A 110,229-nucleotide genomic window follows, 5' to 3' on the forward strand; every position below is an offset into this window, starting at 1 on the left:
GTCAGTACCGCGCGCGGGGTGGCCGGCACGGCGCCGAGCTTCTCCAGGATGGGGTGGGCGGCGTCCGGGTGGGCCACCTTCAGACCGAGCCGGGCCAGGTCGGCGGGGGTGTGGTCCTGCGGCAGCAGGACCTGGCGCGGGCCGATGGTGGTACGGACGCGGGGCCCCGCCGGGCCCTCCTCCTCGCCCTCGTACGGCTCCGCGTCGGACTCCGTGCCCAGCAGGGGGACGGGCAGCCCGGTCAGCCGGTCCGGGTCGACGCCCGCCAGCGAGTCGTACAGGCGCCACCACCACCCCGGCGTCCGGTGCACGCCCGCGAGCCGGTCGATCGCCTCCGTCAGCGGCAGCCGGCCCACGCCGAGCGTGCGCAGCTCCACCCGGCGCTCCAGGCCCGCCGGCAGCAGCGTCGGGAACACCTCCGCGAGCACCGCGACCGTCTCCGCGCCGGCGCCCTCCACGACCTCCGCCTCGATCGGCCGCAGCGCCGGCAGCTCCTCCGAGGCGGCCGCCGGCGCCAGGAACGCCACGCGCGGCAGCCGCTCCAGGATCGCCGCCCGCAGCGCCCCGTCGAGCGCGCCCTTGCCCAGCGGGCCCGGCACGAGGTCGAGCGTGCCGGTCGACACCGGCTGCCAGTCGGCGAGCAGCTCGGCGTACGCCTCCGCCGCCCGCTCCACCAGGAAGTCCGTCAGCGGCCCCGGCGCCGGGTGGCGGCGCGCGGTGTCCAGCGGGAAGGACGCGATGAGCAGGGCCGGGATGCCGAGGGGCTCGTCGGTGGGGGTCGGGGCGTGGACCACGGCGTCGGTACGCGGGTACTGCGGCGCGCCGTCGACGTCCACGGGCACGGCCCAGGTCACCGCCCAGTGCGGGCGCAGCCGCTCCTCGGTCGGGCGGCCCTTGAGCAGGTCCGCGGCGAGCGGGCCGGTGTGGCTGACGGTGCGCCAGCGGTGGGTGCCGGTCGCCGAGTCGGTGACGTGGACGTAGCCGTCGTGCTCCGCGCGGGTCAGGGTGCGGGCCGTGCCGCCGGCCGTCTCGACGACGACCTCCGTCAGGCCCGGGAGGGTCAGCAGCAGGGCGTCGTCGACGGAGTCGAGCAGCCGCTCGGCCAGGTCGACGGCGGCGGCGTCGCGCAGCGGCAGGACCACGACCGTGTCGTAGCCGTCGGGCGCGGTGCCCTCGGCGGGCAGCGGGAGGCGCAGGAGCGGTACGTGGCCGTCGCGGCGGCGCAGCTCGTCCCCCAGGCCCGGGCTGTGCCGGGCCACGTCCGCGGCCAGCTCGCGGGCCTCCGCGAGGGACCAGCGGACGCCGCCGTGACGGCCGAGGACGGCCGGCTCGTCGGAGACGGCGAGCACGGCGGCGAAACCGACGCCGAAGCGGCCGACGGCGCCGGTGTCGCGCTCCGTGCGCTTGGCGGAGGCGCGGAGGGTGGACAGCGACTCGACGCCGGCGGCGTCGAGCGGGGCACCGGTGTTCGCGGCGGCGAGCACCGCCGGGCCGTCGGCGTCCGCCGGGTGCAGCGTCAGGCGCAGCCGGCCGGTGACGCCGGCGCGGCGGGCGGCGTCGGCGGCGTTCTGCGCGAGCTCCACGACGAGCCGGTCCCGGTAGCCGCCGAGGACCAGGTCCTCCTCGGCGTTCGCGTCCTCCCGGAACCTGGCCGGCCCCGCCGCCCACGCGTCGAGCACGCCCCTCCGGAGCCGTGCGGTACCGAAGGGGTCGGTTCCGTCGGTCGACGTCCTGACGCTGACGCTCACGTCTGACTCCACTCTGAGGTGCGGTACGGGTATCGGGCTGGTGCCCGAAGGTACCGCGCCCGCCCCTGCCCCGGCGGCGGGGGCACGTCCCCCCGCAGGGGGCGCGCGGAGTCGTGGGTGCGCCTGTCAGCGTCTCGGGCGCGCGATGGGCCGGGGTACCGGTGATCACCCGATGCCGAAACTGATGACTGGAAGTCACACAAGTATGCGCATTTCGACCAGTATGCGAATGGTTTCGCCATTCTGGCTCGGTGGCCGGGGTGGCCAGATAGCGTCGTGGTTGCGGGTGAGCCGGGTATGCACGGGCCGTCACCTCGTCGGCGTGGGGCGGGAGGGGTGTTGAAGCTTCAGCGTGGTCACAAGGCTCGGCTCTGCCTCACCCCGGCTCAGGCGTCGGCTGCTGAGGACCAGGGGCATGCTCGGTGTCCTGCCCGCTCAGGCGGCGCAGGCTGTGCTGAAGGCGTACTTTCAGGCCTGGAAGAACTGCTGGGAGGGTCGCGCCCAGGCCCCGGCCTTCAAGGGTCGTTTCCGCTCACGTATGGCCGTCGACATCCCGCAGGGCCGTGACCTTCAGATCGTGCGCTTGAACCGACGCTGGGGTCGCATGTGGGTGCCGAAGATCGGGCACGTGTTGTTCCGCTGGACCAGGGACCTTCCCGTCGGCAGGCGCGCCGACAAGGGCAATCGGGTTTCCGGGGCCCGGCTGGTGAGGGAGGCGGACGGCTGGTACGTCGTCTTCCGCGTCCAGCGCGAGGTACCCGAACCAGGCATGCATGCCGGGCCGACGGTGGGCATCGACCGGGGCATCGTCAAGCCCCTCGCCCTGTCCGACGGCACCTTCCGCGAACACGGTCCCTGGCTCACGGAGGGCGAGACGAAGCGACTGCGCCGACTGGAGAAGACCAGGGAGCGAAAGCGCCGGGCCCGCAAGTCCGGCGAGAGGAACTCGCGTCGCCTGACGCGCACGTGCGACCAGATTGTCCGGCTCCGCGCGACAGCCAAGCGCCGAGCGATCGACTGGCAGCACAAGACCACCACCGGCGTCGCCGAGACCTTCTCGCGTATCGGCGTGGAGGACCTGGCCATCGCCCGCATGGTCAAGTCCGCCCGGGGAACCGTGGAAGCCCCCGGCAGATGCGTCCGCCAGAAGGCCGGGCTCAACCGGGCCATCAGCGGAGAGGCGTGGGGCCGGACGGTGACCATGCTGGAATACAAGGCCGCCGAGCGCGGTGGCAGCGTGGTCAGGGTCCCCGCCCCGAACACCTCCCGCCGCTGCTCCGCCTGCGGCTGCGTCACCCCCGGCAGCCGGGAGACCCAGGCCCGCTTCGTATGCAAGAACCCCGGGTGCGGGTTCGAGGCCAACGCGGACACCAACGCGGGACGCAACATCGATCACGCCGCCGGGCAGGCGGTGTCAGGACGTGGAGACCTCCGGAGCACCCGGTCTGCGAAGCGTCAACCACCCACCAGGCCGCGCGCGGCCTGAGTAGGGAGTCCGCCCTGTGCACGGGGCGGAGGATGTCAAGAGTGGCCCAGGTCCTCCGACGCGCCGTCCGGTTCCGTCACGGAGCCCGAGTCCGGCGCCGGGCGGAGCGGGAACTCGTCCGCCGAGATCGAGTCGAGGACGTGGGCCGCCGGGCGCGGGGGCTTCGGCATGACGGCCGCTTCGGAGTGCCCGCCGCAGCCGTACGACAGCGACACCACGCGGCCGTCGGCCGGCGAGAACTGGTTGGCGCAGACGCCGAAGCCCTGCTTCAGGGAACCGGCGAGCGGCACCAGGAAGGCGCAGGAGACGCAGGTCGCGGGCGCGGCCTGGGCCATCGGCGTGTTGGCGCCGAACGCCTCGTCCCAGCGGTCGGCGGCCTGGTGGAGCCCGTAGCGGGAGAGGACCCGCGCGCGCCGCATGCCGAGTTCCTCGGCGACGGCCGCGATCGCACCGCGCGAGGGGGCGCGCTGGGTGATCTCGGCGTCCTCGGCGTCGAGGTGGTCGGCCATCTCCTCCGAGACCACGGAGTTCGGCGGCGGCGCGTCCTCGCCCGTGTAGCCCGGCTCCAGGCGCAGGTCGTCCTGCTCGGTGGGGAGCAGGTCGCCGGGGCCCAGGTCGCCGGGGCGCAGCCGCTCGCTCCACGGCACCCACTCGGGGGCGAGGAGGGCGTCGGGGCCCGGCAGCAGGACGGTTTCGTCGAGTGTGACGTTCTTCGCGCGGGAGGCGCGGGTGAGGGTCACGGCCCAGCGCCAGCCGCGGTACCCGGGCTCCTTGCACTCGAAGAAGTGGGTGACCACCCGGTCGCCCTCGGCGACGAGCTCCACGTGCTCGCCGACGACGCCGGGCGCGGCCGCCTCCTCGGCGGCCTCCCTCGCCAGGTCTACCGCCTCGGCGCAGAGACGGTCTGGGGTACGCGTGGCTCGCGGGGTACGCGTGGCTCGCGGGGTACGGCTTCGCGTCGTCGCAGCACTCACAGGTCTCGCTCTTCTCCTACGCCGTCTCACGGGTGCGCCGGCCGAGGAGCGGGAGGTTCCGGGCCGTGAGCGGAGCGGACCAGAGGGCCGCATCGACGTCCACGCCCGACGATGTCTCGCATGTCTCGGGCACACCTATCGTCATCCATTCTGCGGGATGCCGAAGAGGCGCGCGGCCGAGAACATCCGCCGGTGGCGCGCTACGCACGCTACCCCGTTCGCCGCGCTCAGCCCACCTGCGCGCACCAAGTGGCCCGTATCGCGGACGAAGAAAAGGGACGCGGTACGGGTTTCGTCACTCCTCCGAGCGGGCCCGCCGGGCCCCGTCAGCCGTTCCTGCGGCCCCGTGTGGGGCACTATGACGGAGTGGCAGCCGCACGGTCTCCCGTACGATCCCACGATCATCGTCATCGTGGGGACCGGGCCGGGCCGCTCCGCCGAGCGGGCCGGAAGGTCGGCCGCGCCCTGCACCTTCCCTTCACCGGGACCGCGAAGGGCATCCGCAAGGCCACCCACGCGCACGGCGCCGGCGAGTCCGGGCTCGGCAGGCTGATCGAGCTGCACGCCGTGAACGGCGCCGGCGACGTCATGATCACCGTCGCCCTCGCCTCCACCATCTTCTTCTCCGTCCCCACCGACCAGGCGCGCGGCCGGGTCGCGCTCTACCTGGCCGTCACGATGGCCCCGTTCACCCTTCTGGCGCCGGTCATCGGCCCGCTCCTCGACCGCCTCCCGCACGGCCGCCGCGCGGCCATGGCGGGCGCGATGCTCACCCGCGCCGTGCTCGCCGTCCTGATGTCCGGCGCGGTCGCCACCGGCGGCCTCCAGCTCTACCCGGCGGCGCTCGGCGTGCTGGTCGCCTCCAAGGCGTACGGGGTGGTGCGCAGCGCCGTCGTGCCGCGCCTGCTCCCGCCGAACTTCTCGCTCGTCAAGGCGAACTCGCGCGTCACCCTCGCGGGGCTGCTCGCCACGGGCATCGCCGCGCCCGTCGGCGCCGGGCTGCAACGGCTCGACTCGGCCGGGTCGCTGTACGGGGCGTGCGCGCTCTTCCTCCTCGGTACGTACTGGGCGCTGCGGCTGCCGCACAAGGTGGACTCCGCGAAGGGCGAGCGGCGGGCCCATCTGCTCACCCACGGCGAGAAGAAACCGAGCCTGCGGACGGTCGGCCCGGCCGTCCTGCACGGCCTGGAGGCGAACGCGTCGCAGCGCATGCTGTCCGGTTTCCTGATCTTCTTCCTGGCCTTCCTGCTGCGCGTGCACCCGCTGCCCGGGCAGAGCGCGGCCGTCTCGCTCGGCATGGTGGCGGTGGCGGCGGGCGTCGGCAACGCGTGCGGCACGGCCGTCGGCTCGCTCCTGAAGGACCGGGGCCACGGCCCCGAGGTGATCATCGCCACGATGCTGTCCGTCGTCCTCGCGGCCGCGGTGTGCACCGCGGTCTTCTTCGGCGGCCTGATGGTGGCCGTCCTCACCGCCGTCGCGGGCCTGACCCAGGCCCTGTCCAAACTGTCCCTCGACGCCCTGATCCAGCGCGACGTGCCGGAGCTGGTGCGCACCTCGGCCTTCGCCCGGTCCGAGACGGCCCTGCAGATGGCGTGGGTCGTCGGCGGCGCGATCGGCATCGTCCTGCCCCTGAACGGCACGGTCGGCATGTCGGTCGCGGCGGGCATCCTGAGCGTGGGCTGGCTGGTCTCGGTACGAGGCCTGATCGCCGCCGCGAGAAAACGCGGCCAACGCAAGGGCCCGTCCACGAAGGCGCCGGCGGTGTAGCCGCGGGGGTGGTGGCGCGGGCCGGGCGGGCGGGGCCGGACAGGCCGGGTCCGGCGCGGCCTGGCAGGCCGGGTCCGGCGCGGCCGGGCGGCAGGGCCGCGCCAGGCGGGCCCGGGGCCGTCCGGCAGGCCCGTCCGGCAGGCCCGTCGGGCCCGGGCCGGCGGGCCGGGGCCGGGGCTCGAACCGGGCGAATGGCCGCAACGCGGCGGCACGCCGTACCCCCGCGTGGCATGAGCGCGGCGGACCGATAGCCTTCGGGCCATGACCGTTGCGTTCCTCACCTCCAAGCGCCGCCGGGCCGCCGTGGCCCTCGGGGCTGTCTCCGCGGGGCTCCTCGTCCTCTCCGCCTGCGAAAAGCCGACCCCGCTCGCGACCGTGACGGTCGGGTCCTCGTCGGTGAACTCCCAGGCCGCCTGCTACAACGACGGCAAGGCCATCGAGGAGAAGCAGATCCCCGCCTGCCTCAACAAGAAGGCCGAGAAGTCGATCTCCGTCGACCCGTCGGACAAGATCCGCTTCGGCGTCGACCCGAAGATCGCCGACAAGGGCTGGACGATCTTCCTGAACGGCCAGAACGCCGAGCCGGAGCCGTTCAAGAAGACCTACCGGACCATCCCGGCCAGCGCGTTCTTCTCCAGCCAGATGGGCGCCGCGCCGGACCAGACCCAGGTCACCATCGTCGAGAGCGGCGGCAAGTCCGTGACCGGCATCTGGCACTTCAACCTCAAGAAGAAGTCCTGACCCAGGTCCCGTCCCGTTGACCCCTCACATCCTGGTCGTGACGGCCGTGGCGGCGGAGGCCGACTCCGTCGCCGCGGGCCTCGACCGCCCTGAGGCCGGGCAGACCGGGCAGACCAGGGAGACCGGGAAGACCGAGGTCCCGCTGCCCGGCGGCTTCGTGCTGCGCCGGCACGGGAACGTGGACGTCCTCGCCGCCGGGGTGGGACCGGCCGCGGCCGCCGTCGCGGCCGCCACGGCCCTGACGGCCTCCGCCTCCGCCCCCACGTACGACCTGGTCGTCTCCGCCGGGATCGCCGGCGGGTTCCAGCCCCTCGCGCCGCTCGGGAGCGTCGTGGTCTCCGACGCCGTCGTCGCGGCGGACCTCGGGGCACAGACGCCCGACGGCTACCTGGCCGTCGAGGAGCTCGGCTTCGGGCGGTCCGTGCACCGCGTGGCCAAGCCCCTCACCGACCGCATCGCCGCCGCACTGCCGGACGCCGTCGTCGGACCGATCCTCACCGTCTCCACCGTCACCGGCACCGCCGGACGCGCCGCCGAGCTGGCGGAGCGTCATCCGGGCGCGGTCGCCGAGGCGATGGAGGGCTTCGGGGTGGCGGAGGCCGCCGCCGCGCACGGCGTGCCCGTCGTCGAGATCCGGGCCGTGTCCAACGCCGTCGGCCCGCGCGACCGCGCCGCCTGGCGGATCGGCGAGGCCCTGGCCGCCCTGCAGAGCGCCTTCCGGCAGCTCAGCCGCACCGCATTCGTGGAGCTCCCGTCATGCCCAAGCTGAAGATCGCCTACTCGCCCTGCCCGAACGACACCTTCGTCTTCGACGCCTGGGCCCATGGCCGCGTCCCCGGCGCCCCGCGCCTCGACGTGACCTTCGCCGACATCGACCTGACCAACGGCTGGGCGGCGGACGGCGGCGCCCCGTACGACGTCCTGAAGGTCTCGTACGCCGTGCTGCCGTGGATCCTCGACGAGTACGCCCTGCTGCCCTGCGGCGGCGCCCTGGGGCGCGGCTGCGGGCCGCTCGTGCTGACCCGGGAGGCCGGGCTCGACCTCACCGGCAAGACGGTCGCCGTGCCGAGCGAGCGTTCGACGGCGTACCTGCTGTTCCGGCTGTGGGCGGCGGACACCGTCCCCGGCGGCGTCGGCGAGATCGTCGTACTGCCGTTCCACGAGATCATGCCGGCCGTGCGGGACGGCAAGGTGGACGCCGGGCTCGTCATCCACGAGGCCCGCTTCACGTACATGAACCACGGCCTGCACGCGCTCGCCGACATGGGCGAGCACTGGGAGCACACCACCGGGCTGCCGATCCCGCTCGGCGCGATCGTCGCGAAGCGCTCGCTCGGCGAGGACATGCTGCGTCTGCTCGCCGAGTCGGCGCGGGCATCGGTCCGGATGGGCTGGGACGACCCGTCCGTCTCGCGCCCGTACGTACTCGAGCACGCGCAGGAGATGGACCCGAAGGTCGTCGACCAGCACATCGGTCTCTACGTCAACGAGTTCACCGCCGACCTCGGCGAGACCGGTTACGCGGCCGTACGCGGGCTCCTCACGCGCGCGGCGGCCGAGGGGCTCGTCCCGCCCCTCGGCCCGGATGCGCTGCGGTTCCCCTAGCGGGAACCCGTACGGCTCATACGTCGAGCTGGTCGGCGACCGCGCGCAGCAGGCCCGCGATCTTCTTGCCGTGGACCTTCTCGGGGTAGCGGCCGCGCTCCAGCATCGGCGTGATGTTCTCCAGGAGCGTGGTCAGGTCCTGGACGATGGACGCCAGTTCGTCGGGCTTGCGGCGCTGCGCCGCGGCGACGGACGGGGTCGGGTCGAGGACGACCACGGAGAGCGCCTGGTCGCCGCGCTGACCGGCGACGACGCCGAATTCCACGCGCTGCCCCGGCTTGAGGGCGTCGACTCCGGCGGGGAGCACCGACGAGTGCACGAAGACGTCGCCGCCGTCGTCACGGGAGAGAAAGCCGAAGCCCTTCTCGCTGTTGAACCATTTGACCTTGCCGGTAGGCACGTCCGTCCTCGTCCTCGTACTCGATGGGTGCGCCGGGGCTGCACCGAAAACAACCCGTGGCTCTGAAAGAGATACAGCGGGTCACCTGCCCGCGGTGCACCAAGGCTAATGGGCCACGGCCCGGTGACAAGCCGTCTCCTGTCCGTTCCTCCCGGCCAGGGAACTACCCTGGCCGAATGCGTAGCGAAACCCTTTCGGCTCCGACTTCGGCCCCGACGGACGAACCCGCTCCGGGTGACGGTCTGGTCCGGGCCGGTGCGGTCCTCTTCATCATCGGCGCGGTCGCGACCCTGGTCACGGTGGCTCCGCTGTTCCTCGGGAGCACGCCGTTCCCGACGGTCGCGTACCTCGTCTCGATGCTGATGGGCGTCGGATTCCTGGTCGCCGCGGCCGGCGTGCTGCGGTCGATCGCCGCGCAGCGCCGCCGGGCGCGGGTCGTCCAGGCGGCGGCCGGTCAGCCGCGGTAGCCGGCCAGGTACCCCTGCCACCAGGCCCGGAAGTCCGTCAGGTCGGTGAGGACGACGTCCGCGCCGGCCGCGCGCAGCTCTTCGGGGGCGCACGGGCCGGTGGCGACGGCGACCGAGAACGCGCCGGCGGTACGGGCCCCGCGCACGTCGCCGACGTGGTCTCCCACGTACACCTTCGCGCCGTGGGCGCGCAGCGCCTCCGCCTTGCCCTCGGCCCACAGGTCGCCGGCGAGGGCGTCCGGCTCCATGCCGAGGTGGGTGAGGTGCAGCTTGGCGTGCGGCGCGTTCTTCGCGGTGACGACGATGGTCCGGCCGCCCGCCTCGGAGACGGCCTGAATCGCATCCCGCGCGCCGGGCATCGGGACGGTCGGCTCGATGGCGTACCGCCCGTAGAACTCGCGGTAGCGCACCACCATCTCCGGGACCCGCTCCTGCGGGAACCAGTGCGCGAGCTCCTGCGCCAGCGGCGGGCCGAGCCGGGTGACGACCAGGTCGGCGTCGATCGGGACGCCGACGTCGACGGAGAAGGCCTCGAAGGCGGCCTTGATGCCGGGGCGGGTGTCGAGGAGGGTCAGGTCGAGGTCGAAGCCGACCGTGGGGGCGCCGCTACGAGAATCCATGCGGCCATTCTGCCCAGGTGTTCGAATCGCGCCTTCGCCGCCCGGAGGACGCTCGGGCGGCACGCCAGGCGGAAGGTCAGGCGCCCGGTCACGCGACCTTGAGCAGGAGCTTTCCGGTGCTCGTACGGGAGCCCATCAGGCGGTGTGCCTCGGCCGCGTCCGCGAGCGCGAACTCGGCTGTGACCGGGAGGGTGACCGTGCCCTCGGCGACCTTGGCGAAGGCCCGGTCGGCGAGGGCGCGCAGGGCGTCGGGGCCGGTCTTCGCGAGCGTGAGGATGGAGAAGCCCGAGACGCTGAGCCCGGTGGGGTAGAGCTCGGGCTGGCCGACCCGCCACGGCTCGGCGGAGCCGGCGTTGCCGAAGGAGACGAGCCGGCCGAAGACGGCGAGGGAGGCGAGCGTGGCCTTGAAGGTCTCGCCGCCGACCGGGTCGAGGGCGAGGTCGACCCCGCGCTCGCCGGTGGCCGCGCGGACCGCCTTCTCCAGGGCGCGCGGGTCGCGCTCGAAGTCGCCGACGAACAGCTCGTCGTAGCCGAAGCCGCGGGCGACCTCCGCCTTGGCGGCCGACGACACCGTGCCGTACACCGCGCCCGCGCCGGCCGCCTTCGCGAGCTGGCCGACGGCGGTGCCGATGCCGCCGGCGGCGCCGTGCACGAGGACGGTCTCGCCCGGCTGGAGCCGGCCGACCGCGTGGACCAGGGCCTGGGCGGTGGGCAGGACGGTGGGGAGGGTGGCGGCGGTCCGCAGGTCGACGCCGGCCGGGACCGGGAAGACGGTCGCCGCGTCGGCCACCGCCACCTCGGCGTAGCCGCCGCTCTCGGTCAGGGCGGCCACCTCCTGGCCGACGGCGAGGCCGGTGACGCCCGCGCCGAGCGCCCGGACCCGGCCGGAGACCTCCAGGCCGGGGCGGAACGGCAGGGCCTCGACGCGGTAGCCCTCGGAGCGCGCCTTGAGGTCGGCGAAGTTCACCCCCGCGTACGCCACGTCGATGCTGACCTGTCCGGGACCGGACGCGGGGACGTCGGCGTCCACCGTCTTCAGGACCTCGGGACCGCCGTACTCACCAAACTCGATCGCGCGCATGCCGCACCTCCGGCTCGACTGTTCTCGACTGTTCAATGAAAAGCGAACACTGGCGACTGTATGATCCGGATCGAACACTCCGCAAGGGCAGAGCCCACGATCCCGGGAGGACGACACGTGACCACGCCCCGCCACCGGGCCGCGCCCGAGCACACCCACCCCGACGACGTCCCCGTCCTCACCGCCCTCGCCGCCCTCGCCGACCCCGTGCGCCTCGCCCTCGTGCGCGAGCTCGCCGGGTCGGAGGAGTGGAGCCGTGCCTGCGGCGGCTTCGACGTGCCCGTCGGCAAGGCGGCCCTCAGCCACCACTTCGCGGTGCTGCGCGCGGCCGGCCTCGTCGAGCAGCGCGACCAGGGCCCCAAACGGGTCAACCGGCTGCGCCGCCCCGAGTTCGACGTCCGTTTCCCGGGCCTGCTCGACCTCGTCCTGCGCGACGAACAGCAGGCCTGACGAACAGCCGGGCTGACGGCCGGCTGGGCTGACGGCCGGCTGGGCTGACGGCCGGCAGGGCTAGGGAGTCCGGCGCCGCGCGCGCCAGAGCAGGAACAGCGCCGAGGCGACGGCCGCGGCCCGCAGGGTCCAGGGCCAGGTGTCGCCGATCGCCGCGCCCATCCCCGTACTGCCCACCGGGACCGGCGGGCCCCAGCGGCCCTCCACCCGGCCCCACAGCCAGCCGACCCCGCATGCCACGGCGAGGCCAGGGGCGACGAAGACCGCTCCGCGGCGCTCCCGGGAGAAGTACGCGATGAGCCAGCCGACCGCGAGCGGGACCAGGGAGCCGAGGGCGGCGCCCGCGAGCAGCAGCGCCGCGGCGATCAGGAGCAGCGGACTGCCGAAGCGCGGGAACGCGCGGAGCCGGGCGAGACGACGCGGTTCCGCTTCCGGGGCTTCGGCCCCGGCCTCCTCGTCCTGCGGCTCCTCGTCCAGGTCCTCCTCGGCGGGCGGCGGCTTCAGTATCTCGGGGATCTCCACGCCGCCGACGAAGCCCGGGACCTGCCCGGTGGCCGTCGCGGCGTCGTCGAAGACGGTGACCACGGCGTCACCCCGCCACCAGTCCCCCGGACGCGGTTCCGGCACGGCCGGCGGCGTCACCCGCCCCGCCGCCTCGTCCGACGTCACTCGCCCTGCCGCCCCGTCCGACGACGCCCGGCCCGCCGCCTCGTCCGGCGCCGCCCCGTCCGACGTCACCCTGCCCGCCGCCTCGTCCCGCGTCACTCGCCCCGCCGCCTCGTCCGGCGTACCCGGCTCGCCCGGGATGCCCTGCGGCATCGCCGGCGCCGCCTCGCCCCTGGCGTCCGGGCGGCGCCCGCTCTCCCGGTCGTTCTCGATCCCCTCGGTCCCCACGGCACGACGTTAGCGCCTGGACAGGGGCTAACGTGGTCCGGATGGGGATCGGTGAGCTCGACCGGGAGGCGCACGTGCCCGAAGGATCTGGCGGCGGGACGGGTGGCGGGACCGGCGTCGGCGCGGCCGCGCCACGCACCCTCGCGGAGGCGCTGCGCGCCGGCGGCGACGACACACTCACCGCCCTGCTGCGGGCCCGCCCTGACCTGCTCTCGCCGGTCCCGAACGACCTGACGCAGCTGGCCACCCGGGCCGGCACGCGCGCCTCGGTCGTCCGGGCGCTCGAACGGCTCGACCGCTTCGCGCTGCAGACCGCCGAGGCCCTCGCCGTGGCACCGGACGCCGCCCCGTACCCCGTGCTCCTCGGCCTGATGGCCGGCGACGCCGGTGACGCGGAGATCGAGGCGGCGCTGCCGCGCGCCGTCGCGCTGCTGCGCGAGCAGGCGCTCGTCTGGGGCGACGACGAGCGGCTGCGGCTCGTGCGGACCGCGCGCGAGCTGCTCGCGCCGTCGGCGCAGCACCCCTCGCCGACCGGGCTCGGGCCGACGGTCGCGGAGGCGACGGCCGGGATGTCGCCGGGCCGGCTCCAGGAGATCATCGCGGCGGCCGGGCTGCCGACGACGCACGACCCGGTGTCGGCGGTGGCGGCACTCACGGAGCTCTTCACCGACCGGACGAGGATGGCGGCGCTGCTCGACACGGCGCCGCCCGAGGCGCTGACGGTCCTCGACCGGCTGGTGTGGGGCCCGCCGTACGGCGAGGTCACGCCCGACCCGACGGCGCCGGTGCGCTGGCTGCGCGACCGGGGTCTGCTGCTGCCCGTCTCGGCCCGCACCGTCGTCCTGCCGCGCGAGGCGGCGCTGCATCTGCGCGGCGGGCGCGCGCACGCGGCGCCGGAGCCGGTGGCGCCGGAGATCGCGGTCACCCGCGAGTACCGTCCACAGGTGGTGGACAACGCGGCCGCCGGGCAGGCGTACGCGGCGCTGGCCACGGTCGAGGAGCTGCTGAAGTCCTGGAACCAGGGCGGCCCGCCGGTGCTGCGCGCCGGCGGCCTCGCCGTACGCGACCTCAAGCGCACCGCCGCCACGCTCGACGTGCCGGAGCAGACCGCCGCCTTCTGGCTGGAGCTGGCCTACGGGGCCGGCCTGCTCGCCTCCGACGGCGAGGCGGACGAGAAGTACGCCCCCACCCCCGCGTACGACGACTGGCTCGACCTCCCGCCCGCCGAGCGCTGGTCCCGGCTCGCCGCCACCTGGCTCGCCGCCACCCGCACCCCCGGCCTCGTCGGCGCCCAGGACGCCAAGGGCCGCACCCTGGCCGCCTTCGGCCCGGGCCTGGACCGCGGCGCGGCGCCGGAGGTGCGCCACCGGGTGCTGGCCCTGCTCGCGACGCTGCCGCCGGGAGCGGCGGCGGACCGGGAGTCGGTGCTCGCGCGGCTGCGCTGGGACCGGCCGCTGCGCGGCGCGGCGGGCGCGGGCGCGGGCGACCTGCGCGAGCGCATCGCCGCCTGGACCCTGGAGGAGGCCGAGCAGCTCGGCGTCACGGGGCGCGGCGCGCTCGCCACGCCCGCCCGCGCGCTGCTCAACCTGCCGCTCGCGGAGGCCGCGCCCGCGAGCGGTCATCCCGGCGACTGCGAGCCGGCCGTCGCCGCCTCCCGCGCGGCGACGCTCCTCGCGCCGCTGCTCCCGGAGGCCGTGGACCACGTGCTGCTCCAGGCGGACCTGACGGCCGTCGCGCCCGGACCGCTGCGGCGGCCGCTCGCCGAGACGCTGTCCGTCCTCGCCGACGTGGAGTCCAAGGGCGGCGCGACCGTGTACCGCTTCACCCCCGCCTCCGTACGCCGGGCGCTCGACGCCGGGCGCAGCGCGTCCGACCTGCACGACTTCCTGACGGCGCACTCGCGCACGCCCGTACCGCAGCCGCTCGCGTACCTCATCGACGACGTGGCCCGCAGGCACGGACATCTGCGGGTCGGGGCGGCGTCCTCGTACGTGCGCTGTGACGACGACGCGATGCTCGGCGAGATCCTCGCGGACAAGCGGTCGGCCGGGCTCGGCCTGCGCCGCCTCGCGCCGACGGTGCTCGCCGCGCAGTCGGATCCGACGGCGCTCCTGGAGGGGCTGCGGGCGATGGGGTACGCGCCGGCGGCCGAGTCGGCGCAGGGCGATGTGCTGATCACCCGCGCCGACGCGTACCGGACCCCGGACCGGATCCCGCCCGCGCCCGTGCCGGACGGGCCGCCGGTGCCGGACGCGACGATGCTGACGGCCGCGGTGAAGGCGATCCGGGCGGGCGACCGGGCGGCGACGGTGGTGCGCAAGGAGCCGGCCGCCACCCCCGTCGCGGCCGGTTCCCTGCCCCGCACCTCCGCCGCCGAGACCCTCGCCACCGTCCAGGCCGCGGCGCTCACCGGCTCGGCGGTGTGGATCGGCTACGTCAACGCCGACGGCGCGGCGAGCCAGCGGGTCATCGCGCCCGTGCGGGTCGAGGGCGGCTTCGTGACCGGCTACGACCACACGGCCGACGAGGTCCGCACGTATCCGCTGCACCGGATCACGGGCGTGGCGGAGCTCGCCGACGAGGAGATCTAGAGCGCGAAGGTCGTGATCACCGCCGCGTGGTCGGACGGCCATTCATTGGCGGCGTGGTCCGGCCAGGGGCGGGGCTCGCCCGTGACGAGGGTGCGCGAGCCGAGGACGCGCAGGCCGCGGCCGTTGTGCAGGACGTAGTCGATGCGGTCCTGCGGCTCGGGGCGGCCGGCGTGCGGTCAGGCGCGGGGGTTCACGAGCCGTCCCGGGTCGACCTTCAGCGGGAACGGCGCGTCGATCGACGTCTCCTGGCCCGCCTCTGCCACGGTCCGCTCCACGTAACGCCCGTCGACCAGTTCCGAGACGACCAACGCCGGCACCGGCTCCAGCTCAAGACGCCACAGGTGCTCGATGTTCGCCTCCGCGTAGTACGGCGGCTTGAGCAGCCGGTCGGTGCGGCGGCCCGACGACGAGGGCGAGACGATCTCGACGACGAGCAGGACCGCCTCGGCGTCGACCGTGACCGGGTCCTCGGCCGCGGCGGCGGCCTCGACCACGACGATGTCGGGGATGAAGAGCCCGTCGGGAAGGACGACGTTCACCGCTTCGAGTACTTCGGCCGACACACCCGCGGCCTGGACCGCAGCGTCCAGCAGGGCCCACAGGCGCGACGACGCCCGCTGGTGCTTGAATCCCGGAGCCGGAGACATCAAGAGAGCTTCCCCCATCAATTCACGCCGTTCACCGCGGTCCTCCCCCAGAGCCATGACCTGCTCTATCGTCCAGGGCCCGTAGTGCGGATCGTGCGCGACGCTCATCTCGCCACCTCCCTCTCAGCGGTCTGCCGTCTCCAGTCTGGCAGAGCCCTCCGACAGCGGGGCTGCGATGAACCGCAGCCACTCCGGCGTGACGCCCACCAGGCTGTCCCGCACCGTCCGCCCCGGCCCCGCCTCGATCGCCACGAGCGACGGCACCGCGAGCACCGCGCAGCCCGCCGCCTCCGCCGAGGCGACGCCGGTCGGGGTGTCCTCGACGGCCACGCAGCGCGCGGGCTCGACGCCGAGGGCACGGGCGGCGGCGAGGTACGGCTCGGGCTCGGGCTTGGTCGTCTCGGTGTCGTCCGCGGTGACCGAGACCGCGAAGCCGGGCGCGCCGAGGGCCGTCAGCGCGGCGATCACGGTGTCGGCGACGGCGCGCGGCGAGGCGGTGACGAGGGCGGTGGGGACGCCCGCGTCGGCCAGCGCGGTCAGCAGGTCGAGCGCGCCGGGCCGGGGCACGACGCCGGCGTGGACCCGGTCGGCGAACTCCCGGTGCAGCGCGGCCGCCAGTTCGCCGGAGTCGGCGCCCGTGGCCGCGGCGAGCCAGTCGGCCGTGTGCTCGACGGCACGGCCGAGGACGTCGGGCCGGTCGGCGTCCGTCAGCGGCCGGCCGGCGACCTGTTCCACGGCCTCCCACCACAGGCCCTCGGTGTCGACGAGCGTGCCGTCCATGTCGAACAGGACGGCGTGGAGGGGGAGTTCGGGATTCACGTGCGTCAGCGTCACTTTCTCTTCTTCTACGGGCGGCGCGGCTATCGGCGCGCGGCGACGAGGACCGGGCGCTCGCGCAGGGTCACCGTCACAGCATCCCCCGCCGCGAAGGCGGCCGCCTCGTGCGTGGGCAGGTCGGCCTTGATCTCGGTGGCGTCGGCGAGCCGCACGGTGAGCCGGGTGGTCGCGCCGAGGAAGGCCGTCCCGACGACCCGGGCCGAGCAGGCGCCGTCCGCCGCGACCCGTACGTCCTCCGGCCGTACGAGCACGTCCACGTCCTTCGTCCCCGCCGGGGCCTCGCCGTCGACGGGCAGACGACGGCCGAGTACCTCGACGGTGCTGCCGTCGAGGTGTCCGGGGATCCGGCTCATGGTGCCGACGAACTCGGCGACGAAGGCGGTCGCGGGCCGCCCGTACAGCTCCGCGGGCGGGGCGCACTGCTCCAGACGGCCGGCGCGCATGACGGCGACCCGGTCGGCCATCGACAGCGCCTCCTCCTGATCGTGCGTCACGAAGAGGGTGGTGATGCCGAGTTCCTGCTGGATGCGGCGGATCTCGTCGCGGAGCGTGAGCCGCACCTTGGCATCGAGCGCGGAGAGCGGCTCGTCGAGGAGCAGCACCCGGGGGCGCAGGGCGAGGGCGCGGGCCAGGGCGATGCGCTGCTGCTGGCCGCCGGACAGCTGGTGGGGGAAGCGGTCGCCCTTGTCGCCGAGGCCGACGAGCTCCAGCAACTCGGCGGCGGTGGCGCGTCGTTCGGCCTTGCCGACCTTGCGCATCCGCAGCCCGAAGGCGATGTTGTCGAGGACGCTGAGGTGCGGGAAGAGGCTGTACGACTGGAAGACCATGCCGGCGTCGCGACGGTGGGCGGGCACCTCGGTGATGTCCTTGCCGTCGACGAGCACGGCGCCGGAGTCGGGGTGCTCGAAGCCGGCCAGCATGCGCATGGCGGTGGTCTTGCCGCAGCCGGACGGGCCCAGCAGCGCGAGGAGTTCGCCGGGCGCGACGGTCAGGTCGAGCCCGTCGAGGGCCGTGGTGGCGCCGAACTGACGGCGCAGCCCGCGGAATTCGACGGTGGCGGCGTCCGTGTCCGTACGCGGCGCGAGGGGAGCGGTCACGGTCATGGTCATCCCTTGGAGGTGCGAGTACGGCGTCCGCCGGCCCCGGAGAGGGCCAGGAGCAGCAGCCAGGTGACGAGGAGGCTGAGGACGGAGACGGCCACGGACATCTGGGCCTGGGAGCCGCTGATGTCCACGATCCACACGGCGAACGGCCGGAAGCCGAGCAGCTGGGCGACCGTGTACTCGCCGAGGACCAGGGCCAGGGTGAGGAAGCAGGCGTTCATCAGCGCGCCGCGCAGGTTGGGCAGGACGGCCTTGACGAGTGCCTGGGGCCAGTTCGCGCCGCAGCTGCGGGCGGCCTCGACGAGGGTGCGGACGTCGACGGCCTGGAGTCCGGCGTCGAGGGCGCGGTAGGTGAAGGGCAGCGCCATCACCACGTACGCGAGCACGAGCACGACGGGGAAGTCGGGGTTCTGCAACGCCACGAACGTCTGGAAGAGAGGCGTACGGGAGAGGTGCTCCGGGCCCCACTTCAGGACCGTGCCGATGGCGGCGACGAACGCGATGGGCGGCACCACCAGCGGCAGCGAGCAGACCGCCTCGACGACGGGCTTCAGCCGGGGCGCGCCGAGCCGCAGGGCCACCATGGCGGGGATCATGAGGAGCAGCACCACGGCGATGGTGACCGCCGCGAGCCCGAGCGACAGCAGCAGGCTGGTGGTGAAGCCCTCGGTGCCGATGATCTTCGTGTACGCGTCGAAGGTGACACCCTGGCCGGGCACGTCGACGGTGAAGATCACGGAGGCGGCGAGCGGCACCAGGAAGTAGAGCCCGGCGAGCCCCAGGACCGGCAGGCGCCACGCGTTGTTCGTGCGGTTCAGGCGAGCCATCGGGTGCTCCGGCGTTGCAGGGGCAGATAGACCGCCATGACGAGCCCGGCGATGACGACCATGTCGACGCTGAGGGCGAGCGCCACGTTCTCCTGGCCGACGAGGACGTTGCCGGAGATGGCGTCGGAGATCTGCAGGGTGACGAGCGGGACGGCGCTGCCGACCATCGCGGCGGCGGTGGCGTACGCGGCGAAGGCGCTGCCGAAGAGCAGCACGAGACCGCCGAGCAGGCTCGGCAGCAGCACCGGCAGGGCCACGTGCCGCCAGTACTGGAAGGCGGTGGCGCCGTTGTTGCGGGCGGCCTCGCGCCACTGGACGCGCAGGCCGTCGAGGGCGGGCGTGATGGTGAGCACCATCAGCGGGATCAGGAAGTACAGGTAGACCAGGACCAGGCCCCAGAAGCTGTAGAGGCTCCAGCCCTTGTCGGCGAGGCCGAGGTGCTGGGTGAGCACACCGGAGTTGCCGAGGGTGGCGACGAACGCGAAGGCGAGCGGCACGCCGCCGAAGTTCGCGAGCACGCCGGAGGCGGTCAGCACGGCCTCGCGCAGCGCGCGGGAGCCGGAGGACACGACGGCCTGGGCCAGCGGCAGCCCGAGCAGCGCGGCGAGGCCGGCGGCGGTCGCGGAGAGCTTGACGCTGCCGAGCAGGGCGGTGAGGTACGCGCCCTGGAGGGAGGCGGTCAGGTTCCCCGTACCGAACGAGCTCGCGCCGGTGGCCGGGTCGTCGACGGTGAGGGCGCCGGCGAGCATGGCGACGGCGGGGATGCCGAAGGCGATCGCGACGAAGGCGAGCAGCGGGACGGCGGCGAGCCAGGCGGGGGCGCGGCGGCCCCGCCGCCGCCGGGCCCGGGAGGGCTCGGCGGCGGCGGTCACCGTGAGGGTGTCACTGGTCATCCGGAGACGGCCTTGCCCCAGCCCTGCGCGAGGGCCGTCTTGGCCTTGGCCTGCTGGGCCTCGGTCGGGAAGGACGGGACGCCGGAGACGGCGGGCAGCTTCAGGGAGGCGTCCTTGTCGAGGGTGCCGGCCTTGTCCATGGCGGGCATCAGGGCCGGGCGGGCGAAGCCCTTGAGCCACAGGTTCTGGCCCTCGGCGCTGTAGACGTACTCCTGCCACAGGCGGGCGGCCGCCGGGTGCGGGGCGTCCTTGTTGACGGCCTGCGAGTAGTACATGGCGTAGCGGCCGTCGGTGGGGACGGCGACCTTCCAGTCGAGGCCCTTGGTCTTGAACTCCTGGGCGTAACCGGCGTTGAGGTAGTCCCAGTCGATGGAGATGGGCGTCTCGCCCTTCTCGACGGTGGCCGGGGTGGACTCGACGGGCGTGTAGTTGCCGTTCTTCTTCAGCTGGGCGAAGAAGTCGAGGCCGGGCTGGATGTCGTCGAAGGAGCCGCCCTGGGCGAGCGAGGCCGCGTAGACGCCGGCGAAGGCGGAGCCGGACTTGGTGGGGTTGCCGTTGAGGGCGACCTGGCCCTTGTACTCCGGCTTGAGGAGGTCCTTGAAGGTGGTCGGGCAGTTCTTGACGCGCCCGGCGTCGCAGCCGATGGAGACGTAGCCGCCGTAGTCGTTGTACCAGCGGGCCTTCGGGTCCTTCTGGCCCTCGGGGATGTCGGCGTAGTTCGCGACCTTGTACGGGGCGAACAGGCCCTGCTGGGCGCCACTCAGCGCGAAGGAGCTGCCGAGGTCGAGGACGTCGGGGGCGCGGTCCTGGCCCTTGCGGGAGGTGACGGCGTTGATCTCGTCCTGGCTGGAGGCGTCGGGGTTCTCGACCTCCACCTTGATGCCGTACTTCTTCTGGAACCCGTCGATGATCGCGCCGTAGTTGGCCCAGTCGCGGGGCAGCGCGATGGCGTGGAGCGTGCCCTCCTTCTTGGCCGCCGTGACGAGCGCGTCCATGCCGCCGAAGTCGGCGGCGGAGGTGGCGGTGGCGGCGTTCTTGCCGTCGGGCGTGGTGGTGCCGTTCTCGGGGGCGGCGCCGCAGGCGGTGAGGGCGAGCGCGGCGACAAGGGCGAGAGAGCCGCCGAGGGCGGCCTTTCTCGGGAGGGTCGCGGGGACGGACACGAGCTTCTCCAGGGAGGTCGGGGGATCGACTTGTCTGAACAAGTCGGCTTCAGTACGCCCGGAGTCGGTGTCCTGAAAGTGAACGCGAAAGGAACGCCCGCCCGCGATTCCCTGCACATTAGCGGCGCTTTTCAGCCAGCACCGGCGTGGTGGAGACCTGCCGAAACCCTCGATTACGCTGCTGTACGTGCGCACAAGCAGAGCACCAGCTGCGCACATGCCTGCACCCGGCAGAAGGAGGGGACATGACGGCGCGTCACGAACAGATCGCCGCCGAGCTGCGGCGGGCGATCCAGCGCGAGGAGTACGCGGTCGGATCCCGGCTGCCCACCGAGACGGAACTCGCCACCCAGTACGGCGTCTCCCGCGGCACCGTCCGCCAGGCCGTCGCCGCCCTCACCGCCGAGGGCCTCATCGGCTCCCGCCAGGGCGCCCGCCGCGTCGTCCTGGCCCGCGGCCGCAGCCAGAGCTTCGCCGAACTGCGCAGCTTCGCCCAGTGGGCGCAGGCGATGGGCCGCACCGCGACCGGCCACGTCATCAGCCAGCAGTACCACCCGGCCACCGCCGAGGACGCGACCCGCCTCCAACTCCCGCCCGGCACTCCCGTATTGGGCGTCCTCCGGCTGCGCGGCCTGGACGGCGAACCGGTCCTCGTCGAACGCAGCGTCTACGCCGACTGGATCTCCCCCGCCGTCGCCGCCATCGACCCCGACTGCGCCTCGGTCACCCAGCGCCTCTACGACGACACCGGCCTCGTCTTCGCCCACGGCGAGCACGTCATCGACGCGATCGCCGCCGGCGCCCGGGACGCCGCCCTCCTCGCCGTCCGCCGCACCAGCCCCCTCCTGCGCGTCCGCCGCGTGACCACGACCCACGACGGCCGCCCCGTGGAATGGTCGGACGACCGCTACCGCCCGGACGCGGTGAGCTTCACGGTGCACAACGCGATCGGCCACAACGCGCTGGTCCGGACGACGGCGGGGTGACTGCCCGCCCGGGCGGCTGACCACGACTGTCAGTCCAGCTCGTGCACCACCCGCACCCGCGCCTCGACCGCGGCGAGTTCGGAAGGCGCGAGCAGGCCCAGCACGCGGCGCAGGCGCGGTGTGCCGACCGTGTGCAGCTCGGTGCAGGCGACGTACGACTCCGCGTACTTCTTCAGCCCGCTCTCCGGGCCGACCGCGACATGGGTCTCCACGGGCCCGGACGTGCCCGTGATCAGCGCGACGGTGATCCCGGACAGACGGCGGGAGATCCTGTTGGCCGTCAGTACGACGACGGGACGGGGTCCGATCGGCTGCGGAAAGGCGCACACCCACACCTGCCCCCGCAGCGGGGGCGTCGGCACGGTGACCACGCCTAGAACTCCGCGGCGTCGGCCGCCGCGAGGTCCGCCTCGGTGACCAGCTCGTCGAGGAGTGGACGCGGGGCTCCGCCCTCGCCGTAGAAGCGCGCGATGTTCCGCGCCGCCTCGATCTGACGCGCCTCGCGATGCAGGAGGCGGATGGCCTCCCGCAGGGCGTCCGACGTGGATTCCAGGCGCAGTATGGCCATGGTCTCCCTCAGGTCCGCCCAGTCCTGCCGCGACAGCCTGACCTGGGCAGGGGTGCCTGCCGACTCGGCCGAACGTCCAGCCATGGCTCACCTCGCACTCGCGCCACGCGTACGGGCCGGCCGTACGCGTATGACAACTGTCTTACGAGCATCCCACACCCCGCCCTTACCGGCGCCGATGCGGCAGACTGGATGTTTGGCCGCACGGAAGGGGAACCACGCAACGTGAACGGTCCACTCATCGTCCAGAGCGACAAGACGCTCCTCCTGGAGGTCGACCACGAGCAGGCCGACGCCTGCCGGCGGGCGATCGCGGCGTTCGCCGAGCTGGAGCGGGCGCCCGAGCACATCCACACGTACCGGGTGACGCCGCTCGGGCTGTGGAACGCGCGGGCGGCCGGGCACGACGCCGAGCAGGTCGTGGACGCGCTGGTGGAGTACTCCCGCTACCCCGTCCCGCACGCCCTGCTCGTCGACGTCGCCGAGACCATGGCGCGCTACGGCCGCCTCACGCTCAGCAAGCACCCCACCCACGGGCTCGTCCTCACCACCACCGACCGCCCCGTCCTCGAGGAGATCCTGCGGTCGAAGAAGGTCCAGCCGCTGGTCGGCGAGCGGATCGACCCCGACACCGTCGCCGTGCACCCCTCCGAGCGCGGCCAGATCAAGCAGACGCTGCTCAAGCTGGGCTGGCCGGCCGAGGACCTCGCCGGTTACGTGGACGGCGAGGCGCACCGGATCGACCTCGCCGAGGACGGCTGGGCCCTGCGCCCGTACCAGCAGCAGGCCGTCGAGGGCTTCTGGCACGGCGGCTCCGGCGTCGTCGTGCTGCCCTGTGGCGCGGGCAAGACGCTGGTCGGCGCCGGTGCGATGGCCCAGGCCAAGGCGACCACGCTGATCCTCGTCACGAACACCGTCTCCGCCCGCCAGTGGAAGCACGAGCTGGTGAAGCGGACCTCGCTCACCGAGGACGAGATCGGCGAGTACAGCGGCGCGAAGAAGGAGATCCGCCCGGTCACCATCGCCACGTACCAGGTCCTCACCACCAAGCGGAAGGGCATCTACCCCCACCTGGAGCTCTTCGACTCCCGCGACTGGGGCCTGATCGTCTACGACGAGGTGCACCTGCTGCCGGCGCCCGTCTTCAAGTTCACCGCCGACCTCCAGGCCCGCCGCCGCCTCGGCCTCACGGCCACGCTCGTCCGCGAGGACGGCCGCGAGTCCGACGTCTTCTCCCTCATCGGCCCGAAGCGCTTCGACGCGCCGTGGAAGGAGATCGAGGCGCAGGGCTACATCGCGCCCGCCGACTGCGTCGAGGTACGGGTCGACCTGACCGACTCCGAGCGGCTGGCGTACGCGACGGCCGAGGCGGAGGAGAAGTACCGCTTCTGCGCCACGACGGCGACCAAGCGCAAGGTCACCGAGGCGCTGGTGAAGAAGTTCGCCGGGCAGCAGATCCTGGTCATCGGCCAGTACATCGACCAGCTCGACGAGCTCGGCGCCCACCTCGACGCCCCGGTGATCAAGGGCGAGACCTCGAACGCGCAGCGCGAGAAGCTCTTCGACGCCTTCCGCAACGGCGAGCTCAACGTCCTCGTCGTGTCCAAGGTCGCCAACTTCTCCATCGACCTGCCCGAGGCCACCGTCGCCATCCAGGTCTCCGGCACCTTCGGCTCCCGCCAGGAGGAGGCCCAGCGCCTCGGCCGCGTCCTGCGCCCGAAGGCCGACGGCCACCAGGCGCACTTCTACTCGGTCGTCGCGCGCGACACCATCGACCAGGACTTCGCGGCACACCGCCAGCGGTTCCTGGCGGAGCAGGGGTACGCGTACCGGATCGTGGACGCGAGCGAGCTGCTCACGAGCGAGTGACGTGGGCGGGGCGGGGGCGAGGCCCTCGCCCCGGCCGCGCCCGGGACCCGCGCGGGACCACGGGGCCGGGGCCGGGCCCTCGCCGCGGCCGCGCCCTGGACCCGCGCGGGACCAGGCCGTCGCTCCGGCGCCGGGACCAGGCCCTCGCCGCGGCCGCGCCCGGTCCCGCCCGGGTCCCGCGCGGGTGAAAACCATTCGCTCCCGGCCCCCGCCCGGCGTTACACTCGCCAGCTTCCCCGCCTCCCTCTGCGGAGTGCCGCCGTCCGGTCGGAAACCGGCGGCCACCTTGACGTGTCCGCGTACCCGCCCCGGAGGCTTCACCATGTCCGCAGACGTCCCCGACGACCTTCTCGCGCGCGAGCGCGCGCACCTCAGCGCCTCCCGCGCCGCCCTGCGCGCGATGCGCGAGGACGTGGAGTCGCTCGACATCAAGGACGTCACCGCGAACTGGGTGAACGCGGTCATCCTCACCCGGCAGATCGAGGACCGCATCAAGGCGCTCGCCGACCTCGCCGACACGCCGCTCTTCTTCGGCCGGCTCGACTACCTGCACACCACCCAGGAGGGCCAGCGCTTCTACATCGGACGCCGGCACGTGCACGACGCCGACGGCGACCCGATGGTGATCGACTGGCGCGCGCCGGTCTCGCAGCCGTTCTACCGGGCGTCGAAGAAGGACCCGCAGGACGTCGGCCTGCGCCGGCGGTTCGGTTACACGGGCGGCGAGCTCACCGCGTACGAGGACGAGCACCTCTCCGACCCCGCCGAGCTGGAACAGACCAGCCGCCTGCTCCAGGCGGAGATCGAGCGGCCGCGCGTCGGCCCCATGCGCGACATCGTCGCGACGATCCAGCCCGAGCAGGACGAGATCGTCCGCTCCGACCTGTCCGGCACGGTGTGCGTGCAGGGCGGTCCCGGCACCGGAAAGACCGCCGTCGGCCTGCACCGCGTCGCGTACCTCCTCTACGCGCACCGCGAGCGGCTCGCCCGCACCGGCACGCTCGTCATCGGGCCGAACCGTTCCTTCCTCCACTACATCGAGCAGGTGCTGCCCGCGCTCGGCGAGCTGGAGGTGCAGCAGGCGACGGTCGACGACCTCGTCGCCCACGTCGAGGTGCGCGGTACGGACGAGGCGGCGACCGCCGTCGTCAAGGGCGACGCCCGGATGGCGGAGGTGCTGCGGCGCGCGGTGTGGGCGCACGTGAAGCTGCCGACGGAGCCGCTGATGGTGGTGCGCGGCTCGCGGCGCTGGCGCGTCCCGGCGTACGAGATCGAGGAGATCGTCCGGGAGCTCACGGACCGCGACATCCGCTACGGCGCGGCCCGCGAGGCCCTGCCGCAGCGCATCGCGCACGCCGTGCTCGTACGGATGGAGCAGGCCGGCGAGGCCCCGGACGACCGGGTGCAGAACGCGGTCGCGCGCAACGCGGCCGTGAAGGCCGTCGTGAAGGAGTGCTGGCCGGCCGTCGACCCGGCCAAGCTGGTGCTGCGGCTGCTCGGCGACGCGGAGTTCCTGGCCGAGCACGCCGCCGGGATCCTCGACGAGGACGAGCAGAAGGCGCTGCTGTGGGCCAAGCCGTACCGCAGCGTGAAGTCGGCGAAGTGGTCGGCGGCGGACGCGGTCCTCATCGACGAGGCCCGCGACCTGATCGAGCGCACGCACTCGCTCGGCCACGTCGTCGTCGACGAGGCCCAGGACCTGTCCCCGATGCAGTACCGCGCGGTGGGCCGGCGCTGCTCGACCGGCTCGGCCACGGTCCTCGGCGACCTCGCGCAGGGCACCACCCCGTGGGCGACGGAGAGCTGGGCGCAGGCCCTCACGCACCTGGGCAAGCCGGAGGCGCACGTCGAGGAGCTGACGGCCGGCTTCCGCGTGCCGCGCGAGGTGATCGCGTACGCGTCGCGGCTGCTGCCGCACATGTCGCCGGGGCTCGCGGAGGTCAAGTCCGTGCGTGAGAACCCGGGTTCGCTGGTCATCCGGCGGAGTGACGACCTCGACGGCGACGTGGTGGCGGCCTGCGTGGACTCCCTCCGCCACGAGGGCTCCATCGGCCTCATCGCCGCCGACGCCCGCATCGCCCCGCTGGCGGCGGCCCTGGACGCGGCGGGCCTCGCGTACCTCTCCCCGGGTGAGGAGACCACGGCCGAGTCGCGCCTCACGCTCGTACCGGCGTCGCTCGCGAAGGGCCTGGAGTACGACTACGTGGTCCTGGACGAGCCGGCGGCGGTGGTGGACGGCGAGCCGGACGAACGGACGGGGCTGCGACGGCTGTACGTGGCGCTGACGCGTGCGGTGTCCGGCCTGACGGTCGTTCACGCGGCCGACCTGCCGGGGCAGTTGGGCTAGCGGTCGGGCCGGTTCGGCTCAGGCGTACTCAGGCGTACTCGGGAAGCGCCTGCGACCAGGCCCGCCGGGCCACGGCGGCGAGCACCGGGTTCTTCTCCCGGTATTCGTGCTCGGTCACGATGCCCCAGCACAGCGCCCAGCCCCGGCCGCGCGCCCAGGTCGCGTCGTCGACCTGGGCCGCCTCGCGGAAGAGGGGGCGGGTCTCGGGGGTGAAGAGGGTCCAGCCGGCCATCATGTCGCAGGCGGGGTCGCCGGCGCCGAGGCCGCCGAAGTCGATGACGGCGCTGAGCCGGCCGTCGCGGGTGAGCAGGTTGCCGGGCAGCAGGTCGCCGTGGACCCACACCGGCGCGCCCTCCCACTGCGGCAGGGCGAGCACCTCCGCCCAGGCGGCGGTCGCCTGCGCGGAGCCGAGGTCCCGCAGCGCCGCGGCCATCGCCCCGTCCTCCCACGCGGTCACCGGCCCGCCCCGGAACGACACCGGCGCCCCCGCCGCGTCCGCCGCCCGCAACGCCACCCCGAACCGCCCGAGCGCGACGGCCGCGTGCGCGAGATCCCGTACCGGCGCCTCGTACGCGTCGGCCCCCTCCAGCCACTCGTACACACCCCACGCCTGCCCGAACCCCTCCCCCGCCACCCCAACCCCCACGGGCACCGGCACCTCCAACGGCAACCCGGCGGCCAGCCCCGGCAGCCACCGCCCCTCCTTCTCCACCTGCCCGGCGGCCCACTCCGCCTTCGGCAGCCGCACGACGAGCCCGTCCCCGAGCCGGAACATGGCGTTGTCGGTCCCGGCGGAGACGACCTCCCGGAGCGGGAGGTGCGCCCACTGCGGGAACTGGGCGGCGACGAGACGGCGGACGAGCGCGGCGTCGATGAGGGTGTTCTCCATGCGCGGGAGGCTAACGAGGGCGCCGGAAGGGCCGCCACGGAGTTTGCGACGCCGTCCCTTCTCCGGGACGCGCTCCGCCACGTCCCGGTTTTGCTCGACGCCCAAGTAAGTACGGCGGGAGAGAACCTTCCCAACCCGCCCCCTCCGTCCCCCGTCGCCGGGGCTCCTCGGCGGCCAACTGGGGTGAATACACGATCGGGTGACGGATAGTCCGGAACCCGGACGGATGCGGTACGGTCGGCCGCAACAACGGCATATGCAATTCGGCCCCCGGCAGGACGGCAATCCTGACGAGGGCCTACCGATCAGGAAGAGCGAAGCTTCCAGATGGCTGATCCGCAGTCTAACGCGGCCGTGTCCGCGCATCCCGTTCCGTTCGACATCCCCGCCGACGCGCCACGCGCAGGAGTGATCCGCGTACGACACCGGCACCGCGACCGGTTCACCGTCGTCGGCAATCACCTCGCCCAGCACCCGAAGCTGTCCGCCGCGGCGATCGGCATCGGCGTGTACATCCAGTCGCTGCCCGATGGCGCCGACGTGACGGTGAAGCGGCTCACGCTGCGCTTTCGGGAGGGCGAGATCACGGTTCGGCGGGCGCTCAACGAGCTCGTGGCCGCCGGGTACTTGGAGCGGAGGCGGGTGGCGCTCGGGGGTGGGCGGTTCGCCACGCGGGTGATCTCGTATGACCGGCCCGGGGCGGCCGGTACCGACGCCGCCGCGCCCGCGCCCGCGCCCGTACGAGAGAAGCCCGCGCCGCCGCCCGTGAAGCCTCCGTCGCCGCCACCGTCGCCCGCGTCCGAGGTCGCCGCAGCCGTTCTGGCACGGTTGCGCACCGTGGACCCGCGGCTGCTGCTGTCCTGGCGGGACGTGCGGGAGCTGGCGCCCAGCGTCGACACGTGGCTCGGACAGGGGGTCGGGCCCGAGCAGGTCACGCGGACGCTGACGGCCGCGCTGCCGCCCGAGCACGTGCCCATTCACCAGCCGGCCCGCTTCCTCGCGTACCGGCTCGACTCCAGGCTGCCGCCGCCGCTGCCCGCCGAAGCGCCGGAGGCGCCCCGGCCGACGCCGCCCGCGCGGCCGCCGCTGGTGAGTTGCGACGGGTGCGAGCGGGCGATCCGGACGTACGACGAGAAGCCGATGTGCGCCGACTGCAGAGAAGCGGCGGCCTGAGGCCGCCCCAACCGCCCCCGTCTACGCGTCGATCGCCTCGCGCCACGTCCGTACCGCGTCCGCCGAGACTGGCGCCGTCCAGCCCTGGGGGCGGGCCGCGCCGCCGATGTGGAAGGCGGTGAGGCCGGCTGAGCGCAGGGCCGGGAGGTGGTCGAGGCGGAGGCCGCCGCCGACGAGGATCCGGGGTTCGTAGCCGGGCTCGTCCGCGCGGGCGGCCTCCGCGGCCAGGACGGGGAGGCCGTCGTCGACGCCGGTGGCGGCGCCCGCGGTGAGGTAGGTGTCGAGGCCCGGGAGGTCGGCGAGCTGCTTGCGGAGGGCGTCGCGGTCGGCGGCGCGGTCGATGGCGCGGTGGAAGGTCCAGCGGCAGCCGTCCAGTACGGCCATCAGGCGCTCGACCGCCACCAGGTCCGCGTCGCCGTCGGGCGTCAGGAAGCCCAGGACGAACTCGTCCGCGCCCGCCGCCCGCAGCTCCGACGCCCGCGCCACCAGTGCCTCGATGTCGCCGGCCGCGAAACCGTCCGTCAGCCTGAGCATCACGCGCAGCGGGATGTCCACCGCGGCGCGGATCGCGGAGAAGCCGGCCGTGGACGGGGTGAGCCCGTCCGCCGCCATGTCGGTGACCAGCTCCAGGCGGTCCGCCCCACCGGCCTGGGCGGCGACCGCGTCCGCCTCGTCGAGGGCGATCACCTCCAGCACTGCACGGTTGCTCATCGAGCCCATCCTCCACGGATCGCGCGGCCACCCGGAGGCGCCTACAGGTCTAGTCCAATGACCAGACTAGCCGTGTGCGTGGCCGCCCGCATCGTGTCCTGCCCCAGTCGTCGCACCCGTCTCACCCGTCACGCCCGTCGCACCCGCCCGCACGGTGAACGCCGCCGTCCGGACCTTCCCCTCGTGCTGGAAGTCGAGGAAGAGCCGGTACGTGCCGGTGCTCGGCGCCGTCGCCGTGAAGGAGACGTCCGGGCCGGGGCCGCCCTCGTTCGGGTGCACGTGCAGGTACGCCAGGTCGCCCTCGCGCAGCGCGACGAGGTGTCCGTACGCGCCCAGGTACGGCTGGAGGTCCGTCACCGGCCTGCCCGCCCTGGTGACCGTGAGCCGCAGCTCGCCCGCCTTGCCCGGGTCGAGCGTGCCGCCGAGGCGGACCTGGTAGCCGTCGACGTCGGCGACCGGCACGACCGGCGGCAGCGGCTTCGGCGCGTACGCCCCCGGCACCGACAGGTCCGCGCCGAGCGTGACGCCCTTCGCGCCCGGCGCGGCCGGCTTGAAGTCGGCGAACGCCTTGTACGCGCCCGCGGCCGGCAGGTCCGCGTCGACCGACCAGGTGCCGTCGGCGGCGCGCACCGGGTGCAGGTGGCGGAAGACGGTGAGGTCGCGCGAGGCGACGATGAAGTGCAGCTCCTTGCCGTGCTCGGTGGTGAACGCGGTGACCTTCCGGCCGTTCGCGTCCTTGATGGAGAACTTCAGCGTGCTCCTGCCGGCCTGGGGGGCCGGGGTGTCGAGCGCGAGGGTGTAGCCGTTCTCGGAGACCTGGAGGCCGCCGGCCGCGGGCGCGTTCGCCGCCTCCGCGTGGCCCTCGTGGCCGCCGTGGCCACCCCCCTCGGGCGCGGCCGCCGCGTGGCCGCCGTGCTCCGACTTCGCCGGCTCCCCGACCGGGCCGACGCCCTTGCCGACCCCGTACGCGGTCCCGAAGGTCGCGGCGAGCGCGGCGGCAAAGGCAGTGATCTTCACTCCGGTGTTCATGGCTGCTCTCCCGTACATGGGTCGTCCTCGGACTCACTCAACTGCACTTCACCATACCCCCGGGGGGTATCAAGTCAAGTCAGGTCGACACTTGCGTGAGATACCACCGGGGGGTATACATATCTCGTAACCGATACCCCCCGAGGGTATCCGAAGACCGCCGCACGATGGAGGACGACATGGGTTCCTGCTGCACCCCCGACAACAGCTGCTCCACCAACACCGTCGAGATCTCGACGACCACCGCCGTCGCCGACGCCACCACCACGGTGTACGCCGTCTCCGGCATGACCTGCGGCCACTGCAAGACCGCGATCACCACCTCCGTCAGCGCCCTCGACGGCGTCATCTCCGTCGACGTCGACGTCGCCGCCGGCAAGGTCACCGTCGTCACCGGCGGCGAGCCCGACGAGGCCGCCATCGCCGCGGCGGTCGACGACGCGGGCTACGAGCTGACCGGCCGCGCCTGACCGACCCGGCCGCTTCAGGCAGCCGCGTCAACGGCCGCCGGGGCTCGCCCACCACGCCCGGGCCCCGGCCCCCGAACTCAGCGAAACCGAGGAGCAGGAAATGACCACGACCACTCCGGGCACCGCCCAGGTCGAGCTCGCCATCGGCGGCATGACCTGCGCCTCGTGCGCGGCCCGCATCGAGAAGAAGCTCAACCGCATGGACGGGGTCGAGGCCACCGTCAACTACGCGACCGAGAAGGCGAAGGTCACCTTCGACGCCGACATCGACGTCGCCGACCTCATCGCCACCGTCGAGGCCACCGGCTACACCGCCAAGGAGCCCGAGCCCGAGCGCCCGGCCGCCGCCGGAGCCCCCGAGGGCCCCTCCGACGAGGAGAAGGCCGACGAGGAGCTGCGCCCGCTGCGCCAGCGCCTGATCACCGCCGTCTCGCTCGCCGTGCCGGTCATCGCGATGGCGATGGTCCCGGCCCTGCAGATCGAGTACTGGCAGTGGCTGAGCCTCACGCTCACCGCACCGGTCGTCACCTACGCCGCCTGGCCCTTCCACAAGGCGGCCTGGACCAACGCCAAGCACGGCGCCGCCACGATGGACACGCTGATCTCGGTCGGCACCATCGCCGCGTTCCTGTGGTCGCTGTGGGCGCTGTTCTTCGGCACCGCCGGCACGCCCGGCATGACGCACGCCTTCGAGTTCACCATCGCCCGCACCGACGGCGCCGGGAACATCTACCTGGAGGCCGCCGCCGGCGTCACCGCCTTCATCCTGGCCGGCCGCTACTTCGAGGCCCGCTCCAAGCGCAAGGCGGGCGCCGCGCTCAAGGCGCTGATGCAGCTCGGCGCCAAGGAGGTCACGGTCCTGCGCGACGGGCGCGAGGTCACCGTACCGACCGCCGAACTCCAGGTCGGCGACCGCTTCCTGGTCCGCCCGGGCGAGAAGATCGCGACCGACGGCATCGTCGTCGAGGGCTCCTCGGCCGTCGACGCCTCCATGCTCACCGGCGAGTCCGTGCCCGTCGAGGTCTCCGTCGGCGACGCCGTCACCGGCGCCACCCTGAACGCCGGCGGCCGCCTGGTCGTCGAGGCCACCCGCGTCGGCGCCGACACCCAGCTGGCCCGCATGGCCAAGCTCGTCGAGGACGCCCAGAACGGCAAGGCGGCCGCACAGCGCCTCGCCGACAAGATCTCCGCGGTCTTCGTGCCGATCGTCATCGCGCTCTCGCTCGGCACCCTCGGCTTCTGGCTGGGCACGGGACAGGAGCTGACCTCCGCCTTCACCGCGGCCGTCGCCGTCCTGATCATCGCCTGCCCGTGCGCCCTCGGCCTCGCCACCCCGACCGCCCTCATGGTCGGCACCGGCCGCGGCGCCCAGCTCGGCATCCTGATCAAGGGTCCCGAGGTCCTGGAGACCACCCGCAAGGTCGACACCATCGTCCTGGACAAGACCGGCACCGTCACCACCGGCCGGATGACCCTGATCAAGGTCCACACCGCCGCCGGTACGGACGAGACCGACGTGCTGCGCCTCGCCGGCGCCCTGGAGCACTCCTCCGAGCACCCGATCGCCCAGGCCGTCGCCACCGGCGCCGCCGCCAGGGTCGGCACCCTGCCCACCCCCGAGGACTTCGCCAACATCCCCGGACTCGGCGTCCAGGGCGTCGTCGACGGCCACGCCGTCCTCGTCGGCCGCGAGAAGCTGCTCCAGGAGTGGGCGATGGAGCTCACCCCGTCCCTCAAGGCCGCCAAGGAAGCGGCCGAGAAGGCCGGCAAGACCGCCATCGCGGTCGCCTGGGACGGCCAGGCCCGCGCGGTCCTGGAGGTCGCCGACGCGATCAAGGAGACCAGCGCCGAGGCCATCAAGCGGCTCCGCGCCCTCGGCCTCACCCCGATCCTGCTCACCGGTGACAACAAGGCGGTCGCCGAGGCCGTCGCCGCCGAGGTCGGCATCGACGAGGTCATCGCCGAGGTCATGCCGCAGGACAAGGTGGACGTGGTCAAGCGGCTGCAGGGCGAGGGGCGTTCGGTCGCCATGGTCGGCGACGGCGTCAACGACGCCGCCGCGCTCGCCCAGGCCGACCTGGGCCTGGCGATGGGCACCGGTACGGACGCGGCCATCGAGGCCGGCGACCTGACCCTGGTACGGGGCGACCTGCGGGCCGCGGCCGACGCCATCCGGCTCTCCCGCAAGACCCTCGGCACCATCCGCTCGAACCTCTTCTGGGCCTTCGCCTACAACGTGGCCGCCCTGCCGCTCGCCGCGGCCGGACTGCTCAACCCGATGATCGCCGGCGCCGCGATGGCCTTCTCCTCGGTCTTCGTGGTCGGCAACAGCCTGCGCCTGCGCGGCTTCCAGGCCGCCGACAGCCGAGCCGAGTAACCCGCCCGTCACCACCGCCTGCTGTAACTGTCCGAACAAGGAGGCCGCCGTGGCCGGTTACGTACAGCACAAGGAAGACATCATCAGACGCCTGCGCCGGATCGAGGGCCAGGTCCGGGGGGTGCAGCGGATGGTCGACGAGGACGTCTACTGCATCGACGTCCTGACCCAGGTCTCCGCCATCAACGCGGCGCTCCAGTCCTGCGCGGTGGCCCTCCTGGACGAGCACCTCAGCTGCTGCGTCACGGAGGCCATCGAGGCCGGCGGAGACCAGGCCAAGGTCAAGGTCGGCGAGGCGTCCAAGGCGATCGCCCGCCTGATCCGCACCTGACCGGGAGAACACTTCGGGGCCGGGCCATGGAGGCCCGGCCCCGAAGCCGATCCGGTTCGGATCCGAACCGGATCCGAACCGGATCTGACGGACTCGCGTCGAAGAAAACCGAACAGGGATTCAGCCGCCCTTGCGCGAAGGGCAGTCCGCGGTCAGCCGGACACTCAGCCGAAGACACAGGCCGAGCACCTGACGGAGGAGCACCAGTTCCACCGAACCGGGCAGACCGGGGACGCAGACCTTCGCGCAGGGGCGGTTCGCCATGGAGGTCATCATCCCGCCATTGTACCCCTGGGGGGTATACCTGAGCAGGATCGGCGGCCCGTACGATGAGCCGCCCGTGAGCGGGGAGGGGATGCACGTGCGCCGGCTGGGAGAGCTGGAGGCCGAGATCATGGACCGGCTGTGGGCCTGGCAGCGGCCCGCGACGGTCCGCGAGATCGTCGACGACATCAACCGGGGACGCCCGGTCGCGTACACGACGGTGATGACCGTCGCCGACATACTCCACCGCAAGGGCTGGCTGCGCCGCGAGAAATCGGGGCGCGCCTGGCTGTACGAACCGGTCCGCAGCCGCGAGGAGTACACCGCCGGGCTCATGCAGGACGCACTCGGCGACAGCCAGGACCGGCCCGCCGCGCTGCTGCGCTTCGTGGAGACCATCTCCGACGAGGACATGGCGGCCCTCGACGCGGCCCTGCGCACCGCCCGGCGCGCACCCGGCGCCGAGGACGGCGAAACCGGCGAAGTCGGCGGGGCCCGATGAACCACCACACCCTGCCCCCGCTCGGGATCATCCTCTGTACCGGCTTCCTGGTGCCCTGGCTGCTCATCCGGGCCCGCTGGGCCCAGCAGGTGCCACGGCTCGCGCTCACGGTGTGGGCGGCGAGCGGGGCCCTGTTCGCCGGTTCGGCGGCCCTCCTCTCCGCGCAGCTGGTCCTGCCGAGCCGGACCGGTCACCGGCTGAGCGACGCCCTCTTCGCGCTCGAAATGCCGCCCTACGAGGAGTGGTCGCACCTGTCGGAGCGCGAGTGTGCGGCCTTCGCCGTCGCCGTCGCCGTGCTCGCCGCACCCGTCGCCGGCTTCGCCCGCGCCCTGCTCAGGGCCCGGCGGAGCCGGCTTCTTCATGCCGAGACCCTGCGGCTCGTGGGGCGGTACGACGCCTCGCTCCGCGCCACCGTCCTGGACCACGAACGGCCGGTCGTCTACTGCCTGCCGGGCCGCTCGCGCCGGGTCGTGGTCTCCTCCGGCGCGCTCACCACCCTCACCTCCCCGCAACTGGACGCGGCGCTCGCGCACGAGCGGGCGCACATCTCCGGGCGGCACCATCTGCTCGTCGCGGCGGCGGAGTCGTTCGCCGGTGTCTTCCCGCACCTCCCGCTCGCCCGGCTCGGCGGCGCCGCGGTACCGCTGCTGCTCGAAATGGCCGCGGACGACCGGGCGTTGCGCCGCTGTTCGCGCGACGCGCTCGCCACCGCGCTCTACGCACTCGCCTCCGGAAAGGCACCACGCCAGGCGTTCGCGGCGGGCGGCCCTTCGGCGGCGCTGCGCATGCGGCGCATCCTCACTCCGCAGGCCGCCGGACATCCGGTGCTGCGCGGGCTGCTCACGATCGCGGCGGCCGGCCTCGCGGCGGCGCCACTGATCATCACCTGCTGCTCGTTCCCGAATTAATACTAAGAGAATTCGTAGATTTCATGTCGGTCACACTCGTCTGAATTCCCGGCTATTGTGGGTACGTTGGCGTTCAGCTCGACACGTCGAAGGGTACTGACCAATGCAGCTGGCTGACGTGCGGGCGGCGGAAGCCGCGGACGCGACGACGATATCCAGGCTGTTGGCCGAAGCCATTCGGGACAGCTATTCGGAAATACTCGGCGAAATCCCCACCCGACGTCTCGTCTCCACGCAATGCGCACTTCCCCGTATCCGCGCGGAAATTGAAATTCCCGGCGGCGCCCCCGGCTGGCTCGGATGGCTGGTCGCCACCGGACCGGACGGCGCCCTGATCGGCGTGGCCGCGGGCGGCGTGCCCGTACCGGGCGAGGGCGAGCTGTACGCGCTCGCCGTGTGCCCGGACTCGCGGCGCGGCGGCGTCGGATCGGCGCTGCTCGAAGCGGCGAGCAAGCGGATGCGGGCGTTCGGCGCGACCGAGCAGCGGGTGACGCTGCCGGCGGACCGGGATCCGTCCCTGTCCTTCTACGAGCACGTGGGCTTCGCCCCGCTCGCCCCTCTCGCCCCGTCGGCCACGAGGGCCGCGACGGCCCCGCCGACCGGAACCCGGCTGAACCGCCCCCTCTGAGTCGCCCCCCTCTCCACCGCCTCCCTTTCAGAGCGGCGCCTCCTCGCACATCCCTCCCCCGAACACCCGAGCGTGGCAGACACACGCCATCGCGTGTTCACGCCCCCGGATCCGCTGGAACCGGCCATCCGCCGCAGGTCAGGATGGAGCACAGCGGCGCGGACCCGGCGGCACGGGCTCCTCGCCCTCGGACGGCACGGACCGGCGAGCCCCTGGAGGAGCGATGCACACACCGAGCGGCACTTCCCTGCCCGTCGTGCCCGCAGCGCTCGCGCCGGTCCTGCCGTCCCGATACGAGCGGGCCCACCCACGAGGGCCGCACCAGCCCCACCACCCCCACCGGCCGGAGTTCCCCGGCCCGCTCGAACCGCCCGCCCCCGGCGCCGGCATCCGGCTCACGTCCGACTCCCTTCCCGGACTCGAGACGGTCTCGCCCGGCGACGAGGACTCGGTCTGGCTGCACGACGCGCTCCTCGGCCCGCACAGCGCCGACATCGTCCGGTACCTCTCCCTCGCCCGGTCCACCGGCGGCCCCGTTCTCGATCTCGGCTCCGGCGCCGGACGGCTCGCCGTCCCCTTCGCCCGGCACGGCTTCGCCGTGGAGGCCGTGGACCGGGACGGCCCCGCCCTGGAACGCCTCGAGAACTGGGCCCGGCGAATCGGTCCGCAGGTCGCCGGGCTGATCGTGACCACCCGGGCCGACCTCACCGAGCTGCGGCTCGACGGCGACTACCGGCTCGCGCTGCTCGCGGGCGCGATGGTCTCCGCCGTACCGCCGCAGGCGCGGCCCCGGCTGCTGCGCGAGATCGCCTCGCACCTGGGGGCGGGCGGAGCGCTGGCGCTCGACTACACCTCGCACCTGGTGCCGGGGCTGGTCGCCGAACCGCAGCGGACCTGGGCGTTCCAGGTGCCGCGGTTCGACGGTCTCGACGAGTGGGTGGTCGCCCGGCAGGACTTCGACCTGCGCTCGATGCGCGAGCGGATCACGTACTACACGGCCCGCACCGGCAAGCTCTCCACCGAGCGGGTGGTGCTCACCACCGACAAGTGGATCGTGGACGGCGAGCTGCTCGCGGCCGAGCTGCACTCCGCCGGCCTGCACATCGAGGGCCGCCGCCGGCACCGGATCGACGAGCGGACCGAGAGCGTGCTGCTCGTATGCCGGACGGACGACTGAGACGGCCGGCACGGGCCACTGACGGCCGGGACGGCCAAGAGGTACGATGCCCACAAAAGTTTGGGCCGACCAGGTGGCGGGTGGCGGGCGGAGAAGATGGCAGTCGTGGAAGAGCTGACGGGCCGCGAGGCGGTGATCCAGCGCCTGCGTGACGTCGGCCTGCGGGTCACCGGTCCGCGCCTCGAGGTGCTCACGGTGCTCGCCGCCGGCGGCCATCTCGACGTCGAGGCGATCACCGCCACCGCCCGCGAGCGGCTCGGCACGCTCACCAGCCAGGCCGTCTACGAGATGCTGCGGCACTTCCAGGAGACCGGCCTGGTCAGCAAGTTCGACCGGCCCGGCCTGCCGGCCGTCTTCGAGATCGCCGGCCCGCCCCACCAGCACGCCCTGTGCCTGCACTGCGGCCGCGTGGAGAACGTGTCCGCGACCGCCCCCGCCCCGCCCGCCGGCAGTCTGCCGAAGTGGCGCGTGAGCGACGCCGAGGTGGTCTTCAAGGGCCTGTGCCCCGACTGCGACGAAGAGCCCCCCGCGCGCTGAAAGAACGTGAACACCGTGCGACGCGTTCGAATTTGTGGCAGGGTCTAGCGGGGCGTTTCAACAGGATCCGCGCGATCCGAGGGGAGTCTGCTGCGCCGTGTCCAAAAACGCCGTCGGAGCACGTACGGGAAGCGAGCAGGCTCTCGCCCTCTACCAGGAACTCCGCAGTACCCCGGGCGAGCCCTTCGACAAGGTCGCCGAGCGGATCGAGCTGACCGGCGCCGAACGGGACCGCTGCCGCCAGGAGTTGCTCTCCCTCGGTCTGGTCGAGCCGGCCCCGGCCGCCACGGACGACGCCGCGGATTCCGTCGTCGCCCCCGATGTCGCCCTCCTCCGTCTCCTCCAGCACGAACGCGACCGCCTGGAGAGCCGGCTGGCCGAGACCAGCCGGGCCCACACCGCGCTCGAAACGCTCGCCGGACCGTTCCTGCGGGCCGGCATGGAGCCCGGCTCCGAGGTCGAGGTCGAGATCGTCGACGACCCGGCCCGCATCCGGCGCGAGCTGTCGGACCTGACGCACTCCGTGCGCGGCTCCTTCCAGTCGATGCTGACCGGCTCCGTACGGCGCGAGGAGATGGCCCTCGAACTGGACCGGGACCGGGACCACATCGAACGCGGTGTCTCCGTCCAGGCCATGTACAGCCACCGGGTCGGCCAGGTGCCCGAGATGGTGCAGCACCTGGCCGAGCGGAGCGCGCTCGGCGTGGAGATCCGGCTCTCCCCCGTCGTCCCGATGAACATGGTCCTCGCCGACGAGAACTTCGCGCTGCTGCCGACCGACCCGCGCGACCCGGACTCCGCCACGATCCTGGCCCGTGGCCCGGGCCTGGTGCGCTCCTACCGGGCCCTGTACGAGTACTGCTGGTCCGGGGCCACCCCGTACGGCCACGAGGAGTCCGCCGAGAACGGCGGCGACGGCCTCACCGAGCAGCAGCGGGCCGCGCTGCGCATGCTGGCCTCCGGGGTGAAGGACGAGCAGGTGGCCCGCAACCTCGGCGTCTCCCTGCGCACGGTCAGCCGGCTGATCTCCGAGGTCATGCACGAACTGGACGCCGCCAGCCGCTTCGAGGCGGGCGTGAAGGCGGCCCGGCTCGGGCTGCTCGACGGCGAGTCGTACGAGCAGGCGACCTAGGACGCGAACCGACTCCTCGCGCCGGGAACTTGTGCGGGGAGCCCGTACGTGGAACACGTGGATCACGCACGGCGAGCAGGCGCGGGGAGCGGGTCGAGCACGAGGAGAAGGGGGAGCCTGACCGTGAGTACGGCGGGTGGCGTGACGGGGGACGGCCGGATCCATGGTCAGCTGGTGGCCCTCTACCAGGAGCTGCGCAGAAGAGGCGTCTCGAACTTCCCCGAGGTGGCGGCCGAGTTAGGTCTCCGGCCGGAAGAGCACGAGCGATGTCGGGCCGAACTGATCACCCTCGGTCTGATCGTGCCCACCACCAGCACCCACGCCTCCAGCGCCGATCTGAGCAGGGCCGGCTGGCGGCCGGAGGCGGACGCGGTCGCCTCCGTCGACCCCGAGATCGCGCTGCTGCGGATCCTGGACCGCGAGCGGGCCCTGCTGCGCGAGTACCTGGCCGAGGCCGACCAGGCGTACAGCACCCTGGAGACGCTGGCCGGCACCTTCCTGCGGCCCGGTTCGCTCACGAGTTCCCAGATCGCGGTGGAGGCGATCACCGACTACCGGCGCATCCAGCAGGCCCTGGAGGACATCGTCGACGTCACCCAGGAGACGTCCTGCTCGATGTACCCGACGGGACCGGCCAAGCAGGTGCCGGAGCGGATCTTCGAGCGCGACCGCCGGAAGCTGGACCAGGGCGTGCGGATCCGCGCCATCTACCGCAACCAGGACGCCGCCCGGCCGGAGGCCGCCGAGGTCCTGAACCGCCGCGCCGAACTGGGCGTGGAGGTCCGCATCGCGCCCGAACTCCCCATGACCATGGTCATCGTGGACGAGCAGTACGCCCTGGTCCCGCTGCGCCCGGAGGCGCCGGCCGAGGGCGCCGTCCTGGCCAGCGGCCCGCTCCTGGTCCGCTCGTTCCTGAGCCTGTACGAGCACTGCTGGCACACGGCCACACCGTTCGGGGACGACATCGCGCCCGAACGCGGCGGCGACGGCCTCTCGGACCAGCAGCGGGCCGCGCTGCAGATGCTCGCGGGCGGCATGAAGGACGAGAAGATCGCCCGGAACCTGGGGGTCTCGCTGCGCACGGTGAGCCGGATGCTCTCGGAGCTGATGCAGGAATTGGGCGCGACGAGCCGGTTCGAGGCGGGAGTGCGCGCGGTGCGCCTGGGATGGATCGACTGAGCTGCGCCCGGCGCAGGCTCCGGACAATGACGAAAAGAAAGTCCCCGCAATCGTGGCAGCGATGACGGGGACTTTCTTCTGGAATCAAATGCGAGGAACTTAAGGTCAGTTGGTGGTCGGCGAGGCCGTCGGCGCCGGGCCCGGCCAGTCGACGGCCGTACCCGCGTGCTGCTCCAGCTGCGCCGGCTCCTTGTCCGGAGCGGCGGCCACGGCCGCGCCACCTGCGACGGCCAGACAGGCCACGAGCGCGAGGGCGAGCTGGCGCACCGCCCGGCGAATTCCGGAGTTCTGCTCAGCGGACATGATTCCTCCAGGAGTTGGAATATCGATTCCGTCTTCTTTCGGGGGCCCGTGCCGCCGGGCTGTTCCCTGAAGACATCTCTATTCTGTCCGGGCCCCTGGAGTGAATCCATAGATTGTCGATGCGTGGACCTGCCATGGCGTGTGTGCGTCAATCCGCCGCCACGGGAACGGAATTGTCCGATCCAGGCCGTCTCTAACCTTTGGTCGAACCAAAAGAGGTGCTAGACTCGTGCTACGGCCTTCTCGTTCCTCCAGGAGAGAGAGGCCGCCGGGGCAGGGGCGTGCCGCCGCCCTTGCCCCACCCGTGCGCCCGCAGCCGACGTCGCCCGCACCCGGCTCGCCAGCGCGTCCTCGTACACGTCGATCGTCCGCGTCGCGGAAGCCCGCCAGCTCATCCCCCGCGCGTGCCGGACCGCCGCCTCCCCCATCGAGACCCGTACCTCCGGGTGCCGGGCCAGCCACAGCAACCTGCGGGCGTACTCCACCGGATCGTGGCCCTGCACGAGGAGCCCCGTCACCCCGTCCCGCACCGCCGTCGGCAGCCCGCCGACCGCCGCCGCGAGCACCGGCGTGCCGCACGCCTGCGCCTCCACCGCCACCAGGCCGAACGACTCCGAGCGCGAGGGCACCACCAGCACGTCCGCCGCCCGGTACCAGTCGGCGAGCCGCTCCTGCGGCACCGGCGGGCACGGCCTCAGCACGTCCGTCACCGCGAGCTCCGCGGCCAGCTGCCAGGCGGAGCCCTCCCGGGTCGCGCCCGAGTGCCCGCCGATCACCGGGACGAGCAGCCGCCGGCGCAGCTCCGGCGCCATCCGCAGCAGCTCGGCGACCGCCCGGACGAGCACGTCCGGGCCCTTCAGGGGCTGGATCCGCCCCGCGTACAACGGGATGAAGGCGTCCGCCGGCAGCCCGAGCCGGGCCCGCGCCGCCGCCCTGCCCTCGCCCGGCGAGAAGGTGCGCAGCGACACCCCGGGCCGTACGACCTCGGTGCGCGGCGGCTCCGCCCCGTACAGCGTGCGCAGCGCCTCCGCCTCGTCGGCCGTGTTGGCGATGAGCCGGTCGGCGTCGGCGGCGATCCGGTGCTCGCCGCGGATCCGCAGCTCGGGCTCGGGCGTGTCGCCGGCGGCGAGGTGGGCGTTCTTCACCAGGGCGAGGGTGTGCGCGGTGTGCACGAGCGGGGTGCCCCAGCCGAAGGCGGCGATCCGGCCGGCCTGCCCGGACAGCCAGTAGTGCGAGTGGACGACGTCGTAGCGCCGGTCCTCCTTCAGCAGGGCCAGCGAGAACGGCAGGACCAGGTCGGGCATGGCCTCCTTGGGCAGCGCCCGGCGCGGGCCCGCGTGCAGGTGCCGGACCCGGATGCCCGGCTCCAGGTCGACGAGGCCGGGCAGGCCCTCGCCGCGGCAGCGGGTGAACAGGTCGACTTCGACGCCCTGTTCGGCGAGGGCGCGGGAGAGCTCGACCATGTAGACGTTCATCCCGCCGGCGTCCCCGGTTCCGGGCTGGTGGAGCGGCGAGGTGTGGACGCTGAGCATGGCGACGCGCAGGGACACGGGGGACTCCTGTGGGGTGGGCCACGTGTCCCTGCGCGTGGCGCGCGGTCACGCGGCAGGGGTGGGTGCCGGGCTGCGTGGAGCGGGTATCGCGGTGGGGATCCTCGAAGGACGCGTAGGAAGTACACGAAGTACGCGACTTCTTAGGGGCTTAGAAGTAAGGGGCTGGGTGAGCGGCGGTTCAGAAGCCGAAGACCGGACCGGACGGCGGCGCGAGCCGGGTGCCCGGCAGCGGAGCGATCAGTGCCGACCAGTCGACGGCACGGCCCGGCTCCACCTGGAGCGCCGCCGCGAGCCGGTCCGCGCCCTCCGGCATCACCGGCCGCGCCCACGCCGACAGGGCGGAGGCGACCGCCAACTGCGCGGCCAGGGCGGGGAGATGACGGCAGGAGGTGGTGGGCCGGCAGCGTTCGTGGGCGTTGACATAGCCGAAGTCGGCGACCGAGCGGACCATCTCGTCGAGCACGGCGACCGCCCGGCGCGGGTCGAAGGCGTCGGGGCCGTACGCCTCGCGCAGGTCGTCCACGCCCCGGTGCAGCCGGCGCTCCAGGACCGCCCAGCCGGTGCCGCCGGGCATCGCCTGCGGCGCCAGCCCGTCGCACTCCTCGCGGACGGCCGAGAAGAGCCGGCCGAGCCAGGCGTTCCAGTTCTCGTCGAGCTCCAGGCGCGCGGCGGCGAGCCGGTCGCGCTGGTGGACGGTCCTGCGGCCGGTCGGCCGGGTCTGCAGCACGTGCCGGCGCAGGGTGTCGGAGCCGTACTCGGTCAGCAGGTCGAGCGCCCACACGTTGCCCTCGCGGACGCCCTCCTCCACCACGTACGACTCGTTGACGTTGAACTCCTGCGGCAGCTTGATGTCCTGCGCGAGCAGCAGCACCGGCAGCAGCACGGCATGGCAGAAGGCGTGCCCGAAACCGCAGAAGTGGATCGTGCGGCGGGGCAGCGGGCCCTTGGTGTCGTAGCCGAACAGGTGCATCGCCGCCGCCTCGAAGCAGGCGTCGATCCGGTGGTCGGGGAAGCCCTCGACCGGCACCTCCAGGCCCCACTCCGCCGGGTGGCCGACCGCGATGTCCGGCAGCCCGTCCTCCACCAGCGACTCGCACAACGCGGCGAGCCGCGGCGGCAGTTCGGCCATCGCCCAGTAGTCGGACAGCTGGTCGCGGAACGGCTCCAGGGGTACGTAGAGCCGGCGGCAGCGCTTGGCGACGGCCGGCGTGTCGCAGAGCGAGCAGCGCGGCGAGATCAGGTCGCCGCCGTCGTTCGGGCGGGCGCACTCGTGGCACATGCCGCCGTCGCTCAGCGCGCCGCAGTGCGGGCAGGAGCCGGTGACGTGCGCCCCGTACAGCCAGCGCTCGCACGGTTCGCAGTACGGCAGCAGGCGGGTGCGCGGGGCGACGACCCCCTGCGCGTACAGGCGGCTGAACAGCTCCTGCACCCAGCGCCCGTACCCGCGGTCCTTGCGCGGCCTGACGATGTGGTCGAACTCGACGCCCGAACGCAGCCAGTCCGCGGTGATCGCCGCGCGGTAGCCCTCGGCGACCTCCTCCGGCTTGCGGCCCAGACGCCGCGCTCTGACCTCGACGGAGCTGGCGTGGTCGGCGGTACCGGTCGTGAAGCGGACGGGCTCGCCCTCGGCGCGCAGGAAGCGGGTGAGGACGTCGGCCGCGACGTACGGGCCCGCCAGGTGGCCGATGTGGAGTTCGCCGTGGGTGGCCGGAGGGGTCGCGGTGATCCAGACGGGCGTGTTCATGGGACCTCCTTGACGCTGTCGTGCGGTGCGCTCAGCGGAATGGGTCAGCCGGGTCGGCGTGATCAGCGGGGTTCGAAGTGGAAGGAGCGGATGAAGCAGTCGCGCGGCTGCTCGACGGCGTAGACGATGCACTCGAAGAGCGCCTGCGTCGTCAGCTTCTCGTCGGGGGCCACGCCGTCCGGGTTCGCGCCGTCCCACTCGGCGAACCGCGGGTCGGAGGTGGAGAAGTCCGGCGGGTAGAGCGAGAACACCCGAACGCCGGACGGCCGGAGGCGGCGCGACAGGATGTCGGCGAAGCCGGCCTGGGCGGACTTCGCCGCCCAGAACGCCTCGTGCGCGGCGCCGGCGGCGGCCGCCGAGGCGCCCTCCGCGTCGCGGACCGCGACCATGTTGACGATGTCGGGCCGGAGGGAGTGGCGCAGCAGCGGCAGGAAGTGCTTCACCATCAGGACGGTGCCGCCGGCCGTCGACTCGATCGTCTCCACGATCTGGTCGTCGCTCGCCGCCTCCAGGTCCATCCCGTCCAGCCACCGGGCCCCGTTGTTCACCAGCAGGTCCACCCGGTCCGTCCGCTCGCCCACCCGGGCCGCGAACTCCCGGATCTCGGCGGGCCGGCTCAGGTCGCAGCCGAACGCGTGAATGCGGTCCCGGGCCGCCCCCATGACCTCCGAGCGGGTCCGCTCCGCGGCCTCGACGGTACGTGCCGAGACATAGACCTCCGCCCCGAGATGCGCGAATCCGACGGCGAGCGCGCGGCCGAAATAGCGGGATGCCCCGGTCACGACGACACGCAGATTCTCGAATTTCATGTGCGTCTGCTCTCCCCACGGATGCGGATGGGATGCCGGCTGGCGGTCGTATTTCAGCGTGGCAGAGGAGACGGGGCGATCGCCCGGCCGGAGGGGTGCGCGTTCACGCCGTTGCGTGGATACGCCACGGGAGCCGGATCCGGTCGAGGACGCGGGCCCGCTTGTCGTGGACGCGGACGCGGTCCGGGGCGGTGGAGGTGGTGACCGTCCCGCCCGGTGTCTCGATGGTGGTGACCGGCCCCGGGACGACGGTCCCCTCGATCGCCCCGGCCGCGGCGAGCGCGGCGGCCCCGGTGAGCGCGAGCCGCGGATGCCATCCGCCGACCGTGAGGGCACGAACGGCGATGCCGCCGTGGGGTGTTGGGGTGAAGGCGGCGATCTTCGGGAGCGGCGAGTGCGGCGCGTGTCCGAGGGTGGGTGCAACGCGGGCGCGGAGTGCGAGGAGGCGTCGTTCGAGGTCCGCGCCCCGGTCGTCCGGAGGGAGATGCCGTAGGTCCACGAAGACGTACGGGTTGCCGTAGCGCACGACGGACACGGGCACGCCGTCGACGAGGTCGACCGGGCGACCGGTCGGGAGCGTCCCCGGGGCGGTGGGCGCGCGCAGGAAGTCCAGACTGTACGAGTCCCCGTACGGGGTGCACCGGATGACGTCGCCGGTGGTCACCGCGCGCACGGTGACGGGCCGGTGGTGACGGCCGTCGGCGACGACACAGGCGAGCAGCGAATGCCCGCACCCGGTCCGGAAGTCGAAGCGGTTCTCGGGCAGCGCCTGCACGAACCGGTAGTCGAGGTCGACGCCCGGCCGCGTCGAAGCCCCGTACACCGCGATCTTGTTGAGTTCGGCGTACGGGGTACGGGCCGCGAGCGCGTGGCGCACCCGCGCCAACTCGCCGGAGAGGGCGAGGGCGCCGGGCGGCAGCTCGTCGAGCCGGAGGACGAGCGTGGGCCCGGGGGCGTCGTCGGCCCGGACGACGTGGGCGGTGACGTGCGGGCCCGCCGGGGCGGGGCCGCCGCCCACCCCCGTGGGGGCAATCGTCCCGCTGGGGCGATGGGGGTCCCCCCGGACGGAGTCTGGGGGAGGGTGGGCACACGGGACGGCGCGCTCGGCGGCGCCTCCGCCCCCTGGGCCTGCGTCGCCCACGACGGCGCCGCCCTCGTGCTGGGCGTCACGGCGCGAGGAGCCTGGGCCCGGCAAGGCCCACACGGGGTGGGCCGGTTCAGGCCGCACAGCCCACCGGTATCCGCATGCCCTGCACCACGTCCGTCCACAGCTCGTGCACTGCCAGCGCCCACAGCGTCAGCGCCGCGTGCTGGTTCGGCCGCTCCAGGTGCCGTTTCAGCAGCTTCTGGACCCGGTCCGCGCGCACCTTGCCGCCCAGTACGAGCCGTGCCGGCGACAGCAGTTCCCGCACCGTGTCCAGGAGCGGCCCGCCGGGCGAGATCATCGCCGCGACCGGCAGCGTGAAGGGCTGCTTCGGCCGGTTGAGCACACTCCCCGGCAGCAGCTCCGCGCCCGCCTCGTACAGCGCCCGCTTCCCGTGCCGCGCCGCCACCGGCAGCTCGCGGGCGTGGGTGACCACGGACGGCTGGCAGAAGGGGAGCCGCGCCTCGACGGCCCAGGCCATGGAGAGGTGGTCGACGCGCCGCAGGTGGTACGCGGGCAGCCGCCAGCGCGTCTCGAAGGCGGTCATGACGGTCGTGCGGTCCGTCCCGGCCACCTCCGCCGACCTGAGCTCCTGCTCGATGCGGTCCGCGGCCGACCCCTCGTCGGCGATGAACGCCGCGTACGAGGAGGTGTACAGGTGCTCGCGCAGCAGCCGCGGCGCCGCCGACAGCGCGTCCGCGTAGGCGGAGGCCCAGTCGATCCCGGCCGGCGCCGTGAGCGCGGCCCGCATCCTGTCGTAGCCGCCGAAGAGCTCGTCCGCCCCGTCGCCCGCGAGCGCGACGGTGAAGCCGTTCTCCCGGACGGCCCGGAAGAGCGCGTACGTGGAGAGCGCGATCGGGTCGGCGTTCGGCTGCCCCAGGTGTCGTACCGTCCGGGTCAGCAGCGACGGGATCTCGTCGGGGTCGACGACCACCTCGTGGTGCACCGTCCGCGCCCGGCGTGCGACCGCACGGGCGTACGCGGACTCCGAGCCGGGCCACTTGCCGCGGTACGTGAGGTGGAAGGTGTGCAGCGGCGGCGCGTCCGTCTCCCGCGCGTGCTCGGCCGCGAGCGCCGTGACGAGCCCGGAGTCGAGCCCGCCGCTGGTGATCGCGCACACCGGCGCGTCCGCGGTGGCGAGCCGCCGCACCTCGTGCCGCAGCACGTCCTGGGTGTCGCCGACCGGCCGCGCGGCGGCGGACGCGTGCGGCGCGCGGCGCCGTACGACGGGCGCGCAGCCGGGCCGTACGAGCGCCGTCGCACCGGGTGGCAGGACGCTGATGCCGTCGAGCGCGGTGTGCGTCGAGTAGCTCGTACGGGTCGCGAGGACGGTGTCCAGCGCGTCCTCGCGCGGCGCGATCCGCACCCCCTCGAACGCGAGCAGCGCCGGGATCTCGGACGCGAAGCGGGTCGATCCGTCGTACGGGTCGTGGTGGACGTGGAGCGGCTTCATGCCCATGTCGTCGACGGCGAGGACGAGTTGGGAGCCGCCGCCGGTCCCGCCGGGGCGCAGGTCGAGGACGGCGACGGCGAACATGCCGTCGAGGTGTTCGGCGAAGGCCGGCCCGTACTCCGCGTACAGCGCCGGCAGCAGCGTCCCGTCGCACCGGTCGGGGAAGCGGTGGCCGCGCGCGGCGAGGCGGCGGCGCAGCTCGTCGTGGTTGTAGATCTCGCCGTTGAGCACGGCGAGGATGCCGGGGAGGTGGGGCAGCCGGTACGGCTGCGTGCCGCCGCACGGGTCGGTGACGGCGAGCCGGTCGCAGCCGAGCGACCAGCCGGGGCCGCTGAGCACCTGGTGCTCGTCGGGGCCGCCGTGCCGCTGGCGGGCCGAGACCGCGGCGAGTTCGGCCGGGTCGGGTCGGTCCGCTCCTGCGGCGAACGAGCCGAGGATCCTGCACATGAAGGTCGCCTCCGGATCTCATCCGGCAGTCGCCACTGGTCGCCGCCACTGCCCGCTGTCCACATGTCGCACCCAATGATTTGAATCTACCAACTTTTTGACTGGCGCGTAAGTGCCATGTCCGGTTCACGCCACGACTTGGCCTTGCGACGCTCCCGCCACGCCAAGAGGCTGGCTCCATGGAGGACTTGGACATCGACCCGACCATCCGCAGTGCGCCGGAATCACTGCTGGTGGTGGCGGCGCACCCGGACGACATCGAGTTCTGCGTCAGCGGCACCGTCATGCAGTGGATCGAGCGCGGCACCCAGGTCACGTACTGCATCGTCACGGACGGCGACGCCGGCGGTTACGACCCGATGCTCCCCCGCCAGGCCATGGCGGACCTGCGCCGCGCCGAGCAGATGCACTCGGCGAAGCTCAGCGGCGTCGTCGACGTCGTCTTCCTCGGCTACCCCGACAGCTTCGTCGAGGCGAGCGTCGACCTGCGCCGCGACCTGTGCCGGATCATCCGCCAGGTCCGCCCGCAGCGCGTGATCATCCCCTCCCCCGAGATCAACTGGGCGCGCGTCGCCGACCTCCACCCCGACCACCGCGCCGTCGGCGACGCCTGCCTGCGCGCGATCTACCCCGAGGCCCGCAACCCCTTCGCTCACCCGGAGCTGTTGAAGCAGGAGGGCCTGGAGCCCTGGATCGTCCACGAGCTGTGGCTGATGACGGGCCCGACCCCGAACCAGTACGTCGACGTCACCCCAGTCTTCGACCGCAAGGTCGAGGCGCTGCGCATCCACACCTCCCAGACCGCCCACTTCGACGACCTGGCCGGCCTGCTGCGGGACTGGCTGAGCGAACACGCGAGGGCGGGCGGCCTGCCGCCGGGCCGGATGGCGGAGGCGTTCCAGATCGTGCACATCGACTGAGCGGCTGGGCTGTTGGGGTGGGCGTCGGTCCCCATACGCCTGTGATCGGTTTGGGCCGTCCGGAGCGCCGGAATCCTCCCCTCCGGGGGATCTTGTTCTCCGTCCGGAAGGGAATCGATGCCATGAAGGGCATCACTCAGAGGGTCCTGGTGCTCACCTCCGCCGCGCTGACGGCGGCCGCCGTCAGCGTTGCCCCGGCGCCCCTCGCCCAGGCTCGCGCCGAAGCCCTCGACATGCAGCTCGGCATCCAGTTCAACCCCGACGGCAACCCCGGCCAGTGCGGAGGAAGAACGGGCGAGCAGTGGAAGTACAGCGCGACCCCGACCGACGTGATCCGCTTCGACACCGACTCCCGAGCCGGCGGCTGTCAGCTCGCGTTCGGCATCTACGACCCGGAGAACGAACTGCCCGGCCTGATCGCCACCTACACCTTCAGGTCCACCCCCGGCGGCGACCCCGCCCAGTGCGGAAACCAGGGCACCCACCGGATCCCGGTCAGTACGACGTCCCGCACCTTCGGCCCCGTCATCCGGATCGACACCGACAACCGGCAGGGCGGCTGCGATCTCACGTTCGCCCTTTCGACTCCTCGCGGCGAGAGCATCGGCGTCAACTACACCTCGGACGGCGACCGCGCCCAGTGCGGAAACGCCCTCCCGCCCTCGGACGGCAGCTTCAGCCCCGTGGACAACGACCGCGAATACACCCTCCGCATCGACACCGACGACCGGCCCGGCGGTTGCCGACTCCGCCTCCGACTGGACGTCCTCTAGACCAACGGCTCGTTCGTGGGGCCGTCGAAGGAGCCGGGCCTCCCCAGCTCACACCACACGCGGCGGTCAAGGCGGCGGGCTGACCGCGCGCTTTTCTCCAAGACCCCGCGCAGCAACCCTGGTTACGGTCCTCGGTCGTGCCGCCCGCAGTCGGCCCGCGGCACGATCGAGTGATGAAACGACAGGGGGATTCGTGCGAGCGAATCGAGTGAAGCTCATCGGCGGCATCGCGGCGACGGCCGGCGTGCTGCTCAGCCTGGTGTCGACGACACCCGCCTCGGCGGAGGTCTACGGCAGCAGGATCAAGAACGCGAACAGCGGTTGGTGCCTGGAGGTCGCGGACTGGAGCCTGGACAACGGCGCAGCCGTACGGCAGTGGGGCTGCACGGGCGGCGCCAACCAGGTCTGGAAGATCTCGAAGGTCGACGCGTACTACTCGCAGATCATCAACGCGAACAGCGGCAAGTGCCTGGAGGCGGCCGACTGGGGGACCGGCAACGGCACGCAGGTGCGCCAGTGGGCCTGCACCGGCGGCGCCAACCAGCTGTGGCGCGTGCCCACGTCGTACAGCATCAACGACCCGGCGCAGGAGATCACCAACGGCAACGCGTGGAACAAGTGCCTGGAGATCGGCGGCTGGTCGACGGAGTGGGGCGCGAACGCCAACCTGTGGGACTGCGGCGGCGGCCAGGCCAACCAGAAGTGGAACTACTTCACGGGCTGATCCTGGCTGATCCCACGGCCTGAAACCCGTGCCTCGTCCCTCTGCGCCTGACGGCGCGGAGGGACTTTTCACGGCCGGGCTACACCCGAGGCGCTCGCCGACTACCGCCGGACGACGCTCCGACGGGCGCGGGGCGCCAGGCCGGCCACCCTGGGCCCAGCACCAGCCGACATCAACAGGTTCCTGCAGAGGCTCCGCCAGGCGCCACGCCCCCCGCTCCCGCGCCCTGCAGCTCGCACCACACCGTCTTGCCGTACAGGCTCTGCTCCACACCCCACCGCACGGCCACCGCCTCCACGATCCCGAGCCCGCGCCCCGACTCGGCCCCGTCCGCGACCTCGCGCAACACGGGCCAGACGCGGGGGTCCGGGTCGGTCACCCCGACCCGTAAGCGACCGCCGTGCGCGGCGGTGATCCGTACGGTGACCGGCGTCGCCTCCCCCACGTGCCGGATGACGTTCGTCAGCAGCTCGCTCACGCAGAGGCGGAGATCGTCCCCGTCGACCATCGCCCGGACTTCCGGCACCACCTTCGGCAGCGCGAGCAGTTCGAGCGTCAGGGGAAGCATCACCCGCAGGCCGCCTTGCGGAGTACGTCGGTGAGCTGGCGCGCAATCGCCACCGTGCAGTTGCCGAGCGCGACGAGCGGCGGGCGGATGTGCGTACCGGCAAGGGTGACCGGGTCCACGCCGAGGGACGGCAGTGTGATCCCGTGAGCTGCGAGCGCCTCGCGCAGAGCATGGACGTCCGGCCGGATGTCGTCGTTCGTGTCGGTCATGGGGAAGGTCACCTTTCGTTGCTGGGTGTGACGAACCCCTCACACGCTGCCGCCCGGCGCCCTACCGTGGAAGGGTTTCCCGCTCCACGAAGCAAGGTGCGAAAGGCGGTCAACGGTGGCTGCGCGCAAGGACATCGACGGCTCGGCGAGCGTGCCGCAGTTCTACGGAAAGGAACTGCGGTTCAAGAGGGAGGAGGCGGGCCTGACGCTGGAGGGGCTGGTCGAGGGCAGCTTCTACGGGGCGACGTACCTGAGCGAGATCGAGCACGGGAAGCGGACCATTCCGCTGGACCTGGCGAGGCACGTGGACCGACTGCTGACGACGGACGGCTTCTTCGAGCGGTGCTGCGAGGACGTCCGCAAGGCGAAGCAGGGCGCGCATGCGGCATACTTCGCGCCGATCGCCGAGGCGGAGAAGCGCGCGCTGGTGATCGAGGAATGGTGCAACGTCCTCATCCCGGGCCTGCTCCAGACCGCCAAATACGCGCGGGCGGTGATCCGCTCCACGCACCCACGGGACACTCCGGAGGAGGCCCAGACGAAGATCGACGCCCGACTGAAGCGGGCCAAACTCTTCGAGGGCCCGAAGCGGCCCGAGTACTGGGTGATCCTCCACGAGTCGCTCGTGCGCAATTCCACGCTGCCGACTGTGGAGATGGCCGACCAGCTCGACCACATCGCCGACCTCGTGAGGCGCGGCTGCGTCACTGTGCAGACCCTCCCGTGGAACGGGCCAACGCGCCCCTTCATGGCCCTGCCGTTCAAGTTCCTGGAGTTCCCGGATGAACCGCCGCTGATGTACACGGAGGGCCCGTACCACGGTCAGACCATCGACGATCCGACCCTCGTGAAGCAGTACTGCAAGGCATACGATCGGCTGAGGGCCGCCGCCTTGCCGCCGGAGGCGTCCCTGGCCCTGATCGAACAAGCGGCTGAGGACTACCGACATGGCAAGCAACGCCCTTGATCTGACCGCTGCCGTCTGGCGGAAGAGCAGCTACAGCAACGGCGACGGCGGCGACTGTGTCGAAGTGGCCGACCACGTCCCCGGCCTCGTCCCCGTCCGGGACTCGACGCGCCCCACCGGCCCCGTCCTCCTCCTCGCCGCCACCGCCTGGGCGCCCTTCATCGCCACCCTCAAGGCGAACTGAAACCGGTCTCCGCAGCGCGGTTCAGCCGCTCAGCCGTTCAGGGCGTTGTTCACCAAGCCGGCGCAGACGAAGAAGACGACGGCCGCCGCGACCGTGACGCCCAGCATGGCCACGGCCTTGACGGCGTTCGGCAGCGCGGACTTGGCGATCTTCACGTTGGCGACCATGCCTGCGGCGCCCACCGCGCCGCCGATAGCTCCGCCTATGAAGAGCAGTGCCAGCGGGAGAACGGCGAGGGCTTTCTGCCAGGAGGTGATCCCGTCGAGGAGCTTCTTCTTGGCGGGCGGTTCGAGGGGGCCGAGCTGCGGTACCTGAGACATGCCTGTTCCTTCCGGCGAGCCATGTGCGCGCGGTCGAAACCGAGGTGAGGACCGCGGGGATGACGCGCCCGAGTAGAGCGTGCCCGCGGACCGATCTCGTTGGGCTGGCGGGATCCTAACCGGACCGACGGCATCCGGTGAATGCCCGGCACCGACCCCGATCCGGCCACCCATCACTGGCGCTGGCGCTCACCAGTCCACCAGGTCCGCGAAGCCGCGCCCCGCCCAGTCCGCGAAGGTCGCGGGGCTGCCGCCGAGTCTCATCGGGAGGAGGAGGTCGCAGGTGGCGCGGGCGTCGAACCACATCTCGCCGCGGTGCGGGCCGGTGACGACCAGTAGGGAGCGGAAGCCGCAGCCTCGGCGAGTACTCGTCATGATGCAGTTTGCCGAGCGTGACGAGCAGCTGCCAGACGTTCGTCCCAGCGAGCGTGACGGCGTCCATTCTGAAGACGCAGTGTGATCCTGTGAGCGGCGAGCACCTAGCGCAGAGCATGGAAGTCCTGCCGGATGTCGTCGTTCGTTTGGGCCGCGAGAAAAGTTGCCTCATTGCCGGGCATGACTAACTCCTCACACACTGCAGGCCCGGCGCCATCGACGGCTCGGCGGGCGTCCCGCAGTTCTACGGAAGGACCTGCGGTTTCAGGAGGGATGAGGCAGGCCTGACGCTGGAGGGCCTGGCTCAAGGGCAGTTTCTACGGGGCGACGTACCTGAGCCAAATCAACCACGGGAAGCGGACCCTCCCGCTGGACCTGGCCGGGCACGTCGGTCGAGTGCTGAGAACGGACGGCTCCTTCGAGCGCTACGAAGAGGTCCAGCAAGGGGGATGGAGAAGCGCGTCCGCGACATCGAGGAGTGGCGACCGAAGCCGGCCCCGGGCCCCTTCAGCTGGAGCCGTACATCACAGCCCTCGTGAAGGCTTCCAGCCCCTACGACATCTCACCACCAAGCCTGGCCCAGATAAGCCGCACCATCTACCAATGCTAGACCCGCCACATTCGACGCTCGACGCGACCAACCTGCTGTTGCGAGTCCTAGATTACTGCCCCAAATGAACCCTCAACTGATATGCCGCCAATTTATGCCGCTCAAGCGCCACCGGGGGCTCCACAGCATCAGCTGTTGGAACCCCCAGCGTTGATCACAACCCGACCTTGAACTCTACAGCGGCCCCAGAACCTCGTATGGGGTTTCCATTTCAGACTCCCCCAAGAGGTCCAGAAAGAGCTGATACTGCACGAAGTTACGCCGATCGATCAAGCCGCTTTCAGGCCAGATGGCGTCACATTCCGGGCACTTCGAAAACGTGATCGAGAACCGAGTCCCCTTCACTCTCTCAAGAAGCGCTTGCCCACATCGGGGACACTCCACTGAATTCCATCCCGATCTAGTATGGATATGCACTAATTACCTCTGTAGTGCCTGGCTTCACAATAATGCGGATCGACGTCTGACCACCATCGCCAATCACTCGCCCCATAGGCACTACGTATGCTGCTGGATCATTGGGCTCTGCGTCACCTCGCTTCAGCCAAGCCTCATCGACCAACTCCAGCGGGCTCTGCTGACCAGTAAAAATGCTGTGATTGTTTTTGTTGGGCTTCAGGCTCTCCGCAGTGTGGGCCCCAACGTGGAAGATTCGGTGCCCCTCACCACCCCTCATAGGTCCGTAGATAAGACCAGCAGGAGTCCGGAGCCGACCACCCCCAAGATCGGTCACGTTAACGCAGCTGGTGTTGTGAACGAGTACCGACGTAGAGCCCGCCAGCACATAGTACGTATGGAGATCTGCGACCGTGAGGTTATAGGTGTCCTGCTTGGCCTCATAGATGCGGACAGCGCTGACCGTAACAGTGGTCCCGACGTCCGTCCGAAGGGTCATGCCTGGCTTGAGCTGACCCGCGTCGATCCACGCCCGCTCGGACTCGACCCAGAACGGGTGGTGATCCGTCGCGGTAAGGGTGTCCAGGCCGTCCGCGTCAGCGATAGCAAGGTTGACATAGGTCTTGTCATCTCGAGTGAAGATGGACGCCGTTACTCGCTTTGAACCGGTCTCCCCTGTCTCAGGGTCGGTTGCCAGGACGTTGTCACCAGCCTCAACTTCTTCGATCGGCTTGTTAGTTCCATCGGCCATAAGGACCGGCGTTCCAGATACGAAGCTGTTGGGCGAACACGGCCCTCCCGAACTGCCCTTCAGGCCACCTATCTTCTCAAGCTTGGCCCGCAGCTCCGCAGCTGTACGACCCATCGGAGCAATGCCGCCACGATCTTCGTAGCCGTTGTACTGCGCCGCTCGGGCTGTGTCCATATCCCAGAAAGCCTTCTTCAAACCCTCAGGGCAGTCGTAGGCTTCTGGGCCGGTGCAGCTACCGTCGGCTTCAGCCAGGAGGTCATCCTGCGAAACTTCGGAGTAGTCGTGGCGAATCCGATCGAGGCGTTCCTGATAGACGCGATTCCAAGCGGCGTATCGCTTAGGGGAAAGATACTTCTTCGCAACGTCAGTAATGACGTCGGCCGTCACGCCAATCAGGATGTTTTCCTGGCAGACCGAGCAACCATTCGGGCTGTAGTCCCGGTTGTACTTGCCCCACTCGCTGTTCTTCTCCGTGTTCCAACCGCCGTTGCCGGTTGGGGAACAGCTCACGCCCCCTCGGCCGCAGTCGTCCGGGGCGAGCCCCGACGGGTCCGACAGGGTTGTCGGGCTTCCGTTGGCGTACGTGTACCCGTTCATCTGAAGCGCGTCTGTGATGTCGATGACCGGGTCCGCCGACAGGAAGCGGCCGGCCGTCGGGTCGTACTCGCGGGCGCCGATGTGGGTCAGGCCCGTCGTGGAGTCGTCGACGCCGGTGCCCAGGAAGGTGTGGCGGTCGGGCCAGTTCGAGGGCTCGGCGCCGCGGGGGTTGCCGTAGGGGTCGTAGTAGCGGCGGGTGATCGCCTGGCCGTTGGTCTGGTCGACGGCGGTCGACGACGTGCCGTGCTGGTCGGAGAGCAGGACCGTGAGCTTGTGGCCGGTGGTCTTGCCGTTGGTGGTGCGGACCGTCGTCGGGGCGCCTGGGTGGGCGTAGTAACGCTGGGCGTTCAGCGCCTGGCCCGAGGTGTTGACGGTGATCTCGGATTCACCGAGGAAGAGGGTGCGGGTAGTTCCGGTGAGCTCGATCAGGCGGTTGCCCGAGGCGTCGTACAGGTAGCTCGTGGTGTCGCTGGGGGTCCACTTCTGGGCGTTCGACTTGTTGCAGGAGTAGAGCTGGAGGTTCTTGCCGTTCGTGTCATCGGCGCTCGGTACGTCGACGCACAGATTGGCCGCGGCGTTGTAGAGGGACTGGTCGTCCGGCCGGCTGACGAACTGCTGGGCCGTGCTCTTGTCGACGCAGGCGGAGAGAACCAGCGCGGTGCCGCTGACCGTGGCGCACTTGCCGAGGGCCTTGAGAGTGCCGCCGGAGAGCTTCCACTGCTGGGCCTTGCTTCCGTTGCAGGCGTAGATCTGGATGGCCGTGCCGTCGGTCGACTTGCCGCCCTCGACGTCCAGGCACTTGCCGGAAATCGCGTTCGTGAAAGCGCCCTTGCCGCTGCCGAAGCCGCTGACCGAGGTCAGCTTGTTGCGGCGGTCCCAGGTCAGGCTCTGCGTGTCACCGTTGATGACACGATCGGTCGTGTTTCCGGTGGCGTCGTAGCCGTATGTCGATCGCGATTCGACTGTGGTAGTCGAAGTGACAACCTTCGAGTCAGCCTGGACCAGGGTGTGCGGCTGGACCAGCTCGGGCGCCTGGGTGCCGTTGTTGGTGACCGTCTTGCCGTACGTGTAGCTGTAGTTGTCGTCCAGCTTCTCGTCGGTCGGGTCGTGGACGGTCAGACCGGCGCGGTTGCCGATCGTGTCGAACGTGTACGAGTGCCAGTAGCCGCTGCCGTCCACTCCGGACGAGAGCTGAGCACGGGTCGGGCCCGCGCCCTGCGTTGTCCCGCTCGTGGGGCACTTGTCGATGCCGGTCCAGGCCTCGACAAGGCGGCCCATCGGGTCATAGGCGAAGCACTGCCAGTCGATCTTCGTCGATGGCACAGTCGTATCCGGCTGCGTCTCTGTGATCGACGTGGTGTTGCCGACGGTGTCGTAGCCGTAGTTCAGCGTGGAGATCAGGCTCGGCTGGGTTTCCCGATGGTCGTACGCCTTGCTCAGTCGGCCCGTCGACTCGTCGTACTCGTTCGTCGTCCAGACCCGACGTCCCGCGTCACCCGACGTGGTGCGCAGGACGTCGCCGAACGGGCTGTAGATCGTGTCCGTCGTGTACCAGTCCAGGCCCGACGTGGTGATGGGCATGCCCTCGGCGTTGTAGCGCGTGATCACCTTCTCGGCCGCGAGGCCGCCCGGGGTCGCGGGGAGCGTCACCGACTGCGGCTTGCCGGTCAGCGTGTACGTGCTGCTGTAGGCGTAGGTGCCGGCGAGGCCCGTCGTGGTGTTGACCACGTCCGGGATGGTGATCTTCGTGCCCGTCGGGCGGTATTCGGTGTCGTAGCCGGTGATCTCGCTGGTGTACGCCGCTCCGCCGTAGTAACGGGTGGACGCCACGGGGTAGCCCTTGGCGCCGGTCAGCGTGTCGTACGTCCACTTCGAGACGAGCGGACCGGTGGCCGAGTCGTCGCGGAGTTCCGTCTTGCGGCCGAGCGCGTCGTACGTGGTGTACTGCGCGCGGTTGAGGCTGTCCTTCGCCCAGACCTGGCGGTCGAGGTCGTCGTAGCCGAAGCTCGCGGCGCCCATGTCGGGGTCCTTCGACGCCGTGAGCCGGCCGCGGACGTCGTAGGCGTAGGTCCAGGTGTTCTGCTTGGGGGCGGTGACGGTGGCGAGCTTGCCCCGGGGGTCGTACGCGTACAGCGTGTCCAGGGACGCGGAGAGATCAGTGGTCGTGTAGTGCTGGACCTTGACCGTGCGGTCTGCCGCATCGGTCCACGTCTTCACCGCTCGACTACCGCTGAGCGGGGTGGTGCCGTCGACGGACATGCCCGTACGGGTCAGAGTCCAGTCTCCTCCGTACTGGACCGTGCTGGAGTACTGGTCGGTGCCCTTATAAACGGTCGTGGTGCGGATAGCGCGGCCCAGGCCGTCGTACGAGATCTTCGTCGAGTTGGGGACCAGATAGGACGAGGCCGGAACGAAGGTCTCGGGCTCGGGCTCGTCCTTGTCGTAGTAGCCGTTCTTCGTCTCGCTCACGGCGCCGTTGACGTTGTAAAGCGTGTCCGTGATGATGCGGCCGCCACCAGCCGCCTCAGTCTGAGTCTGGCGGGGGCGCAGGTTGCCGTCGTAGATGGCGACGGACATCGTGTACGTGCCGTTGTCGCGCAGGGTCTCGGTCGTGACCGCGGGAACGAGGTCGCCCTTGATCTGGTACGTGAACCGCGCCGAGGGGCTGTCGGTGTCCGGGTTGCGGGACGGCGACCAGACGGCGACGACGCGCCCGAGACCGTCGTACTTGCTGGTGGTCTTGCGCCCGTTGGGGTCGGTGACCGAGAGGACACTGCCTCGGCCCGGGTCGACGGTGGAAACGGACGACTGGCTGAGCGCGTTGGTGACCGTGGTCTGGAAGGCCGGGCCCGTGGCCGGGCTGTAGATGGTGGTGGTCGCCTTGTCGTTCGCGTCCATCACCTCGGTCACACGTCCGAGCTCGTCGTACTTGGTGCGGACCGTGGGAATCCAGCCGCTGCCGGTCTCGTCGATCGTGTCGACCTGACGAGGCAGTCCCTTGGTCGGCGCTGTGCCGAAGGCGTTCAGCGCGTCATACGACGTGCGGACATCGGAGATGATCTTGTTGCCGGTTGCGGCCGTGGCTGCGCCACAGTCACCGACGGTCGCGCGCACCCGCTGGGGCAGACCGATGAGGTACGTGTCGGCCGTGTTCTTGTGAACATACGTCGTCGTCGTACAGGTCTCGTCGGCCTTGGTCTTCCCGTCGGCCGCCAGCGTGTACGTGTACGAGGTCGCGGGAAGGCCATACGTCGTCTCGAACGTGGGATCGGTGACCTTGGTCCGGGTCGTGCCGTCGCTGAGCGTCTCGATGGACTGGGTCCACTCGGTGTTGACGCGGTAGGCGTTGAGATCAGGGAGGCCGCCTCCGCGTACGCGGGTCGCGGTCGTCACGGCTGACGGAAGACTGACCTCACGGCTGAGGACGGTTCCCCCGTTACGCGTATACGTGGTGACCTCGGCGGCTCGGCCCTGGTAGGCGAGCTGGTCCTCGACTGTTTCGTCGGTACCGTCGGCCTTCTTGAGGGAGAGGTTCACCACCGTGCCGCCAGCGTCCTTGGACATGCCACGGAAGTAGCGCGTAACGGTCCTGGACTCCTCCGTGGAAGGCGTCGCGCCCACGGCCGAAGTGACGCCCTTGTAGACGCCGACCTTGTTGTAACCCCGCCACTGGTCGTAGGTGCGCAGCTCGGGCTTCACGAACTCGTCGGTGTTCTTCGCCCAGGCCGCGCCGGCCGTCTCGTCGTACTTGTACGTCGTCTTGACGTCGGGCTGCCGAGTGGCCCGGTCCTTCTCCGTGACGCTCCTGACGATGTACTTGTTGAACCACTCGATCTTCGGGTTCTCCACCTCCGGGTCGGGCGACCACTTGGAGGGGAAACAGCGGCTCTTGTTGCCCTCAGGCGATGCGGGAATGTCCGTGGGAAGGCACGGAGCGGAGTACTCGACCTGAATCTCCCCGCCGGTCTCGGTGCGGATGGTCTCCACCCGCAGTCGGTCGAATCCCGGCGTCGGGTCGTTCGAGCCGCTCTTGACACGGTTGGGCATGTCTACGACGTTGGGAAGGAAGGAGACGGAAGGCAGCGGAGTGCTGTTGTCGCCGTCCGCGTCCTTCTCGGTCCCGTATCCCGTACGGTCGATGGCCTCCAGCCAGAGCGGCGGGTGGGTGTCCGTGCGCTGATACGGGAACGAGTGCTTGAGTGTCCAGGTGTCTACCGGGGAGAGCGCCGTCGAGCCTGGCGTGCGCTGGGCCTCAGTGCTGACCGACGTCAGCATCATCCGGCTCCAGAACGTCGGAGAGCCGACGTAGCAGTTCGTCGTCGTGGAGGAACAGTTCAGCGTGGCGGGCGTGTCCCACCAGGGCTGCTTGTCCTCGTAGTTCTTGGACTCGAACTCCGTGTCGTTGCAGCTGACCGTTCCGACGCGGATGCATCGCTGGTCGACGCCGAACTTGACCCTGCCTGCCGGCGCACCGCCGAGGTTGCCGGCCCGGAGGCCGTAGAGGATCTGCGTCGGGTAGCTGGCCCGGTCGTAGCTGACCGCGGGCTTGAACTTGCCGTTGCGCGCGTAGAGGTTCTTCTCCTGCTTCCAGTCGATGACCATGGCGTTGCCGTGGACGTCCTCGACGTAGTCGAGGTTCCAGCGCCATGCCTGCTCGCAGGAGGAGTCGGCGTACGCGGCCTGGTGGCAGGGCTCGCCGCTCTGGTTACCGAAGACGGGGACCTTGGAGACCGAGTCGGTCAGGGCCCGGGTACCGGTGGTGCCGTCGACGTCGTTGCGGCCGAAGTAGTACCGGGTGCCGTCGCGGGTGGAGACCCGCCAGTGCTCACCGTTGTACTTGGAGTCCTGCGCCGTCGTCTTGGGGATGCCCGCGCTGTCCAGGTACTCGACCTTCGAACCGTCGTCGTTTGCGGGAACCCAACGGGTTCCGTCGTGGACGAGCTCAGTCGTCGAGCCGCCGAGGGACATGACGACGTTGTCGCTGGCCCAGCACAGGTCGGACTTCTTCTTGTCCGTCGCGTTGTTGTTGTTGCCGTTGACCAGGTCGTCGGAACAGGTCCGGTAGCGGCGTTCGATGAAGCCGGGGTGGTAGTCCCAGCCGTCACCGACCCAGGACGCCTGCCCGTTGGTGACCGAGGTCTTGCCGTCGACCGACTGAGAGGAGTAGTTGAACGCGATCTTGGGTGCGGGCCCGGCCGGGGGGGCGGGCACGGTCAGCGGGTAGCTCCAGGAGAATCCGCCACTGCTGCCACCCGCCGACCAGGAGCCGGAAGCGCCGAGCGAGGTCGCCCGGTACGTACCGCCGGCACCCGCGCCGGAGTCGGTGGCAGCGAGGACGGTGGGGCCGCCACCTGACTGGGTGGACAGCCCCTGGGCCTGGGAAGCGGCGGGGTCGACCGTAGCGCGGATGGTCTTCGCCACCGGGTCGTTCGTGCTGGGCACCTCGACAGGGGTGTTGCACGAGTCCAGATCAGGCGTCGAGAGGAAGCACTCCGGCAGCTGGACGAGCTTCAGGCGGGTGGCCCATTCGTTGCCGTAAAGATCCTCGAACCTGCTGTAGTCGAGTTCCAGGTCGACGGGAGTGGAACCGGTCGTCGGCGGGGTGACCTTGAGGATCGCGCCGTTGAGCACATCGGCCTCGGTCGCCTCCTTCGGCTTGACCTCGACCCACCACTGACCCGACGGGTCGGGAGGAGTGGTCGTGGTGCCCATGGTCGCCTTGCCCATACGGACAGGCAGATTCTGGACTTGGCGCAGCTGATCGCCAACGTTGCTCAGGTCGACGGGCTCGGCGGCGGTGTCCAGGGGGGCGACAGCCGTGGGGTTGTACTCGTCCGGAGGTGAGGCCGGAGTGCCGGACCACGACGTGAAGCTCTCGATCTTCGCGGTGTCCGGCATAGCGGCCGTGGTGCCCTGCAGCTCGGGAAGCGCCACGCCGTCCCGGGGAGTATCCGGCGGTACGGCCCATGCCGGCGCCGGCAACAGGGAGGTGACAAGCAGCGCGGACACCGCCACGCCGAGTCCACGGGCGCGCGGACGGGCGCGCGCGGAATGAGGCCGCCACAGAGCACCAGGAGAGAGGCGCTTTCTGATGGCGGGCAGGCGAGACGGGCGTCCCGAACCGGACGAGGACATGCAAACCCCCCACATCCGCTGCCGGCCGAGGGTGCACGACCCGCAGGGAATCAACGAATAGCCAGCAGATTGTGCAGACGCGCGGCACAGAAAATCCACGAACGACGACCATGTGTGCCTTTACTCACAACTGATTTCAACCCATCAGAGAAATAAGTGAGTTGACAGCCAGACAGTCGGAAATCAAGTCGGAATGCATGTTTGCCTGCACATAAGGCATGCCGTGCGGAACTTGATCAAGGCTTCCCATTTCGCCCGTCAAGATACGCTGGATTAAGCCTCTATGCCTGCTTCGCTGACGAAGCCAGGAAGGCGCAAGCATTGCGGCCGCCGCCTCCACCCGACATGACATAGATGGAGATGGCCCCCTGCAGGTTCCCTTCGCTTCACGTACGGCTCGTGACGGGACCGTGAAGATGGGACATGCTCTGCTGGCACACATCCGCGCATCGCGCGATTCCAAGGGCAGCTCGGCATCCAGGCGCCCGCGGGGGGAAAGGAAGTCATGGACGCCTCAAAGTCCGCAGAGAACGCGGGGCATGCGAGCTCGGAAACCGCCGAAGCCGTGGCATCACATACACCAGACCAGCAACCTACGCGGCGGCGGCGACACGTGGCCGGTCTCGCCGCACTGTTGGCAGCTGCCCTGGCCGTGCCCCTGGCAGTTCACCTCCACACCAGCGACCCCAAGGCCACCGACCCGGCGACCCGCGCGAACGTCGAGAACAAGCCGCATCGACCTGTCACCTCCGCAGAGGCCTTGGCACAGGCCAAGCGCACGGGCAAAGAGGTCATGGTCACGGCGGCGCACACCGCCGACTCGACGACCTGGGCCCAGCCCGATGGGCTGCTCCGCACTCGCATCTACAGCGACACGATCCGCGCCAAGAGCGGTGGCGAGTGGAAGCCCATCGACACCACCCTCCACCGCGTCAAGGGCGGCTACGCGCCCCACGCGACCAACGACTCCCTGCTCTTCAGCGCGGGTACTCCACGGGCGACCGGCGACAGCACGAAGCGTGCCTCGCGGGCTCTGACCCGCCTCGCACCGCGCCAGGTCGCCGCAGCCTCCGCCGAAGAGCCGGCCTGGACCGAACTCGTCCGCCTCAATGTCGAAGGCCACGACCTCGTCGTCAGCTGGCCGGGGCCTCTCCCGGAGCCGACCGTCAACGGGTCCCGTGCCCTGTACGAAAACGTCCGGCCCGGCATCGATCTGCTGCTCACCGCCCGTGACCGGGGTTACTCCCATGTCCTGGTGGTGCACACACCGGAAGCGGCGAACGATCCCCTCCTGGCCGAGCTCGACTATCGCCTCTCCTCCCCGACACTGACCTTCTCCCTCGACACCACGACACGTGTCGTCAGCGCGCAGGACAAGGACGGTGAGGAGATCGCCACTGCGCCGACTCCCTACCTGTGGGACTCGGCGGGCGCTACAAGGGCAACGGAGGGTGAGCCGGCACCCGCTGTCGATCCTGCCATCGATGGCACCGCGCTCGCTCTGCCCGGCATCGCGGGCCCGCAGCCCGGCAGCCACGACGCCGCCCTCGACGCGACCCTCGACGCCGACAACACGCTCGGCATCACGGTGAAGGGGAAGACACTGGCCGATCCGGACCTGGTCTATCCCGTCTTCATCGACCCCTCGTTCAAGGGGCAAAAGAAGAGCTGGACCCTGCTGTATCAGAAGTACCCGTCGTCCAGCTTCTACAACGGCCAGAACTTCAACGACGGCTCCAATGAGGCCCGCGTCGGATACGAAGCGACCAGTGGCGGCCTGTCCCGGTCCGTCTTCAACTTCGACTTCGGCAGTCAGCTTTACGGAGTCACCGTGAAGTCGGCTGCCTTCCATGCCTGGCAGACGTACTCCTGGGGCTGCTCGGCGCGAAAGTACGACCTCTGGCTCACCAGCGCCATCAACAGCACCCACACCTGGAACAACCAGCCGAGCTGGCAGCGCATTCTCGGCAGCCAGACCAACGGTTACGGTTACAACGCAACTAGCTGTCCGGACAAGTGGGTTGCCGTCGACATCAAGTCGACCGCGCAATCTGCGGCCACCGGCAAGTGGCCGCAGATCACCCTCGGACTTCGCGCATCCAGCGAGAGCGACACCAATTCCTGGAAGAAGTTCATGGCCAACGGTGAGACGTCGCCGTACATCGACGTCGTCTACAACCGACCGCCGAACGAGCCCGTCCAGTCCGCCATGTCGACCACTCCGGGCGGAACCTGCGACTACACCGCCCCGTACCCGTCGATCGGTCTGAGCGACATCATGTTCCGCGCCAAGGGCACGGACACCGACGGCAACCTGCGCTACGTGCACATCAAGGTCTGGCCGACCGGCGACACCGCGCACCCCGTCATCGACAAGGACTACAGTCCGACCAGCGACGGAACCGCGACGACGACTGTCCCGTCGTCGAGCTTCACCGACGCGAAGACGTACTCGTGGACCGCCTGGACGGTCGACACGGAGGGTGCGACATCGGCATGGGGACCGGCGGGTACGTCCGCGTACTGCCAGTTCCTCGTCGACAAGACCGCGCCCACGAGTCCCGAGGTCAAGTCGACCGAGTACCCGGAGTCGGGGGACGACCAGAGCGTCTGGAGCACTGTCACGCAGGGCACGGCGTCGGTGTTCACCTTCACGCCCAAGGGCGGTGACGTCGGCTGCTACGAATACAGCTTCAACGGGCCTCGGTACGACCAGCCCTGCCTCGCTACGCAGGACGCCACCAAGCCCACGAACACTCCTCCGCTGACTCCCCCACTCGCCGGCCCCAACACCCTCTACGTCCGCGCCCGCGACAAGGCGGGAAATGTTTCGGCGCCCACGACCTACACGTTCTTCGTCCGGCCCCGCCCCGGCAAGGACAAGCCCGGTGACGCGAGCGGCGACAGCATCCCCGACCTGTACACCATCAGCGACAAGGGCACCCTCCAGCTGTGGGCGGCGAGCGACGGTGGAGACCTCGATTCGTCCCTGTCGGCTGCCTACGTCACGGAGAAGGGGGAGACGAAGCCCGCTCCCGACGGGTACTGGACAGACGCGCTGATCACCCACAACTCGGACTGGTTCCCCGGCGACGGCATCACCGACCTCCTTGCACGCACCAAGGGCAGCGACGGCGTGTACCGGCTGGAGCTGTACCCGGGTGACGGCTACGGGAGCTTCGACATCAGCAAGCGCATCGACGTGCTGCTGCCGGCTGGAGCTCCCGCACCGGCCGCCCTCACCCAGATCGTCGCCATCGGCGATGCCACGGGCGATGGCTACCCGGACGCCATGGCCACCACAGCCGACGGCAGCCTCTGGGCATTCACCGGATACACAGGAGGGTCCTTCGAGCAGGCGACGCGCCTGATCAGCGGTTCCTGGAGCGACCGGGACATCCTCATCGCCGGTGACGTCAGCGGCGACGGCGTTCTCGATCTCGTGTTCCGCAACAACACCGCGGGAGAACTGCGACGACGCGAGGGCAAGCCCAACGCGTCGGGAACGGGTACCGATCTCCTGTCGCTGGCCTCCGCCGCAGCCTCGGCCTCGCTGACGGACCCCGTCTACAGCCTGGCGGCCGGATGGCAGCCGACCGAGATCACCCAGTTCATGGGCACCCCGGACCTCAACCACGACGGCATCCCGGACTTCTGGGCGATGTACAAGACAGGCATCGTGCGCTTCTACCGCGGCGGACGCACCGCACACGAGGCGGCGTACGACAACGTCATCGTGTCCACGGACGACCTGTGGACCGACAAGGTCGCCTTCGGATAGGCGGACCGAACCTGCGTACGGCCCCGCCCACCTGACAGCTGGGCGGAGCGGGGCCTTCGGCGTCTGGGGGCTGCGGGCCTGCTGACTCTCGCCTCGTCCGTCAAGGCGCACAGACCCCCACCGAAACGCGTCCGGCCGCCTGCCGTCCGTAGGGACGACAGGCGGCCGGACGTATGCCGGTGGCGGCGCCTACGGGCAGTTGCCGATGGCGCCGGCCAGGACGCTGTAGGTCGGGCCCTGGTCGAGCGCCACGGCGGTGCCCGCCAGGCCGGCCACGGCCAGCGCGGCCACGAGGGCGAAGGCGATACGGGTCTTGATGCTCATGTTGGTTCCCCCGATCACGGGCAGTTGCTGACGTTGCCGGCCAGGACGGCGTACTGCGGACCCTGCGTCAGGGCCGACGCGGCGCCGACCGCGAGCGTGGTCGCGGCGAACGCCAGGGCGATCGCGACGCTGATGCGCTTCTTGATGTTCATGGTGGTTCTCCCCCAAGTGTCGGCCCGATGCCGATAGTTGGCCTGATCATGCCATGGCGAGAAATCGTCCGCTCACCACTGCACCAGGTCCGCGAAGCCGCGCCCCGCCCAGTCCGCGAAGGTCGCGGGGCTGCCGCCGAGCCTCATCGGGAGGAGGAGGTCGCAGGTGGCGCGGGCGTCGAACCACATCTCGCCGCGGTGCGGGCCGGTGACGACCAGGAGGGAGCGGAAGCCGCAGCCGCCCTCGCGGAGGAAGACGGCGCCGGCCGTCTTCCGCTCCTGGAGCACGCCGCACTCGGCGTCCCACATGTCCCAGGCCGCCTGGTCCTCACGGGGCGGTTCCCGGTCCCCGAGCTCGTCGTCGTAGGCGGCGTACGAGTCGGGGTGCGGGAACGGGTGGGTGAGCAGGTCGTGGTTGGTCTCGGTGTTGCCGTACCAGCCCCAGCCCTGCGCGCCCCGGGTGAGGGCGTGGAGCCCCCTGCCGCCGGCGCCGACCCGCAGCAGGTGGTGACGGTAGTCGGCCGGGAAGACGATGCCCAGCTGGGCCTCGGCCTCCTCGACCTCCTCCTCGTGCAGCGGCGGCGGCGTGGTGTCCCCGAGCCGCGGCCACGCCTGGGGGATGGAGGGGCCACGACGGTGGCCCCGCTCCAGTCGGTGCAGCTCGGCGATCCAGTCCGTGCCGGTCATCGGCTACGGGCAGCTGGTGACGTTGCCGGCCAGGACGTCGTACGTCGGGCCCTGGCCCAGCGCGGCCGCGGTGCCGAACGCCAGCGTGGTCGCCGCGAAGGCGAGGGCGATCGCGATGCCGATGCGCTTCTTGATGTTCATGGTGGCGGTCCCCCTTCAAGTGACGGCGTTCCGCCGTCAGTTAGTCGTGATCATGCCATGACTCAAAGCCGTCAGCAGGCCACTGCCGCCGCGCTTGAGCAGGAACGTGAAGTCGCCGGAGAGCCTGCCGCTCAGCCGGACCGCCGACACCAGGTTCCCCTCCGCGATCAGTCGCTCGACCTCGGCCCGCGACAGGCCGCAGCCTTCGGCGATGAGCCGCACCGGCCGGACGGGGATCCGTGCCGCGAAGCGGACCGAGACCTCGATCGCGTCGCGGTCCGGCCGATCCGGCCCGGCCGAGCCGCCCGTGTCGAGGCGCCAGGCGTCCTGCCAGTCGAGGGCGATGCGGTTGCGGCGCCGCACGGCCGAGTCCTGAAGCAGTTCGGCCGTGAGGCCGATGTCGTTGGCGTGCAGACGGTCGAGGAGGTCGGGGCGTACGGAGCGCACGTTCGTCCGCTCGAAGAGCGTGAGCTTCGCGGTGTCGCCGCACTCCGCGCACAGCACGAGGAGCCAGGCGTCGATGAGCTTGTGGTGGGCGTTGACCCGGAACTTTCCGCCGGCCCGGAAGCGCTCGCAGGCGCAGGCGTGGCAACGGCGGCGGACGAGGGGCAGGCGGGTGGGCACGACCGCCCAGTTTTCGAGCAGCACAGAAGTACACCGGTTTCAGTGTGAGAAGTCCGCAGCAAGAAGGGGCGCGGCGCAGAGGCGCGACGCGCGACAGATCAGCGCTCGGGAGGTCTCACACGGTGTACAACGGCACGTCCTTGCCTGGATTTGCTTCGTCAGGAACGACGTTAAGGGGACGCAGCGGCGCCGCTCCACTGGTTTTCGGGCGCCTCACCGCCGGAGGGGATCCGGCGGTGAGGTGTGGTCGGGCGGCCTCAGTCCGCCTGCGGCCAGGGCCAGCCGAGCTGGATGAAGAGGCCGAGGCGGTCGCTGACGCCACGGATCTCGGTGATCTTGCCCTCGTGGAGGGTGAAGATCCAGATCGCCTCGTTCTCGAAGCTGCGGCCGGTCGGCTCCGGCATGCGCACATGGGCGCTGCTGTGGGTGCCGCGCTGGGTGACGCGCGCGACGACGCGGTCGCCCTCGGCGATCAGCTCCTCGACGGTGCCCGTGAGCGGGTCGAACGCCTCGGCCTGCATGCGCAGGCCCTCGAAGGCCGCGCCGGGCTCGTCGGCCTCACCGTGGATGATCTTGTTGTGGTCGATGACGTCGGGCGCCATGTAGTCGGGCAGATCGGCGAGCCGGCGCTCGCTGATCGCCTCGAAGAAGCCCAGGACCACCTTCTTGTTCGCGTCCACCATGGTGGCCGCCCCCGTTTCCGTTGGTCGTTCCGTTGGTCGTGCTTACGGGCAGTTGCTGACGTTGCCGGCCAGGACCTCGTACGTCGGGCCCTGGGCCAGGGCGGCCGCGGCGCCGACGGCGAGCGTGGTCGCGGTGAAGGCGAGGGCGATCGCGACGGCGATGCGCTTCTTGATGTTCATGGTGGTGGTCCCCCTTTGGCTTACCTTCAAGTGACGGCATTCAGCCGACAGTTAGCCGTGATCATGCCATGGCTCAAAGCCGTAGGTGCGCCCCCTTTACCAGCCCCGGCCCCGGCTCAGCGCGCGCCGCGCGGACCGGGTCCCCCGTTGGGCGGCCGGTACCGCGACCGAAACCGGGCAGGCGGGCGATCCCGGGGCGCCGGGGGCGCAGGGCCGGAACGGAAGCGATCCCGCGCGCCGTGCGCCGTACGAAGGGCCGGCCCCGCGCGCCACGGGAGGGGACGGGGGGTGGCGGTCATGCTGCGAGGAGACCCCGAGCACCCAGCGAAGGAGGCGGCTCATCGTGGCCGACCAAGCACCAGTCACCCAGGCGGCGGCGCCCGTGCGCACCACCATCTACATCAACCGCCGATCCGTCCTGCGCATCGAGGTTCCCATGGCGAACACCATGACGGCGCACAACGACGGCTGGAAGATCACCTTCGACGCGCCGGGCAAGATCCGGCTCCTCATGAACGAAGGACACAACGACCAGATCGACGTCAAGATCGGCGACAACATGGTGTCCAGCGGGGAGGACATCTTCCTCTCGGTGCAGCAGGCCGCTGTCGCGGGTGGGGTGGGCTGATGCCCGACCCGCAGAAGGTCCTCGAATCCCTCGCGAACACGCTTCAGGCAGTGGTCAGACCGGGACCGGGCAGCGCGCTCTTCAATGCGACGGTCGAGCCGCTGCCCGGCCAGATCGACATCGCGGAGATCCTGACCGGCATCCTGGACGCGACGTTCATCACGAAGGACATCCGGTTCGCGGGCTTCAAGCCCGAGGACGCCCTGACCCCGACCGCGCTGGGGAATTCGATCATCGGCGGGCAGCCGCTGGCCGGCACGCCCGTCGCCACCGGGGTCAACGGGCTGCTCGGGCAGCTGACCGGCAAGATCCCCATGCTCAGCCAGACCAAGGTGCCGGTCCAGCTGGAGGTGGTGTGGGCCGTCCAGGACGAGCACGGCCAACCGCTCGCCCAGGACAAGTGGAACATCAGCAAAGGTGTCCCGGTCACGGAAGGCGATGTACCCAAGGTCAAGGGGACCGAGATCGCCATCGCCTTCAAACCGGTCGTGGACGAACTCACCACGACCAATCCGGTACCCGCTCCGGTCCGGTGCCAGCTGGTCGCCACCGTGAAGCTCAAGGCGCTCACCTTCGAGCACTCGGTGTCGCTGCCGGCCGTCCCCGTGCTGATCCCCGCGCTCCTGCTTCCGAAGCTGCTCGCGGCGTTCAGGCACGAGGACTTCGCACCCAAGGCGGGCGACGACGACGGCTTCGTCTTCCTCATGGTGCCCGGGAACTCGCCGCTGCGCAGCCTCGACCAGCTCAAGTCGACGCTGGCGACCCTGCAGGAGACGGTGACCACGCTGAAGTCGTTCGCCGAGTTCGCCACGTTCCTGCTGAAACTCGACGTCCTGGGCAGAGGGATCACCGCCAGCCCGTACTTCTCGTTCACCGCCGCGGACGCGGTGCCGGACCTCAACGAGATCACGGTGATCCAGAACGACATCTTCACCAACGACATCGAGCTGGAGGACGAGATCAGCTCGATGATCTTCATCGGTCCGCCGGGGAAGCTCGTCCACTGGTTCTGCGAGCAGGACTTCGACCACGATGACGGTGACCTGACCGTGACGGTCGGAGAGCAGTTCTTCACCCTCGTCCGTACCTTCGACAGTGCAAACCCGGTCTCCGACCCGCCGGACAAGGTGCACGTCATCACCCCCGCGGACACCAGCAACCACAGCTTCAACGACTTCATGTCCTCCGTGAAGTTCGAGTGAAGCCCACACTCCGCGTCGAGGTCCCCGGCCCGGCATCCTGCTGGACGCTCACCGTCGACGGGATCGTCCATCCCGTCAACGAGAGCGTGCCGGTGGCGCCGGGCCGACGGCAGGTCGACCTCCACTGCGACCTGCTCTGGCCCGCCGGGCAGGCACAAGGGCACCTCACCTGCACTGTCCGTGTCCCGGACGGCGGGCGGGTGCGCCTCACGGCTCCTGGTGCGGAGCTCGCCCCGCTGCTCTTCCCTCAGGGAGACGGGCAGGGTGACCAGAGCGACCAGGGCCCGTCCGGCGGACCAAGCCGGACAGGCCCGTGGTCCCGAGGAGCGCTCAGCGCTTGAGCAGGAACGTGAAGTCGCCGAGAGCCGGAGCCGGAGCTCCGGTCCGGTGGCGTGGTCAGGCGAGGCCGTCCCAGCCCCAGCGCGGGGTGGGGCCGGGGTTGCCGAGGTCCGTACCCGGGGCCGAGGCCGAGACGTCCTTGGCGATCCGGGTGCCCCAGTCGAAGTACTCCATCACCCGGCGGCGCAGCAGGGCGTCGTCGGGCAACTCCTTCTCCACGGCCGCCGTCATCAACTCCATCCAGCGCAGCCGCTGTTCCTCCGTGATGCCGAGCCCGAGATGGGCGCGGAGCAGAGCCTGGTGGCCGCCGTGCTCCGCCGTGAACTCGGCCGGCCCCGAGAAGACCTCGCCCAGCCACACGGCCACGTGCTCCACATGGGTGGCGGTGAAGTCGGCGAAGACGGGCGCGAGGAGCGGGTCGGCCAGGACTCCCTCGTAGAACGTCTCGGAGAGCCGGCGCAGCGCGGCGGCGCCGCCCACGGCCTCGTACAGGGTGTTCGTGTGCTCGGCGTCGCTCATGGAAGCCTCCGGATCCGGGATCTGTCCGTCCAGCTTTCACCCAACACGGCTGGCGTCAAAGGATGTTCGCTCTCGGCGGGGCGGGTCGCCGCGGGCTCCTGCTCCGGCCGGACCGCCGCGGACACACATCCGCCGCCTCCTCACCAGGTGAGGAGGCGGCCGGGAGGTGCGTTGCGGCGCCTTGCGGTGCGTTGCGGTGCCTTGCGGGCGAACTCAGGCGCAGCCCGTGCCGTCCGCGCGACAGACCACGCCGTCGAGCGGGGCCGGGTCGGCGGCGAGCTTCGCCTGGGTGTCGAGGACGGCCTTGCGGAGCTGGGCCGCGCTGGGGACGCCCTCCAGGCGGATGTCGCCGACCAGGATGGTCGGGACGGCCTGGACGCGGTTGGCCTCGGCCTCGCGCAGGGCGTCCTGGTGGCGCTCGTAGTACGTGCCGTCCTCCAGGGCCTTGCGGTACGCCGGCCCGTCGAGGCCGATCTCCTCGGCGAGGGCGACGAGGACGTCGAGCTGCCCGAGGTCCAGGTTCTCCTGGAAGAAGGCCCGGAACATGCGCTGGTTGTACGCGTCGCCGAGGCCCTGCTCGACCGCGAACTGCCAGCCCTCGAAGGCGAGTCGGGTGTACGGCTGCGGGGAGACCGTGGGCAGGGTGATGTCCACGCCCAGGCGGCGGGCCATCGGGTAGACGGCGCGCTTCCAGATCTCCGGCAGGTACGGGTCCTCCGGGCGGAGGGTCGGCTTCGGCTCGGCGCGCAGCTCGAACGGCTTCCACTCGATCTCGACGTCGAGGCCCTCTACGGCCTCCTCGAGCGGCCCTTCCGCCAGCATGCAGAAGGGGCACACGTAGTCGGACCAGACCTGGATCCGGACCTTGGCCGCGGGGTTGGTTTCGGTGCTCACCGGCGGGCGCTCCCTTGCCTGGTCAGGTACTCCTGGAACGGCACCTCGTGGCCCTCGACCGGCAGGTGGGTGGTCCTGACGCCCCACTCCGTCGGGTCGGTGCGGTAGATGCTGTACGAGGAGGAGTAGTCGAAGCCGTACTGGGCCGCGGTCCTGCGGTCGGCGGCGTAGACGATGTGCTCGACGCCGAAGTAGAGGGCGACCTGGTAACACATGGCACACGGCTCGCCGGAGGCGATGAGCGTGGCGCCGTGGGCGGCGAACGAGCCGTGCTTCGCGGCGGCGTTGCGCAGGGCGACCACCTCCGCGTGGGCGGAGGCGTCGCGGTCCTCGCGGACCCGGTTGAAGCCGGTCCCCAGGATCCGGCCGTCGTGGCGGACCACGATGCCGGAGAACGGGATGCCGCCGGCCGCCACGTGCTCGCGGCTGATGCGGACCGCTTCGAGGACCTGCCTGGTCAGCTGCTGGTGCTGCTGGTGCTGTGCTTCGGTGGTCATGCCGGCAGCTCCTAGACCGCGGTCAGCCGCAGGATGATCGCGCCGCCGATGATGGACGCGAAGGACAGCAGGCGGGCGAGGGTGATCTTCTCCTTGAAGATGATCGCGCCGAAGACGACCGTGCCGACGCCGCCGATGCCGGTCCAGATGGTGTAGCCGACCGAGACGTCCAGGTCGAGCAGGGCACGCGAGAGCGTGTAGATGCCGCCGGCCGCGGCGAGCAGCGTGAGGACGCTGGGCCACAGGCGGGTGAAGCCCTTGGTGGCGTTGGTGCCGAGCGCGAAGAGGATCTCGAAGACGATGGCGATTCCGAGGTACACCCAGGTCATGGGAACGGCTCTCTCTGCTGGAGGGTGAGGTTCAGGGGGTGATGGCTGAGCGGGGCGGTGCGGTGCGGGTGCGTGCAGGCGGTGCGCTGCGTGCGCGGGGGCGTACGTGCGCGGACCGTGCTGGCGCGGGCCGTACGTGCGCGGGGGCGTACGTGCGCGGGGGCGTACGTGCGCGGGGGCGTACGTGCGCGGGGGCGTACGTGCGCGGGGGCGTACGTGCGCGGGGGCGTACGTGCGCCGGCCCGTGGGCGGTCGGGACCGACCGGTCAGACCGTGACCTTCGGGTCCGTCGCCGACGTGCGCGCCGCGGTGGCCGCGACCGCGGCCTCCGCGGCCGCCTTCTTGTCGGCGGCGATCTTGTCCGTGATGCGCAGGGTGGTGCCGCCACCGATGATCAGGACGAAGGCGAGGACCTTCCAGATCGTCATCGGCTCGTCGTAGATCAGGGTTCCGAAGATCACCGTGCCGACGCCGCCGATGCCGGCCCAGACCGTGTAACCGACGCCCACGTCGATGTACTTGAGGGCCTGGGACAGCGTGAAGATGCCACAGGAGGCGGCCGCCGCGGTGAGCAGCGAGGGACCGAGGCGGGTGAAGGCGTGGGTCGCCTCGGTGGAGAGCGCGAAGGTGATCTCGAAGAGAGAGGAGAACAGCAGCCAGGCCCAGCCGACGTTGTTCTGGTTCTTCTGTGTCGAGTCCGCGGACACTTGAGCTCCTTGGTTGTTTGTCCGTGCAAGTTGTAGGCCCCCATGAGAGGCCTAAGGACGTTTCGGAGATAGCCAAGATCTTGCATGGTCATATAACCTGTTGTCAAACCCCTGTCAGAGGAGAGGTACATGAACAACACCGCAACGACACCTCCCGCAGCGACCTCCGACCAGGCCGTCTGGGACCGCGTCCTCACTCTGCACACGCACGTGGAACGGGAGCTCGCGACCGCTCTCCAGCGCCGGCACGGCATCGGCCTCTCCGAGTACCGGGCCCTGGAGAACCTCGCCGCCTCCCCCTCCAGCGAACTGCGGATGCAGGAGCTGGCCGACAAGATCGGGCTCGGACAGTCCTCGGTCACCCGGCTCGTCGAGCGCCTCAAGGGCGCCGGCTACGCGTTCAAGGACCTCTGTCCGTCCGACAAGCGCGGGGTGTACGCGGTGATCACGGACGAGGGCCGCAGCCGCTACGTGGCCGCCCGCGCGACGTACGCCGAGGTCCTCTCGGGCGCCCTGAACTCGCACGGCGCGGACCCCGCGCTCGCCGCCACCGTCGCGGCCCTGCGCAGCGCCCGCCCGGCGTAACCCGCCCCCTCGGGCACCCACCACCCCGTCAGGCCGCGCAGCCCGCACCTGCGCCCCCGCCCACGCCCGGCCCCAGCGCGCCCCGCCCCGCTTCCCACCCCTCCCGCTCCCCGTCCCCGCAGCCGTCGCCTCTTGGCGCCTCTCCCCCGAGAGGCGCCAAGAGGCGACGGCTTCTTTCGTGTTCACACGACTGCAGTGCGTGCTTCACGCCGCCGCATGACACAGGGTGTACTTGTACGTACAAGCGGTGAGCTAGCTCACAACGGAACCGACTAGTACATGCTTGCGGATGCATGGATCGCCGCCCTAATGTCTGCTGCGGCGCCGATCGAGAGCGATCGGGGACCTCGCCGAATCGCACAGCGCTTGGCCCATCTTTTCCACATCATCCGGGGGAAACGTGCCATCGCCCAGCCTTGTCCGAAACCTTGCCGCGCACGCCCGGCGGCACCCCTCCTTACCGGCCCTGCTGCTCAACCAGGAGCAGGTGACCTACGGCCAACTCGCCGAACGTACAGCGCAGTTGGCACAGCGGCTCCGCGCCGCGAACCTGCCGGCCGACCGGCCGGTGTGCATCCCCGCCCGCAAGGACCCGGCGACCGTCGCCCTGATGCTCGCCGCGTTCACCGAATCCCTCGTCGTCCTCGCCCCCTCGGCGGAACTCGGCGAGGACGCGCTGGACCGGATCTGCCGACAGGCCCGGGTCTCCGCGCGACTGTCCGTCGCCGCCACACGTGACCACGACGGTGACCACGACGGCGACCACGACGGTCACGACCTGATCGTCGAGCCGGTACCCGCGGACGAGACCGCCGCGGAGGGCTTCGCCCGGCCCCTGCCGGACCGGACCCGACTGCTGCTCACCACCTCCGGGTCCACCGGAACCCCCAAGCTGGTGCCGATCGGCACCGACGCCTTCGACGCCTTCGCGGCCTGGGCGACGGCGGAGTTCCGGATCACCTCCCAGGACACCTCGCTGTCCTACGCCCCGCTCAACTTCGACCTGGCCCTGCTCGACGTCTGGACCTTCCTCGGCGCCGGCGCCCGGGTGGTCCTGGTCGACCGGGCGAAGGCCACCGACGGCCCCCACCTGCGCGGTCTCGTCGCCGACGCCTCGGTCACCTTCGTCCAGGGCGTGCCGCTGCTCCACCGTCTTCTCACGGAGGGGAAGGCGGAGGAACCCGGCGCCACCGCGTTCGAGCAGGTCCGCGAAGTGGTGTTCACCGGGGACGCGATGCCCCAGAGCTTGCTCAAGCAGTGCGCAGAATCGTTTCCTCATGCACGTTTCCACAACGTGTACGGGTGCACCGAGACCAACGACAGCTTCATCCACCCCGTCGACCCGCACACCGCCGAGGGCAAGCTCCCGATCGGCCGGCCGCTGCTCGGGGTCGAGGCCGACGTCCTCGACGACGACGGCCGGCCGCTGACCGGCCCGGGCACCGGCGAACTCGTCGTCCGCACCCCCTTCCAGACGGAGGGCTATCTCCAACAGTCCCTCAACCAGGCCGTGTTCGTGGAGCGAGAGGCTCCGGACAGCGAGGACGGACAGCGCCAGGTCTTCTACCGCACCGGCGACATCGTCACCCGCGACGCCGAGGGCACGTACACCCTCGAAGGCCGTTCCGACTGGCAGGTCAAGGTGCGCGGAGTGCGCACCAACCTCCAGGAGGTCGAGTCCGTCCTCGCCCAGCACCCCGACGTCGAGGAGGCGGCCGTCGTCGCCCTCCCCGACACCGAGGCCGGCGTCCGGCTGCACGCCCGCGTCACCCGGCGGGCCGGCGCCGCCCTCAGCTCCCTCAAGCTCCGCTCGTACGCCGGGGCGAACCTGCCCCGGCACGCGATCCCGTCCACCGTCCGCATCAGCGAGCTCCCGTTGCCGCGCACCTCGACCGGCAAACCCGACCGCAACAAGATCAAGGAGGAGATCAGCGCATGAGCGCCGCCCCGACCCCCACGCGTGACACCCAGGACATCGCCGGAGAGATCCGCACCCACCTGCTCGCCACCTACCTCAAGGGCGAGGACGTCACCGCCGAGGACCTCACCGGCGACTACGACCTCATCGAGTCCGGTGTCATCGACTCCCTCGGCCTCGTGAAGCTCATCCAGTACATCGCCAACACCTACGGGCTGCCGGTCGACGACATCGAGATCAGCCCGGACAGCTTCCGCTCGATCGACGCCATCAGCGAGACGGTCCGCAAGCACACCGCCGGCTGAGCCAGGCACCGACCACTCCAGCGCTGAACACGCGCTGGACATCTCGCCGCACATCCCGCTGAACATCCCTTCTCTCAAAAGGAGTTACGCCATGTTCACCCGTACCCTCGAGGACGTCACCCCGGTCGAGTGGGGCAACGGCACCAGCCACCGGCTGCTGACCGAGGCCGACAAGATGGGCTTCACGGTCTGCAAGACCCTGGTCCGCGCGGGCACCAACTCCGCGCTGCAGTACCGCAACCACCTGGAGGCCTGCTACTGCATCGGTGGCTCGGGCGCGGTCGTGCACAAGGACGGCACCGTCTACAAGATCACCGAGGGCACGATCTACGTCCTCGACGAGCACGACCCGCACTACCTCATCGCCTCCGAGCACGAGGACCTGCACCTCATCTCGGTCTTCAACCCGCCGCTGACGGGCAACGAGAAGCACAGACTCTCCGAGGACGGCTTCTCCCAGTACGAGGCCGCGGTGCCCAGCGCCCAGCACTGAGTCCGCCCACGAGCCCGGCCGGGCCGCCCTTCCCCTCCCCGCACCGCGGCCCGGCCGAGCCCGCCCGTACCAGAAAGGAAAACCGTGAACGTCGATCTCGTCGCCCCGTACGCCGACATCCTCAACGCCGACCTCGCGGAGCTGGACGCCGACGCCGTCTTCTCCCGTACCAAGTGGCAGGCGATCAAGGACAGCGGCATCCTGCGCACCCCGTTCAAGGAGGAGTACGGCGGCGCCGGGCGCAGCTTCACCGAGACCATGCGGGCCCTGGAGGGCCTCGGCTACCTCTGCCGCGACGCCGGCATCGCCTTCTCCACCTCCACGCAGATCGTGTCCCTGGCCACGCCCCTGGAGAAGTTCGGCTCGGCGGAGCTGAAGGCCCGCTACATGCCGCGCATCCTGTCCGGCGAGGCCGTGACCGCGCACGCCATCACCGAGGAGTCCGGCGGCTCCGACGCCATGAACATCACCACCACCGCCGTCCGCGAGGGCGACCACTACGTCGTCGACGGCGGCAAGATGTTCATCACCAACGCGCCCGTCGCGGACCTCTTCCTCCTCTACGTGCGCACCGGCAGGCCCGGCCCCTTCGGCCTCACCTGCCTGCTCGTCGAGCGCGACACCCCCGGCCTGGAGATCGGCGCGCCCATGGACAAGCTGGGCCTGCGCACCTCCCCGATCGGCCGGCTCACCTTCGACAAGCTGCGCGTGCCGGTGGACCGGCGGGTCGGCGCAGAGGGCGGCGGCTTCCTCGTCCTCGACTACGTGATGAAGCGCGAGATCCTCTACGCCTTCTCCCTCACCCTCGGCGAGATGCGCCACCGCCTGGAGACCGTCCTCGCGTTCGCGGCCAAGCGGACCCAGTTCGGGCAGCCGATCGGCAGCTACCAGGCCGTCAGCCACAAGATCGTGGACATGCGCATCGCCGTCGAGACGGCGGCGAAGTGGCTCGCCGACACCGGCGCCAAGGCCGAGCGCGGCGAGGACATCTCCCTCGACCTGGCCGCCACCAAGATCGTCGTCTCCGAGGCCAACGTGCAGACCGCCCTGGCCGCCGTCCAGATCCACGGCGGGCGCGGGGTCCTCACCGAGTACGGCGTCGAGCGCGACCTGCGCAACTCCGTCGCCGGAACCATCTACTCGGGCAGCAGCGAGATCCAGCGCAACCGCATGGCCGCCCTCCTCGGACTCTGACTCGGGCTCCGACTCCGACTCTCCGAATCGGACGCTGACTCCGACTCTCCGACTCGGGCTCCGACGCCGACTCTCCGACTCCGACTTCGACCGCGACCCAGGAGCTACCCCTCCCATGAGCATCGCCCTCGACGAAGTACACGCCCTCACCCGGCACACCGCCTTCCTCGACCACGAGTCCGACGAGGTCCAGAACTTCGTGGACTCCGTCGTCAAGGACCGGTCCGCCGACCGGCGCGAGAACGCCGTCGCGCTCTACTACGCCGTCCGCGACGGCCTCGACTACGAGGTGTACGGCACCGACCTCAGCCCCGAGGGGATGCGCGCGTCCAGCGTCCTCAAGGCCGGCCAGGGCTTCTGCCTGCACAAGTCGATCGTGTACGCCGCCGCCGTCCGCGCCCTCGGCATCCCGTCGAAGCTGGTCTACGGCGACGTCCGCAACCACCTCGCCAGCCCGCGGCTCATCGCCCACATCGGCGGCGACGTCTTCTTCCACGGCCTCACCCAGGTCTACCTGGACGGCAAGTGGGTCAAGGCCACGCCCGTCTTCAACAAGCTGCTCTGCCGGCTGTACGGGATGGACGCCCTCGAGTTCGACGGCACCGCCGACTCGCTCTACCACCCGCACTCCAGCGAGAGCGGCAAGGGCGCCATGGAGTTCCTGAAGGACCACGGCGCCTTCGACGACGTCCCGTACGACTTCGTCATGTCCCGCATGCGGGCCCAGCACCCCGGCTTCCTCAGCGGGGACGGCGACGGCACCGGGACCGTGCAGGGCGGCTCGCTCGCCGCCGAGGCCGACACCGTCAACGCCGCACGCTGAGGAGCGACGAACATGACCACCGCAGCCCCCTCCGACGGCTGGGACGCCACCACCCGCATCGGCATCGTCGTCCCGTCCGCCGACATCGGCCCCGAGGCCGAGCTCCAGGCGGTCTCCCCCGCCGCCGTCTCCGTGCACGCCTCCCGCATCGACTTCGGCGGCATGCTGCCCGGCGGGCACATGGTCGCGGAGAAGATCCCGCAGGACCCCATCGCGGCGTTCGTCGAGCCCCCGGCCGTCGACAACGCCGTCAAGCTCCTGGCCGACTCGCCGCTGCACGCGCTCGTGCTCGGCTTCACCAGCTCCTCGTACGTCCTCGGCGCCGACGGTGAGCGGGCGCTGTACGAGCGGCTCGCGCCCGTCACCCGGGACATCCCGATCACCGGCACCGCCCGGGCCGCCGTCGCCGGCTTCCGCGCGCTCGGCGCCGAGCGGATCGCGATCGTCAACCCGCCGTGGTTCGACGACAAGCTCTCCACTCAGGGCAAGGAGTACTTCGAGTCGCAGGGCTTCAGCGTCGTGCACCACGGCCCCGTCGGGCTGCCGTCCGAGCAGACCGCGATCACCCCGCAGAACCTGTCGGAGTGGATCCGTACGACCGTCGCCGACGCCCGCCCCGAGGCGATCCTCGTCGCCGGCAACGGCATCCGCGCCGTCGGCACGATCAAGGGCCTGGAGGCCGAGCTCGGCTTCCACGTGCTGACCGCCAACCAGGTCGTCCTGTGGCACGCCCTGCACCTCGCGGGCGCCGCCGCGACCGCCCGTACGATCACCGACTACGGGCACCTCTTCCAGGTCGCTCCCGCCGCGCCGGCCGCGCCCGCCGCGCCCAGGGAGGCGTGACGCATGCTGCCTGCCGACGGCTACGTCGCCGAGTTCACCACCCCGGAGGGCGACGTCTACCGCACGCCTCTCGTGTGCTGGCGCGAGGACGGCCCGTACGTCTATGGAGTGACCCTCCACAAGGGCGGGCTGCGCCGGGCCGAGGAGCTCCCCGGCTTCACGCGCTACGCCGTCAGGCCGGAGTGCGCCTGCGAGGCGGCCGCGGCCACGGCATCCGTGGCCCCGGGCCTCGCCAGGCAGCTCGCGAACCGGTAGGCACGGGGTCCCCGCGGCCGGGGACGCAAAGGCCCGTGCCTGCCCCGCCGGCCCGCCCGCTCCCCCGGTTTCCGTCACCGGGCGAGCGGGCGGGCCACCGCGCGTGGGGCGACGGAATACGATCGGGGGCGTTGGCAGCTGCCGATGACAACGAGTCCAGTCGCACTCCACCCGAAGGAGAATCCACATGGCGCAGGTCGCGCTCAAGGGCAACCCCGTAACGGTCGACGGCGTCCTGCCCGCGCAGGGCACCGACGCCCCCGCCTTCACCCTGGTCGGCGAGGGTCTCGCGGACAAGTCGCTGAAGGACTTCGCGGGCAAGCGCAAGGTCCTCAACATCTTCCCGAGCGTGGACACCCCGACGTGCGCCGCGTCGGTCCGCGCCTTCAACGCGAAGGCCGCCGAGCTCGACAACACCGTCGTGCTCTGCATCTCCGCCGACCTGCCCTTCGCGCAGGCCCGCTTCTGCGGCGCCGAGGGCCTGGAGAACGTGCAGAACCTCTCCACCTTCCGCGGCCGCGAGTTCCACACCGACTACGGTGTCGCGATCGCCGACGGCGCGCTGGCCGGCCTGACCGCCCGCGCGGTCGTCGTCCTCGACGAGAACGACAAGGTCCTGCACACGGAGCTCGTCAACGAGATCTCGCAGGAGCCGAACTACGAGGCCGCGCTCGCCGTCCTCTGAGGGCTCCGCTCCTGCCGCGTCGGCCCGCTCCTGGAACACCGTTCCGGCAGCGGGCCGTCGCCGTTCCCGCCTACGATCCGATCATGGGTACCAACGGTCACCGAAATCCGCGCTCGTTCCTCTCCCTCTGGTCGAAGGACTCCGTCCTGTCGATCGGCTCCGTCGGGTCGTTCATGTCGATCGGGTCGGTCGGGTCCGCGTTCTCGATCGGCTCGGTCGGATCCTTCCTCAGCGTCGGATCGCTGCTTTCGGCCCGCTCGCGCTGGTCCGTCATGGCCTGGCGGTCGGTGCGCGGGGTCATGACCGAGCACAACCGTCGACCGGGTTCACCGACACCACGTCCGTGAGCGGGATGTCGACCGTGCGGCCGTGGACGGCCAGGGCAAGGGCGCCGCTGCCCGACGCGGCGAGCCGGCCGCACACGGTGCCCGCCGAGGTCGTGACCTCGACCTCGGCCTCGCCCGCGCCCGTGTCCGGGGCGGGCCACCAGGAGCTGGTGGCGGCGAGGGCCGTCAGGAGGACCGTGGCGAAGGTGAGGATCAGGCCGGTGCGCAGGTTGCGGGCGGCGCGCTCCGTGTCACCCGGGGCCACCGCGTGCGGCCAGGCGACGCGGCCGACGAGGTAGACCGCCAGGCAGGCCACGAGGAGTGCGAGCAGGACCAGGAGGCCCGCCACCACCTCCACGCCCTGGGGAGCCGCGGACCCGGCCCCCGATCCGCCGGCCTTCAGCGCGCCGCACAGCCCCACGAAGCCCAGCGCCGCCAGCTGGAGCGTCAGCCAGCCACGGGCCGAGGCCCGGATGCCTTCCATGCCCTCACCGTCGATCACCCGGCCAGGATGCCGAGGCCGGGGCCCGGGAGGCGGCGTGCCACGCCGGGAGGGAGACTGAAGGGGTAGCACGGCCGTCTGACAGGGGTGCCCGGCCGGGTGCCCTGGAGGAGTCGTCATGGGCGGTACGGCTGTGGAGAGCCTGCGCGAGCTGTTGCGCGGCGAGGTGACCGGACCTCAGGACGCCGGGTACGACGAGGCCCGGGCGATCTACAACGCGATGATCGACCGGCGGCCGGCGGTGATCGCGCGGTGCGCGGACACGACGGACGTACGGGCCGTGGTGCGCTACGCCCGCGACACCGGCATGGACCTGACGGTGCGCGGCGGCGGCCACAGCGGCGGCGGGCTCTGCCTGGCCGACGGGGCGCTGATGCTGGACCTGTCGGGGCTGCGCTGGGTGCGGGTCGATCCGGAGAGCCGGACGGCGGTGGTCGGCGGCGGCAGCCGGCTCGGCGACCTGGACCACGAGGCGCACGGCTACGGGCTCGCCACGCCCGCCGGGATCATGTCGACGACCGGCGTCGGCGGGCTGACCGTGGGCGGCGGGCACGGATATCTGACCCGGGCGTACGGGCTGACGGCCGACAACCTCCTCGCGGCGGACGTGGTCCTCGCCGACGGCTCGTTCGTGCGGGCCTCGGCGGACGAACACACCGATCTCTTCTGGGCGTTGCGCGGCGGCGGCGGCAACTTCGGGGTGGTGACGGCCTTCACGTACGCGCTGCATCCGGTGGACGACGTGGGCCTCGGCGTCACGCTGTGGGATCCGCAGCACATCGGCGCGGTGCTGCGCTGGTACCGGGAGTACCTGCCGGCCGCGGACGAGGAGCTGTACGGCTTCTTCGCGACGCTGACCGTGCCGCCGGGGCCGCCGTTCCCGGAGGAGATCCACCACAGGAAGATGTGCGGCGTGGTGTGGTGCCACACGGGCGCGACGGACGAGGAGAGCCTGTCGAAGGCGTTCGCGGACGTCGCCGAACCGGCCCCGCCCGCCTTCCACTTCGCGACGCCGATGCCGTACCCGGCGGTCCAGTCGATGTTCGACGAGCTGATCCCGAAGGGGCTCCAGTGGTACTGGCGCGGTGACTTCTTCGACCGGATCACGGACGGCGCGATCGACGTGCACCGGACCTTCCTGGAGAACATCCCGACCGAGCTGTCGACGATGCACCTCTACCCCGTCGACGGCGCCGCCCACCGCCCCGGCCCCATGGACACGGCCTGGGCCTACCGGGACGCGGTCTGGTCCGGCGTGATCGGCGGCATCAGCCCGGAACCCGCGGACGCGGAGCGCATCCGCGACTGGGCGGTGAACTACTGGGAGGCGCTGCACCCGCACTCGATGGGCGGCGCGTACGTCAACTTCCTCGGCGCGGACGAGGGCCAGGACCGGGTCCGGGCCACGTACCGCGGGCACTACGACCGGCTGGCCGAGGTGAAGCGGACGTACGACCCGGACAACGTGTTCCACCACAACCAGAACATCAGGCCGGCGGAGGGCTAGGAGCGTTACGGGTTACCGCACCACGTCCCAGACCTGCTTCTGCAGCCCGTTCGCGTACACCTCGTGCTCGGCCAGCGTCAGCTTCTGCGCGTCCTTGTCCGCCGTGCTGAACAGCCGCTTGCCGGCGCCGAGGAGCAGCGGGAAGACCAGCAGGTGGTAGCGGTCGATGAGCCCCGCGTCCGACAGCGCCTGGTTGAGCGACGCGCTGCCGTGCACGATGATCGGCCCGCCCTCGGTCTCCTTCAGCGCGGCGACCTCGTCGACGGACCGCAGGATCGTGGTCTCGCCCCAGTTCGCCACCAGGTCGTCGTCGGTGAGGGTGGTGGAGACGACGTACTTCGGCATCACCTTGTAGTCGGCGAACTCCGCCATGTCCGGCCACACGCCGCTGAACGCCTCGTAACTCACCCGCCCGAGCAGCATCGCCGCGGCCTCCTTCTGCTCCCGTCCCTTGATCTCGAACGCCTCGGGCAGGAACTCGGTGTGCTTGAAGGTCCACCCGGAGTTCCGGTAGCCGGGCTCGCCACCGGGGGCCTCGACGACGCCGTCGAGGGAGATGAAGGCGGAGGTGATGAGGGTACGCATGGGAGGTTCCTCGTTCTCTTCGGTGTTTCGGTCGTGCGCGCTGTTCTCGAAGGTATAGACGTCAGCCGCACACAGAACTCATCGCCCGCGCGGATATATGGGCGTGGCGGGGACGGGGGTCAGGAGGGTCCTCGGTGGGGCCCCTACCCCGCCACCAGCTTGACGGCCAGGGTCACGATCAGCGTGCTCGACGTCAGCGCCGTGACCAGCCTGCCGCGCGGGCCGGTCAGGGTGCGGGCGAGGAGGGTGCCGCCGGTGGCGAGGAGGAGTTGCCAGGTGGCGGAGGCGAGGAGGGCGGCGAGGACGAAGACGGTGCGCGTCAGGGGCGTGGCGGGGGCGGCCGGGCCGGTGGCGAGGACCAGGGCGGCGAAGTAGATCACCGTCATGGGGTTGAGCAGCGTGATGCCGAGGAAGGCGAGGTAGGCGCGGCCCGGCGTCAGGGTGGCCGCGCCGTCGTCACGGGTGGCGAGGCGGCCGGTGCGGTAGGTGCGGACGGCCGTCCGGGCGGCGCGTACGGAAAGGGTCACCAGGACCAGCGCGGAGGCCCAGCGCAGCGGGGCCATCACCGGCGTGAGCAGGGGCACGAGGGCCGATCCGCCCGCGACCGCGAGGAGCGCATACGCGCCGTCGGCGGTGGCGACGCCGAGCGCCGCGCCCGCTCCCGTACGCCAGCCGGCGCGCGCCGTGACGGCGACCAGGTAGGCGCCGACGGCGCCGACGGGGATCGCGATGCCGTAGCCGGCGAGCAGGCCGGCCACCGCCGCGGCGATCACAGGACGGCGGGGATCGCTCCTGCGGGGGACTCGGGCTGCTGCTGTCGGCGGTAGGCCGAACCGTCCTTCGTACGGGCCAGCTGGCCGCCGATCACCAGGTAGCGGCGCAGCGCCGGGAAGTCCGCGTGCACGGTTTTCAGGGCCTCGTTGACCTCGCGCTCGCTGTAGACGCGGGCCGGCTCGAAGAGCGTGGCGGCGAGGTGGTCGAGCAGGGCGGCGCGGCGGGCGGGCCGGCGCGGGATCGCCCTGAGGCGCCCGTCGGCGGTGAAGAGGTCGGCGGTCGGCGCGGCGGCCGCGCCGGCGGCCGGCGCGGCGGCCGGGCCGGCGGTCAGGTCGGCGGTCAGGTCGGCGGTTGCGGTCATGGCAGGCAGCTTGGCGCCCGGCCGCTGCCACCCGCAAAGGAATTAACCGCCGACGATCACATTCGCCGCCTCGTGGAACTTCGGCGTGATCTGCGGCGCCCCGACCGACTGGAAGATCGGCGCCGCCTTCTCCATGAACGCCCGGAACGCCGCCTCCGACTCCCAGAAGTCGATCACGCGCCAGCCGCCGTCCCCCGGACCGGCGGAGTGGGCGATGAAGCCCTCCGCGGGCCACCAGGACGCGTTGGTGATCTGCTGGTTGATGCTCTCGTACACCTCTCGGCTGATGCCGGGAATCTCGACGGTGACGACCACGGGCATGATGCACTCCTCAGGGACGCGTGCGGGGCGGGATACCGACCACCAGCACAGCAGTCGGCGCCCCGCCCCGCACGCACACCACGCCCGAACGGGCTACCTCCGGCTACCTCCCCAGCCGGTAGCGGATCTTCTTCACCAGCTCCTTCAGGTCCGGCGCCCGCAGCAGGCTGTAGTGGTCCGCGTCCAGCTCCACCACCGTCGGCGGGCGCGTCGACCAGCCGGTCGTGCCCTCCAGGAAGGAGTAGTCGTCGCCCTGCGCCTTGAAGATGGTGACCGGGCAGGCAACCTGACGCTCGGTCAACTCCTTGAAGGTGTACGTGAAGTCGAAGGTCTTCTCGACGATCGCGATGATCCGGGCGACCAGCTCCGGGTCGAGCGCCGGGAACTGCACCGTCACGTGCTTCGCGAAACTGGCCGCGTCCGTCGCCGGCACGTCCGCGAGCGCGCCCGCGAAGACCGAGTACAGGATCTGGGTGAAGCCCGGGTTGTCGTACGAGGCCCCGCCGGCCGCCGACTCCGCGCGCACCTTGGGCGAGCCCGGCGCGATCAGGAACAGGTGCTCGACCTGCTCCCCCGCCGCCTCCAGGAGGTGCGCCGACTCGAAGGCGACGCGCGCGCCGAAGGAGTAGCCCCACAGGGTGTACGGGCCGGAGGGCTGGCGGCGCCGGATGGCGGCGACGTCGGCCGCGGCCATCTCGCGGATGGTGTCGTACGGGGTCTCGCCGCGGTTGATGCCGTGCGCCTGGACGCCGTAGAAGGGGCGGTCGATGCCGATCTCCTCCGCCAGGAAGCGGAGGTTCATGGTGTACCCGCCGAGGCCCGGCCAGCAGTAGACCGGCGACTGGGCGCCGTCCGCGTGCAGCCGGACGAGCCGCGACGCCGGGGCCGCGGCGGCGCCGTCGACGCGGTGGGCGAGCTTCTCGACGGTCGGGCACTCGAAGAGGATCTGCAGCGGCAGCGCGGCGGCCGTGCCCGACTCGCCCGCGAACTCGCGGTTGATCTTCGTGATGAGCGCGACCGCGATCAGCGAGTTGCCGCCCGACTCGAAGAAGTCGTCCAGGACGGAGACCGCCTCGACCTCCTCGTACTTCAGCGCCGCCGCCCAGATCTCCGCGAGCCGCTGTTCGGTGCGGGTCCGCGGCAGGACGTGCGGGCGGCCGTGCAGGCCGGCGTTGACGACGGCGAGGTCGGCGAGCGCCTTGGCGTCGACCTTGCCGTTGGCGGAGAGCGGCAGCCGGTCGAGGACGACGACCCGGTTGGGGATCATGTAGTCGGGCAGGTGGTTCGCCAGGTCGTCGCGGATCATCTCCGCGGGGCCCTTCATGTGGACGGAATCCTCGTACATGCCCTCGCTGAGCCGCTGCTCCTCGCTGACCCGGCCGCCGACGAAGAAGTACGAGGGGCCGGTCGGCCGGCCGGCCGCGGCGAGCAGCTCGTCCATGCGGCGGGCGGCGGGCAGCGGGTTGCCGGACATCGAGCTGTAGCCGGAGGACATGAACCCGAGGCCGTGGACCTCCGAGCCGAGCTGGAGCCGCTGCAGGGCGCGGCCGAGGTCGATGTACGAGCGCCAGGCGGCGTCCGGGCCGTCCGTGCGGGCGACCACCGTGATGCCGAGCGAGGCCCGGTCGTACACCGCCTGGTTGATCGCGATGACGTGCTTCTTCTCCACCAGGCCGGCGGCGACGCGGACCAGCTCGCCGTTCTCGTAGGCGTACTGGCCGGCCGCCAGGTCCGCGATCCGCTCCGGGTGCGCCTGCACGTACAGGTCCACGTCCGGGGCGGACACCGACTCCTCGTCGTACGGCACCAGTTCGAAGACCGCCAGGTCCGCGCCCTCGTCGGGGTCGCCGCCGCGCAGCGGGCGGATGTCGAGGCCGAGCGGCGGCAGGATCTCCTCGAAGAGGCCGACCATGTGGCCGGTCTCGATCTCCAGGACCTCGCGGATGTTGTTCTTGTAGACCGGCTCGATCGCCTCCCACTTGCCGTGGAAGGCGAAGCGGACCAGCGGTTCGCCCTCCGCCGTACCGGCCCGCATCAGGAACAGCCGGTGGTGCACCGGGTGGTAGTAGTACGTGCCCGGTTCCAGGCCCGCGATGCCGCGCACCTCCACGTACAGCTGCGTCGCGTACAGCGCGCCCGGCGAGGCGTAGCCGTACTTCGGCAGCAGCCGCTCCTCGCTGAGGAACTGGCCGAACCAGCGCAGGATCTCGCCCAGGTCGGCGGCCGCGAGGGTGCCGATCGCGCGCGAGCCGATGCCCTCGGGGCGGCGGGCCAGCGCGCCGAGGACGTCGGCGCGGGTGACCGCGCCGCCCTCGTAGAAGCGGTAGGTCTTGCGGGCGAAGACGGCGCGGCGGGTCCGCTCGCTCGGCGTGCGGCCGGGCAGTTCGACGACCGGGCGGCCGGCGAGCGCGGACGCGTCGAGGGTGCCGGCGTTGGACAGCTGCGCCTTGACCTGGAGCTTGGACTCCTTGGACTGGTGGTGGGCGCCGTGGTTGCCCTGGTCCATCAGGGCGGCTTCCTTCGGGGAGAGCTCGACGCAGGCGACCAGGTTCTGGAAGCCGGTGCGGGGCTCGTTCTTGACGATGACGGCCGCGTTCTTGACCCAGTCGTGGTTCTCGATGGCGAGCGCGATCTCGTCGAGCTCGACGCGGAAGCCGCGGAGCTTGATCTGGTTGTCGGCGCGGCCGGCGAACTGGACGGTGCCGTCGTCGTTCAGCGTCGCCAGGTCGCCCGTACGGTACAGCCGCTCGCCGGTCTCGCTCGTGATGAACTTCTCGGCCGTGAGCTCGGGCCGGTCCAGGTACCCCCGCGCGACCTGGACGCCGCCGATGCACAGCTCGCCGTCACGTATGTGGAAGCTGGTCTCGTGGGCCGGTCTGCCGATCGGGATCGCGGCCGGGCCGTCGGCGACGGTGGCGCGGTCGACGGTGTGGGACGAGGCGTTGATGGTGCACTCGGTGGGGCCGTACAGGTTGACCAGTTCCGCGTCGGGCAGCTCGGCGAGGACCTGGACGGCGAGGTTGCGGGAGAGGATCTCGCCGCCCGAGTAGACCCGGCGCAGGCTGGTGCACGAGCCGAGGCGCTCGGTGTCGACGAGGGCCTGGAGCAGGGTCGGCACGCACTGGAGCATGGTGGCGCCGTGGCGCCGCACGGTGTCGATCAGACCCTCGGGATCGCGGTAGACGCCGGGCGGGCCCATGGCGACGCGGGCGCCGACGGCCGGGGCGAGGATCTCCCACTGGGCGGCGTCGAAGCTCATCGGGGTCTTCTGGACGACGGTCTCGCCGGGGCCGAGCCGGTGCTCGGCGGCCATCCAGTTCATCTGGGCGACGATCGAGCGGTGCTCGACCATGACGCCCTTGGGCTTGCCGGTGGAGCCGGAGGTGTAGATGACGTACGCGAGCTGGGACGGCTCCAACTCGGCTTCAGAGAGCGGCTGTTCCTCGCCCGCGGTGCGCCAGGCGTGCTGGACGGCGTCCTTGAGGGTGACGACGGTGGTGCCGGGCGGGGCGAGCTCGGTGACGCGCTCGCGGAAGCGTTCCTGGGTGAAGACGATGCGGGCGCCGCTGTCCTCGATCATGTAGCGCAACCGCTCCTCGGGGTACTCCGGGGAGAGCGGGACGTACGCGCCGCCGGAGAGCACCACACCCCACGTACCGATCACCAGTTCGAGTGACGGTTCGACGTGGACGCCGACGCGGTGGTCGGCGGCGACGCCGAGCGTGCGGAGGTAGCCGGCGAGGACGGCGGCGCCCTCGTGGAGCTCGCGGAAGGAGAGGGTGTCGTCGCCGAAGACGACGGCGTGGTCATCTGGCCTTTGCGCCGTCTGGGCGCGCAGGAGCCGGTCGAGCGTGGGCATGGGGGTCCTCTTCGTGAGTGAAAGGGGCGGGCCCCGGTCCGTGAGGACCGGGGCCCGCCGCCCCTCAGCGGTAGATGAGAAGTTCCTGCTCCGTCGCGCCCGTCAGTTCGTAGCGGGTCCGTACCAGCGGGCGTCCTGAGTAGATGCGTATCAAGGTGGCGGCGTCGCCGTGGAAGCGGGCCGGGTCGCGGCCCTCGATGGCGTTGCCGAGGTCGACCTCGCCGCCGCGGTCCGCCAGGGTGCCGACGAGGCGGGGGGTCTCCCGCCTGCGGCTGGTGACGGAGAGCAGCGGCAGGGCCAGGTCGAGGGCCTCGCCGCAGTAGGCGCCGGGTTCGCCGAAGGCCTCCCGTACGTCTCCGGCGTGCACCCACTCGCCGAGGGCGACCGCGTCGAGCCGGCCGTCCTCCCGCTCGGCGATGACCGGCCCGGCCTCGGTGAAGCCGCGCTCCAGTTCGTCGAGGATCCGGCCCAGCGGCCAGTCCTCGCGCTCGGCCACGTCGCAGGCGTTGGCCTCGGGCAGGAACACGCCCTCCTCCAGCCTTCCCTCGACGATCCTGATGAGCGCCGCCGCGCAGTGGGCGAGCACCTGCCGGGCGGTCCAGCCCGGGCAGGCGGTGCGGTTCTCGTACGCCTCCGCCGGCGTGCGGCGCAGCAGCGGCATCAGCAGGTCCCGCTCCGTCTTCAGGAGACGGTCCGGGAGCCACGGGTCACGTGGTGCTTCCTCAAGGCAGTCGGTACACACGTGCGGCCTCAGTAGCGGTAGTGGTCCGGCTTGTACGGGCCCTCGACCGGGACGCCGATGTACGCGGCCTGCTCGGGGCGCAGCTCGGTGAGCTTCACGCCGAGGGCGTCGAGGTGCAGCCGGGCGACCTTCTCGTCGAGGTGCTTCGGCAGCGTGTAGACGCCGACCGGGTACGCGTCCGTCTTCGTGAAGAGCTCGATCTGGGCCAGCGTCTGGTCCGCGAAGGAGTTCGACATCACGAAGGACGGGTGGCCGGTCGCGTTGCCGAGGTTGAGGAGCCGGCCCTCCGACAGGACGATGACGACCTTGCCGTCGGGGAACGTCCAGGTGTGGACCTGCGGCTTGACCTCGTCCTTCACGATCCCGGGGATCTGCGCGAGGCCGGCCATGTCGATCTCGTTGTCGAAGTGGCCGATGTTGCCGACGATCGCCTGGTGCTTCATGCGGGCGATGTCGGACGCCATGATGATGTCCTTGTTGCCCGTGGTGGTGATGAAGATGTCGGCGGTCTCGACGACCTCTTCCAGGGTGGTGACCTGGTAGCCGTCCATGGCCGCCTGCAGCGCGCAGATCGGGTCGATCTCGGTGACGATCACGCGGGCGCCCTGGCCGCGCAGCGACTCCGCCGAACCCTTGCCGACGTCGCCGTAGCCGCACACCACGGCGGTCTTGCCGCCGATGAGGACGTCCGTCGCCCGGTTGATGCCGTCGACGAGCGAGTGGCGGCAGCCGTACTTGTTGTCGAACTTCGACTTCGTCACGGCGTCGTTCACGTTGATCGCCGGGAAGAGAAGCGCGCCCTCGCGGTGCATCTCGTAGAGGCGGTGGACACCGGTGGTGGTCTCCTCCGTCACGCCACGGATGCCGGACGCGATCGCCGACCAGTCCAGCGTGGTCCTGCCGAGCAGTTCCAGGACGATCCGGAACTCCTCGTTGTCGGCGGTCGACGGGTCCGGGACCTTGCCGGCCTTCTGGTACTCCACACCCTTGTGGACGAGGAGCGTGGCGTCGCCGCCGTCGTCGAGGATCATGTTGGGACCGTCGGCGTTCGGCCAGGTCAGTGCCTGCTCGGTGCACCACCAGTACTCCTCCAGCGTCTCGCCCTTCCAGGCGAAGACCGGGATGCCGGCGGCGGCGATGGCGGCGGCGGCGTGGTCCTGGGTGGAGTAGATGTTGCAGGACACCCAGCGCACCTCGGCGCCGAGCGCGACCAGGGTCTCGATGAGGACGGCGGTCTGCACGGTCATGTGCAGCGAGCCGGTGATCCGGGCACCGGCCAGCGGCTGGGCGGCGGCGTACTCGCGGCGGATCGCCATGAGCCCCGGCATCTCGTGCTCGGCGAGGGTGATCTCCTTGCGGCCGAACTCCGCCAGACCGATGTCGGCGACCTTGTAGTCGGAAAACACAGCGGACTCAGACACGTGCGAGGCTCCTTGAGGCTTGGATCGATCTGTGGATTTCGAGGGCCGCGGTGCTCTTGTTGAGCGTGATGTAGTGCAGGCCCGGCGCGCCCTCGTCGAGCAGCCGCAGACCCATCGCGGTCGCGTGCTCGACGCCGGTGCGGTACGCGGCGGCGGGGTCGTCCTTCGCCGCCTCCAGGCGGTGGGCCAGGTCCTCGGGGAAGGCCGCGTCGGACAGCTCGGCGAAGCGGCGGATCTGCCGGACGTCGGTCGCGGGCATGATCTCCGGGATGATCGGGGTGTCGCAGCCGGCCGCCGCGACCCGGTCGCGCAGCCGCAGATAGTCCTCCGGGTCGAAGAACATCTGGGTGATGGCGTAGTCGGCGCCCGCCCGGCACTTGGCGACGAAGTGCGCGAGGTCGCTCTCGGGGCTCGCCGAGCGCGGGTGGCCCTCCGGGAAGGCCGCCACGCCGATCCGGAACTCCCCCAACGACCGTACGAGCTCGACGAGTTCGTACGCGTAGGTGAAGCCGTCCGGGTGCGGCGTCCAGGCGCCGCGCGGGTCGCCCGGAGGGTCGCCGCGCAGCACCAGGACGTCCCGGACGCCGGCGTCCGCGTAGGCGCCGATGATCGCGCGGAGCTCGGCGACCGAGTGGCCGACGGCCGTCAGATGGGCGACGGGCCGCAGGGTGGTCTCGGTGACGATCCGCTTGGTGACGTCGATGGTGCGGTCCCGGGAGGAGCCGCCCGCGCCGTACGTCACGGAGACGAAGTCCGGCGCGAGCGCCTCCACGCGGCGGATCGCGTCCCACAGGGTCTGCTCGCCCCTGTCGGTCTTCGGCGGGAAGAACTCGAACGAAAACGTCACGCTCACCGGCGGCCTCCCGCGTTGAAGTAGCTCGCCTCGGGGTGGTGGACCACGAAGGCGTCGGTCGACTGCTCGGGGTGCAGCTGGTACTCCTCCGACAGCTCCACGCCGATCCGCTCCGGCCGCAGGAGCTCGGCGATCTTCGCCCGGTCCTCCAGGTCGGGGCAGGCCGGGTAGCCGAGCGAGTAGCGGCAGCCCTGGTACTCGGTGCGCAGCATGCCCTCGATGCCGGCCGGGTCGTTCCCCGCGATGCCCCACTCCTGGCGCACCCGGCCGTGCCAGTACTCGGCCAGTGCCTCGGCCAACTGCACGGACAGGCCGTGCAGTTCGAGGTAGTCGCGGTAGGAGTCGGCGGCGAACAGCTTCGCCGTCTCCTCGCCGATCCGCGAGCCGACGGTGACGACCTGGAGGCCGACGACGTCGATCTCGCCGGAGTCCTCGGAGCGGAAGAAGTCGGCCAGGCAGAGGCGGCGGCCCCGCTGTTGGCGGGGGAAGCTGAAGCGGGTCCGCTCGCCTCCGTCCTCGTCCAGGACGATCAGGTCGTCGCCCTTGGACACACAGGGGAAGTAGCCGTACACGACGGCCGCTTCGAGGAGGTGGTCCGTCTGGAGCCGGTCCAGCCAGCCGCGCAGCCGCGGCCGGCCCTCCGACTCGATGGTCTCGTTGTCCTTGAGGCCCCACTGGCCCTTGAACAGGGCGCCCTCGTCCAGCCAGCTCGCGTACTCGGCGAGCTGGATGCCCTTGACGACCCTCGTGCCGAGGAACGGCGGCTCGGGTACGACGTTGTCGGCGGCCACGTCGGAACGGCCGGCCGGCTCGGGCTCCCGTACCTCCAGGGCCGCGGCGGACTCCGGACGCTTCGGCACCCGGCGCTGCTTCAGCTCCGGCAGGGTCGCGCCCGGCACGCCCCGCTTGACCGCCATGAGGGCGTCCATCAGACGCAGGCCCTCGAAGGCGTCGCGGGCGTAGCGGACCTCGCCCCGGTAGATCTCGTGCAGGTCCTGCTCGACGTACGCCCTGGTCAGGGCCGCGCCGCCGAGGATCACCGGGTACCTGGCGGCCAGGCCGCGGCCGTTCAGCTCCTCCAGGTTCTCCTTCATGATCACCGTGGACTTCACGAGCAGGCCGGACATGCCGATCACGTCGGCGGCGTGCTCCTCGGCGGCCTCCAGGATCGCCGACACCGGTTGCTTGATGCCGATGTTGACCACGTTGTAGCCGTTGTTGGAGAGGATGATGTCGACGAGGTTCTTGCCGATGTCGTGGACGTCACCGCGCACAGTCGCCAGGACGATCGTGCCCTTGCCGTCGGCATCCGACTTCTCCATGTGCGGCTCCAGATAGGCCACCGCGGTCTTCATGACCTCGGCGGACTGGAGCACGAACGGCAGCTGCATCCGCCCGGAGCCGAACAGCTCGCCGACCGTCTTCATGCCGTCGAGCAGGACGTCGTTGACGATCTCCAGGGCCGGGCGTTCGACGAGCGCCGCGTCGAGGTCGGCCTCCAGTCCGTTCTTCTCGCCGTCGATGATCCGCCGCTTCAGGCGCTCCTCCAGCGGAAGCGCGAGCAGCTCCTCCGCCTTGCCGGCCTTCAGCGACTTCGCCGTCGCGCCCTCGAAGAGTTCGAGCAGGCGCTGCAGCGGGTCGTAGCCCTCGCGGCGGCGGTCGTAGATCAGGTCGAGCGCGACCTCGACCTGCTCCGGCTCCAGGCGCGCGATCGGCAGGATCTTCGACGCGTGCACGATCGCCGAGTCCAGCCCCGCCTTCACGCACTCGTCGAGGAAGACCGAGTTCAGCACGATCCGGGCGGCCGGGTTGAGGCCGAAGGAGATGTTGGACAGGCCCAGGGTCGTCTGCACGTCCGGGTGGCGCCGCTTCAGCTCGCGGATCGCCTCGATGGTGGCGATGCCGTCCTTGCGGGACTCCTCCTGGCCGGTGCAGATGGTGAACGTGAGCGTGTCGATCAGGATGTCCGACTCCCTGATCCCCCAGTTCCCGCTCAGGTCGGCGATCAGGCGCTCGGCGATCGCGACCTTCTTCTCGACGGTACGGGCCTGCCCCTCCTCGTCGATCGTCAGCGCCATCAGCGCCGCGCCGTGCTCCCGGGCCAGGCCCGCGACCTGCGCGAACCGCGACTCGGGGCCGTCGCCGTCCTCGTAGTTGACCGAGTTGACGACCGCGCGGCCACCGAGCTTCTCCAGACCGGCCCGGAGCACCGCCACCTCGGTCGAGTCGAGCACGATCGGCAGCGTCGACGCCGTCGCGAAGCGCCCCGCGAGCTCCGCCATGTCGGCGACGCCGTCGCGGCCCACGTAGTCCACGCACAGGTCGAGCATGTGCGCGCCCTCGCGGATCTGGTCGCGCGCCATCTCGACACAGTCGTCCCAGCGGCCCTCCAGCATCGCCTCGCGGAACTTCTTCGAACCGTTGGCGTTCGTCCGCTCACCGATCGCCAGGTACGAGGTGTCCTGGCGGAACGGCACATGGCTGTAGAGCGACGAGGCACCCGGCTCGACGACCGGTGTGCGGGCCGGCACCGCCGCGCCGCGCACCCGCTCCACGATCGCGCGCAGGTGCTCGGGCGTCGTACCGCAGCAGCCGCCGACCAGCGCGGGGCCGTAGTCCCGCACGAACGCCTCCTGCGCGTCGGCGAGTTCGTCCGGCGACAGCGGATAGTGCGCGCCGTCCGACGTCAGCACCGGCAGGCCGGCGTTCGGCATCACCGAGACCGGGATCCGGGCGTGCCGGGACAGATGGCGCAGGTGCTCCGCCATCTCCGCCGGGCCGGTGGCGCAGTTGAGGCCGATCATGTCGATGCCCAGCGGCTCCAGGGCCGTGAGCGCGGCGCCGATCTCGGAGCCGAGCAGCATGGTGCCCGTCGTCTCGACGGTCACCTGCACGATCACCGGCAGGTCGAGGCCGAGGGAGTCAAGGGCCCGGCGGGCGCCGATGACGGCCGCCTTCGTCTGGAGCAGGTCCTGCGAGGTCTCGATGAGCAGCGCGTCCGCGCCGCCCCGCAGCAGGCCCTCCGCGTTCTGCTGGAAGGCGTCGCGCAGCGGCTCGTACGTGACGTGCCCGAGGGTCGGCAGCTTGGTGCCCGGGCCCATCGAGCCGAGCACCCAGCGGGGCCGGCCGTCGACGGCCGTGTGGGCGTCGGCGGCGGAGCGGGCGATGCGCGCGCCGGCCTCCGACAGCTCGTACACGCGGTGCTCGATGCCGTACTCGGCGAGCGCCGCCAGATTGGCGCCGAACGTGTTGGTCTCCACCGCGTCCACGCCCACCGAGAAGTAGGCGTCGTGCACGGAGGCGACGATGTCGGGCCGGGTCAGGTTGAGGATCTCGTTGCAGCCCTCCAGACCCGTGAAGTCGTCCATGGTGGGGTCGGCGGCCTGGAGCATGGTGCCCATCGCCCCGTCGGCCACCACGACCCGGGTGGCGAACTCCTCGCGGAGCGAGCGCCTGGCGTGCTTCGTCATGTCGGCCCCCCTCATGTCAGGTGCCTCAGATGCGTCATGAGCGTGGCCGTGCAGCCCACCCCGTACGTCGTGCGGATACGGTCCAGGAGCGTGTCCCGGTGCAGCCGGTACTCCTGCGTGCCCACGTAGTCGAGGACGGTGGCCGCGACCGCGCAGCCCAGCTGGGCCGCGCACTTCTCCGGCACGCCCCACAGCGTCCCCGCGAGGAAACCGGCCCGGAAGGCGTCACCGACGCCCGTCGGGTCGACCACGCCCGGCACCGGCACGGCCGGCACCGCGAGCGGCGCCCGGTCCTCGCCGCGGATCCGCACCCCGGCCTCGCCGTGGGTGGTGACCCACGTGCCGACGCGGCGCAGCACGTCCGCCTCGGACCAGCCGGTCTTCTCCCGCAGCAGGGCGGTCTCGTACTCGTTGGTGAACAGGAACCGCGCCCCGTCCACCAGGTCCCGCACCTGCCCGCCGTCGAGCCGCGCCAGCTGCTGCGACGGGTCGGCGGCGAAGGGGACCCCGAGCTCGCGGCAGGTGCGGGAGTGCCGCAGCATGGCCTCGGGGTCGTCCGGGGAGACCAGAACCAGTTCCAGGCGCCCGGCCCGGGCGACGACGTCCCGCAGGTCGATCTCGCGGGCCTCGCTCATCGCACCGGCGTAGAACGTGGCGATCTGGTTCTGCGCCCGGTCGGTGGTACAGACGAACCGGGCGGTGTGGAGCGACTCGCTGACGCGCACCGAGTCGGTGTCCACACCGTGGTCCTTGAGCCAGATCCGGTACGGCTCGAAGTCGGCGCCGACCGCGCCCACGAGGACGGGGCGCAGGCCGAGCACACCGAGTCCGAAGGCGATGTTCGCTGCCACTCCGCCGCGCCTGACCTCCAGGTTGTCGGCGAGGAACGACAGGGAGACCTTGTCGAGCCGGTCGGCGATCAGCTGCTCGCTGAACCAGCCGGGGAAGGTCATCAGATGGTCGGTCGCGATGGATCCGGTGACAGCGACACGCACGCCCTACACCCCCGCGGCCTTCTTGAGAGCGTCGGCCCGGTCGGTGCGCTCCCAGGTGAACTCCGGCAGCTCCCGGCCGAAGTGCCCGTACGCCGCCGTGGCCGCGTAGATCGGGCGCTTCAGGTCCAGGTCGCGGATGATCGCGGCCGGCCGCAGGTCGAAGACCTGGGACACGGCCTCCTGGATCGTCTCGTCCGGGAGGGTGCCGGTGCCGAAGGTCTCGACGAAGAGACCGACCGGCTCGGCCTTGCCGATCGCGTACGCGACCTGCACCTCGCAGCGCCTGGCGAGCCCGGCCGCGACGACGTTCTTGGCGACCCAGCGCATCGCGTAGGCGGCCGAACGGTCCACCTTCGACGGGTCCTTGCCGGAGAACGCGCCGCCGCCGTGCCGGGCCATGCCGCCGTACGTGTCGATGATGATCTTCCGGCCGGTGAGGCCGGCGTCGCCCATCGGCCCGCCGATCTCGAAGCGCCCGGTCGGGTTGACCAGGAGCCGGTAGCCGTCGGACTCCAGGGTCACGCCCTCCTCGACGAGCTCCTTGAGGACGTGCTCGACGACGTACTCGCGGACGTCGGGGGTCAGCAGGCCCTCGACGGAGATGTCGGCGGCGTGCTGCGAGGAGACGACCACCGTGTCGAGGCGGACCGGCCGGTCGCCGTCGTACTCGATGGTGACCTGGGTCTTGCCGTCGGGCCGCAGGTACGGGACGGTGCCGTTCTTGCGGACCTCCGTCAGCCGGCGCGACAGGCGGTGCGCCAGCGCGATCGGCAGCGGCATCAGCTCGGCCGTGTCGTCACAGGCGTAGCCGAACATCAGGCCCTGGTCGCCGGCGCCCTGGGCCGCCAGCTCGTCCTCCACGCCCTCGACGCGGGCCTCGTGGGCGGTGTCGACGCCCTGCGCGATGTCCGGCGACTGGGCGCCGATGGACACCGACACGCCGCAGGAGGCGCCGTCGAAGCCCTTCGCGGAGGAGTCGTAGCCGATGTCGAGCACGGCGTCGCGCACCAGCTGGGCGATCGGCGCGTACGCGGAGGTGGTGACCTCGCCGGCGATGTGCACCTGACCGGTGGTGATCAGGGTCTCGACGGCGACGCGGGAGTGCGGGTCCTGGGCGAGCAGGGCGTCCAGGACGGTGTCGCTGATCCGGTCGGCGATCTTGTCGGGATGGCCCTCGGTCACCGACTCCGAGGTGAACAGGCGGCGGCTCATGCCTGGACCTCCACCTTGTCGTTCGCGAAGAAGTGCTGCTCGATGGCGCCGAGCGTCCGGATGGAGTCGACCTCCAGGGTCTCCATCTGGATCGAGGTGCCGCTCTCCTGCTCCAGCAGGAAGACGAACTCGACGAAGGACAGCGAGTCGATGAGGCGGTTCTCGATCAGGTCGAGGTCGGCGGCGATGTCGTCGCGCTCGGGGTGACGCTCGAGGATCCAGTTCTTCACCGTCTGCAGGCCGTCGGCCATGATGCTTCTCCTTTTAGATGCTGCTGCTGGTGTCGCTGCTGCTGCTTGCGGAAGGGGTGGGGGCGATGATCGGCGCGGCGACCGCGACCGCGTAGTCCACGTCGTGGCTGATGGACACGGTGATCTCGGAGATGCCGGACTCCTGGGCCATCTCCGCGGCGGGACCGCGCAGCTCCACGAGCGGCCAGCCGCCCTCGGAGCGCCGTACGACGATGTCCGGCCAGGGCAGGAACCTGCCCCTGACCCGTAAGGTCTTGAAGGCCGCTTCCTTGGCCGCGATCCGGCCGCACAGGCTCAGGACGTCGAGCCCACTGGCGGTGCGGCAGTCGTCGAGTTCGCCGGGGGTGAGCATCCGCTCGAAGAACTTCTCGCCGTACTGGGCGAGAAGCCTCCGCACGCGGTTGACGGACACGATGTCCATGCCGAGGTTCGCCCAGCCCAGGCCGCCCGCCGGCGGGGCGACGGGACGGGCCGGCACGTCAGATCACCGGCCCGGCCGCGAGACTCGCATCGGTGCGCATGCGGGCGTTCGCGTCGAGGACCGCCTCGGTGGCGGTCTCCCAGCTGCCGTGGCGGCGGGTGAGCGCCGACAGCCAGCGCTCCAGACCGAAGGCGACACAGCTGGTGAAGGCCGGTCCGCCGGTCGACTCCAGGGTGATGTCGCAGCGGTCGCCGAAGAAGTTCCGGTGCGTGTTGACCGAGGCGATCGCCAGGTCCTCGTACAGGAACTCGTGCTTCACCGGCGTGAGCCGCTGGAGCAGCGCCTTCGAACCGCCCTTGTCGAAGAACGGGTCGCAGGCGGCCTCCTTGCGCAGCGGCAGGTCGAGTGCCGCGGCGAAGGCGTGGATACGGGCGGTGAAGTCCGCGAGGTGGTTCTCGGCGTGGCTCTGCGCGCCGATGGCCACGATCTCCCGCATGCGGAAGCCGAGCTGGCGCCGCATGCCCTCGTAGTGCGTCTCCTTGCGGAAGCACCAGGAGCAGATGGTCACCAGGTGGTCGTCGGCGACCTGGGTGCCCTGGTGGGTCAGGTAGACGGCGTAGCAGGACGCCGAGGGCAGGCCGAGCTCGGCCGGCTGGAGCGCCTCGGTCGGGAAGCGGCCGGTGTCGGTGGAGAAGGGCGCGCTCGCGCGGGCGTCGAGGTCGAGCGGGGCGGCGACGACGGCCTGGTGGGGGAAGTTGTCGTAGTAGTCGAGCCGGGCCAGGTCGGCGGCCGGGAGCAGCGGGGGCATCGTCATGGTGCGGGCGCCCGCGTTCACCCCCCAGCCCTCGAAGGTGTCGTCGAGGAGCCGCAGCAGGCGGGTCCCCTCCGGGCCGAGCGTGGGCAGGCCCCTGGTCGCCCCGGTCGTCCCGGTGCTCGCCCCGGCGGTCGCGTTCGCGGGGGTTGTCACGGTCATGGTCGGTTCACCTCTCAGGGTGGGTTCGCGCGCTCAGGACCGGATCTCAGAGGACGGGGAGGCTGTCGTCGGAGAAGATCCCGGTCTTCAGGAAGAAGGAGAGCGGCTTGCGGATCGCCTTGCGCTCGTGGGCGCGGCGGCGCTCGTCGGCGATCAGCGAGTTGCGCAGCGCCAGCGGGTCGGCGATGCCGGCGTCCTTGTAGACGTGCGGGTTGTAGAGCGAGTTGATGCTGTAGACGACGTAGCGCTTGAGGTACGCCTCGACCTCGCGGACCCGCTCGGCGGGGACGGCCTCGCACATGCGCTGGAAGAGCAGCGAGACCAGCTCGCGGCCGAAGGCGATGTGCCGGGACTCGTCCTGGTGGTGGATGCGGTTGACCTCGCGGATGGTGTGGCAGAGGTCGGCGTCCTTGGCCATCCGGGAGTTGTAGTGGTCGACCAGCTCCTCGAAGAACAGGATGCGGGTGAAGACCAGGAAGTTCTCGACCTCGGGCTCCCAGGCGGCGTCGGCGCGCATGCCGGTGGAGCCGTAGATCTTGTGGCCGTAGCGCCGGCAGAACTCGGAGAAGAACCACATGTGTTCGTTCTCCTCGCCGATGAAGTGGTGGAAGAAGTCCGAGGGGACCTCGAAGCCGGGCATGTGGATGCGGCCGACGACCTCGATGAGGAGCTCGCGGATGCCGTGCACATTGAGGCTGTAGAAGTTGATCGACTCCCACTTCGACAGGCGCTGAAGCGTTTCCTCACCGAGGGTGTCGGCGTGCTCGGTGCCGTGGACGGTGAGCAGCTCCGGCGTCATCCAGTACCGGTCCTCCTCCAGGGTCTCGGGCCACTGGAAGGTCTGGTACGGGTTGTAGTAGTCCTCGACGGAGCGCTCGCTGAGGCGCTCCAGGACCTCCATGAACCGGTCGGTGACGGGCAGGGCGGCGGTGGCCATGGGTGATTCCTTCGCTGTGGGGTTACGGCCGGACTTCGTAGACCGCGTTGACCGGGGTCTCGGTGGCGCGCCGCCAGCGGGTGAAGCCGGCCTCCTCGGCGATGGCGCGGAAGGCCTTCTCGCCGGAGTGGTTGCCGAGGGCGTGCGGGCCGCGCTGGGCGACCGCGACCGGCAGGCACATCACGGCGGACAGGGCCATGAACATGCGGGCGGCGGGGGTCTGGGTGTCGATGTCGGCGGGCGAGACGTTCGACTCGACGAGCATCCAGGTGCCGTCCGCGTCGAGCGACTTGTGCACGTGCTGCGCGGCGGCGACCGGGTCGCCCATGTCGTGCAGGGCGTTGAAGAAGCAGACCAGGTCGTAGCCGGAGCCCGGGTAGTCGTCGGCCGAGGCGACGTCGAAGACGACGCGGTCGGACAGGCCGGCCTCCTCGGCGAGCTGGCGCGCGATGGAGATGGCCTCTTCGGAGTAGTCGAAGCCGTGGACGGTGGCGTTCGGGAACGCCTTCGCGATCAGCAGCGTGGTGTGGCCGACGCCGCAGCCGACGTCCGCGACGGTGCCGCCGCCGTTCAGCTTGTCGGTGACCTCGTGCAGGGCCGGCAGCCAGTCCGGGACGAGCTTGTGCTCGTACGTCGGCTGGAAGAAGGAGCCCATGCCGGTGTCGAGCGCCGCGTCGTGCTCGGCCCAGCCGACGCCGTCGCCGCTCCGGTACGCCTCGACGAGCAGGTCCTCGGTGGCGTACAGCGCCTTGAGGGCGGTGAAGAAGCCGGCCGCGAAGGTGACCGCGGTCGGGTCGGCGAGCACCTCGACGTGGTCGGCGGGCAGGGTGTACGTCAGCGAGCTCGGGTGCCGCTCCACGTACCCGGCGGAGAGCTGGGCGTGCAGCCACTCCTCGATGTACCGCTCGTTGGTGCCGGTCTTCTCGGCGAGCTGCCCGGCGGTGAGGGCGCCGTGCTCGGCCAGGGCCTTGTAGAGGCCGAGGCGCTCGCCGAGGGCCACGGTCAGACCGCGCACGGCCGCGCCGGCGTCGGTGATGACCTTCTGATGGAAGTCGTGGGCGCTCACGCGGCCACCTCCTGCCGGCTGGTCGGAACGTCGCACGTGAAGAGGAAGGAGCGGGGGACGCGCGGGACGGAGCGCGCCGGGACCGGGTACGGCCAGCGGTCGAAGTGGGCGCCGGGCTCACCGGGCTGCTTGACCTCGCGCACCTCCCAGCCGCAGTCGGCGAGCAGCGCCTCGGGCTCCTCGGTGCCGAAGAGCCACGGGTTGCCGTCCTCCTCCAGCGCCTTCATGAAGGAGCGGGCCAGCGGGTTCTCCAGGGCGGCCCTGGAGATGACGTCGCCGAGCAGCACGGAGCCGGGCGCCGCGTGCGCGGCGAGCAGCGAGATCAGGGTCCGGACGGCCTGCTCGGGCAGGAAGAACAGCAGGCCCTCGACGACCCACAGGACGGGCTCGTCGCTCTTCCAGCCCGCCTCCTTGAGCGGGCCGGTCCAGTCCTGCGTCAGGTCGACCGGGACGGTGACCCGGGTGCGGCCGGCGGGCGCGGGCTCCTGGGCGAGCATCTCGGCCTTGGCCTCCAGGAGGGCCGGACGGTCGAGCTCGTAGACGGTCACGCCGTCGGGCCAGGGCAGCCGGAAGAAGCGGGTGTCCATGCCGGCGGCGAGGAAGACGACCTGGCGGATGCCGCGCTCCTCCACCGCCTTGACGATGGCGCGGTCCAGGTAGGTGGTGCGGATGGCGAGGAACGGCACGGTGCCGCCCCCGGCGTAGCGCTCGAGCAGTTCGAAGCCGATCTGGTCGGCGACGGTGCGCGCGTACGGATCGGCGAACAGCCGGTCCTCGCGCTCGGTCTCCAGGGCGCGCGCGGCGGCGGTCCACTGGGCGGTGCGGGATACGGCCTCCACAGGAGGTCCCCCTTCGGTGAGTGGTGGAAAAGGTTTCGGACGGCCGTGCTCAGAGGTGTGCCCGGGGTGTGTGGGGTCAGGCACTCATGGCCACTGCGGGTGCGTTCTCCACGACGCCGGCGTCGGCGCTGGTGGGGGCGGTCCGCGCGGTGCTCTGCGCGGCGCTCCGCTGGGCGGAGCGGCAGCATCCGGACGGGTCCGCGGCCGCGGGCATCGACGACTGACGACCGGCCTCGGACCCGGCGGGACGGCGCCGGAAGATGCTGTGCAGGATCATGCTGAACACGGCCGTCCCGTCGGCGGCCACCAGCGTGCACCGCGGCTTGACGGTGCCGGTGGTGGGGTTGAACGGCGACGGCGTGACGCCGAGGATCTCCACGCGCGCGGTGAGGACGTCTCCCGGGCGCACGGGCCGCAGGTAGCGGACCTCGTCGATGCCGGGCGAGCCCATACAGGCGCTGTAGGCGAGCAGTCCGTCGACGTAGCGGCGCATGAACATCGACTGGGTGTGGAAGCCGCTGGCGATCAGCCCGCCGAACGGGGAGTCCTTGGCGAGCTCGGGGTCCGTGTGGAAGGGCTGCGGATCGAAGCGCCTGCCGAACTCCAGCACCTCCTCCGCCGTGACGGTGACGGTGCCCAGCTGGTGGACGTCGCCGGGCCGGAAGTCCTCGAAGTAGCGCATCTCGCGCCCCCCTTGACCTAGGAGTGGTCGTTCCCTGGCATCACCCAATCTACGAATCAGTCATTTATTTTGTCAACCCAAAAGAAGGAGGGAGGATCGCTTTTTCTGGCTCAAACAAGCGCTAGGCGCCGGCGAGTTCGAGGGCGTGCTCGATGTCGGCCCAGAGGTCGTCGACCGACTCGATCCCGACCGACATCCGCACCAGCCCCGGCGCGATGCCGGCCGCCGCGAGGGCCTCGGCGCCGAGCTCGCGGTGCGAGGTGGAGGCGGGGTGGGTGACCAGCGATTCCACGCCACCGAGCGACAGCGCGAGCCGCGCGACCCGGACGCCCTCGATGAACGCCCGGCCCGCCTCGCGCCCGCCCGCGAGCTCGAAGGAGAGCAGCCCGCCGCCGCCCGAGAGCACCTTGCGGGCGGTGTCGTACGAGGGGTGGCCGGCCAGCCACGGGTAGTGGACCTTCACCACGTCCTCCCGGGCGGCGAGCCGCTCGGCGAGGACGGCCGCGTTGGCGCAGTGCTCGCGCATCCGCAGCGGCAGCGTCGGTATCCCGCGCAGCGTCAGCCAGGCGGCGAACGGGTCGGCGCAGGCACCGAGTTCGACCGTACGGGGCCAGACGGCCCGGCGCAGGGCGTCGTCGGCGAAGACCGCGGCGCCGCCGAGCACGTCGGAGTGGCCGGAGAGGTACTTGGTGGTGGAGTGCACGACGACGTCCGCGCCGAGTTCGAGCGGACGGCACAGGACAGGCGAGGCGAGCGAGTTGTCGACGACACTGGTCACGCCGGTCCGGCGGGCCGCGGCGAGCAGTCCGGGCAGGTCGGCGACCTGGCCGGTGGGGTTGGCGACGGTCTCCAGGACGAGGAGCCGGGTGGCCGGATGCCGCGCGGCCCGCTCGAACTCGGCCGTGTCGTCACCGGAGACGTACGTGACGTGGATGCCGTACCGCGCGGCCAGGTCCGACAGCACGCTGAAGGTCCCGCCGTACAGGCACTTCTGCGCCACCACCCGGTCGCCGGGCTTGAGCAGCGCGAGCAGCACGCCGCTGATGGCACCCATTCCGGACGCGAACGCGATGGCGCCGGCGCCGCCTTCGAGCCCGGCGAGGGTCTGCTCCAGGGCGCGTACGGTCGGGTTGCCGCGCCGGCTGTAGACGTACCGCCCGTCGGGTCCGGCCATGGCCTCGGCGAGCTCGTCGGCGGAGGAGAAGGCGAACGCGGAGGCCTGGACGAGGGGGACCGAGAGAGGCCAACTGCCCTCGGGGAGAGTCGGGTTGGAGACGTGCACGGCACGGGTGAAAAGGTCCATGAATTCTTTCCTTCCGGAGCGGAATGATTTCGCGCGCTAATGGAGGTCCACCGGAGAGCGGGAGGAATGGAAAAGGGGCCGACCGACGTCCAGGGGAGGAACGTCGGGCGGCCCCTGCGGGCTGCGGCTCAGGCAGCGACCTTGTCGCCCTGCTGCTGCGGGGCGGAGTCGGCGGCGGCGCCGGCGGCGAGCGCCTTGTCGCTCTTCATCACCAGGAGGGTGACGACACCGCCGACGGCGGCGATGATCGCGGCGCCGACGAAGGCGGCCGAGAAGCCGTCGGTCAGCTTCGGCAGGTTGCCGAGTTGGTCGGCGCCCTGCGACATGGCGACCGCGGTGAGGGCGGCGAGACCGAGCGCGGAGCCGACGTTGTAGGTGGTGTTGACGATGCCGGAGGCGAGACCGGCCTGCTCCTGCGGGGCGCCGGACATCGCGGCGATCATGGTCGGGATGTAGGCGAGGGACATGCCGAGCGCGGCGACCAGCGAGGCGGGCAGGACGTCGACCAGGAAGGTGCCGGTGGGCTCGACGGCGGCCAGCCAGACCAGGCCGGCGGCGAGGACGAGCAGACCGATGCCGATGAGCGGCTTGGCGCCGACCTTGGCCATCAGGCGGGAGGTGATGGCCGTCATGAAGATCATGAGGAGCACGGTCATCGGGAGCAGCGCGGCACCGGACTCGAAGGCGCCGTAGTGGAGGACCTGCTGCAGGTACAGGTTGAGGAAGTACCACATCGGGATCCAGGCGGCGCCGAGCAGCGTCATCGCCAGGTTGGCCGAGCCGAGGCGCGGGACCCGCCACACGCTGAGCGGCATGAGCGGCTCGCGGATGGCCTTCTGGATCACGAAGAAGAGAGCGATGAGGACGACGGCGCCGACGAGTTCGAGGACGGTGGCGGTGGCGCCCCAGCCGACCTCGGGGGCACGGACGACGGCGAAGACACCGAGGGCGAGACCGGCGGTCACGGCGACGGCGCCGAGGACGTCGACGGAGCCGCGGCGGGACTCGACGTTCGGGAGGAGCTTGGTCGCGGCGAGGGTCGCGAGACCGATCGGGACGTAGATGACGAAGCACAGCTGCCACCACGCCCACTCGGTGAACACGCCGCCGAGGAACACGCCCGCGGTACCGCCGGCCGGGGCCGCGGCGCCGTAGAGGGCCATCGCCTTGCCGAGCTCGCGCGGGTCGTGCATGAAGAGCATCATCAGCAGCGTCATGGCGGAGGGCGCGATGAGCGCACCGCCGACACCCTGCACGGCGCGGCCGACGATCTCGACCCAGGCGCTCTGCGCGACGGCCGCGACGACCGAGCCGGCGATCATGATCGCCCAGCCGGAGACGAAGATCTTGCGGGCGCCGACGAGGTCGGAGAGCCGGCCGCCGAGGAGCAGCAGGCCGCCGAAGACGATCACGTAGGCGTTGAAGATCCACTGGAGCTCGCTCTGCGAGAAGCCCAGGGCCTTCTGCATCTCGGGGAGCGCGACCCCAATGATGGAGGTGTCCATGATGACCATGAACTGAGCGGCGGCGAGCACGGCGAGTGCCCACCAGCGCCGGGGGTTGACGGTTGACATCTGCCCTGCCCTTCGACCGCGGTGACATACCCCTGGGGGGTACCTGCGTGGAGCACCGTAGCATACCCATGGGGGGTATGTAAGGGCGAGATGAAGGCCCGCTTCCGTGGACGTCGTACGGGGTCGGAGCCGGCCCGGAGCGGCAGAATGCGCCCATGACCCCTGAGCCGACGACCGAGCTGACCGCGCCACAGGAACAGGAACTCCTGGCCCGCTGGACCTCGACCCTGCTGGCGGCCCGGTCGGGCCGCCGGGGCCCGGACCCCCTCCCGTACGGCCGGAACCTGCTGTCCCGCTGGAACGAGCCGCAGCGCCGCTACCACACCGCCCAGCACCTGCGCGCGGTCCTCGACCGCATCGACGAACTGGCCGACCAGGGCGGCGAGGGCGGGGAGTTGGAGCTCGTCCGGCTCGCCGCCTGGTTCCACGACGCGGTCTACCGCCCCGACCGCTCCGAGAACGAGGAACGCTCCGCCGCCCTGGCCGAAAAGGCCCTCACCGAAGCAGGGCTCACCCCCCACGAGGTCACCGAGGTCGCCCGCCTCGTCCGCCTCACGACCACCCACGACCCGGCCCCCGGCGACCTCAACGGCGAGACCCTCTGCGACGCGGACCTCGCCATCCTGGCCGCCGCGCCCGATACCTACAGGGGGTATACGTCAGCGGTCCGCGAGGAATACGCCTTCGTCCCGGACGACGCCTTCCGCGAGGGCCGCGCCGCCGTCCTGCGCCAACTCCTCGCCCTGCCGAGGCTGTTCCGCACCCCGTACGGAGCGGCGGCATGGGAGGAGCGGGCACGGGCGAACATGGAGCGGGAACTGGCGGAACTGACGGGGCCGGGCTCGACCCCGTAGCGGGCCCCCGCTACCGCGGCCGCTCCGAGGAAGCCGTCGCCACCCACATCACGAAGGCGAGCACGAAGACACCCTCCGCGACGAGGGAGAGGATCCCGTACGGCGGCTCCCAGTCGGTCTCGTGAAAACCGGGCAGCCCCACGGTCCGGGACAGCACAAAACCGACGATCATGCCGACGCTGGTCGCCGCGCCGACCCACCCGGCGACCAGCGGCCTCCGCCGGGCGACGAGCCCGACGGCGACGGCGAGCAGCACCACGCCGCCGACCAGGAAGAGGACGCCGATGTAGGGCATCTCCTCAAGGTGGGAGGGAACCAGGAGCAGGTGCAGCACCGCACTGGCCAGGGCGCAGAACGCCGCGGTCCAGCGCAACGCGGTGCCGCGCGACGTGGTCCGGTTCATGGTCGTTGCCGAGGGCTCGGCCGTGGGCGCGAGCATGCGAAAGGCCATCACGACTCCTAGGATTCGTCGGCGCGGAAGGGCAGCCGGAGGCGAGCGGGATGTCGCCGCTGCGCGCTGCCACTCGCGGTGGGCGGACCGGTCGGTGGACCGGTCGGCCACGTCCGTCCGCGAGTGCGCCTTCCCTACCTACGACGAGGACGAGCCAAAGGCTCTTGATCGCGTCAGCGCCCTTCCTCCGCGCGGGCCGGCGCAGGGGAAGACCGCCCGGCCTCGCACCTACTGCCCCACGCGCCCGTCCACGCACTCCCGCAGCAGGTCCGCGTGGCCGCAGTGGCGGGCGTACTCGTCGATGCGGTGGACATGGAGCTCGCGGATCGCGATGCCGTCCTTGCCGACCCGCTCGCCCAGGTCGGGGAAGGCGGCCAGGGCGGCGTCGGTCTCGGCCTGTTCGCGCTCCAGGTCCCGGAACGCGGCCTCGACCACGGCCGGGTCGGCCACGGCGCCGTCGAAGTCGGCGTCCCGCGCGCCGTACAGCTTCGACGGCCGCTCGCCGTCGGCGCTGATCCAGCCGCGCCAGCCGCGCTCGACCTCGGCGAGGTGCCGCACGAGGCCGAGCAACGACATCGTCGACGGCGGCACGGAACGGCGGGCGAGCTGCTCCGCGTCAAGGCCCTCGCACTTCATGCGCAGGGTCAGCCGGTAGTTCGTCAGACAGTCGAGCAGCGTGCCGAGCTCCCCGTCCGGGCTGGGACCGTCACTGTTGCGCGGGTCGTCGTCGGGGTCGGCCCACATGTCGGGGTACACGGTCGCCTGGGTCCAGCGGGTGGTGTCGTCGGTCGTCATGCGTCGCATGATCGCCGCAACGGCCCGTGCGCGCCATGGAGTTACCGGCGTACGGGCGGCCCTGCGCCACCGGCTCGCCGTCCCGGATCGCGAAATGTTCGCCGTGGGTGGAATGACAGGTACGAACCGCAGGTTGCCCATGTCATGCCGTCTTCGCCGCCGACCACCACGTCTCCCGCCCCCACCCCCGCCCCCACCCGTATGCCGCTGGCCGTCTACATCCTCGGCCTCTCCGTCTTCGCGCTCGGCACGAGCGAGTTCATGCTGTCCGGGCTCCTGCCGCCCATCGCGGAGGACATGAACGTCTCCATCCCCCGCGCCGGGCTGCTCATCTCCGCCTTCGCCATCGGCATGGTCGTCGGCGCCCCGCTGCTCGCCGCCGCGACCCTGCGGCTGCCGCGCAAGACCACCCTGGTCGCGCTGATCAGCGTCTTCGGCCTGGGCCAGGTCGCGGGCGCGCTCGCGCCGAACTACGCCGTGCTGTTCGCCTCCCGCGTGGTGAGCGCCCTGGCGTGCGCCGGGTTCTGGGCGGTCGGGGCCGCCGTCGCCATCGCGATGGTGCCGGTCGGGGCGCGGGCGCGGGCCATGGCCGTGATGATCGGCGGCCTGTCGATAGCCAACGTCCTCGGCGTGCCGGCCGGCGCCTTCCTCGGCGAGCACCTCGGCTGGCGCTCCGCGTTCTGGGCCGTCGCCGCCGCCTCGGCGGTCGCGCTCGTCGGCGTACTCACCCGGATCCCGCACATCCCGCTGCCCGAGCGGCGCCCCCGCCTCAAGGGCGAGCTGGTCATCTACCGCGACCGGCAGGTGCTGCTGTCCGTCCTGACCACCGCACTCGCCGCGGGCGGCGTCTTCTGCGCCTTCTCCTACCTCGCGCCGCTGCTCACCGACGTCGCCGGCCTCGACGCGGGCTGGGTCTCCGGCGTGCTCGCGCTCTTCGGCATCGGCGCGCTGATCGGTACGTACATCGGCGGCCGGGTCGCCGACGCCCACCTCTTCGGCGTCCTGCTCAGCGGCATCACCGCCTCCACCGTCATCCTGGTGGCGCTCGCCCTGCTGGCCTCCAGCCCCGTCGCCACGGTCGCCCTCACCTTCCTGCTCGGCGTCTCGGCCTTCTACACGGCCCCCGCCCTCAACGCCCGCATGTTCAACGTCGCAGGCGCCGCCCCCACCCTCGCCGGCGCCACCACCACCGCCGCCTTCAACCTCGGCAACACCGGCGGCCCCTGGCTCGGCGGCACCGTCATCGACGCGGACCTCGGCTACGCCTCCCCGGCCTGGGCGGGCGCGGCGATGACCCTGCTCGGCCTGGCGGCGGTGACCCTGGCCCTCAGACTCCACAAGTCCGCGTCCCGCGTCATCACTTCGAGCGCCCTCCAACAGAGTGAAGAGCCGGCCGAAGCGTCCTGCTGAGGGCCGGCGGAAGTCGCGAGCGGTACGGCCGCTCCGCGGCGCCCGGTGCGGCGCGGGCGGTGACGGAGTGCGCCCGCGCCGGGTCCGCCGCGACCGGCCGGCGCTCACACCGACGTGAGGTCCTGAACCAGTCTCGTCATGAGCGGGGACGGCTCCACCGCCAACTCACGCCTCAGCAACCGCTGGTACTCCTTGTAGCGCTTCACCGCACAGGCCGTGTTGCCTTCCGCGATGTGGATCTCGATGAGGATGCGGTGTGCCGTCTCCCGGATCGGGTCGATCTCGGTGGCCGTCAGCGCCGTCTGCAGCGCCGCCAGATACTCCCCGTCCTGCAGCAGCCTCTGCGCCAGGCTCTCCAGGGCGCGCAGCCGCACCTCGTCCCAGCGCTCCCGCTCCAGGACGAGCCACTCGTCCGGCCATTGCGGCAGCAGCTCCTCCGCAAGAGTGGCGGCCAGCGCCTCGGGATCGTCCGGCGGCGGGCCGTCGCCCATCGCGTCCTGCGCGCTGCACCGCGCACGGTGCAGGTCCACCTCCACCACGGGCGCGAGCCGCAGCCGGCGGTCCACGCACTCCACCGTGGGCAGGGGACCCGCCCGCCGCCCGTGACACAGGGCGGTCCTGAGGTTCGCCGATGCCCTGTCTGGGCTGCAGTCGGGCCAGAGCCGCTCGGCTGCCGCACCCCGGTACACGCCGGCCGCGTGTAAGGCGAGGAGCGCCAACAGGCGCTGGGCCCCCGAGGGGAGGGGGATGCGGCATCCGGCGTACGAGAGCTCGAAGGCACCGAGAAGTTCGAGGTATACGCCGTTCGATGACACACCCTCACTGTGCAACCAGCCGGTGGATCACGCATCCGCGCATCCGCACGTCATCGCCCCCGCCGTACGCGTCCGCCACGCCACGCCACCCCGCCGGCGAAATTTCCGGAACGCGGTCCGGCCTGCCGTTCCACCGGGTCTGATCGGCTGCCAAACGCCCCCTCGAACAGACCGGCAACGCCCCGGAGACGCTCCACGCACGCCGCTTGCACATTCCGGGTGACGAACCGCCGACGACGGCCTTCCACAGTCAAACCCGGAAGCTTTTCCGCACGCGGTGCCCCCGGGCACGGAAGGCAGGGCGAGATGAAGCCTCGGGCAGTCCTGGGAGAACCCCGCCCACGGCCGGACGGGCCGTACGGCGACCCCCGGGTGTGCGTCGCCCTGCTCGACGGCCCCGTGGACCTGTCCCACCCCTGCTTCGCCGGCGCGGACCTCACACGCCTGGTCACGCTGGTGGGGGAGCCGGCGGGCCCGGGCCCGATGTCGCTGCACGGCACCCACGTGGCCAGCCTCCTGTTCGGGATGCCGGACTCCCCCGTCGCCGGGATCGCGCCGCGCTGCCGCGGCCTGGTCCTCCCCGTCTTCCGCGACGGTGACGGCCGGGTCCCCCAGATGGATCTGGCACGTGCCATCGAGCGCGCCGTCGAGGAAGGCGCGCACGTCATCAACATCAGCGGCGGCGAACGCACCGACACCGGCCAGGCCGACGCCCTCCTCGAACGGGCCCTGCGGCTCTGCGAGGACAAGGGCGTCCTGGTCGTGTCCGCCGCCGGGAACGACGGGGCCGACACCCTCCAGGTCCCGGCCGCCGTCCCCTCCGTCCTGGCCGTCGGCGCCGCCGCGGCCGACGGCTCCCCACTCGACATCAGCAACTGGGGCGGCGCCTACCGGACCCACGGGATCCTCGCCCCCGGGCAGGACATCGAGGGCGCCGCCCCCGGCGGAGGTCTCGCCTCCCTGACGGGAAGCAGCTTCGCCACCCCGCTCGTGGCCGGTACGGCGGCCCTGCTCGTCGCGGCCCAGCTGGCCGGCGGCGGGGTCGCGGACCCGAGGGCCGCCGGTCAGGCGCTGCTCTCGACCGCCACCGCACCCGCCGACTGCGCCGACCCGGACGCCCCGGCCTGCCGCCGCGGGCTCGGCGGCAGCCTGGACGCCGTCCGGGCTCTCGCCCTCGCCACCAGGAAAGAGGAGACAGCCGTGACCACTCCCGCCGCCCCCACGCCGTCCGAGGCCCCGGCACCGAACGCCGCCCCGGCCGGGCACGAGACTTCCGCGCCGTACGGGGCAACCGCTTCGTACGGAACACCCGCCGCGCCGGTAGCGCCCCCTTCGTACGGAACACCCGCCGCGGCGGTAGCACCCGCTTCGTACGGGACACCCGCCGCGGCGGTAGCGCCCGCTTCGGACGGAACACCCGCCGCGCCCGCGCAGCCCGCGGCCCCCGCACCTGCGGCCCCGCCCGTACCGGCCGGCATCGCCGCCGACGGTGGCGCGCCTCCCCCGCCCCCGGTCCCGCCGGCACCGGCGACGCCGCCCGCGGTGGCACCACTCCAGGCACCCGCCCCGGCCCCCGCGCCCCCGGTCCACGCCGTCGCCGCAGCCGCCGCACCGGCCGCCGCCACATCGAGCCCAACTGCGCCCCCAGTTCACGCCCCTCACACCACCACGAGCGCCGGGGTGCGCCCCGCCTGCGACTGCGGCGGGGACCCGGCCGCGTGCAGCTGCGGCGGCAGCGGCACCGGGTCCCCGCGGCAGTTGATCTACGCCATCGGCACCATCGGCTTCGACT

109 protein-coding genes and 2 pseudogenes (2 of these 111 running past the window's edge) are annotated in these 110,229 nt (G+C 71.4%); 44 read left to right on the forward strand and 67 right to left on the reverse strand.

Going from position 1 to position 110,229, the window contains the following annotated elements; genetic code table 11:
* Positions 1-1,760: the 5' portion of a sacsin N-terminal ATP-binding-like domain-containing protein gene (locus ACIRSU_RS31530; RefSeq protein WP_403799419.1), read on the reverse strand. Its footprint begins 1,429 nt before the window's first position; only the first 1,760 of its 3,189 coding nucleotides appear in the window; it begins with the start codon at positions 1,758-1,760; its stop codon lies beyond the left edge, outside the window.
* A gap of 403 nt (positions 1,761-2,163) precedes the next feature.
* Between ACIRSU_RS31530 and ACIRSU_RS31535 the strand changes: the two genes are divergently transcribed.
* Entirely contained in the window at positions 2,164-3,234 is a 1,071-nt protein-coding gene (locus tag ACIRSU_RS31535; RefSeq protein ID WP_403799421.1) for an RNA-guided endonuclease InsQ/TnpB family protein, read from the forward strand.
* A gap of 35 nt (positions 3,235-3,269) precedes the next feature.
* On the opposite strand, the gene ACIRSU_RS31540 is transcribed toward ACIRSU_RS31535, so the two are convergent.
* Positions 3,270-4,208, reverse strand: coding sequence for a DUF3027 domain-containing protein (locus ACIRSU_RS31540; protein ID WP_403799424.1), 939 nt, complete (start codon positions 4,206-4,208; stop codon positions 3,270-3,272).
* A gap of 366 nt (positions 4,209-4,574) precedes the next feature.
* Here ACIRSU_RS31540 and ACIRSU_RS31545 point away from each other — a divergent pair, with 366 nt between their 5' ends.
* The 4 genes from ACIRSU_RS31545 (at position 4,575) to ACIRSU_RS31560 (ending at position 8,321) form a co-directional block, all read left to right on the forward strand.
* A complete protein-coding gene (locus tag ACIRSU_RS31545) occupies positions 4,575-5,975 on the forward strand; it encodes an MFS transporter (protein WP_403799427.1) in 1,401 nt (466 codons plus the stop codon).
* A gap of 261 nt (positions 5,976-6,236) precedes the next feature.
* Positions 6,237-6,716, forward strand: a complete 480-nt coding sequence (locus ACIRSU_RS31550; RefSeq protein WP_403799429.1) for a DUF2771 domain-containing protein — start codon at positions 6,237-6,239, stop codon at positions 6,714-6,716.
* 16 nt (positions 6,717-6,732) lie between these two features.
* Positions 6,733-7,485 (forward strand): futalosine hydrolase, encoded by a 753-nt coding sequence (locus ACIRSU_RS31555; RefSeq protein WP_403799432.1) that lies wholly within the window; start codon positions 6,733-6,735, stop codon positions 7,483-7,485.
* Positions 7,473-8,321, forward strand: a complete 849-nt coding sequence (locus tag ACIRSU_RS31560) for a 1,4-dihydroxy-6-naphthoate synthase (protein ID WP_403799435.1) — start codon at positions 7,473-7,475, stop codon at positions 8,319-8,321. Before ACIRSU_RS31555 ends, ACIRSU_RS31560 begins: the two co-directional genes overlap by 13 nt.
* A 16-nt stretch (positions 8,322-8,337) precedes the next feature.
* Here ACIRSU_RS31560 and ACIRSU_RS31565 read toward each other — a convergent pair whose 3' ends face one another.
* Positions 8,338-8,721, reverse strand: coding sequence for a cold-shock protein (locus ACIRSU_RS31565; protein ID WP_389205031.1), 384 nt, complete (start codon positions 8,719-8,721; stop codon positions 8,338-8,340).
* Between the two features lie 176 nt (positions 8,722-8,897).
* Here ACIRSU_RS31565 and ACIRSU_RS31570 point away from each other — a divergent pair, with 176 nt between their 5' ends.
* A complete protein-coding gene (locus tag ACIRSU_RS31570) occupies positions 8,898-9,188 on the forward strand; it encodes a hypothetical protein (protein WP_403799438.1) in 291 nt (96 codons plus the stop codon).
* Here ACIRSU_RS31570 and ACIRSU_RS31575 read toward each other — a convergent pair.
* Positions 9,176-9,808 (reverse strand): HAD family hydrolase, encoded by a 633-nt coding sequence (locus ACIRSU_RS31575; RefSeq protein WP_403799441.1) that lies wholly within the window; start codon positions 9,806-9,808, stop codon positions 9,176-9,178. The genes ACIRSU_RS31570 and ACIRSU_RS31575 overlap by 13 nt on opposite strands.
* An 88-nt stretch (positions 9,809-9,896) precedes the next feature.
* Positions 9,897-10,889, reverse strand: coding sequence for a zinc-binding alcohol dehydrogenase family protein (locus ACIRSU_RS31580; RefSeq protein ID WP_403799444.1), 993 nt, complete (start codon positions 10,887-10,889; stop codon positions 9,897-9,899).
* 117 nt (positions 10,890-11,006) lie between these two features.
* On the opposite strand from ACIRSU_RS31580, the gene ACIRSU_RS31585 reads away from it, so the two are divergent.
* Complete coding sequence (locus ACIRSU_RS31585) at positions 11,007-11,339, forward strand: ArsR/SmtB family transcription factor (protein ID WP_403799446.1); 333 nt, start codon at positions 11,007-11,009, stop codon at positions 11,337-11,339.
* A gap of 60 nt (positions 11,340-11,399) precedes the next feature.
* Here ACIRSU_RS31585 and ACIRSU_RS31590 read toward each other — a convergent pair whose 3' ends face one another.
* Positions 11,400-12,233 (reverse strand): hypothetical protein, encoded by an 834-nt coding sequence (locus ACIRSU_RS31590; RefSeq protein WP_403799449.1) that lies wholly within the window; start codon positions 12,231-12,233, stop codon positions 11,400-11,402.
* Between the two features lie 41 nt (positions 12,234-12,274).
* On the opposite strand from ACIRSU_RS31590, the gene ACIRSU_RS31595 reads away from it, so the two are divergent.
* Entirely contained in the window at positions 12,275-14,824 is a 2,550-nt protein-coding gene (locus tag ACIRSU_RS31595) for a helicase-associated domain-containing protein (RefSeq protein WP_403799452.1), read from the forward strand.
* Here the strand turns inward: ACIRSU_RS31595 and ACIRSU_RS31600 are convergent.
* The 7 genes and pseudogenes from ACIRSU_RS31600 to ACIRSU_RS31630 all read right to left on the reverse strand — a co-directional run.
* A pseudogene (locus ACIRSU_RS31600) lies at positions 14,821-14,994 on the reverse strand (endonuclease/exonuclease/phosphatase family protein); the annotation flags it as partial. The gene ACIRSU_RS31595 and the pseudogene ACIRSU_RS31600 overlap by 4 nt on opposite strands.
* Positions 14,995-15,000: 6 nt before the next feature.
* Complete coding sequence (locus ACIRSU_RS31605; protein WP_403799454.1) at positions 15,001-15,579, reverse strand: Uma2 family endonuclease; 579 nt, start codon at positions 15,577-15,579, stop codon at positions 15,001-15,003.
* Between the two features lie 72 nt (positions 15,580-15,651).
* Positions 15,652-16,251 (reverse strand): annotated as a pseudogene (locus ACIRSU_RS31610) (HAD family hydrolase); the annotation flags it as partial.
* Positions 16,252-16,331: 80 nt separating this feature from the next.
* Positions 16,332-17,411 (reverse strand): ABC transporter ATP-binding protein, encoded by a 1,080-nt coding sequence (locus ACIRSU_RS31615; protein WP_403799457.1) that lies wholly within the window; start codon positions 17,409-17,411, stop codon positions 16,332-16,334.
* A gap of 2 nt (positions 17,412-17,413) precedes the next feature.
* Positions 17,414-18,238: an ABC transporter permease gene (locus tag ACIRSU_RS31620; protein WP_403799460.1), complete on the reverse strand. Its 825-nt coding sequence runs from the start codon at positions 18,236-18,238 to the stop codon at positions 17,414-17,416.
* Entirely contained in the window at positions 18,226-19,131 is a 906-nt protein-coding gene (locus ACIRSU_RS31625) for an ABC transporter permease (RefSeq protein WP_403799463.1), read from the reverse strand. The genes ACIRSU_RS31620 and ACIRSU_RS31625 overlap by 13 nt, the downstream gene beginning before the upstream one ends.
* Positions 19,128-20,291 carry an ABC transporter substrate-binding protein gene (locus ACIRSU_RS31630; RefSeq protein WP_403800076.1) on the reverse strand — a complete coding sequence of 388 codons (1,164 nt, stop codon included), beginning with the start codon at positions 20,289-20,291 and terminating at the stop codon, positions 19,128-19,130. The genes ACIRSU_RS31625 and ACIRSU_RS31630 overlap by 4 nt, the downstream gene beginning before the upstream one ends.
* A 245-nt stretch (positions 20,292-20,536) precedes the next feature.
* Here ACIRSU_RS31630 and ACIRSU_RS31635 point away from each other — a divergent pair, with 245 nt between their 5' ends.
* Positions 20,537-21,277, forward strand: coding sequence for a GntR family transcriptional regulator (locus tag ACIRSU_RS31635; RefSeq protein WP_403799466.1), 741 nt, complete (start codon positions 20,537-20,539; stop codon positions 21,275-21,277).
* Between the two features lie 29 nt (positions 21,278-21,306).
* Here the strand turns inward: ACIRSU_RS31635 and ACIRSU_RS31640 are convergent, their stop codons facing one another.
* Together ACIRSU_RS31640 and ACIRSU_RS31645 are read right to left on the reverse strand one after the other, a co-directional pair.
* Positions 21,307-21,648 carry a type II toxin-antitoxin system PemK/MazF family toxin gene (locus ACIRSU_RS31640; RefSeq protein WP_403799469.1) on the reverse strand — a complete coding sequence of 114 codons (342 nt, stop codon included), beginning with the start codon at positions 21,646-21,648 and terminating at the stop codon, positions 21,307-21,309.
* A 2-nt stretch (positions 21,649-21,650) separates the two neighbouring features.
* Complete coding sequence (locus ACIRSU_RS31645) at positions 21,651-21,929, reverse strand: hypothetical protein (RefSeq protein WP_403799471.1); 279 nt, start codon at positions 21,927-21,929, stop codon at positions 21,651-21,653.
* 141 nt (positions 21,930-22,070) lie between these two features.
* On the opposite strand from ACIRSU_RS31645, the gene ACIRSU_RS31650 reads away from it, so the two are divergent.
* Both ACIRSU_RS31650 and ACIRSU_RS31655 read left to right on the forward strand, forming a co-directional pair.
* Positions 22,071-23,714, forward strand: a complete 1,644-nt coding sequence (locus ACIRSU_RS31650) for a DNA repair helicase XPB (protein ID WP_403799473.1) — start codon at positions 22,071-22,073, stop codon at positions 23,712-23,714.
* Between the two features lie 322 nt (positions 23,715-24,036).
* A complete protein-coding gene (locus ACIRSU_RS31655) occupies positions 24,037-26,061 on the forward strand; it encodes a HelD family protein (protein WP_403799476.1) in 2,025 nt (674 codons plus the stop codon).
* A 28-nt stretch (positions 26,062-26,089) separates the two neighbouring features.
* Here the strand turns inward: ACIRSU_RS31655 and ACIRSU_RS31660 are convergent, their stop codons facing one another.
* Positions 26,090-26,950, reverse strand: coding sequence for an aminoglycoside phosphotransferase family protein (locus ACIRSU_RS31660; RefSeq protein WP_403799479.1), 861 nt, complete (start codon positions 26,948-26,950; stop codon positions 26,090-26,092).
* Positions 26,951-27,304: 354 nt separating this feature from the next.
* Here ACIRSU_RS31660 and ACIRSU_RS31665 point away from each other — a divergent pair, with 354 nt between their 5' ends.
* Complete coding sequence (locus ACIRSU_RS31665) at positions 27,305-28,123, forward strand: hypothetical protein (protein WP_403799481.1); 819 nt, start codon at positions 27,305-27,307, stop codon at positions 28,121-28,123.
* Between the two features lie 21 nt (positions 28,124-28,144).
* Here ACIRSU_RS31665 and ACIRSU_RS31670 read toward each other — a convergent pair whose 3' ends face one another.
* A complete protein-coding gene (locus ACIRSU_RS31670) occupies positions 28,145-28,834 on the reverse strand; it encodes a copper homeostasis protein CutC (protein WP_403799484.1) in 690 nt (229 codons plus the stop codon).
* Positions 28,835-28,900: 66 nt separating this feature from the next.
* Positions 28,901-29,863, reverse strand: coding sequence for a hypothetical protein (locus ACIRSU_RS31675; RefSeq protein ID WP_403799486.1), 963 nt, complete (start codon positions 29,861-29,863; stop codon positions 28,901-28,903).
* A 179-nt stretch (positions 29,864-30,042) separates the two neighbouring features.
* Here ACIRSU_RS31675 and ACIRSU_RS31680 point away from each other — a divergent pair, with 179 nt between their 5' ends.
* The 3 genes from ACIRSU_RS31680 (at position 30,043) to ACIRSU_RS31690 (ending at position 33,041) form a co-directional block, all read left to right on the forward strand.
* The gene (locus tag ACIRSU_RS31680) at positions 30,043-30,333 is read left to right on the forward strand and encodes a cation transporter (protein ID WP_403799489.1); all 291 of its coding nucleotides are present in this window, start codon (positions 30,043-30,045) and stop codon (positions 30,331-30,333) included.
* A gap of 100 nt (positions 30,334-30,433) precedes the next feature.
* Entirely contained in the window at positions 30,434-32,710 is a 2,277-nt protein-coding gene (locus tag ACIRSU_RS31685; protein ID WP_403799492.1) for a heavy metal translocating P-type ATPase, read from the forward strand.
* A 49-nt stretch (positions 32,711-32,759) separates the two neighbouring features.
* The gene (locus ACIRSU_RS31690) at positions 32,760-33,041 is read left to right on the forward strand and encodes a metal-sensitive transcriptional regulator (RefSeq protein WP_128981368.1); all 282 of its coding nucleotides are present in this window, start codon (positions 32,760-32,762) and stop codon (positions 33,039-33,041) included.
* A gap of 120 nt (positions 33,042-33,161) precedes the next feature.
* On the opposite strand, the gene ACIRSU_RS31695 is transcribed toward ACIRSU_RS31690, so the two are convergent.
* Positions 33,162-33,317, reverse strand: coding sequence for a hypothetical protein (locus tag ACIRSU_RS31695; RefSeq protein ID WP_403799494.1), 156 nt, complete (start codon positions 33,315-33,317; stop codon positions 33,162-33,164).
* Positions 33,318-33,402: 85 nt separating this feature from the next.
* Here ACIRSU_RS31695 and ACIRSU_RS31700 point away from each other — a divergent pair, with 85 nt between their 5' ends.
* From ACIRSU_RS31700 to ACIRSU_RS31730, 7 genes are all read left to right on the forward strand, one after another.
* A complete protein-coding gene (locus ACIRSU_RS31700) occupies positions 33,403-33,807 on the forward strand; it encodes a BlaI/MecI/CopY family transcriptional regulator (protein ID WP_403800079.1) in 405 nt (134 codons plus the stop codon).
* On the forward strand, positions 33,804-34,715 hold the full coding sequence (locus ACIRSU_RS31705; RefSeq protein WP_403799497.1) for a M56 family metallopeptidase: 912 nt from the start codon (positions 33,804-33,806) through the stop codon (positions 34,713-34,715). Before ACIRSU_RS31700 ends, ACIRSU_RS31705 begins: the two co-directional genes overlap by 4 nt.
* A 103-nt stretch (positions 34,716-34,818) precedes the next feature.
* Entirely contained in the window at positions 34,819-35,343 is a 525-nt protein-coding gene (locus ACIRSU_RS31710; protein ID WP_403799500.1) for a GNAT family N-acetyltransferase, read from the forward strand.
* Between the two features lie 223 nt (positions 35,344-35,566).
* Positions 35,567-36,520 (forward strand): SAM-dependent methyltransferase, encoded by a 954-nt coding sequence (locus tag ACIRSU_RS31715; protein WP_403799503.1) that lies wholly within the window; start codon positions 35,567-35,569, stop codon positions 36,518-36,520.
* A gap of 105 nt (positions 36,521-36,625) precedes the next feature.
* On the forward strand, positions 36,626-37,057 hold the full coding sequence (locus ACIRSU_RS31720; RefSeq protein ID WP_403799505.1) for a Fur family transcriptional regulator: 432 nt from the start codon (positions 36,626-36,628) through the stop codon (positions 37,055-37,057).
* A gap of 97 nt (positions 37,058-37,154) precedes the next feature.
* Positions 37,155-38,189, forward strand: a complete 1,035-nt coding sequence (locus tag ACIRSU_RS31725) for a response regulator transcription factor (protein ID WP_403799507.1) — start codon at positions 37,155-37,157, stop codon at positions 38,187-38,189.
* A gap of 123 nt (positions 38,190-38,312) precedes the next feature.
* Positions 38,313-39,368 carry a LuxR C-terminal-related transcriptional regulator gene (locus ACIRSU_RS31730; protein WP_403799509.1) on the forward strand — a complete coding sequence of 352 codons (1,056 nt, stop codon included), beginning with the start codon at positions 38,313-38,315 and terminating at the stop codon, positions 39,366-39,368.
* A 105-nt stretch (positions 39,369-39,473) separates the two neighbouring features.
* Here the strand turns inward: ACIRSU_RS31730 and ACIRSU_RS31735 are convergent, their stop codons facing one another.
* The 6 genes from ACIRSU_RS31735 to asnB form a co-directional block, all read right to left on the reverse strand.
* A complete protein-coding gene (locus tag ACIRSU_RS31735) occupies positions 39,474-39,671 on the reverse strand; it encodes a hypothetical protein (protein ID WP_403799511.1) in 198 nt (65 codons plus the stop codon).
* Positions 39,672-39,892: 221 nt separating this feature from the next.
* Positions 39,893-41,203 (reverse strand): D-inositol-3-phosphate glycosyltransferase, encoded by a 1,311-nt coding sequence (mshA, locus tag ACIRSU_RS31740; protein WP_403800082.1) that lies wholly within the window; start codon positions 41,201-41,203, stop codon positions 39,893-39,895.
* Positions 41,204-41,402: 199 nt separating this feature from the next.
* A complete protein-coding gene (locus tag ACIRSU_RS31745) occupies positions 41,403-42,968 on the reverse strand; it encodes a class I tRNA ligase family protein (protein ID WP_403799513.1) in 1,566 nt (521 codons plus the stop codon).
* Between the two features lie 62 nt (positions 42,969-43,030).
* The gene (locus tag ACIRSU_RS31750; protein WP_403799515.1) at positions 43,031-43,777 is read right to left on the reverse strand and encodes an SDR family oxidoreductase; all 747 of its coding nucleotides are present in this window, start codon (positions 43,775-43,777) and stop codon (positions 43,031-43,033) included.
* 103 nt (positions 43,778-43,880) lie between these two features.
* The gene (locus ACIRSU_RS31755; protein WP_403799518.1) at positions 43,881-44,795 is read right to left on the reverse strand and encodes a hypothetical protein; all 915 of its coding nucleotides are present in this window, start codon (positions 44,793-44,795) and stop codon (positions 43,881-43,883) included.
* Positions 44,796-44,994: 199 nt separating this feature from the next.
* Entirely contained in the window at positions 44,995-46,821 is a 1,827-nt protein-coding gene (gene asnB / locus ACIRSU_RS31760) for an asparagine synthase (glutamine-hydrolyzing) (protein ID WP_403799521.1), read from the reverse strand.
* A 179-nt stretch (positions 46,822-47,000) separates the two neighbouring features.
* On the opposite strand from asnB, the gene ACIRSU_RS31765 reads away from it, so the two are divergent.
* From ACIRSU_RS31765 to ACIRSU_RS31775, 3 genes are all read left to right on the forward strand, one after another.
* Positions 47,001-47,741 (forward strand): PIG-L deacetylase family protein, encoded by a 741-nt coding sequence (locus ACIRSU_RS31765; RefSeq protein WP_403799524.1) that lies wholly within the window; start codon positions 47,001-47,003, stop codon positions 47,739-47,741.
* A gap of 122 nt (positions 47,742-47,863) precedes the next feature.
* Positions 47,864-48,514: a hypothetical protein gene (locus ACIRSU_RS31770; protein WP_403799527.1), complete on the forward strand. Its 651-nt coding sequence runs from the start codon at positions 47,864-47,866 to the stop codon at positions 48,512-48,514.
* 193 nt (positions 48,515-48,707) lie between these two features.
* Positions 48,708-49,238, forward strand: a complete 531-nt coding sequence (locus tag ACIRSU_RS31775) for an RICIN domain-containing protein (protein ID WP_403799529.1) — start codon at positions 48,708-48,710, stop codon at positions 49,236-49,238.
* A 172-nt stretch (positions 49,239-49,410) separates the two neighbouring features.
* Here the strand turns inward: ACIRSU_RS31775 and ACIRSU_RS31780 are convergent, their stop codons facing one another.
* Positions 49,411-49,806, reverse strand: a complete 396-nt coding sequence (locus tag ACIRSU_RS31780) for an ATP-binding protein (protein ID WP_403799532.1) — start codon at positions 49,804-49,806, stop codon at positions 49,411-49,413.
* Positions 49,806-50,015: a hypothetical protein gene (locus ACIRSU_RS31785; RefSeq protein ID WP_403799535.1), complete on the reverse strand. Its 210-nt coding sequence runs from the start codon at positions 50,013-50,015 to the stop codon at positions 49,806-49,808. Before ACIRSU_RS31785 ends, ACIRSU_RS31780 begins: the two co-directional genes overlap by 1 nt.
* Positions 50,016-50,130: 115 nt before the next feature.
* Between ACIRSU_RS31785 and ACIRSU_RS31790 the strand changes: the two genes are divergently transcribed.
* Both ACIRSU_RS31790 and ACIRSU_RS31795 read left to right on the forward strand, forming a co-directional pair.
* Positions 50,131-50,982, forward strand: coding sequence for a helix-turn-helix domain-containing protein (locus ACIRSU_RS31790; protein ID WP_403799537.1), 852 nt, complete (start codon positions 50,131-50,133; stop codon positions 50,980-50,982).
* On the forward strand, positions 50,963-51,166 hold the full coding sequence (locus ACIRSU_RS31795) for a DUF397 domain-containing protein (protein ID WP_403799539.1): 204 nt from the start codon (positions 50,963-50,965) through the stop codon (positions 51,164-51,166). Before ACIRSU_RS31790 ends, ACIRSU_RS31795 begins: the two co-directional genes overlap by 20 nt.
* Before the next feature lie 29 nt (positions 51,167-51,195).
* Here ACIRSU_RS31795 and ACIRSU_RS31800 read toward each other — a convergent pair whose 3' ends face one another.
* The 3 genes from ACIRSU_RS31800 to ACIRSU_RS31810 form a co-directional block, all read right to left on the reverse strand.
* Entirely contained in the window at positions 51,196-51,486 is a 291-nt protein-coding gene (locus ACIRSU_RS31800; protein WP_403799542.1) for a hypothetical protein, read from the reverse strand.
* Positions 51,487-51,675: 189 nt separating this feature from the next.
* Positions 51,676-51,861, reverse strand: coding sequence for a hypothetical protein (locus ACIRSU_RS31805; protein ID WP_403799545.1), 186 nt, complete (start codon positions 51,859-51,861; stop codon positions 51,676-51,678).
* A 1,010-nt stretch (positions 51,862-52,871) separates the two neighbouring features.
* Positions 52,872-60,230 carry a polymorphic toxin-type HINT domain-containing protein gene (locus ACIRSU_RS31810; RefSeq protein WP_403799547.1) on the reverse strand — a complete coding sequence of 2,453 codons (7,359 nt, stop codon included), beginning with the start codon at positions 60,228-60,230 and terminating at the stop codon, positions 52,872-52,874.
* Positions 60,231-60,963: 733 nt separating this feature from the next.
* Between ACIRSU_RS31810 and ACIRSU_RS31815 the strand changes: the two genes are divergently transcribed.
* A complete protein-coding gene (locus tag ACIRSU_RS31815; protein WP_403799550.1) occupies positions 60,964-64,131 on the forward strand; it encodes a DNRLRE domain-containing protein in 3,168 nt (1,055 codons plus the stop codon).
* A gap of 189 nt (positions 64,132-64,320) precedes the next feature.
* On the opposite strand, the gene ACIRSU_RS31820 is transcribed toward ACIRSU_RS31815, so the two are convergent.
* From ACIRSU_RS31820 to ACIRSU_RS31850, 7 genes are all read right to left on the reverse strand, one after another.
* On the reverse strand, positions 64,321-64,455 hold the full coding sequence (locus ACIRSU_RS31820; protein ID WP_403799553.1) for a hypothetical protein: 135 nt from the start codon (positions 64,453-64,455) through the stop codon (positions 64,321-64,323).
* Positions 64,456-64,469: 14 nt separating this feature from the next.
* Positions 64,470-64,607: a hypothetical protein gene (locus ACIRSU_RS31825; RefSeq protein ID WP_403799556.1), complete on the reverse strand. Its 138-nt coding sequence runs from the start codon at positions 64,605-64,607 to the stop codon at positions 64,470-64,472.
* A gap of 72 nt (positions 64,608-64,679) precedes the next feature.
* Positions 64,680-65,294, reverse strand: coding sequence for an SMI1/KNR4 family protein (locus ACIRSU_RS31830; RefSeq protein WP_403799559.1), 615 nt, complete (start codon positions 65,292-65,294; stop codon positions 64,680-64,682).
* 3 nt (positions 65,295-65,297) lie between these two features.
* On the reverse strand, positions 65,298-65,435 hold the full coding sequence (locus tag ACIRSU_RS31835) for a hypothetical protein (protein ID WP_403799562.1): 138 nt from the start codon (positions 65,433-65,435) through the stop codon (positions 65,298-65,300).
* A 36-nt stretch (positions 65,436-65,471) separates the two neighbouring features.
* Positions 65,472-66,080: a DUF1062 domain-containing protein gene (locus ACIRSU_RS31840; RefSeq protein WP_403800085.1), complete on the reverse strand. Its 609-nt coding sequence runs from the start codon at positions 66,078-66,080 to the stop codon at positions 65,472-65,474.
* Positions 66,081-66,316: 236 nt separating this feature from the next.
* On the reverse strand, positions 66,317-66,742 hold the full coding sequence (locus ACIRSU_RS31845) for an ester cyclase (protein WP_403799564.1): 426 nt from the start codon (positions 66,740-66,742) through the stop codon (positions 66,317-66,319).
* 42 nt (positions 66,743-66,784) lie between these two features.
* A complete protein-coding gene (locus tag ACIRSU_RS31850; protein ID WP_403799567.1) occupies positions 66,785-66,922 on the reverse strand; it encodes a hypothetical protein in 138 nt (45 codons plus the stop codon).
* Between the two features lie 343 nt (positions 66,923-67,265).
* Here ACIRSU_RS31850 and ACIRSU_RS31855 point away from each other — a divergent pair, with 343 nt between their 5' ends.
* The 3 genes from ACIRSU_RS31855 to ACIRSU_RS31865 are packed head-to-tail and all read left to right on the forward strand — an operon-like array spanning position 67,266 to position 69,093.
* On the forward strand, positions 67,266-67,550 hold the full coding sequence (locus ACIRSU_RS31855; RefSeq protein ID WP_403799570.1) for a hypothetical protein: 285 nt from the start codon (positions 67,266-67,268) through the stop codon (positions 67,548-67,550).
* On the forward strand, positions 67,550-68,752 hold the full coding sequence (locus tag ACIRSU_RS31860) for a hypothetical protein (RefSeq protein ID WP_403799572.1): 1,203 nt from the start codon (positions 67,550-67,552) through the stop codon (positions 68,750-68,752). The genes ACIRSU_RS31855 and ACIRSU_RS31860 overlap by 1 nt, the downstream gene beginning before the upstream one ends.
* Positions 68,749-69,093: a hypothetical protein gene (locus ACIRSU_RS31865; protein ID WP_403799575.1), complete on the forward strand. Its 345-nt coding sequence runs from the start codon at positions 68,749-68,751 to the stop codon at positions 69,091-69,093. Before ACIRSU_RS31860 ends, ACIRSU_RS31865 begins: the two co-directional genes overlap by 4 nt.
* Positions 69,094-69,148: 55 nt before the next feature.
* Here the strand turns inward: ACIRSU_RS31865 and ACIRSU_RS31870 are convergent, their stop codons facing one another.
* From ACIRSU_RS31870 to ACIRSU_RS31890, 5 genes are all read right to left on the reverse strand, one after another.
* Entirely contained in the window at positions 69,149-69,610 is a 462-nt protein-coding gene (locus ACIRSU_RS31870; RefSeq protein WP_403799577.1) for a group II truncated hemoglobin, read from the reverse strand.
* A 213-nt stretch (positions 69,611-69,823) separates the two neighbouring features.
* A complete protein-coding gene (locus ACIRSU_RS31875; protein WP_403799580.1) occupies positions 69,824-70,504 on the reverse strand; it encodes a DsbA family protein in 681 nt (226 codons plus the stop codon).
* The gene (locus ACIRSU_RS31880) at positions 70,501-71,001 is read right to left on the reverse strand and encodes a nucleoside deaminase (protein WP_403799582.1); all 501 of its coding nucleotides are present in this window, start codon (positions 70,999-71,001) and stop codon (positions 70,501-70,503) included. Before ACIRSU_RS31880 ends, ACIRSU_RS31875 begins: the two co-directional genes overlap by 4 nt.
* Before the next feature lie 11 nt (positions 71,002-71,012).
* Positions 71,013-71,330 carry a DMT family transporter gene (locus tag ACIRSU_RS31885; RefSeq protein ID WP_403799584.1) on the reverse strand — a complete coding sequence of 106 codons (318 nt, stop codon included), beginning with the start codon at positions 71,328-71,330 and terminating at the stop codon, positions 71,013-71,015.
* A gap of 266 nt (positions 71,331-71,596) precedes the next feature.
* The gene (locus ACIRSU_RS31890) at positions 71,597-72,037 is read right to left on the reverse strand and encodes a DMT family transporter (protein ID WP_403799586.1); all 441 of its coding nucleotides are present in this window, start codon (positions 72,035-72,037) and stop codon (positions 71,597-71,599) included.
* Between the two features lie 129 nt (positions 72,038-72,166).
* Between ACIRSU_RS31890 and ACIRSU_RS31895 the strand changes: the two genes are divergently transcribed.
* From ACIRSU_RS31895 to tpx, 9 genes are all read left to right on the forward strand, one after another.
* The gene (locus ACIRSU_RS31895; RefSeq protein ID WP_403799589.1) at positions 72,167-72,622 is read left to right on the forward strand and encodes a MarR family winged helix-turn-helix transcriptional regulator; all 456 of its coding nucleotides are present in this window, start codon (positions 72,167-72,169) and stop codon (positions 72,620-72,622) included.
* A gap of 400 nt (positions 72,623-73,022) precedes the next feature.
* Positions 73,023-74,561, forward strand: coding sequence for a class I adenylate-forming enzyme family protein (locus ACIRSU_RS31900; protein ID WP_403799592.1), 1,539 nt, complete (start codon positions 73,023-73,025; stop codon positions 74,559-74,561).
* The gene (locus tag ACIRSU_RS31905; protein WP_403799595.1) at positions 74,558-74,845 is read left to right on the forward strand and encodes an acyl carrier protein; all 288 of its coding nucleotides are present in this window, start codon (positions 74,558-74,560) and stop codon (positions 74,843-74,845) included. Before ACIRSU_RS31900 ends, ACIRSU_RS31905 begins: the two co-directional genes overlap by 4 nt.
* Positions 74,846-74,936: 91 nt before the next feature.
* Complete coding sequence (locus ACIRSU_RS31910; RefSeq protein WP_403799597.1) at positions 74,937-75,338, forward strand: ectoine synthase; 402 nt, start codon at positions 74,937-74,939, stop codon at positions 75,336-75,338.
* Between the two features lie 84 nt (positions 75,339-75,422).
* On the forward strand, positions 75,423-76,532 hold the full coding sequence (locus ACIRSU_RS31915) for an acyl-CoA dehydrogenase family protein (RefSeq protein ID WP_403799600.1): 1,110 nt from the start codon (positions 75,423-75,425) through the stop codon (positions 76,530-76,532).
* Between the two features lie 115 nt (positions 76,533-76,647).
* On the forward strand, positions 76,648-77,355 hold the full coding sequence (locus ACIRSU_RS31920; RefSeq protein ID WP_403799603.1) for a transglutaminase family protein: 708 nt from the start codon (positions 76,648-76,650) through the stop codon (positions 77,353-77,355).
* 12 nt (positions 77,356-77,367) lie between these two features.
* The gene (locus ACIRSU_RS31925; protein WP_403799606.1) at positions 77,368-78,198 is read left to right on the forward strand and encodes a maleate cis-trans isomerase; all 831 of its coding nucleotides are present in this window, start codon (positions 77,368-77,370) and stop codon (positions 78,196-78,198) included.
* 3 nt (positions 78,199-78,201) lie between these two features.
* Complete coding sequence (locus ACIRSU_RS31930; protein ID WP_403799609.1) at positions 78,202-78,453, forward strand: DUF6253 family protein; 252 nt, start codon at positions 78,202-78,204, stop codon at positions 78,451-78,453.
* A gap of 187 nt (positions 78,454-78,640) precedes the next feature.
* Positions 78,641-79,138 (forward strand): thiol peroxidase, encoded by a 498-nt coding sequence (gene tpx / locus ACIRSU_RS31935; RefSeq protein ID WP_403799612.1) that lies wholly within the window; start codon positions 78,641-78,643, stop codon positions 79,136-79,138.
* A gap of 97 nt (positions 79,139-79,235) precedes the next feature.
* On the opposite strand, the gene ACIRSU_RS31940 is transcribed toward tpx, so the two are convergent.
* Both ACIRSU_RS31940 and ACIRSU_RS31945 read right to left on the reverse strand, forming a co-directional pair.
* Positions 79,236-79,439, reverse strand: coding sequence for a hypothetical protein (locus ACIRSU_RS31940; protein WP_403799614.1), 204 nt, complete (start codon positions 79,437-79,439; stop codon positions 79,236-79,238).
* The gene (locus tag ACIRSU_RS31945; protein ID WP_403799617.1) at positions 79,436-79,966 is read right to left on the reverse strand and encodes a hypothetical protein; all 531 of its coding nucleotides are present in this window, start codon (positions 79,964-79,966) and stop codon (positions 79,436-79,438) included. The genes ACIRSU_RS31940 and ACIRSU_RS31945 overlap by 4 nt, the downstream gene beginning before the upstream one ends.
* Before the next feature lie 118 nt (positions 79,967-80,084).
* Here ACIRSU_RS31945 and ACIRSU_RS31950 point away from each other — a divergent pair, with 118 nt between their 5' ends.
* Complete coding sequence (locus ACIRSU_RS31950) at positions 80,085-81,473, forward strand: FAD-binding oxidoreductase (RefSeq protein WP_403799620.1); 1,389 nt, start codon at positions 80,085-80,087, stop codon at positions 81,471-81,473.
* A gap of 12 nt (positions 81,474-81,485) precedes the next feature.
* Here ACIRSU_RS31950 and ACIRSU_RS31955 read toward each other — a convergent pair whose 3' ends face one another.
* The 20 genes from ACIRSU_RS31955 to ACIRSU_RS32050 all read right to left on the reverse strand — a co-directional run bounded on the left by ACIRSU_RS31955 (position 81,486) and on the right by ACIRSU_RS32050 (position 104,112).
* The gene (locus ACIRSU_RS31955) at positions 81,486-82,058 is read right to left on the reverse strand and encodes a dihydrofolate reductase family protein (protein WP_403799623.1); all 573 of its coding nucleotides are present in this window, start codon (positions 82,056-82,058) and stop codon (positions 81,486-81,488) included.
* A gap of 143 nt (positions 82,059-82,201) precedes the next feature.
* Complete coding sequence (locus tag ACIRSU_RS31960; RefSeq protein ID WP_403799625.1) at positions 82,202-82,831, reverse strand: LysE family transporter; 630 nt, start codon at positions 82,829-82,831, stop codon at positions 82,202-82,204.
* Positions 82,828-83,193: a DUF2087 domain-containing protein gene (locus ACIRSU_RS31965; protein WP_403799628.1), complete on the reverse strand. Its 366-nt coding sequence runs from the start codon at positions 83,191-83,193 to the stop codon at positions 82,828-82,830. The genes ACIRSU_RS31960 and ACIRSU_RS31965 overlap by 4 nt, the downstream gene beginning before the upstream one ends.
* Before the next feature lie 42 nt (positions 83,194-83,235).
* On the reverse strand, positions 83,236-83,514 hold the full coding sequence (locus ACIRSU_RS31970; RefSeq protein ID WP_403799631.1) for a hypothetical protein: 279 nt from the start codon (positions 83,512-83,514) through the stop codon (positions 83,236-83,238).
* 103 nt (positions 83,515-83,617) lie between these two features.
* Positions 83,618-87,373, reverse strand: coding sequence for an amino acid adenylation domain-containing protein (locus ACIRSU_RS31975; RefSeq protein ID WP_403799634.1), 3,756 nt, complete (start codon positions 87,371-87,373; stop codon positions 83,618-83,620).
* Between the two features lie 64 nt (positions 87,374-87,437).
* Complete coding sequence (locus ACIRSU_RS31980) at positions 87,438-88,034, reverse strand: maleylpyruvate isomerase family mycothiol-dependent enzyme (protein WP_403799637.1); 597 nt, start codon at positions 88,032-88,034, stop codon at positions 87,438-87,440.
* Between the two features lie 89 nt (positions 88,035-88,123).
* On the reverse strand, positions 88,124-89,536 hold the full coding sequence (gene ahcY / locus ACIRSU_RS31985; protein ID WP_403799640.1) for an adenosylhomocysteinase: 1,413 nt from the start codon (positions 89,534-89,536) through the stop codon (positions 88,124-88,126).
* Complete coding sequence (gene metF, locus ACIRSU_RS31990) at positions 89,529-90,389, reverse strand: methylenetetrahydrofolate reductase [NAD(P)H] (protein WP_403799642.1); 861 nt, start codon at positions 90,387-90,389, stop codon at positions 89,529-89,531. The genes ahcY and metF overlap by 8 nt, the downstream gene beginning before the upstream one ends.
* Entirely contained in the window at positions 90,386-93,859 is a 3,474-nt protein-coding gene (gene metH / locus ACIRSU_RS31995) for a methionine synthase (RefSeq protein WP_403799645.1), read from the reverse strand. The genes metF and metH overlap by 4 nt, the downstream gene beginning before the upstream one ends.
* Before the next feature lie 11 nt (positions 93,860-93,870).
* Positions 93,871-94,854: a carbohydrate kinase family protein gene (locus ACIRSU_RS32000; protein WP_403799647.1), complete on the reverse strand. Its 984-nt coding sequence runs from the start codon at positions 94,852-94,854 to the stop codon at positions 93,871-93,873.
* A gap of 3 nt (positions 94,855-94,857) precedes the next feature.
* Entirely contained in the window at positions 94,858-96,066 is a 1,209-nt protein-coding gene (metK, locus tag ACIRSU_RS32005; RefSeq protein ID WP_403799650.1) for a methionine adenosyltransferase, read from the reverse strand.
* A complete protein-coding gene (locus ACIRSU_RS32010) occupies positions 96,063-96,317 on the reverse strand; it encodes a phosphopantetheine-binding protein (RefSeq protein ID WP_403799652.1) in 255 nt (84 codons plus the stop codon). Before ACIRSU_RS32010 ends, metK begins: the two co-directional genes overlap by 4 nt.
* Before the next feature lie 13 nt (positions 96,318-96,330).
* The gene (acpS, locus tag ACIRSU_RS32015; protein ID WP_403799654.1) at positions 96,331-96,795 is read right to left on the reverse strand and encodes a holo-ACP synthase; all 465 of its coding nucleotides are present in this window, start codon (positions 96,793-96,795) and stop codon (positions 96,331-96,333) included.
* Position 96,796: 1 nt separating this feature from the next.
* Positions 96,797-97,711 (reverse strand): hypothetical protein, encoded by a 915-nt coding sequence (locus ACIRSU_RS32020; protein WP_403799657.1) that lies wholly within the window; start codon positions 97,709-97,711, stop codon positions 96,797-96,799.
* A 46-nt stretch (positions 97,712-97,757) separates the two neighbouring features.
* Positions 97,758-98,648, reverse strand: coding sequence for a diiron oxygenase (locus ACIRSU_RS32025; protein ID WP_403799660.1), 891 nt, complete (start codon positions 98,646-98,648; stop codon positions 97,758-97,760).
* A 22-nt stretch (positions 98,649-98,670) separates the two neighbouring features.
* Complete coding sequence (locus ACIRSU_RS32030) at positions 98,671-99,714, reverse strand: class I SAM-dependent methyltransferase (RefSeq protein WP_403799663.1); 1,044 nt, start codon at positions 99,712-99,714, stop codon at positions 98,671-98,673.
* Positions 99,711-100,553: a class I SAM-dependent methyltransferase gene (locus ACIRSU_RS32035; RefSeq protein ID WP_403799666.1), complete on the reverse strand. Its 843-nt coding sequence runs from the start codon at positions 100,551-100,553 to the stop codon at positions 99,711-99,713. The genes ACIRSU_RS32030 and ACIRSU_RS32035 overlap by 4 nt, the downstream gene beginning before the upstream one ends.
* A gap of 76 nt (positions 100,554-100,629) precedes the next feature.
* Positions 100,630-101,235: a MaoC family dehydratase gene (locus ACIRSU_RS32040; protein ID WP_403799669.1), complete on the reverse strand. Its 606-nt coding sequence runs from the start codon at positions 101,233-101,235 to the stop codon at positions 100,630-100,632.
* Between the two features lie 121 nt (positions 101,236-101,356).
* The gene (locus tag ACIRSU_RS32045) at positions 101,357-102,538 is read right to left on the reverse strand and encodes a trans-sulfuration enzyme family protein (RefSeq protein WP_403799672.1); all 1,182 of its coding nucleotides are present in this window, start codon (positions 102,536-102,538) and stop codon (positions 101,357-101,359) included.
* Positions 102,539-102,666: 128 nt separating this feature from the next.
* Positions 102,667-104,112 (reverse strand): MFS transporter, encoded by a 1,446-nt coding sequence (locus ACIRSU_RS32050; RefSeq protein WP_403799676.1) that lies wholly within the window; start codon positions 104,110-104,112, stop codon positions 102,667-102,669.
* Positions 104,113-104,267: 155 nt separating this feature from the next.
* On the opposite strand from ACIRSU_RS32050, the gene ACIRSU_RS32055 reads away from it, so the two are divergent.
* Positions 104,268-104,966 (forward strand): hypothetical protein, encoded by a 699-nt coding sequence (locus ACIRSU_RS32055; RefSeq protein ID WP_403799679.1) that lies wholly within the window; start codon positions 104,268-104,270, stop codon positions 104,964-104,966.
* A gap of 10 nt (positions 104,967-104,976) precedes the next feature.
* Here the strand turns inward: ACIRSU_RS32055 and ACIRSU_RS32060 are convergent, their stop codons facing one another.
* Together ACIRSU_RS32060 and ACIRSU_RS32065 are read right to left on the reverse strand one after the other, a co-directional pair.
* A complete protein-coding gene (locus ACIRSU_RS32060; RefSeq protein ID WP_403799682.1) occupies positions 104,977-105,417 on the reverse strand; it encodes a hypothetical protein in 441 nt (146 codons plus the stop codon).
* A 228-nt stretch (positions 105,418-105,645) separates the two neighbouring features.
* Entirely contained in the window at positions 105,646-106,221 is a 576-nt protein-coding gene (locus ACIRSU_RS32065; protein ID WP_403799684.1) for a DinB family protein, read from the reverse strand.
* Between the two features lie 192 nt (positions 106,222-106,413).
* Here ACIRSU_RS32065 and ACIRSU_RS32070 point away from each other — a divergent pair, with 192 nt between their 5' ends.
* On the forward strand, positions 106,414-107,622 hold the full coding sequence (locus tag ACIRSU_RS32070) for a Cmx/CmrA family chloramphenicol efflux MFS transporter (protein ID WP_403800088.1): 1,209 nt from the start codon (positions 106,414-106,416) through the stop codon (positions 107,620-107,622).
* 104 nt (positions 107,623-107,726) lie between these two features.
* Here ACIRSU_RS32070 and ACIRSU_RS32075 read toward each other — a convergent pair whose 3' ends face one another.
* Positions 107,727-108,188 carry a BTAD domain-containing putative transcriptional regulator gene (locus ACIRSU_RS32075; protein WP_403799687.1) on the reverse strand — a complete coding sequence of 154 codons (462 nt, stop codon included), beginning with the start codon at positions 108,186-108,188 and terminating at the stop codon, positions 107,727-107,729.
* Between the two features lie 555 nt (positions 108,189-108,743).
* Here ACIRSU_RS32075 and ACIRSU_RS32080 point away from each other — a divergent pair.
* Positions 108,744-110,229, forward strand: the 5' portion of a protein-coding gene (locus tag ACIRSU_RS32080) for a S8 family serine peptidase (protein WP_403799690.1). 1,022 nt of this gene lie beyond the right edge of the window; 1,486 of the gene's 2,508 nt are visible here — the first part of the coding sequence; it begins with the start codon at positions 108,744-108,746; its stop codon lies off the right edge, out of view.

This window comes from Streptomyces sp. NPDC101160, from assembly GCF_044768205.1.
Classification (GTDB): Bacteria; Actinomycetota; Actinomycetes; order Streptomycetales; family Streptomycetaceae; genus Streptomyces.

Bases quoted from the DNA above. Each gene is read 5' to 3' on its own strand.
- ACIRSU_RS31765 (WP_403799524.1), top strand. From the start codon at position 47,001: ATGGAGGACTTGGACATCGACCCGACCATCCGCAGTGCGCCGGAATCA.
- ACIRSU_RS32065 (WP_403799684.1), bottom strand. From the start codon at position 106,221: ATGCGACGCATGACGACCGACGACACCACCCGCTGGACCCAGGCGACC.
- ACIRSU_RS31795 (WP_403799539.1), top strand. From the start codon at position 50,963: ATGGCAAGCAACGCCCTTGATCTGACCGCTGCCGTCTGGCGGAAGAGC.
- ACIRSU_RS31550 (WP_403799429.1), top strand. From the start codon at position 6,237: ATGACCGTTGCGTTCCTCACCTCCAAGCGCCGCCGGGCCGCCGTGGCC.
- ACIRSU_RS31560 (WP_403799435.1), top strand. From the start codon at position 7,473: ATGCCCAAGCTGAAGATCGCCTACTCGCCCTGCCCGAACGACACCTTC.
- tpx (WP_403799612.1), top strand. From the start codon at position 78,641: ATGGCGCAGGTCGCGCTCAAGGGCAACCCCGTAACGGTCGACGGCGTC.
- ACIRSU_RS31930 (WP_403799609.1), top strand. From the start codon at position 78,202: ATGCTGCCTGCCGACGGCTACGTCGCCGAGTTCACCACCCCGGAGGGC.
- ACIRSU_RS31695 (WP_403799494.1), bottom strand. From the start codon at position 33,317: ATGATGACCTCCATGGCGAACCGCCCCTGCGCGAAGGTCTGCGTCCCC.
- ACIRSU_RS31685 (WP_403799492.1), top strand. From the start codon at position 30,434: ATGACCACGACCACTCCGGGCACCGCCCAGGTCGAGCTCGCCATCGGC.
- ACIRSU_RS32045 (WP_403799672.1), bottom strand. From the start codon at position 102,538: ATGGACCTTTTCACCCGTGCCGTGCACGTCTCCAACCCGACTCTCCCC.
- ACIRSU_RS32025 (WP_403799660.1), bottom strand. From the start codon at position 98,648: ATGGCCACCGCCGCCCTGCCCGTCACCGACCGGTTCATGGAGGTCCTG.
- ACIRSU_RS31635 (WP_403799466.1), top strand. From the start codon at position 20,537: ATGACGGCGCGTCACGAACAGATCGCCGCCGAGCTGCGGCGGGCGATC.
- asnB (WP_403799521.1), bottom strand. From the start codon at position 46,821: ATGTGCAGGATCCTCGGCTCGTTCGCCGCAGGAGCGGACCGACCCGAC.
- ACIRSU_RS32040 (WP_403799669.1), bottom strand. From the start codon at position 101,235: ATGCGCTACTTCGAGGACTTCCGGCCCGGCGACGTCCACCAGCTGGGC.
- ACIRSU_RS31955 (WP_403799623.1), bottom strand. From the start codon at position 82,058: ATGCGTACCCTCATCACCTCCGCCTTCATCTCCCTCGACGGCGTCGTC.
- ACIRSU_RS31885 (WP_403799584.1), bottom strand. From the start codon at position 71,330: ATGACCTGGGTGTACCTCGGAATCGCCATCGTCTTCGAGATCCTCTTC.
- ACIRSU_RS31670 (WP_403799484.1), bottom strand. From the start codon at position 28,834: ATGAGCAACCGTGCAGTGCTGGAGGTGATCGCCCTCGACGAGGCGGAC.
- ACIRSU_RS32060 (WP_403799682.1), bottom strand. From the start codon at position 105,417: ATGGCCTTTCGCATGCTCGCGCCCACGGCCGAGCCCTCGGCAACGACC.
- ACIRSU_RS31965 (WP_403799628.1), bottom strand. From the start codon at position 83,193: ATGACCGCAACCGCCGACCTGACCGCCGACCTGACCGCCGGCCCGGCC.
- ACIRSU_RS31710 (WP_403799500.1), top strand. From the start codon at position 34,819: ATGCAGCTGGCTGACGTGCGGGCGGCGGAAGCCGCGGACGCGACGACG.
- metH (WP_403799645.1), bottom strand. From the start codon at position 93,859: ATGACGAAGCACGCCAGGCGCTCGCTCCGCGAGGAGTTCGCCACCCGG.
- ACIRSU_RS31570 (WP_403799438.1), top strand. From the start codon at position 8,898: ATGCGTAGCGAAACCCTTTCGGCTCCGACTTCGGCCCCGACGGACGAA.
- ACIRSU_RS32070 (WP_403800088.1), top strand. From the start codon at position 106,414: ATGCCGCTGGCCGTCTACATCCTCGGCCTCTCCGTCTTCGCGCTCGGC.
- ACIRSU_RS31845 (WP_403799564.1), bottom strand. From the start codon at position 66,742: ATGGTGGACGCGAACAAGAAGGTGGTCCTGGGCTTCTTCGAGGCGATC.
- ACIRSU_RS31625 (WP_403799463.1), bottom strand. From the start codon at position 19,131: ATGACCAGTGACACCCTCACGGTGACCGCCGCCGCCGAGCCCTCCCGG.
- ACIRSU_RS32055 (WP_403799679.1), top strand. From the start codon at position 104,268: ATGACCCCTGAGCCGACGACCGAGCTGACCGCGCCACAGGAACAGGAA.
- ACIRSU_RS31895 (WP_403799589.1), top strand. From the start codon at position 72,167: ATGAACAACACCGCAACGACACCTCCCGCAGCGACCTCCGACCAGGCC.
- mshA (WP_403800082.1), bottom strand. From the start codon at position 41,203: ATGCTCAGCGTCCACACCTCGCCGCTCCACCAGCCCGGAACCGGGGAC.
- ACIRSU_RS31950 (WP_403799620.1), top strand. From the start codon at position 80,085: ATGGGCGGTACGGCTGTGGAGAGCCTGCGCGAGCTGTTGCGCGGCGAG.
- ACIRSU_RS31535 (WP_403799421.1), top strand. From the start codon at position 2,164: ATGCTCGGTGTCCTGCCCGCTCAGGCGGCGCAGGCTGTGCTGAAGGCG.
- ACIRSU_RS31870 (WP_403799577.1), bottom strand. From the start codon at position 69,610: ATGAGCGACGCCGAGCACACGAACACCCTGTACGAGGCCGTGGGCGGC.
- ACIRSU_RS31750 (WP_403799515.1), bottom strand. From the start codon at position 43,777: ATGAAATTCGAGAATCTGCGTGTCGTCGTGACCGGGGCATCCCGCTAT.
- ACIRSU_RS32020 (WP_403799657.1), bottom strand. From the start codon at position 97,711: ATGACCGTGACAACCCCCGCGAACGCGACCGCCGGGGCGAGCACCGGG.
- ACIRSU_RS31645 (WP_403799471.1), bottom strand. From the start codon at position 21,929: ATGGCTGGACGTTCGGCCGAGTCGGCAGGCACCCCTGCCCAGGTCAGG.
- ACIRSU_RS31920 (WP_403799603.1), top strand. From the start codon at position 76,648: ATGAGCATCGCCCTCGACGAAGTACACGCCCTCACCCGGCACACCGCC.
- ACIRSU_RS31660 (WP_403799479.1), bottom strand. From the start codon at position 26,950: ATGGAGAACACCCTCATCGACGCCGCGCTCGTCCGCCGTCTCGTCGCC.
- ACIRSU_RS31605 (WP_403799454.1), bottom strand. From the start codon at position 15,579: ATGAGCGTCGCGCACGATCCGCACTACGGGCCCTGGACGATAGAGCAG.
- ACIRSU_RS31620 (WP_403799460.1), bottom strand. From the start codon at position 18,238: ATGGCTCGCCTGAACCGCACGAACAACGCGTGGCGCCTGCCGGTCCTG.
- ACIRSU_RS31830 (WP_403799559.1), bottom strand. From the start codon at position 65,294: ATGACCGGCACGGACTGGATCGCCGAGCTGCACCGACTGGAGCGGGGC.
- ACIRSU_RS31745 (WP_403799513.1), bottom strand. From the start codon at position 42,968: ATGAACACGCCCGTCTGGATCACCGCGACCCCTCCGGCCACCCACGGC.
- ACIRSU_RS32050 (WP_403799676.1), bottom strand. From the start codon at position 104,112: ATGTCAACCGTCAACCCCCGGCGCTGGTGGGCACTCGCCGTGCTCGCC.
- ACIRSU_RS31850 (WP_403799567.1), bottom strand. From the start codon at position 66,922: ATGAACATCAAGAAGCGCATCGCCGTCGCGATCGCCCTCGCCTTCACC.
- ACIRSU_RS31715 (WP_403799503.1), top strand. From the start codon at position 35,567: ATGCACACACCGAGCGGCACTTCCCTGCCCGTCGTGCCCGCAGCGCTC.
- ACIRSU_RS31805 (WP_403799545.1), bottom strand. From the start codon at position 51,861: ATGACGAGTACTCGCCGAGGCTGCGGCTTCCGCTCCCTACTGGTCGTC.
- ACIRSU_RS31655 (WP_403799476.1), top strand. From the start codon at position 24,037: ATGTCCGCAGACGTCCCCGACGACCTTCTCGCGCGCGAGCGCGCGCAC.
- ACIRSU_RS31575 (WP_403799441.1), bottom strand. From the start codon at position 9,808: ATGGATTCTCGTAGCGGCGCCCCCACGGTCGGCTTCGACCTCGACCTG.
- ACIRSU_RS31910 (WP_403799597.1), top strand. From the start codon at position 74,937: ATGTTCACCCGTACCCTCGAGGACGTCACCCCGGTCGAGTGGGGCAAC.
- ACIRSU_RS31680 (WP_403799489.1), top strand. From the start codon at position 30,043: ATGGGTTCCTGCTGCACCCCCGACAACAGCTGCTCCACCAACACCGTC.
- ACIRSU_RS31975 (WP_403799634.1), bottom strand. From the start codon at position 87,373: ATGCCCACGCTCGACCGGCTCCTGCGCGCCCAGACGGCGCAAAGGCCA.
- ACIRSU_RS31820 (WP_403799553.1), bottom strand. From the start codon at position 64,455: ATGAGCATCAAGACCCGTATCGCCTTCGCCCTCGTGGCCGCGCTGGCC.
- ACIRSU_RS31835 (WP_403799562.1), bottom strand. From the start codon at position 65,435: ATGAACATCAAGAAGCGCATCGGCATCGCGATCGCCCTCGCCTTCGCG.
- metK (WP_403799650.1), bottom strand. From the start codon at position 96,066: ATGAGCCGCCGCCTGTTCACCTCGGAGTCGGTGACCGAGGGCCATCCC.
- ACIRSU_RS31800 (WP_403799542.1), bottom strand. From the start codon at position 51,486: ATGTCTCAGGTACCGCAGCTCGGCCCCCTCGAACCGCCCGCCAAGAAG.
- ACIRSU_RS32010 (WP_403799652.1), bottom strand. From the start codon at position 96,317: ATGGCCGACGGCCTGCAGACGGTGAAGAACTGGATCCTCGAGCGTCAC.
- ACIRSU_RS31615 (WP_403799457.1), bottom strand. From the start codon at position 17,411: ATGACCGTGACCGCTCCCCTCGCGCCGCGTACGGACACGGACGCCGCC.
- ACIRSU_RS31905 (WP_403799595.1), top strand. From the start codon at position 74,558: ATGAGCGCCGCCCCGACCCCCACGCGTGACACCCAGGACATCGCCGGA.
- ACIRSU_RS31595 (WP_403799452.1), top strand. From the start codon at position 12,275: ATGGGGATCGGTGAGCTCGACCGGGAGGCGCACGTGCCCGAAGGATCT.
- ACIRSU_RS31770 (WP_403799527.1), top strand. From the start codon at position 47,864: ATGAAGGGCATCACTCAGAGGGTCCTGGTGCTCACCTCCGCCGCGCTG.
- ACIRSU_RS31980 (WP_403799637.1), bottom strand. From the start codon at position 88,034: ATGCCGCTGCTGCGCCGCACGCCGGCGGAGGCGTACGAGAACCGCACC.
- ACIRSU_RS31880 (WP_403799582.1), bottom strand. From the start codon at position 71,001: ATGACCACCGAAGCACAGCACCAGCAGCACCAGCAGCTGACCAGGCAG.
- ACIRSU_RS31970 (WP_403799631.1), bottom strand. From the start codon at position 83,514: ATGCCCGTGGTCGTCACCGTCGAGATTCCCGGCATCAGCCGAGAGGTG.
- ACIRSU_RS31580 (WP_403799444.1), bottom strand. From the start codon at position 10,889: ATGCGCGCGATCGAGTTTGGTGAGTACGGCGGTCCCGAGGTCCTGAAG.
- ACIRSU_RS31675 (WP_403799486.1), bottom strand. From the start codon at position 29,863: ATGAACACCGGAGTGAAGATCACTGCCTTTGCCGCCGCGCTCGCCGCG.
- ACIRSU_RS31785 (WP_403799535.1), bottom strand. From the start codon at position 50,015: ATGACCGACACGAACGACGACATCCGGCCGGACGTCCATGCTCTGCGC.
- ACIRSU_RS31780 (WP_403799532.1), bottom strand. From the start codon at position 49,806: ATGCTTCCCCTGACGCTCGAACTGCTCGCGCTGCCGAAGGTGGTGCCG.
- ACIRSU_RS31940 (WP_403799614.1), bottom strand. From the start codon at position 79,439: ATGACCCCGCGCACCGACCGCCAGGCCATGACGGACCAGCGCGAGCGG.
- ACIRSU_RS31705 (WP_403799497.1), top strand. From the start codon at position 33,804: ATGAACCACCACACCCTGCCCCCGCTCGGGATCATCCTCTGTACCGGC.
- ACIRSU_RS31860 (WP_403799572.1), top strand. From the start codon at position 67,550: ATGCCCGACCCGCAGAAGGTCCTCGAATCCCTCGCGAACACGCTTCAG.
- ACIRSU_RS31925 (WP_403799606.1), top strand. From the start codon at position 77,368: ATGACCACCGCAGCCCCCTCCGACGGCTGGGACGCCACCACCCGCATC.
- ACIRSU_RS31825 (WP_403799556.1), bottom strand. From the start codon at position 64,607: ATGAACATCAAGAAGCGCATCAGCGTCGCGATCGCCCTGGCGTTCGCC.
- ACIRSU_RS31735 (WP_403799511.1), bottom strand. From the start codon at position 39,671: ATGTCCGCTGAGCAGAACTCCGGAATTCGCCGGGCGGTGCGCCAGCTC.